Origin of the sequence: Marisediminitalea aggregata, from assembly GCF_900129565.1 — a bacterium.
GTDB lineage: Bacteria > Pseudomonadota > Gammaproteobacteria > Enterobacterales > Alteromonadaceae > Alteromonas > Alteromonas aggregata.
The window spans coordinates 230,687-346,029 of sequence record NZ_FQWD01000002.1; the positions used below are offsets into that span (position 1 = coordinate 230,687).

Here is a 115,343-nt window from a genome sequence, read left to right on the forward strand (position 1 = left end):
GACCAGCCCTGTTTACACTTAACGTAACATGCTCACCAGGGTTGTCTTTCACAAAAGCCACCAGACTTTGCCAGTCCGCCACCGTTTCACCGTTAAGTGCAACGATAGTGTCACCAACCTGAACCCCCGCTGACTTTGCTGCTGAGCCTTCGCCCACAAACGCTACGTTTAGCGTTGCCGCAGGTGTAAACGGGGTAATGCCGACACTGCGTAAAGGAGACTCTGAATCTGAATCAAAGTTCCATCCATCTATCAATAACTCACGTTGTTGTGTAACACCATTGGCATTTTTTACGGTAACAGCCATGCTGCTGTCACCCACATGGGAGATCAACTCAAAGTTCACAGCTTCCCAGTCGGGGGTATGTCTGCTTCCCACCTGAATAATTTCATCACCCGCAGCCAAACCGGCATTTGCAGCGATACTTTGCGGGGCAATGTCACCTATAACGGGTTTTACCGTACTGATACCGATCAAAAACATCGCATACAGAGCTATGGCAGCAAATATAAAGTTCACGCCTGGACCGGCCGCAATGATAGCCATTCGCTTGGCAACACTCTGGCGATTAAACGCCTGGGAAGACAGCTCTGCGGGTACGTCATCAACCCGTTCATCCAGCATACGGACATAACCGCCCAGTGGAATTGCAGCCACTACAAATTCAGTACCATTGCTGCCTTGTTTCCGCCACAACGGCTTGCCAAATCCAATAGAAAATCGTTTTACGTAAACACCACACAACCGTGCCACATAATAATGACCCCATTCGTGTACGGCGACTAAAATGCCCAGTGCAACAATAAACGCACCAGCGTTACGTAAAAACTCAAATACCACTTAACCTTCCTCGACTAGTGCCAGCGCAGCCAAACGGGCTTGCTTGTCCAGCTCTCGAATTTGTTGGATTGATGAAACCTCGGTTGGTTCAAACCGATTTAGAATTTCTTCGTTAATTTGCGCAATTTGGGTAAAGCCAATTCGGTTTTCGAGGAAAGCCTGAACTGCGATTTCATTGGCAGCGTTTAAACGCGTTGTGGCCGACTGCCCTACCCGACAGGCTTCAATGGCTAGGTAAAGATTAGGGTATCGGGTTGCGCATGGCGTGGTAAAACTCAGGTCCGCCAGCGTAGAAAAATCCAATGGTGCCACACCAGCATCAATGCGATTGGGGTACCCCAGACCGTAAGCGATCGGCGTACGCATATCAGGATTGCCCAACTGGGCTAATACTGAACCGTCGATGTATTGCACCATAGAATGAATGGTGCTTTGCGGATGCAGAACCACCTGAATATCATCTTGTCCCAAGCCAAATAACCAGCAAGCCTCAATAAACTCCAGGCCTTTGTTCATCATGGTAGCGGAATCAACAGATATCTTGCGTCCCATGCTCCAGTTTGGGTGAGCACAGGCTTCATCAGGCGTGATATCCATAAACGATTGTAAATCCCGTTCGCGGAAAGGGCCTCCCGACCCGGTAAGCAGTATCTTACTGATGCCTGAAGCGTCCAAATCGCCGTAGCGAAAGTCCGCTGGCAAACATTGAAAAATCGCGTTGTGCTCACTGTCGATGGGCAATATTTCCGCTTTGGACTGTTTTGCGGCGTCGATAAACAACGCACCGGACATCACCAGTGATTCTTTATTGGCCAACAACACCCGCTTACCGGCTTTCACTGCCGCCAGTGTGGGTTCCAATCCCGCAGCGCCGACAATAGACGCCATCACTGTATCGACTTCAGCGGCAGAGGCGACTTCTTCCAAAGCGCGTTGTCCAGCCAACACCTCCGAGCTTAATTCATAACGCAGAGCAAGTTCGTGGGCTTTGGCATAGTCTTGCTCGTCAGCCACAACTAAGTAGCGTGCGTGACAGGCTTTGGCTTGCTGAACCAGTCTCTCCAACTGCTTGTGACCGGTTATGGCAAACACCCGAAACAAGTCAGGATGACGCTGAATGACATCCAGCGTACTTTCGCCAATTGAGCCTGTTGCGCCTAATATTGTAACGGTTTGCATTACGCCATCCAGGTCACATAACAATACGCAAATACCGGGAAGGCAGCGGTAAGGCTGTCAATACGGTCGAGCAAACCACCGTGGCCAGGTAAAATTCGACCGCTGTCTTTAATGCCTGCGCAACGCTTAAACATACTTTCGTTAAGATCGCCCAGCGCAGACACGCCTACGGTAAGTCCTCCGATTAACAAGTGTAACCAAATTCGGGAGGATTCAACCTGATAGTGCAGTGCTGCGAATGCAATAATGGCAAATGACGCCATTACGCCACCGAACAAACCTTCGAAGGTTTTACCCGGCGATACGTTAGGACGAAGCTTATGCCGGCCAAACTTTACACCCACAAAGAACGCGCCGATATCGGCTGCCCAGACTATACCTAATACGTAAAATATCAACGATGCGCCGTAGAACGCATCCACATCGTATAAACTGGCACGTAACGATACCACAGCAACCCAGGTCGGAATGAGCGTTAACACACCAAATAGACAGCGTATCATCCAGCTTTTCTGCCAGAATTTTGAATAACGGGGATAAGCGATGATCATCGCCAGAGACACCAGCCACCATAAACAGGCAACAGATAAAATCCAGTGATACAGACTATTGAGTTTACCCTGATACCAAATCATGTTGGTATCGACTAATCCGATTAACCCCAAACAGAGGGCCAATAGCACAAATAAAAATGCAATTTTGTGTGGACGTTTTGGCAGGCCTGACATATTTGCCCATTCATAACCACCCAACGCAATGACACCAGCAATCACATATTGAAATGCGTTGAGAGGCAAAAACAGAATAGCCAGAATAGCAAGAGGCGCTAAGATTAGCGCCGTAATGATTCGTTGCTTTAGCATAACAGAAGTCTTTCGTAAGAGGTTGTCATAATGCGAATAAAGGTGTTCACCCTTCAACCTCTTCCGCTTCGACCTGTTCACCGATTAAACCAAACCGACGCTGACGTTCACTGAAGTCTTTGACTGCCAGATAAAACGCCTCTTCATCAAAGTCAGGCCAGAGTACATCCGTGAAGTACAATTCTGCATAAGCGCATTGCCATAGCAGGAAATTACTGATTCGATGTTCACCACCGGTGCGGATCAATAAATCCAGCTCTGGCAGGCCCTGGGTAGACATATACTGATCGAATCCAGTCTCATCGATATTGTCAACCGCAACATTCCCAGCTGCGATGTCCTGCGCCATTTGCTTCGCCGCGTGCAGAATATCCCAACGCCCACCATAGTTGGCGGCGATATTCAGAACGAGATCCGTATTTTCCGACGTCATTTCTTCGGCTTTACGGATCTTACTAACCAGTTTATCGTCAAAGCGACTGAGATCACCCAGTACCTGCAAGCGTACGCCGTTTTTGTTCAGGCGCTTCGCTTCTTTGTTTAACACCAGGTTAAACAAATCCATTAACACGCTGACTTCTTCTTCCGGGCGCTTCCAGTTTTCACTACTGAAGGCAAATAAGGTGAGTACCTGAATATTGCTTTGACGGGCAAAACGCACCGCTGCACGCACTGACTCAACGCCAGCACGATGACCAAAGGTTCGAATCTTTCCCTTTTTCTTTGCCCAGCGACCGTTGCCATCCATGATGATAGCAACGTGCTGTGGCACCTTTAACGACGCGAGGCGCTCAGCCACCGTCGTTGCGATGTCATTTTCCGAAGGTTGCATAACGACAACTACACTTCCATTAATTCTTTTTCTTTATCTGCCAGCATGTTGTCGACAGTTTTAATGAATTCATTGGTCAGTGTTTGAATGTTCTCTTCCGCTGCACGGCTTTCGTCTTCACTGATCTCCTTTTCCTTCAGCAACTCTTTTACGTCACTGTTGGCGTCACGGCGAATGTTACGAATAGCCACACGGCCTTGTTCAGCTTCGTTACGTACCACGCGGATCAGGTCCTTACGACGCTCTTCTGTCAGTGGCGGTAATGGAATACGAATAGTAGTGCCCGCACTCATTGGGTTCAAACCCAGGCCAGACTGCATAATGGCTTTTTCAACGGCCTGAATGGCGCTCTTATCGAAAACAGTCAACGCCAGGGTACGGCTGTCTTCTGCCACGACGTTAGCAACCTGACGCAATGGCGTATCAACGCCATAATAGGGTACCTGGATACCGTCCAGTAGCGCCGGGTGTGCACGGCCGGTGCGGATTTTACTCAGTTGGCTTTTCAGCGCACTAATACTTTTTTCCATGCGCTCACGCGCATCTAATTCAATTTCATCAATCACGGTTAAATTCCTGTATTTTTATTTTTCGACACTGTCGCTGTGCGTAATCAGTGTGCCTTCAGGTTCGCCCATTACTACCCGCTTCAGGCAGCCAGGCTTATTCATATTAAATACACGTATGGGTAGACTGTGGTCCCGGGCCAGCGTAAACGCCGACAAATCCATCACTTTCAGTTCTTTTTCCAGGACTTCCTGGTAAGAAAGTTGCGAGTACATTTGCGCTTCTGGATTTTTTACCGGGTCGTCGTTATAAACGCCGTCCACTTTTGTGGCCTTTAATACGGCATCCGCTTCAATTTCGATACCGCGCAAACAGGCTGCAGAATCGGTTGTGAAGAACGGGTTTCCGGTACCGGCCGAGAAAATGACTACACGACCAGACTTCAGCAGACTGATTGCCTCTGCCCAGTTTTAAGCGTCACACACGCCATTCAGAGGAATAGCAGACATTAGACGGGCGTTTACAAACGCGCGGTGCAGCGCGTCACGCATGGCCAGGCCGTTCATCACCGTTGCCAGCATACCCATATGATCACCAACAACGCGGTTCATGCCAGCCTTTGCCAGTCCTTCACCGCGAAACAGGTTGCCACCGCCGATAACCAGCCCCACCTGTACACCCAACTCGACCAGCTCTTTGATTTCCTGCGCCATACGGTCGAGTACTTTGGGATCAATACCAAAGCCTTCTTTACCCATAAGCGCCTCACCACTCAGTTTAAGTAGTATGCGTCGGTAGGCGGATTTTGGTGTGATGCTCATTGTTATAGTTTCCTCTTGATTCGGCTTGGGTCATAGTTCGCTGTACAAATTATGAACCAAACCGACTTAATCGGTCGTTATGTCTCTGTGCGGCACTGTAGCCATGGCGGCTTACTCATAAAAAAGCACCCCCGAAGAGGTGCTCGTAAGTGTATCCGACATTGGCCGAATGCAAAAGTCAAACCGCCAATTATTTCTTAGCAGCTTCCATTTGCGCAGCAACTTCAGCCGCGAAGTCTTCAGTTTTCTTCTCGATACCTTCACCCACTTCGAAACGTACGAAGTTAACAACATCGGCGCCCTTGCTCTTCAGCAGGTCACCAACAGTTACAGAAGGATCTTTAACGAAAGGCTGACCAGTCAGGCTGATTTCGCCAGTGAATTTCTTCATACGACCAGCAACCATCTTCTCAGCGATGTCAGCAGGTTTGCCTGACTGCATGGCGATTTCGATTTGGATGGCTTTTTCTTTCTCTACTACTTCAGCTGGAACCTGTTCAGGCTTAACGAACTGAGGTACAGAAGCAGCAACGTGCATTGCAACGTCTTTCGCCAGTTCTTCTTCGCCGCCTTCAAGGATAGCCAGAACACCAATACGCGCACCGTGAGTGTATGCACCCAGGTTGTTACCTTCAACAGTCAGTACACGACGTGGAGAGATGTTTTCACCGATTTTAGCTACCAGTGTGTCACGAACGTCGCTTACTACGCCGCCTTCGATTTCAGAAGCGTTCAGTGCTTCGATATCGCTCAGGCTGTTCGCAAACGCAACGTCCAGCAATTTGTTACCGAAAGCCAGGAAGCCTTCGTCACGGGCTACGAAGTCAGTTTCACAGTTCAGTTCAAGGATAGTCGCTTTGCCACCTTCAACTTTAGTCAGGATTACACCTTCAGCAGCGATACGGCCTGCTTTCTTAGCGGCTTTAGCCTGACCTGACTTACGCATGTTCTCGATGGCCAGTTCGATGTCACCATCGGTTTCTACTAACGCTTTTTTGCAATCCAGCATGCCGGCGCCAGTACGTTCACGCAATTCTTTTACAAGTGCTGCAGTCACTGCCATTTTCAATTCCTCAGCAATAATTTTAAATTTAAGTTTAAAAGGGGCGACAGCCCCTCTTAGATAATTCGATAGTTAAGCAATGACCCCGAAGCAACTGCCTCAGGGTCATAAAGCAAATTACTCTGCTGCTTCGACGAAGTCGTCTTGTTCAGCTTGTACTTCCAGGTTGTTTTCACGACCTGAGTTTACTGCGTCAGCCGCAGCGTTTAAGTACAGTTGAATTGCACGGATTGCATCGTCGTTACCAGGGATGATGTAGTCAACACCGTCTGGGTTTGAGTTGGTATCAACCACTGCAACTACCGGAATACCCAGGTTGCGAGCTTCAGTTACCGCGATGTGCTCGTGATCAGCGTCGATTACGAACAATACATCTGGCAGACCGCCCATGTCTTTGATACCGCCCAGGCTGCTTTCCAGCTTGTCCATTTCACGCTGAAGCATCAGCGCTTCTTTTTTGGTCAGCTTTTCGAAAGTACCGTCCTGGCTTTGTTGCTCAAGATCTTTAAGACGCTTGATTGACTGACGAACTGTTTTCCAGTTGGTCAACATACCGCCCAACCAACGCTTGTTCACGTAGAATTGGTCACATTTTTGTGCCGCTTCTTTCACTGCATCGCCAGCAGCACGCTTAGTGCCTACGAACAGAACTTTACCTTTCTTAGCAGATACGCCAGACAGGAAGTTAAGTGCGTTGTTGAACAGTGGAACTGTTTTTTCAAGGTTGATGATGTGAACTTTGTTACGTGCGCCAAAGATGAAAGGCTTCATTTTTGGGTTCCAGTAACGAGTTTGGTGACCAAAGTGCACGCCGGCTTTCAGCATGTCACGCATAGATACGTTTGCCATTGATATTTCCTCAATTGGGGTTAGGCCTCCATACACCCTTTGTATCGATCCGCAAGCGGACACCCCGACACGCAGTCATAGTGTATGTGTGTGTTTAAATTAAGTTTATACTCTTGAGTGTTGCAGCACTGTGACAGTATTGAAACGGCATCTGACTGGCAGATATTCCCAAAAGCGCGCGCTTTATACCACGAAGTGCCCGAAGACTCAAGAAAACAGGCCATATTGTCTGCATAAAAGCGTGTGCAACTATACAGGGGCGGCGGTATTCGATACCATAGCCGCTCGCTAACCTGCCCAATTGTATTTGAACCGGGCAGATTACACCGTATTACGATTTGCCAAATGAAAGAGGATTCGGGTGGCTGCAATTATCAAAACCGCTGAAGAAATCGAGAAAATGCGTGTCGCAGGACGTCTTGCGGCAGAAGTACTGACCATGATTGGCGACTACGTCAAAAAAGGGGTAACTACTGACGAGCTGAATACGATTTGTCACGATTACATTGTTAACCAACAGCAGGCCATTCCCGCGCCCCTGAATTACGGCCATCCGCCGTTTCCCAAATCGATCTGTACGTCGGTCAACCACGTTATTTGTCACGGCATCCCTGCCGACAAAAAACTGAAAGACGGCGATATTGTGAATATCGATGTCACGGTAATCAAAGACGGCTACCACGGTGACACCTCAAAAATGTTTGTCGTAGGCAAGCCAAGCATCATGGCAGAGCGCCTGATGCGCGTGACACAGGAATGTCTGTATAAGTCGATTCAGCAAGTTCGTCCTGGTATGCGTTTAGGTGACATTGGCCATATTTGCCAAACTCACGCCGAAGCACACAACTATTCAATTGTGCGTGAATATTGCGGCCATGGTATCGGCGCAGGCTTCCACGAAGAGCCGCAAATTGTACATTACGGTCGTCCAGGCACTGGTGAAGAATTGGTGCCTGGCATGTGCTTTACGATTGAACCCATGGTCAATGCGGGCAAACGGTATTCCAAAATTCTGCCCGACCAATGGACGGTAGTAACCAAAGACCGTAGTTTGAGTGCCCAGTGGGAGCATACACTACTGGTAACCGATGACGGCGTAGAGGTATTAACTCTGCGAGATGAAGAATCATTAGAGCGTTTTTATCATCATTCATAGTTTATGATCAGCCCGCAGGCTCTTGGGCCTGCGGGCTTTTTCTTGTCAGGTAAAACCCGCCGGTTTTGACGTTCGGCCTGACACTAAACCCTGAAGTCAACAAGTGGGTAGCTTTGTGAATTTACAACAGTTATGTGACAACGCATCATCGCTGGAATCTGTAGACGACATTAAGGCGATAAAAGAACTGGTGCAAAGCAGTTACGATTGGCTGACGGCATCATTTAACAAACAGCCCATTGATACGCTGGTCACGGGCCGCGCCACGTTCATCGACTGCTTGCTACAACGCATCTGGCACCTGTATGGCCTGGAAGACGCCAAGCACCTCGCACTCTGCGCTGTAGGTGGGTATGGCCGGGGACATTTACAGCCCTACTCAGATATCGACTTATTGATCGTAAGTAAAAAAGCACTCAAGCCCGATGTAAAAGAAAAAATCGGCATGTTTATCACCTTGTTATGGGATATCAAGCTCGATGTTGGGCAGTCGGTCAGAACCATAAAAGAAACCGTCAAGCTGGCCAAAGAAGACATCTCTATTGCAACCAACCTGGTTGAAAGCCGGTACCTGTGCGGATGTGAAGATACCTTCGAAGATTTGTGGCACGCCGTTAACGTTAAAAGCAGCTGGACCAGCCAAGCGTTTTTTGTAGCAAAATACGAAGAGCAACAGGCACGTCATGCCAAATTCAATGGGACCTCCTATAACCTGGAACCCAATATAAAGGAAAACCCCGGATGCCTGCGTGACATTCAGTCTATTGGCTGGGTGGCCAAGAAACACTTCCGTGAATACGATGGCTGGAATTTAGTCGGCCATGGTTACTTTACCGAAAATGAACACGCTGAATTAATCGAATGCCGCATGGCGCTGTGGCGGATCCGTTTTGCATTGCACATGGTTGCAGGCCGCAGCGAAAACCGCTTGTTATTCGATTATCAAACCGATGTTGCACGCATGCTCGAATACGGTGACGACAACAAAACCGCTGTGGAAAAGATGATGAAGGCGTTTTTCCGCACGGTACGTCGTGTAACCGAGCTTAACCAGTTACTACTACAACGCTTCCGTTATGACATGCTGAATCAGTCAATTCAGTGTCAGCAAACGATCAACGACGATTTTTGCTTGTCTGACGGGCGTATTTCACCACGTCACGAAAACGTCTTCCCAACACCGGAAGCCATTCTTGACTTCTTACGGGTGATTGCAGATACACCCGATACAGTAGGTCTGGATACTGATTGTATTCGCCAGTTGCGCAACGCACGCAGACGTTTCCAGGACACCTATTATGTGGAGCGGGAAGCTTGTCGCGTTAAGCTCATTGAGTTATTTAAACACCCGCACTTTTTTGACTTCGCCTGGGACATCATGCACCAGTACGGCATATTGCAGTCGTATTTACCCCAGTGGGATCACATTGTAGGTATGATGCAGTTTGATCTGTTCCACGCGTACACGGTAGACGAGCATACGCACCGCCTGGTCAAACACGTTAATCATTACTTTTCTGACCGCAACGTCGAATTTCCGCGCTGTGGCCGGATTGTGAAAAACCTGGATAAACCAGAATTACTGTATATCGCGGCTATATTTCACGATATTGCCAAAGGCCGAAATGGTGATCACTCTACACTCGGCGCAAAGGATGTAGCTTCATTTTGTGAAGCGCACAACATCGTCAGCAGCGACGCGGAACTCATCGCCTGGCTGGTAGAAAATCACCTGTTGATGTCGGTGGTGGCGCAGCGCCGTGATATTTATGATCCGGATGTTGTAAATGATTTCGCCACGGCTGTGCGCAGTCAGGGACACCTGAACTTGCTTTATGCACTCACCCTGGCTGACATACGCGCCACCAATGACAACCTGTGGAACGACTGGAAATCGTCGTTACTCAGAGAACTGTATTTGATGACTCAAAAAGCGCTGGATAACGGGTTACAGTGTGGTGTTACCATGCAGGAACGGGTTGAGTTACACAAGAGTAAAGCCTTGGCCTCACTGCAACAGCAAGGCATAGATGACGCTGCGCTGATGACCCTGTGGTCACGTTTTGAAGACGACTACTTCGCGCGCTTCCGCCCAGAGCAGATTGCCTGGCATTCACGGGAAATACTCGCCTTCGAACCCATTGAAGACGACGCAGTGATGTTGATAAAAACCAATAACGACATCGCAAAAGGCGGCACTGAGCTGCTCATGTACGGTAAAGACCGTCCTGCACTGTTTGCGCAAATTGCTTCTGTGCTGGATAGCCGAAACTGTACTATCCGCGATGCACACATTGCAGTGACCCGTGATGGTCATGTTTTCGATAGCATGTTGATTCTGGAAAACGACGGTTCCCGTATCGACAGTGAATCCAGAATGCGGTCAATCGAAGCAGCAATTGCTGATCAGCTATTAAAGCCTGGCAGAAACCACACAAACACGCGTAAACTGTCGCGTCAGCACAAACAATTAAACGTGCCGGTTAAGGTTCGTTTTTACTCGGCACAGGACGATGCCACACTTATAGAGTTGGAAGCACTGGACGCACCTGGAATTTTGGCAAAAGTAGGCCATGCTTTTGTCGATTGTAAACTCACATTAAAATTAGCCAAAATTGCCACCATCGGTGAACGCGCCGAAGACGTGTTTATCGTCAGTAATGAGCAAGGTAAAGCCCTAACGCCGGAAGAACAGACTGCGTTGAAAAAACGCATATTGTTTAAACTTGATCAACTTGAAGATATCAACATACCATGACTGAATTAAAAGCCATTATTGAAGCGGCCTTCGAAGACCGCGAGAACATTACTCCTTCTGCCGCCCCGGCTGACGTAAAACAAGCGGTTAGCGATGCCATTGCCCTGCTCAACAGCGGTGAAGCACGCGTTGCAGAAAAAATTGCCGGCGAGTGGGTTGTACACCAATGGCTGAAGAAAGCCGTACTGCTTTACTTCCGCCTGCACAACAATGGTGTAATGGAAGGTGCAGAGAGCCGTTTCTACGACAAGGTTCCGCTGAAATACGCAGACTACACTGCAGAACAATTTGCTGCTGAAGGTGTGCGCATTGTGCCACCGGCTGCAGTTCGTACCGGTTCTTACGTCGGCAAAAACGTAGTCGTTATGCCGTCTTATGTAAACATTGGTGCATACGTAGGCGAAGGCTCTATGGTTGACACCTGGGCAACCGTTGGCTCTTGTGCACAAATCGGTAAAAACGTGCACTTGTCTGGTGGTGTTGGCATTGGCGGCGTATTAGAGCCACTGCAGGCTAACCCGACCATCATTGAAGACAACTGCTTCATTGGTGCGCGTTCTGAAATTGTTGAAGGCGTAATCGTTGAAGAAGGCGCGGTTATCTCAATGGGTGTTTACATCGGTCAAAGCACTCGCATCTATGATCGTGAAACCGGTGAGATCCACTACGGCCGCGTTCCAGCAGGTGCAGTTGTAGTACCAGGTAACCTGCCAAGCAAAGACGGCAAGTACAGCCTGTATGCCGCTATTATCGTGAAAAAAGTCGATGCGAAAACCCGTGCAAAAGTAGGTATTAATGCCCTGCTTCGCGGTGCGGAATAATAACGCGTTAAACGCTTAGGGGCTGTTGACCTTTGCTACGCCCAATAAAAAATCCACCGTCACGGTGGATTTTTTGTATCTGGGGTCTGGCGGTTGGTTAAGCCAGTTTGCTGGCGAAGCCCTTAAGCCATTCAATAACATCGTTTTCAGGCTCAAGTGTTTCCATGGCATCGACTTCCAGCATAGCCGCAACCGGGTTGCCTTGAAGCTCGGTGAGCAATTCCTGCCACTGTTTACCTGCACCACAGAACGACTCGCCATAACTGCTATCGCCCAACGCGGCTACCGCAAACGGCTTCTGACCTAGCAGTGGAAATTGCGTGCGCAATTCATCAAACGTCATTTCAAGGTTTGGCGGAATGTCGCCCTGCCCTGTCGTTGAAGTGATCACCAATACGCCGCTGGCATCGGTTATATCGCTGACGTCAGCATCGGTAAATACCTCGGCTTCAATCCCTTCGGAAGACAGAAAAGTTTGTACTGATTCCGCTACGCTTTCGGCATTACCGTATACCGACCCTACAATAATATTCACTGTCGCCATTTACTTACCTTTTTGAAGACTCCAGGTTAAAAACGGTTGCCAGCTTACCAATAACTCTTCAATTTCGCTATCGGGTTGGCACTCTATGGATAGCCATTGGCGGCTAACCGGATGATAGAACCCCATTTGCGTACACACCAGCATCAGCCGCTGACAATCAAACGTATCCCGCAAGAACTGGTTGTGCTTGCCGTCGCCGTGGGTCGTATCCCCAACAATGGGGTGACGCAAGTGAATCAGATGCCGGCGCAACTGATGTTTGCGGCCAGAGTAAGGGCGCAATCCCAACCAGCTGTATCGCGCCGTGTCATAACGACCAACAGCGTAAGGCAATTCATAATGAGCCAGTGGCCAGTAATCCGTGTGCGCAGGCTGGGGAGGGACCGCTTTGACGCGATTAGCATCAGCCATTTTGTCCCAGCGGTATTTTAACGCATAATCCAACATGCCGTGGGCCTTTACATACCCTCGTACCAGTGCCCGGTATTCCTTTTTGACCCCAAAGCCCATCATTTGCGCATTCATTGTTGAGGCAGTTTCACTTTGTAAGGCAAATAGCAAAATCCCTGCCGTGGGTCTATCAAGACGGTGTAACGGAAACACATGCTGACCAATCTGATCCCGCAAAATCTGAACGGCAAACCGGGTTTCATGTTTATCAATAGGACTTCTGTGAACCAACAGCCCGGCAGGCTTATACACCGCCACCAGCCATTCATCCTGATACAAAATCTGCAATGTTTCTTTACTTTCAGGTGAAGGGGAACAAGCTGGCGTGTCCATCATGGGTTTTCACTCCAGGCATCCAATTGTCCCAGGATGGTTTGCACATTAAGGTGCTGAGCACCCCAGGTGATTTCTGCCACCGGCTTAATCGCCATAACAGGAACGCTAACCGGTGATTGGCTGAGCAGTGTTTGCATACGAGGGATAAAAATAAACTGTAGCCATTGTTCCAGCGCAAGGGTATCACAAGCGAAGGGCTGCTGGCTGGCCAGCGCCTGGCGCGACGGACGTTCATTGCCCCATAAACCGTTGTGACGAAGCGCAGCTTCCAACGCATCCAGTAATTGATTCCCCTGCTTTTCAGCATCTGACATTACGCCAACCTCCAATGCCTGTTAAACTAGCGGTAATTGAAATAAATTGAATTTGAAGCATGAATTCACAAGACATCCACTCATTGAGTGAGTTTCTGCTACACGCAGGCACAGATTATCGCATTTTTGACTTAGGACGGGGAGTCTATCCTGTCGATTCGCAAACCTTTCTGGAAATCGAAAATGGCAAAATCTGCCCGCCTCGTCCGCGCCAACAGCACGCCTGGTACGCGGTCGTCTTTTGGAATACCAGCGCATTGGCTCAGCGCTATATCTGGTTTGTGAAATTTCCACTGGATGAACAGGGGCTGCTGATCCAGGCTTCCCGCAATCACTTCCTGCAAATTATTGTTGATGCACTGGGCAATCAAATCACCGGTGATGGCGATCAGGAAAAGCTGCCTGATAACCCCTATACCTTTACTCCCAGTCAGCAGCAAATGGCCCAATTTTCAGCCATCACCCGGCACACGCTGAACGACGCTAAACACGACGGCGTGGAGCGGGTTATGCACTATCTGAAAACGCCCAGCGTTATCGACTGGCAACAACTTCCTGTTCAGGCGATTGCCGATGCCGTCATTGAACTGGATGAAACAACCGCTGACGTCATTGCCAACCAGCTAGATCAATACAGCACACCGTTTATCGATACCTTGCTGAGCAGCCTGGAAAGCCAGCCGCTTCCAGAACGCCTTACTCAGAAATTCTGCGAAAAAGCGGTGGAATACAGCACAGCCGAAGACACTGCTCCCATGCTCGGCTACCTGCGCGCACTGAGCCAGACCAGCTTCTCACCCGAAGTTAATCGGTGCATTAATCAGGTGTTGGACAATATCGACACGCCAGATATTGATTTGCTCAGCGTCATTGCCGCCAGGCACGATGCCCAACTGGATTTACTGACTGCACAACGCTTTTTAGAAGTAGCAGCGAAGGCCGATGCCGCTGGCAACTATCAGCATCAGTTATTTATTGGGTTATTTTCAGATCTCGTGCAAATTCCTGCGCTGCGTAGAACCCTACTGACACTGGCTAAAGCGCATCAACACAACCCCGCAATGAAAGACGCCCTTGCGGCTCTCTTCAAACAGGCAGGATAACCGTTGTGAACCTATTAGATGTTTTACTGCTGGTATTGATTGCCGCCGGTGGCGCGTTATTTTGGCGAATTCGAATGATTTCAGAGGCCGCCAACCGGTATTTAGGTCAATACTGCAACGCCCAGCACCTTCAGCTTATCAGTGTTGCCCGTCGCCTAACGCGGCCTATGTTGTATCGCGGTAAGCTGGACTGGCGCAGCGAATTTGACTTTGAGTTTTCGTCAACGGGGCAAGACTGCTATACCGGTACGTTGGTAATGAACGGGCTTACCGTGATTTCCACCGACACACCACCGCACCGCATTCATTAATTTACCGACCACAAGGATGTAACACGCTATGCAATGTACACAATGTAAGCAAGGCCAATTAATACCTAGCTTCCTTGATGATTTATTTCGCGCTCACACCTGCAACCACTGTGGCGGGAACTGGATCATGATAGAAGACTTTGTTAGCTGGAAAGAACGCAATCAGGCCTATGAATTTGAGCAGGTTACCGACGTTTCGGAGGATACCAGCGACACTAAAAAAGCCCTGTTATGTCCGGTAACCGGCGGGATTATGCGTAAATTTAAAATCGCTGCGTCCACCGACCATCGGGTCGATTACAGCGCTCAGGTAGGCGGTATCTGGCTGGATAAAGGTGAGTGGGAGCTGTTGAAAGCGGAAGGCGTGGCTGGCGCACTCAATAATGTTGTTACCCAACAGTGGCAAAAGAAGATTCGGGAGGAGAACACCGCCTCTCATTTTGCAGAGATTTACGCTGCCAAATTCGGTGAAGCAACCTATAAAGAGGTAAAAGCATTAAGGGAGTGGCTGAACGCACAGCCCAATAAAGCCGACCTCCGTGCTTATTTGCTGGCGGAAGATCCGTATTCTACTGAACGATAGCAGCCCATCAGGGCTGCCCTAGGCAAGATCTCGCGCAAGCAGCCACTAATAGTTGGCTGACTTTGTGCACTGGCGGCTCAATCGGTATAAGGTTTCCGGCGTCTGATACTGCGCAAATTCGTCAGGAATAAAAGACGTGGAGTGCGCTACCAGTTCTGAACAAAACCAACTGTCGGGGCAGTGTTTAAAAGAACGGAAGAACACGCCCTTAATGCCTTCGTTATCAAACGGCTTACCAATCAATTGAATTGCTCGTTCAATATCGCCGTCAATCTCGCGGTATTCGATTTCGCGATACCTGGCCTCAAACTCGCGAAGATCACTTCGCAGCACCCCAAAGCCACCTTTGGCTTCAATCACATGGACATCATCGGTGTCTAAAATTGCCACATGTGACCATTTCGATCCGGTTCTCCAGCGAATCATTCTGGAAATCCAGGAGCGATTACATCCAAATACAATAATCATTTGTCGTTCCCTACATCAACTTCCACAAAGTCAGCTCATGGCTGAAACTTAACCCCTGTGGCACACAACTACTCAGGCGCAGCAAGCAAGCGCGGCGACTGACCAGTACCATCAACATTATTTATATCGAATGTTTTTTGAGCTGTAAATATAAGAATAGCTTTTGCACAAATGAAAAAGGCGATAGCTCTCGCTACCGCCTCTTTATCGAATTTTGAAGATCCCTCTCAGCGTAGAGTGCTAAACAACCTCCAAGGTTATTCCCCTGCACGCAAATCCCTTTTATCCCACTCGTCCCGAGTGAGTAGCCAATCCTTAGCTAGTCCCTTTCCGTTATCCTTGTGTACTTCACATCCTGTTAAAGTATTCTTCAATCCTGAAGTTGTCCTTCAACCTTCCCGGTTGCATCCGCTTCCTTGTTACCAGCCTCCTGGCCGGTTTGCCCCATCCTGGGTTGTCCAGTGTCATCCTTGCGTCATCCTGACTCAACGTTTCTCCCTGTGACATGTTCATAATACCGAACGCATTTTTTGCTGGTAGCGTCTTTTTTGAAAATTCATCACCACTGTGAACTCCATGCACTTAGACTAAAGTACAAAACACAATAAAAACAGAAGGATACGTTTTTTCGTAGGTATTATCCTTTTGTCTAATTAGACGATGCTTACAGCTCTGTAGGAAATGTCTTACAAATGGAGGTAAGAAATAAGACTAAAGGTGAATAACGTGAGCAACCAATTTGGCTTTTACCTATCGGCAACATCTGTTATGGGTTCAGTTTATACAGTAAACACGCACCAGGTAGACTGAACTCAATCAAAAAGGTTACCCCACAAAGGGGTTGGTTTTCTGATATCCTCAAACTAGGGCGTGCCTTGCGTTGATTCACGCTTTTACAACCTTTCGATTCAGCCAATGTTGTACTGATTCAACAGGCCAACTTGCGAATTCAGACTCAAAGTAAATCAATTATGACAAACATCGCCATTTTCGTTGACGTACAAAACGTGTACTACACCACCCGTCAGCATTTTCACAGAAATTTTGATTACAACGCGTTTTGGCGTCGTGTCACAGAAAATAACAATGTAGTGGCGGCTTTTGCTTACGCTACGCACAGAGGTGACAACAAACAAGCCGAGTTTCAGAATATTCTGCGGGCAATTGGCTTCGAAGTGAAATTAAAGCCGTTTATTCAGCGCGCGGATGGTTCTGCTAAAGCCGATTGGGATGTGGGTATTACCATAGATGTGCTGGAACACGTTGATAAGGTCGATAAAGTCATTTTGGTGTCTGGCGACGGTGACTTTGACTTACTGGCACAAACGATCATTGAAAAGAAAGGGAAGCAAATTGACGTGTATGGCGTTAAAGCGTTGACCGCGGGCACTTTAATGAAAGCGGCGAGTAAATTTGAGCCTATCGAGGCTGAATTGTTACTGTAAATAATACGCAAAAAAAAACGATGGCCTGAGCCATCGTTTTCTGTGAATTTTGAGCTTCCCTCTCAGCGTTCCTTTGCGACTAAAATCGTCCCGATTAAAATCCGTATCCGCCCCTTTCCATCTTTTCTCACTCCATCCTGAGTGAGCTGCTCTTCCTAAGCAGGTCCCTTTCCATTTTTCCGTTCTACGCTACACATCCTGCGTGTAGCATTCCCCATCCTGGGGTTGTCCGTGTTGGCCTCCTGGCCGGTCCTTGCTTTCCTTGGATGAAACTGCCTGTTTCATCTTGCTCATCCCTGAACAGTCCTATGGTCTTCCCTGCGTCATCCTGACTCGTCGTGTTTCCATGTGACAAGTACATAGTACGCCGATAGGAATAGATTACTATTACCGTTCTGTCACATTAAAATAATTTATCGGCTACGACAAAAGTCTAACAATATTTTTTTTATTTAATTTCAGATAGTTAAGAAATAAAGTCAGTAAAATTTACTTAAACAAAGCCACAATGTCTCACAACCTTGTAAGATATTTCGTACAAAGCAGTAAGACACAGTCTTAAACTTTTGAATAAGGCAGGTTAAAACTCAGACCTAAGGGCGTGGCCGGAACATCACGTTACCGACTTTTGTAGTGATTTCTACCTGCGCGACGTTTTGGTAGAAACCGTCAGCAAAGAAAGACTCGTATTTCGGCACAGTAACAAACACGCCTACACCTTCAGAGTCACGATGCTCTAGTAATACACTGTCTATTGCGCGCATAAGTAAGTGACCCAGACCGTGCGACTGATGATCAGGATGAACCGCAATAAAGCTCAGTAAATGGTATTTCTGTGCAGGCATCGCGTTACGGATTTTTTCTTCTTTTTCCAGCATTTGGCGGGTTCCATAATACCCCGTCGTCAGTAACATTTTTAAACGCCAATGCCAGTAACGGCCTGCGCCAATTGAGTTGTCGGGGCTGGTCAGGCACGCAACGGCAAGTAATCTTCCTTCGTCAAACAACCCGATAATTGGCTGATCGGCTTCCCAAAATGCGGTTAGTTCCTCGCGAATAGCGGAACGTAACCGGGACTCATACCCTTCCCGTTCAGACTGAAATATCTCAAGAAAAATAGGATCATCGTGATAGGCGTTATAAATAATTGACGCCGCGACTTTGAGATCTTCTGCTGATAGATAAGCAGCACGGACGCTGTCGAGTTGCGGTGATGTATCTGCTTGGACCATGATTCAATCTCCCGGATAGACCTATTAAACAATAGTTATACGCATAAACACTGAATACGACTCACGGTCGAAAATGCACAGTAATCCTCACTTTATCTGAAAAACCAAACAAAAGTAAATTTTTTGTTAATTTTAAAAATTAAATATTAACAAAAAAGGGAGCCTGCGCTCCCTTCTTGTTTAAGTCACTCGTTTGCCAGCTAACTAAATACGTTTAGCTAGCGTAACCGTTAGAGTTTGCGAAGCGCTTCATCGCCCCAGCCAATTAAGCGGTTGTCTTCGAACACCAATGGCGTGCATTCGTCTTTTGTGGTGATGCCGTCATCAGCCGCCCGCTGAGTGCGGTAATACAGTACCCGGTAGGTATGGCCGTCCTGCCTTAACAGCTCATTGAAGTCAGCCACGCCCATACTGCGGGTTACATCTTCATAATGCGCATCCAATTCCAGTTTAGATATGTGTTTACGGTTGTTATATTCGCGCTGTTCCCAGGACGCGTTGTAGTGTCTGCCGTCGTCATCACCAACGGAAATCACACAACCTGAAAGTAACAGCGGGGCCGCCATAGCAGTAGCTAATAATATTTTTTTCATTTTCAGTCCTTGTTTTGCATAGTTGAATGCGTTGTTTTATTGCTACAATGCAATCAAGATCGGGGCCAAAAATAAACAATTGATTTTATTGATTTTTTTAAAATCACACTTGGCCCAAATTCAACTTTTAGGCAAAATAAGCAATTATTTAGCTTTTCTGACCACAATTGTAATTTTTATGAACGACAAAGAAAAATTTGAAACCTTGTTTGCTGTGTGTAAAAGCCTGGCTGAGGCCGGCCAAACACCCAGCGTTGGTATTTTAAGGGGAAAAGCGCCTTTTAAAGTCAGCGTACTGGAAGCCATCGAAGTCATTAAACGGTTTAATCAGCATCAACAACGTGAGGCAGAAAAACCGGCTCCCAAGGCGTTATCAGACAAAGAACGTATAGTTGAACTGGAAGCCCGGGTATCCCAACTTGAGCAAGCCATAGGCGTAATGGAAGCCCGACTGGCCAAGCTGGACGTGTAATAAGCTAGCGCAAGCCGTCTAAAAATGTCGCTAAATCCGGTGCCAGACAGCGTACCGGATGCTTGCCCACCTGCTCCAAAACAACCTCACCGGATGCATTGTCTACTGACAGAATGAAATCTTCTTCGTCAGTCAGGCCAAAAAATAACGTCGGAGGCTGCTTTAGCCGCTGTTTCATCATCAGATGACCAATCAGATTTTGTTGCAATCGTTCAAAATCTTCCTGATTACACACTTGCAGTAACTCACACGGGCCTTCACTGGCCTGGGTTAACAAATTAAAACTCCAGTTTGTGGTAAAAAAATGGCAATACTGTTCGTTTAATGTGATGTGCAGGGCGTTTTCTATGTTGGCAAAGCTGAGCGGGGTATCCATAGCCACTGGCTGCCATTTTACCTGGTCCCCTGTGGCCGCTTCGCTAAGATAACAAACCGATGGCCAGTCTGAATCGTATTCAACGGTAAACCGGTCTTCTGAATTGTGCTGTTCAGCCCGGAGCCTTTGTACTAAGTTATGCAATGATTGTTGAACGATTTGCTCCATTGCGTTTCCATTTTCGTTATACTTGGCACAATAGTAATAAAATTATTCGGTAGTTGATATAGCCGTAACGTGCCGCCTGATGTCAGGGGGTGACGATCTCACTACCCTGTTTTCATCGATATGGAGCCAGATTGGTTGCATGACTGAACTATCAAAGCAAAAAAAAGAACTTTCTCTCCCTACTCACCTGACACTGGGACAAAGTGTCGATTACATTGAACAATACACGCCAGACTTGCTCCAAAGCGTGCCGCGCTCGCTGAGCCGCGACCAAATTGGGGTCACAGCGCCACTGCCATTTGAGGGCGTGGATATTTGGAATGGTTACGAGCTGTCCTGGTTAAATGCAAAAGGTAAGCCTCTGGTTGCTATTTTGCAATGTCGGGTACCCGTCACCTCTGCCAATCTGATCGAATCCAAGTCATTCAAGCTGTACCTTAACAGCTTCAATCAAACGAAATTCAACTCGCGTGAAGACGTATCAGCGTGTCTTGAGAAAGACTTGAGCGCCTGCGCTGACGCTCCCGTCGCCGTCACACTGTTTGGACCGGAACAATTCGATGATTTACCCGTAAAGAACCTGACTGGCACATGTATCGACGAGTTGGACATTGACGTTACACAATATTCTCCAGCCCCCTCGCTGCTTAACAGTGATACCTCTCAACACGCAGAAGAAACACTGGTGAGCCATCTGTTAAAATCCAACTGCTTGATCACCAGTCAACCCGACTGGGCAAGTATTCAAATCCGTTATCAGGGACCTAAAATCGACCATGAAGGGTTGCTGGCTTACCTAATCTCGTTTCGCCAGCACAATGAGTTTCATGAACAATGTATTGAGCGTATTTATTGTGATTTAATGGCTCGGTGTAAACCATTGAAATTAGCTGTCTATGCGCGCTACACGCGGCGTGGTGGATTAGATATCAATCCTCTGCGCAGCAACTATACTGTTGATATAGAAAACGATCGTCAGGCCCGGCAGTAACTTGCCCTGCCCTTGCTAATAACAGGACATAACATAAATGGACGCAAAGCAGTTGCAATCGCTCAAGAATAATAACGAGCAGCTAGCAGGTTTTATCGTCAGACTGACTAATTTTTATGAAGGCTTGTCGCCCGATATCGATGCCGAGTTAAGCAAACTTCGCAGTCATCTGAGCGGAAAAGTCGATTACACGCTGGCAACGGTCAGCATCAATAAAATTAACCAGTTGTTTATGCTGGAGCCGACTAATCTAAAAAACCTAACGCAACAATGGATCCGTCAGTTAGAGGCTGATACCAAAGATTTCCAGCGCTATATAATCGACACAACACTGACCCAGAAAGCATTAGGGGTGGCGAATGCGCTCTCCAAGCCCATTGCGTCTGTGGGTCAGGTGTTGCCTTTGTACGAAAAGCTTATTACCTGTTACAAAGGCGGACTGTCTGCCGACGCTGTGCCGTTAGAAAACACAGAACCAGAAGCAAATAATACAACGCTAAAACTCAAGCAGGATCTGATTGACGAGTTATCGCACCTGCTTCAGACCTATGCCCGGGTTAACCCGGACGACACCTATATTGCGTCTTTACGTGAGCGTATCAATCAGGAGCTGACTGAAGAAGACTTGCTGAGCAGTTGCCTGTTGTTAATACGCATCATGGTGCAGGAAACCGTGACTGAAGCGAGTACCGCCGGTAAAATCATCCACCGGCTCAACAATGCGTTGGGTAACATCAACAACGAAGTTACCGACAGCATAAGCAAGAGCGTGGAAAGCTTTGAAGCGCGCCAAACGCGTCAACAGTCACTAAGAAATGTACTGGAAGACATGGGCGACGCCCTGGAAGGCGAACAAAATGTCGATCAGCTAAAAGAGCAGGCACAACATTATCTCGGCCAGTTGAGTAATTCGTTGTCTCAAGGGGAAGAATCAGACAGAGAAGAACAGGAAGGCTTGATGACACTGCTGGTGTCGATGCAGCAACAGCTGTCTTCGCTACAAAAACAAACCGACTCCTATCGCAAAAAACTCGTTGAGCAGCGTGTGAACATGTACACCGACCCACTCACTAAAGTGCCAAACCGCATGGCCTATAACGAACGTGCTCATAAAGACTGGCAGAAATGTCAGCAGCAACAAAAACCGATGAGTATTGCCGTAATAGACGTTGATCACTTTAAACGGATCAACGACCAATACGGCCACGCGGCGGGCGATAAAACGCTGCAGGCGATAGCCAGATACCTAAAAAGTCGTCTTCACACTAATGAATTTCTAGCCCGTTGGGGAGGTGAAGAATTCATTTTGCTGATACCGGAGCTGAGCATCAACAACCTGACGAATAGACTGGATGAGTTGCGAATTGGGCTGGCCCAGCTACCCTTTAAGTTCAAGCAGGAAAGATTAACCGTTACGGTATCTATTGGTGGAACGGAGTGCCGCACAGGTGAAGAGCTCGATACTGCATTCGAGCGCGCAGACAAATGTTTGTACCAAGCAAAAGCCGGAGGCCGTAACCAGGTAGTTGTACAGGAATCCGCATGAAAAAAATTCAGTTGAACCCTGTTGGCTGGATGAGTCAGCTGTCTCAGGTTGAGGTCAGTAAACTCGAAGACACCACCAACAGTGAGTTGTACCGCATGTTTCGCAACTGCTGTCTGGCTGTACTTAACAGTGGCGTTGACGAAGATAACTACGAAGTTTTATTTTCCCCATATGACTCATTCGACATCCGACTTATCAAGCGCGAACGCGGCGTTAAACTCGAATTGATCAACCCTCCGGAAGTGGGTTTCGTGGATGACAGATTAGTTCGGGGTGTCCACGAGCATCTGTTTTCCGTTTTACGCGACATGCTCTACATGGGCAATAAGTACGCTTTCGTACATCAACAAGCCCCACTGGATAGCAGCGGCATCACCGATATGGTGTTCGATATGTTGCGCCACGCTAAGGTTATTGAGCCTAACAATGAACTCAACACCATCGTGTGTTGGGGCGGTCACTCGATTGGATTAACCGAATACAAATACACCAAGGAAGTAGGCTATCAGTTAGGGTTGCGGGAAATGAATATCTGCACCGGATGCGGGCCCGGCGCCATGAAAGGCCCCATGAAGGGCGCAGCCATTGGCCATGCCAAGCAACGCTATAAAGCCGGTAGATATATCGGAATCTCAGAGCCCAGTATTATTGCGGCTGAGCCGCCTAACGCCATTGTTAATGAACTGGTGATCATGCCAGACATTGAAAAGCGTCTGGAAGCATTTGTGCGTATCGCACACGGCATTGTGATTTTTCCGGGTGGTGTGGGAACCGCAGAAGAGTTGTTGTATTTATTGGGCATCTTGTCACACGAGCGAAATGCCCAGCAGCCTTATCCTCTGGTACTCACCGGTCCGGCCGGCAGTGAAAGCTACTTCGAAGCCATTCACGACTTTGTGGGAGCCACGCTGGGTAAAACAGCGCAGAGCAAGTACCAAATCATTATTGACGACCCGGCAGAAGTCGCGCGGGTATTGTGTCAGGGCAGTAAAAAAGTGGAACAATACCGCCTGGCCATGGGCGATGCATTTAGCTTCAACTGGTCTTTGAAGATCGAAGATGACTTTCAGCAGCCTTTTACGCCTACCCACAAAACCATGGCTGCACTTAATCTGCATCGCGAGCAGCCGCTGTCAGATCTCGCCAGCAACTTACGCAAAGCCTTCTCCGGCATAGTTGCAGGAAATGTGAAAGCCGAAGGGGTCAAACAAATTCGCGAACTTGGGCCGTTCAACCTGTCGGGCGAAGCCGATATCATGTCGCGTATTGATGCTCTGTTGAAGCAATTTGTTGCACAACAGCGCATGAAATTACCCGGTACCGAGTATCAGCCGTGCTATACCATAAACCGCGAGACATAATCGGTAACATTCAAGGTGCTGACAGCTACACAAAAAGTAGGGTAGACTAGCTGCTGAAATAGCGACTACCCATTCCCTAACAACGTATAAATAAATGAATAGTAAAGTTATTAAGCTTATTTTGTTTGGCGTGGCATCCTACGCGGTGCTGGCCTTTCTGCTAATTGCATTCTATCCGGACAAGCCGGAGAACATGGACTGGCAGGATCGCGAAGAGTACAACAAAGTACAGATTTCCAAACTCGAACTTGGCATTACTCGCGCAGAAGTACTCGCGCTGCTCGGCGCGCCGGATATCACCGAAGCCAAGATGCAGGGTAGCCGCGAAATTCAGGTCATGTTTTATCGCACCCAGCATGTACGCGCCGATGGCCTCACTACGCAGGATGAATGCACGCCACTGTTGTTCGAAAACGAAGCCTTGGTTGCCTGGGGTGAAGGGGCATATCAAACCTATCTGAGCAGCTAACTGGTTTGGATGCCTTTGCCAGCCAACTGGCTGAGATCACCGAACAAAGCCTGTCGCTTCCTGTTCTTCCGGCAAAACAATCCAGTCAAATTAACGCTTACCTGACTATAAGTGCCAACTGGTTATCATTAGCGGAAAACGCATTGCCGTTATTGACTGCTATCGCCTGCCTGCCCGCCTCCCTGCAACAGCCACAAAGCAAACTCTGGCGCAGGCATATTGCCCTCTATCTGTTATTGGGTATGCGCTCTCATGCGAACCATCACACTTTGCAGCAAGGTGTTGCGGCGCTACTGAGTTTTTATCAGTTAAAACAAGCGCAACAACCGCCTGCCGTAAGACAAAAGGTCGCCGCACAGTTGCGCAAGCTAGACCAGCACTACTGGGCTTTCAGACTGCTATCGACTGGCGCAGCCAGTCACGACTCCGACGATGTTTTCGCGCTTTCCTGGCAGTGGATAGCGTTACTGCATCGCTCCCCGGCTATGTGCGTAGCTGATACGCTGCATCACCTTTCATTGCGAACGGGTTGTTCACTGAATAGTTTATTAACCCCGTTTGTGACTTTCCCTGGTGTTTTACACGAAGGGTGTCGGGTGAAGTATCAGCAGTCGACTGCGTTACTGGTTGGCCAATTACCAGAACAAGTTCTCCTGTATCTGCCCCACAATGAGCAATTTGCCTGGGACGGACGCAACAGTATCACACCGGAAAACGGCAAAACTGTGTCATTAACCCAGTGGGTTCAAATCGTTGAGCGCTTAAACCATTACCAGACGGAAAATGACAATAACGAACAGGCACTTACCCTACCAGACTACCAGTGGGCTGTACCGACGAGTTATCCGGTAAGCCGCCCGCCGACGTCGTTGGAACAGCTGCTTCGCGCGTTATACGACCCTGATGTGGCAATTAAAAAGATTGTCGACCTGATTAGTACTGAACCGACGTTCAGTGCCTTCCTGACTCAGGCAGCCTCCCAGGACAATCGGATGCAGCTTCCTGTACAGGATCTCAAACAAAGTATCTTAACGTATGGTCTGGATAGGGTTGGCCATATGCTGGTTCAGCACGCGCTTTACCAGCGCTTGTCGCAACACCCGTTTCCATTGCAGCCCTGGTTTAGTCGCTTAACCCAGCTTGCCGCGCAAATTGCCAGTGAACTGGCTGCTGCGACTCCTTCACTGACACCACAAAGTGCCGGCCTGGTCGTCACCATTGCATTTTCTCCTTTGTTTACATTGCCCTACACCAAAGTGCAGATCACAATACCTCGCCAACCACGGCAATTATTTAATGTAGCTACCTTGCTGCACCCTCAACCCGAGAAATGGCTGGCCTCAGTGCGTCAGCATCAGCAATCACTGGTAACCGCGTGGCAGCAGCAAACCTTGCAAACGAAACTGATCGCGTGTTGTGGGAGGCTACCACTTGATGTACCTGCATCCCTGCGGCAGGCTCATTGCGTTGCAGGTCTTAGCATAATCTGGGCGAGGCAATGGTTGCTCGATCAACCTGTCTGCGAATCAACAAAACAATTTATACAACAGACCCGCCAGCTTTATCCGGACCTGTTTGGACTGGAATCCCTTATCCGAAGTCAGGTTTCTGCCCTGTTAGCTTGCCCTTTAAACGAATTTGCCAGCAATCGCCATTCAGCAAATAAATAGCGGCTACACAACCCCTACTAAAGGCATAATTCACTACTCATTTGAGGGCTGATCGTTTAGACTAGCGCCTGGCTGTGGAGGGTGTCGCCGCGTGCGAGACACAAAACAACATCACACGATAATGGCCCCTCTGGTGTAGCAAAACCGGTAGTATGAATGAGCGTCATCGGTTCAAATCTGTAATTACAGAAATTTACGCTACACTTACCCCAAAGCAAAATTACCTAACGAATCAGTACAAGTTATTAAGGATCTCTGATGACTCAACAACGTATTACTGTCATCCGCGGAGATGGTATTGGCCCGGATATCATTGATGCTGCTACGCAAATTCTGGACAAAGTGGGTTGTGACTTTGCCTACGATTATGCAGATGCCGGCCTGGTAGCACTGGAAAATCACGGTGAATTACTGCCTCAGGAAACACTGGACCTGATCGCGAAAAACAAAGTCACCCTGAAAGGCCCGCTAACAACCCCAGTAGGTGAAGGCTTTACATCAATTAACGTAAGCCTGCGCAAGCAATTCAAACTGTATGCAAACGTTCGTCCTGTGCTGTCCTTTAAAGGCACCAAGGCGCGCTACGAAGATATCGACATTATCACTGTGCGTGAAAACACGCAGGGTATGTACTCAGGCCTGGGTCAGGTTGTCTCTGAAGATGGCACTGAAGCAGAAGCACTGAGTAAAATTACCCGTGAAGGCGCTGAAAAAATCGTTACTTTTGCCTACGAATTGGCACGCCGTGAAGGTCGCAAACAAGTAACAGCGGTTCACAAAGCAAACATCCTGAAATCGACTTCTGGTCTGTTCCTGAAAGTCGCTCGTGAAATCGGTGAAAAGTACCCGGATATCGAGTCAAAGGAAATGATTGTAGACAACGCCTGTATGCAATTAGTGATGAACCCTCACCAGTTCGACGTCATTGTAACGACCAACTTGTTTGGTGACATCCTGTCTGATCTGTGTGCCGGTTTGGTTGGCGGCCTGGGTATGGCACCTGGCGCGAACATCGGCGGTGACTGTGCAATCTTTGAAGCCGTTCACGGCTCTGCACCTGATATCGCAGGCAAAAACCTGGCTAACCCAACCAGCGTTATCCTGGCTTCTGTACAGATGCTGGAGTACCTGGGCATGGCCGATAAAGCCGAGCGTATCCGCACTGCACTGAAAGACGTCATTGAGACTGGTGACCGTACTACCCGTGACTTGGGTGGCCAGCACGGCACCACAGAGTTTACCCAAGCGGTACTTGACCGCCTGTAAACGGCATCTACACCCTGTTCTAAAGCAAGCCAACTGGCTTGCTTTTTTTATGCCTGTCATTCCTCACGTAGCTAAGTTCAGTGTAAAAACTGGCCTTTTTCAGTACTGCCCCACTTCCAACTCAAGCGTTAAGGTGTATGTACCCAGCCAATGATGAGTTTGTTGTTATCTGACTTACTCGCGCTATGGCCAGGTACACCTATCCCATGATTGAAAAGGAACACAAACAATGAATACTCGTATACTGACTTTCCTGGCGCTTTTACTGACATCGGTTTGCGGCGCCAGCTCCGCATGTGCTGAGGCACTCACTACTATGGACAGCGTTGAACATGTTGCCAGCAAACACACGCTGGTTAACCTGAACGCCGCGAATGTTGAACAACTGATGGCGTTACCGGGTATCGGTAAAAGTAAAGCCCAGGCTATTGTAGCTTACCGTGAGGAACAGGGTCCGTTTAGCTCAGTGGATGACCTGGTAAACGTTAAAGGTATCGGTAAAAAGCTACTGGCAAAACTTGCTGCGTCGGTTGAAGTTCGATAACCAATAAAAAAGCCGCCCCGAGGGCGGCTTTACGCTATAACTTTAGCTGCTATGGCATAGCATCCAAATCTTCACCTTCCTTCTCAACCTGTGGTGGCATCAGATCTTCTTTACTGATACCCAGGGCAAGGGCAACTGAACTCGCGATATAGATAGACGAGTAAGTACCTACTACCACACCAAACAGCAATGCAGTTGCAAAACCGTGGATTAACGCCCCACCCACGAAGAACAGTGCCAACAGCACCAGTACCGTGGTTAATGAGGTTATGATGGTACGGTTTAAGGTTTGCGTTAAAGAGATATTGATGATCTCAACCGGCTCACCCTTACGGATTTTGCGGAAGTTTTCGCGGATACGGTCAGACACAACGATGGTATCGTTAAGCGAGTAACCGATAACCGCCAGTACTGCCGCCAGTACCGTTAAGTCGAATTCCAGTTGCAGCACGGAGAACAAACCCAACGTTAAGATCACGTCGTGAACCAACGCAGACACTGAGCCCAGCGCGAAGCGCCATTCAAAGCGCGCCGCAACGTAAATCAGGATACAGATTAACGCAACCAACATGGCAAGGCCGCCCTGCTCGGTAAGTTCTTCACCTACGTTGGGGCCAACAAACTCAATACGGCGTTTTTCAACACCGGCATTAGCTGCACGCAAAATTTCGATAACCTGATCGCCAATGGTCGCCGCTTTAACGCCTTCCCGCGGTGCAATACGAATAAGCACGTCGGTACTGCTACCGAAGTTCTGCACTATCGCATCCGGGAAGTTGTTTTCAGCTAGCTGCAGACGAATCGCTTCCAAATCGGCGGCGTCTTCGTAACCCACTTCAATCAGGGTACCGCCCGTAAAGTCCAGGCCCCAGTTCAGGCTGTTTACGCCCAGAGACACTAACGAGCCCAGAATTAGCACGGTTGACAGCACCATCGCTGGCAAACGCAGCTTCATGAAGTTGATGGTTTCTTTTAACTTTAATAATTGCATGATCGTGCTCCTATATCGCCAGCTTACTTACACGGCGGCCGCCCCACACAGCATTAACGATAACGCGTGTTACCAGAATCGCTGTAAACATGGAGGTTGCAATACCGATCATCAGAGTAATTGAGAACCCTTTAATTGGGCCGGTTCCCACTGCGAACAGAATAAGACCCGCAATAAAGGTGGTGATATTGGCATCTAAAATAGTCGAGAACGCACTGTCGTAGCCATGGTGAATGGCTTGCTGAGGGCTTCTGCCGTCGCGAAGCTCTTCACGAATACGTTCGAATATCAGCACGTTGGCGTCAACGGCCATACCGACGGTAAGTACGATACCGGCCATACCTGGCAAGGTTAGGGTTGCACCCGGGATCATCGACATAATGCCCACAATCATCACCAAGTTCACCGCCAACGCGATATTGGCGACAATACCAAACGCTTTGTAGTAAATCAGCATGAACACCATCACCAGCGCCAGGCCCCATATAATGGCTTGCATACCTAAATCAATGTTTTCCTGACCCAGGCTCGGGCCTACGGTGCGTTCTTCCACAATCTGGATAGGTGCAATCAGCGCACCTGCGCGAAGCAGCAAGCTCAGGTCGCGGGCTTCTTTAGGTGAATCCAGACCTGTGATCCGGAAACTGCTGCCAAACTGAGAGCGAATGGTCGCCACGTTGATCACTTCTTCGTGACGCTCAAAAATCAGTTTACCATTGGCGTCGCGATCACCTGTGGCTTTGTATTCAATGAACACAGTTGCCATCGGTTCGCCGATGTTTTCGCGGCTGCCGCGAGACATCTTGTTGCCGCCTTCCGAGTCCAGAGAGATGCTAACCTGAGGTAAACCATATTCATCGACACCGCTATTCGCGTCGATAATGTGGTTACCTTTCACGATCACGCGCTTCTTCAGCAACACCGGACGACCATCTTTGTCGTTCAGTAACTGAGAACCCGGCGGTACTCTGCCCTGCTGAGCATCGCGTACGTCGTTATCCTGATCAACCATACGGAATTCAAGCGTAGCAGTCGCGTTAAGGATTTCTTTCGCACGCGCGGTGTCCTGAATACCCGGTAACTGAACAACAATACGTTCTGCACCTTGTTTCTGCACTACCGGTTCAGCAACACCTAACTGATTAACCCGGTTGCGAATAATGGTGATGTTTTGCTTCACCGCGTAGTCACGAATTTCAGCCAGTTTGGTTTCGGCAAACTGAGCACGTAATACCAGACCGTCTAACTCCTGGTAAGTCAGATCGCGGTTGCGGTTTTCGAGGAAAAATTCCGCTTTATCTAATGTTTCTTCGTCGCGGAACTGAATATCGATATGACCATCACGCACATTGACTGCACGGTAACGGAGTTTTTCTTCGCGCAACGCAGTACGAAAATCGCTTTCTGCGTCTTCCAGCGCTTTCGCAATGGCTTCGTTCATATCCACTTCCATCAGGAAGTGAACACCGCCACGCAAATCCAGGCCCAGCTTCATCGGCTCACCACCGAGGTTTTCCAGCCACTCTGGTGTATCTGCCGCCAGGTTCATAGCAACCACATAGTCATCGCCTAGTTCACGGTCCAGTAAGTCGCGCGCGCGCAACTGGCTGTCAGAATCATTCAAACGAATCAGAATTTGCTCGTTTTCAAACTCGATGGACTTTTTGGCAATATCATTGGCTGCCAGAATATCTGACACTCTGGATTCGAGGGCTTCGGTCACCGTAGAGTTGCGTGATGCTGAAATTTGTACAGCGTTATCTTCGCCGTAAATATTGGGCAGTGCATACAAACTACACATCGCCACCAGCACCAGGACCACCAGGACCTTAAAAATAGAATTTTGATTTAACACGGACATTCCCTTAACCGGGCACCTATGTCCAAGGTACCCGGTGAGCGGTTATTAAATAGACTTCATTGTGCCTTTAGGCAACACAGCGCTAACCGCTGTTTTTTGCACAACAATATTCGTTGCGTCGTTTAATGCAATCTCAATAAAGTCTTTTTCGTCAGACACTTTGGTTACACGTCCAACTAACCCGCCCTGGGTAAGCACTTCGTCACCTTTACCCAGTGAAGACACCAGTGCTTTGTGCTCTTTTACGCGTTTTGCCTGCGGACGGTACAGCAGGAAGTAGAAAATCAGGCCGAATACACCCAGCATGATCAACATTTCAAGACCACCGCCCTGAGCGCTTCCACCGGCTGATTGTGCGTAGGCGTTTGAAATAAATAAACTCATAATGTTCCCCGTTTAAATTGTTATAAAGCCGGTACCGGCATGTTTTTTTGTGCGTAGAATTCTTCTACAAATGCATCCAGCGCATCATTGGCGATGGCGTCGCGTAACCCTTGCATTACACGCTGATAATACCGCAGATTGTGAATGGTATTCAGGCGTGCACCGAGGATCTCATTACACTTATCGAGATGATGTAAATATGACCGCGAATAGTTTTTGCAAGTGTAACAATCACAATTTTCATCCAATGGACCGGTATCGTGCTTGTGTTTCGCGTTGCGGATTTTTATCACACCTTCCGTGACAAACAAATGACCATTTCGCGCATTGCGGGTTGGCATCACGCAATCGAACATATCAATTCCACGACGAACCGCTTCTACAATGTCTTCCGGCTTACCCACGCCCATCAGGTAACGCGGTTTATTTTCCGGAATTTTTGGTGCAGTGTGATTGATAATGCGGATCATGTCGTCTTTGGGCTCGCCCACAGACAAACCGCCAATGGCGTAGCCGTCAAAGCCAATGTCTTCCAGACCAGCCAGAGATACGTCACGTAAATCTTCGTACATTCCGCCCTGGATAATACCGAAAAGCGCTGAAGGATTGTCGCCGTGGGCGTCTTTACTGCGTTTTGCCCAACGAAGCGATAGCTCCATTGAAATACGCGCTTCCTGTTCGGTGGCCGGATATGGCGTACATTCGTCAAAGATCATAACGATGTCGGAACCCAGATCGCGCTGTACTTCCATGGACTTTTCCGGCGTCAGTAAAATCTTCTCGCCGTTGATGGGTGAGCGGAAGGTTACGCCTTCTTCAGTGATCTTACGCAGATCACCCAGACTAAACACCTGGAAACCACCGGAATCGGTAAGAATAGGCTTGTCCCAGTGCATAAAGTCATGCAGGTCGCCATGCTGTTTGATGATACCGGTGCCCGGGCGCAGCATTAGGTGAAAGGTATTACCCAAACAAATGTGTGCACCGCTGTCTTCCAGCTCTTCCGGGGTCATCCCCTTTACCGTACCGTAAGTCCCCACGGGCATAAACGCCGGAGTTTCCACAACGCCGCGCTCGAAAACGAGACGGCCGCGTCGGGCCTTACCATCGGTATGTAGTAATTCAAATTGCATTGTGTTGATTATCCTGTCTGAACCAGCCGCCCGCCACGAATTTGGCTATAAGGCACCTGTCGATGTTCAATTGAGGGCGGATTATACCAGCTATTAAGCAGAGATCATGCGTTTGTCGCTTTTTCGATAAACATACTGTCGCCGTAGCTATAAAAACGGTATTCCTGCTCAATAGCCTGCTCGTATGCAGCAAGTACATTGTCTTTACCCGCAAAGGCACTAATAAGCATGATCAGTGTGGATTCCGGCAAGTGGAAGTTAGTAAACATGGCGTCCACAACCTTAAACTCAAATCCCGGATAGATGAATATGTCAGTATCAGATTGATACGGTACCAGCACCTCGCCTTTGCTTGCTTCAAGCGCAGAGGATTCCAGTGAACGGACCGACGTTGTTCCCACCGCAATGACGCGTTTTCCGGCCGCCTTGGTTGCCCGAACGGCATTCACCACGTGCTCTGGAACAATGGCAAATTCGCTGTGCATTTTGTGCTCGAGGATATTATCTACCCGAACAGGCTGAAACGTACCCGCACCGACATGCAGGGTGACGTAAGCAAGATTTACCCCTTTCTGCTGTAAACGCTCCAGCAGCGCATCGTCAAAATGCAGCCCCGCTGTGGGCGCTGCTACTGCGCCAGGCGCCTGGTTGTACACGGTTTGATACCGTTCTTTGTCGGCTTGCTCGTCAGGTCGGTCAATGTAAGGTGGCAATGGCATGTGGCCGTATTGCTCCAGTTGCTCAAGAACGGTCGCATCACCGTTGAACCGGAGTTCAAACAGGGCATCCTGGCGTCCGGTTACCGTGACACTTACCGCGCCTTCCAGCAATAAATCCGTGCCGGGCTTTGGCGCTTTGCTGGCCCGCACATGTGCCAGCGCATTGTTATCGTCAACAATACGCTCGATGAGCACTTCAACTTTTCCGCCGCTAGCCTTCTGCCCCAGTAACCGGGCAGGAATAACACGGGTATTGTTGAAGACCAACAGGTCGCCAGGCTCAACCAGGTCAAGCATTTGCTGAAATTGCTTATGATGTACGTCTCCGGTCGTGCCGTTCAGGTGAAGTAAACGACTGGCGGTTCGATCTGGTGTGGGGTATTTGGCAATTAAATGCTCAGGCAATGTGAAGCTAAAATCTGATAATTTCATGGAAAATCGATACTAATATTGTTTTTTTCTATGTTTGTCCGTGGTTTAACCATTAGACAAAAGGTTAAAAAGGATACAATTAAATTTTTCCGCACTTAATCGTTAAAGTTTACCATATTCTCTGCAAACACACGTAATTACTAGCATGCAGAGAATTGCGCCATTTCTCCCATTAAGTTTAGGTATTTTTTTCTATACTTACGAATGCGCATTTATACATCAAAGCACTTCCCTCAGAACATATTAGGATTACTATATATCCAGAAGCGATGATGTTCTCCCATCTTCCTTTCCTTCTTACCCAGCCGTTTGGCTGGGTTTTTATTTTCAGGAACAGAAAATAGCGTAGTACTTTAGTGTCCGCGTGTTGCCATGATATCGCAGACAGACCCCAACGCCTATTTTCAAACACACCACAGAGTACTTTCGCTCAGTCGTGTTCACCTAACACGGCTTCGATAGTCTCTTTCGATAACGCCCTTGCATTAAGCACAAACAGTATTTGCAACAACAGGTCAGCACCGAGTATGCCTTTATTGACCTTATTTCTCAGGTTATCCGCCGATTGGACAATCCCAATTTCAGCCAGTCTGTCGCTTAAGCCCTGGTACTTCACACCCCGAATCGACATTTCTGAACGTACTATTCGCTGTACCGCTTGTCGCCACTGATTCCGATCCTTCACGAAAGCCCCTTTTGTGAATTATATTTTACATTAACACATCTTTTTACACATAAAGACATAATAATTATTGACGACAAGTGTGCTCTTTGTCTACACTTTGTTGCGTTGTTATCGAGATGGCAACACAACATCATCAGATTCATCAAGCTTTGCCTGCTAATTGTAGCAAAATTGTTGCATCGAACCGATGAATCTGACTAGAGTGGTCGCGTTGACTTTAATCGCTTAGGAGAGACGTTATGGATTGGGATCTGGAAAAACTCGAGTCCCTGTTTACCGACATGGATGACCTGGTTGTCACCCGCGAAAAGGAATGTTTGCTTATAGCTAATCAGGATGGACTGGACGCCTGGCTAGCCATTAGCGGAGAACAAATTATTGTAGAGAGTCTGTTGTTTGAGTCGTCGCAGGTAAAAGACAAAGCGGCACTGGACCACGACATTTTATCTACACACATGCTATTCCCACTGACCACCGTGGCCATCTCAAATATCAACGGTGAAGAATATTACACTGCTTTCGGAGCGCTGAGCGCACAGTCAAAAGCAGAGAGTATTCAAATTGAAGTCACAACGTTATTTCAAAACGTTGCGGCCTTTCTTGATGCGTATGAAACGCACCTGAAATAACCTTTAAGGAGATCATTATGTCTGTGTGGAAAAAACTCATTACTGCGGTAAAAGGTGGCGCTACGGAAGCTGCTCAGGCTGTGGCAGACAGCCAGGCAATCAGAATCCTTGAACAGGAAATTCGGGAAGCGAAAGAAGAGCTACGCAAGTCGGATCATGCGCGCACTCAAATTCTGGCCAAGTGTAAATTGTCGCAACAGAAAGTCGACGGCTTCAATCAATCGATTGCTGAATACGAAGCCCATGCTCGCAAGGCGATCGACACCGATCGTCAATTAGCGCTTGATTGTGCCCAGAAAGTTAGCGAGTTAAAAGAAGAACGCGATCAGGAACAACAATACCTTGATCAGTTTAATGCGTCTGAAGCTAATTTGGCGAAGAACATTCAGCAGGCAAAAGCCAATCTGCGTCGCCTGGAGCAACAGGTTGATATGGTGAAAGCAACGGAAAGCGTTCAAAAAGCTCAGGTTGCCGTGTCATCCCGCCACATGGGAGCCAACAGTAAAATGAAAACGGCAACGGAATCACTGAGTCGTATTCAGGAAAAGCAGAAAATGCGCAGTGCAGAGCTTGAGGCAGCGGAAGAGCTTGCCTCCAACGAGTCTTCCAGCGATTTAGAAAAGCGCCTTGCCGAAGCCGGTATCAAAGGCGGCAGCACGTCTGCTGACGACGAATTGGCAAGAATACTGGGTAAATAAGCGGCTTCATGCTTTATTTCCCCGGCCACAGGCCAACCATTGGGGCAGGCAATCAGTAGCAATACAGGTTGTCATGCCCCTTCTTTTTTTGCGAAGATGTTGATACAGAATTCAACAACACGGACGAATTTCTAACGCATTATGTGGACAAAAATACGACGCGTTATGCTGCACTATTTTGCCGAGTCGAAGTGGTACACCATTGTACTTGCCTCGCTTTTCTATGCGGTAACCTCCTGGTTATTGCTGTGGGCAGCAGAAGAACAATCATTAACAGGCAGTATTGATTTCTTATACTGGCTCGCGGTTACTGGCTCGACAGTTGGCTATGGTGATTTATCACCTCAAACCGATGCGGGTAAATTAATCGTCGCGTTTTATGTCATTCCTCTGGGGTTAAGTATTTTTGCAATGGTCATTGGCCGTATTGCAGCATTTGTTGGAAATCAATGGAGAAAAGGGCTAATGGGATTATCAACACTGTCTGTGACTAATCACATTCTGGTGATCGGCTGGAACGAACAACGTACTTTGCTGTTGTTAAAACTGTTACTGCAGGAACGTGAATCACTGCCGGAAAGACCAGATATCGTGCTTTGTGTGCGAGCGGATATTACCAACCCCATGCCCGGGCAAGTTGAATTTGTAAAAGTAGAATCGTTTAACCGCGATGAAGATATGGACAAAGCTTGCATTGCTGAAGCATCGACCATTCTTATTGATAACCCTCAGGACGATTTAACCCTGACCACCGCACTGTATTGCTCACAGAAAAACCCGTCAGCGCATCAGGTAGCCTATTTTGCTGATGAGAGCCTGGTTGGGTTACTCCAGCAACATTGCCCACAGGTGGAATGCACCCCCAGTGTTGCCGTTGAGATGCTGGCAAAAGCGGCATTTGATCCCGGTTCCAGTACCCTTCATCACGATTTACTGAGTGTGGATGACGACGGACAGGCACAGTTCTCGCTGTCACTGCCAGCCAGCAATGACGCGATGCCCTATCAGCAATTATTCTTCGCTTTTAAGCGCCACTACGATGCCACTTTAATTGGTTATGCGCCATCAGGACGCACGCAGGATGTTACCCTGAATCCGTCTCTTGATACTCTGATCGCGCCTCAAGACAAACTGTATTACATTGCAAAACAACGGATAACCGACATCGATTGGCAAGCCATTACGGAGTCAGACAATGTTTAAGAAATGGTTTAAATCTGAACAACCCAAAAAACCTCAGGCACCTGAAGTCATGGGGCTTTACCTGGGCGGCTCCTTTGAATTAGACGCCCTGAAACTCAAATTAATCACGCCCGAATTGTGTATCGAAAACCCGGCGTCCAAGCACCTTATCCAGGCGGTTGGCCAGGCAGAGCTCGACACCGGTGGAACGCTCCTGCGTTTTTACACCGACGATGACGCCTTTTTGCAAGTTGTGCTCGATGGTGGCATGACTGAAAACCACATTACTGACGTCAAATTGTGGTACTTCTATTCAACCACAACCATTGGCACTGAATCCCAGTGGAAACAATGCCTCGCTGATGGCATTTCAAAGCCGACTTATGAGTTAGAAGGATTCGAGTTTACGCGTATCTGGGATGCCGTAGGCGACGTATCGCCGCCAGTGGCCGTGACCGAAAAAACTTATGAAGAAGATGAAGACGTCAGCGAAACTGACCAGTTTATGATGCTGTACGAAAGACACCTGAGCGACGGCAACACCGAATCTCTGCTAGTTGCTGGCGAAGAAAAAATAGTAGGCCAAAACGCTGACCGCTGTCTGGTGGTGAGTACCGGCTTCGATATTCAACCTGCAGATATCCGTATCAACGGCTAAAAAAAGAGGAAGACAACATGGAAATCGTAATGGATTCACTGGCCGGGTTAGCCAATTTTGCGATGTATTTTGCGATCTCAATCGTGTACCTGTTTATCTTTAAAATAGTGTATGCGTTTGTGACCCCCCACGACGAATGGAAGCTGGTTAAAGAGCAACAAAACGTCTCTGCTGCCATTGGGTTTGGCGGCGCCATGATCGGCTTCAGTCTGGCGTTGGCCAGTGCAGCATCAAACTCACTAGGATTAATCGACTTTACTCTGTGGGGCGTCGTTGCCGTGATTGCGCAAAGTTTTGCCTTTGCATTGCTGCGCTTTACCTTTATGCCGAAAATTGCTGAGCGTATTAACAACAATGAAATCTCTGCGGGTGTTATGTTAGCAGCCGTTTCGGTAGCTGTAGGATTACTCAACGCTGCATGTATGACCTACTAGGAGCGAACGATGAGCCACACACAGAAACGTTCCAAACATATCGCTTTGCACAGTATGCGCAAGGCATTTTCGTTAAAGCCCCTCGCCGTTGGCATTGCAACCGTCTTTTTGTCGGCCTGTGGTGAAGATCGGGATGCATCTAAAATATATGTGTCAGTCGACGACTGTAAACAGGACAATCCGGATGCGGTAGGCCAATGTCAGGCGGCCTTTGAGTCTGCTATTGAAGAACACAACCGCACAGCACCGCGCTTTAATAGTCAGAATGACTGTGAGTATGAGTTCGGCAACGAACGCTGCCAATATGTGCAATCCCAGTCGGGCAGCTTTTTCATGCCCTTTATGGCAGGCTTTATTGTGAGTCGGCTAATGCAGCCTTCCCCCTACTATTCACAGCCTTTGTACACGTCGTTTTCCCCCTACTCCCCGTTTCGGTCACGCTGGGTGACGTCCAATGGCTATGTATTTGATGGCGATATTCGTCGCCGCTCATATTATGCGCCTTCGTCTGTATACAAACCAAAGCCGACAGTAAACCGCACCATTAACCGCGGTGGTTTTGGCAGTACAGTACGCGCCAAGTCAAGTTGGGGCAGCAGCAGTAAATCCAGTGGTTGGGGTGGTTAATTCGTGTTTCGAATGGCATGCCAACCCAGGAGTAACTGGCAGCAGCTGGCCACCGAGTACGGTTTTCATTTTCACACTATGTATGGCCAGCCCTACTGGGACGAATCAGCGTATTACCAGTTTACGTTGAAACAGGTAGAACAGGACATTGAAGACCCTACCGCCGAGCTGCACCAGATGTGTTTGCACGTGGTCGACAAAGTAATTAACAGCGAAGCGCTCATGCAGCGCTTTCAAATACCACAACAACACTGGGATTTTGTTGCCGAAAGCTGGCGTCAGCAGTCCCCGTCGTTATATTCCCGGTTAGATCTGGTCTACGATGGCAAGCATCCCGCCAAATTACTGGAAAATAACGCCGACACCCCAACTTCACTGTACGAAACTGGCTTCTGGCAATGGTTATGGCTGGAACAACAGGTTAATGCTGGCAAACTGTCGCGTGGTGCAGATCAGTTTAATTCTCTGCAAGAGAAACTGGTGAACCGGTTTGCGGCACTGAAACATCAGTACGGCTTCCATCACATTCACTTTAGTTGCTGTCAGGACTCGGTAGAAGATCGCGGTACCGTTCAGTATCTACAAGACTGTGCATCCACCGCAGGGGTCAGTGCTCCCTTTCTTTATATCGAAGAAATCGGCCTGGGTGATACCGGGTATTTTACTGACCTGGCCGATGACGCCATTACACACTGTTTCAAATTATATCCTTGGGAGTTTATGCTCAGGGAGTCGTTTGGCGATGCCTTGTCTGGCGCTGAGGTTGAGTGGTTAGAGCCCGCATGGAAAGCGGTCTTGTCAAACAAAGCGCTGCTGCCCATGTTATGGCAGGAATTTGAAAACCACCCTAACCTGCTTCCCGCCTTTTTTGAAGACGATCCACTGCGTCCACGCCATGGAAAATGGATTAAAAAGCCCTTGTTTTCGCGCGAAGGCGCCAATATCTCATTGATTGATGACTCACAAAAAGCGGTGCCACTGTCGGACGGTCCTTATGGTGAGGAAGGGTTTATATACCAGCAGTTTCATTCCCTGCCTCAATACGAAGGAAATTATGTGTTGATTGGCAGTTGGCTGGTAAATGATGAACCTGCGGGCATGTCGATTAGAGAAGACAGCTCCGTTATTACCCAGGACTTATCCCGCTATTTACCGCATATCATACTTTGAGGTTTTGCATGACGCCCTGGACGATGACAACACAAATTCGCTGGCTCTCAGCAATCGCTTTGAGTTTACTCGGCGTAGAATTTCTAAACCTGATCCTTGCGAATAGTCTGAATCAATTTGGTTTGCGCCCTCGGGATATATCTCACCTGAGCGGAATCGTTACAGCCCCATGGCTACATGGCAGTCTGACTCACTTTGCCAGTAATTTCCTGCCGCTGTTGCTGTTTGCCGGATTAGCCATGCAATGGGGACGAGCCGTATTCATAAAAAGTATGCTGTTAATTTGGCTGGGTGCCGGCTTATGTGTGTGGGTATTGGGTCGCAATGCTACGCATATTGGGGCAAGTGGCATTGTGTACGGCTTATTTGGCTTTTTAGTGGTCGCCGGCTTTTATAGCAAAAAGTTACATTTATTGTTAATTTCACTGGTGATAGCATTTTTATATGGCGGTATGATATTTGGTGTATTGCCGACACAGCGATTTGTATCCTTTGAATACCATTTCTTTGGTTTTGTTATGGGCGTGCTGAGCGCCAGGTTATGGGCCAAAACCGGTTAACCCCAAGAGATTTTAGATTTCCTATGAGTGAAACTTCGCCACAAGCCAATAAGCCAGCTAATCAGGGCTTTCTGCCAAATCTGGCATTTAATATTGTGATTCCGGTACTCGTCATGAGTTACACCAGCTCGGAGGACTATTTAGGGCCTGCATGGAGTATCGTTGCTGCACTCAGTTTCCCTTTGGGTTATGGCTTATGGGATTTGAAGCAAAGCGGGAAAGTAAATGGTTTCTCTATTCTAGGGATTGTCAGCGTACTGCTCACCGGCGGTATTAGCCTGCTTAAGCTACCCGCGGAATATATCGCGATCAAAGAAGCCACAATTCCAGCGATAATCGGCATCGCCGTACTCGTTACCCAAATGACAGACAAACCACTGGTTAAATTACTTATCCTCAACGACCAAATCATTAACTGGCCTCACCTGAACGACGTACTCGACAAACAAGGTAAGCAAGCGGTGTTTGGCGAAAAGGTTAAACACTGCTCGTATATCGTGGCAAGCTCGTTCTTCCTCTCTTCAGCGCTGAATTATATTCTGGCTAAGGTTATTTTGGTCAGTGAGCCAGGTACCACGGCTTACACCGAAGAACTCGGCAGAATGACGGCACTGAGTTATCCAGTAATCGTAGTGCCGTCTATGATCATGTTGGTGGGAGCATTGTGGTATTTATTCAGCCAGATTGGCAAGATAACCGGCGAAGACATAGAAAGTTTTATTAATCAGTAAATCAGGTTCATGCCGTGTGAGATTCGTAAGATTAACGTCACTGCCTATGACCTTACCCCCAAATAAGAACGCCGGCTTTTAGCCGGCGTTTTTCGTATTACATATCCGTTACTGGCAACGCCAGTCTTTTTCAAAATCACAGCCTTCAGCAGAGGTAGGCTTAACCGTTGCTTTTTCCTCAGTCATTGTCTGCTGCGACGCATCAGGCAACAAAGAGAATATCTTTTTAGCAATATCGGTATTGTCGTACTGACCGTAGAAAGACTCATGTCCCTGGCCAAATGCAAATACTTCCACGTCTACGCCTGTATGGCCACCGGTTGTCCAGCCGGTATTTGTGCGAATGTCTAACAGCGATTTGATGCCCGTTTCGATGGCTCGCGTGCTTTTTAATTTTGCCAGTGCAATAATTTGCTTTGCTTCTTCTTCATTCAGAGTGAAGCCTAGCTTTTCCGTTGCAAAAGCGACCGGCTCCGCAGCCTGAGGCAACGCAGCAGCAATAGATGAAGGCGACGCAGTCAGGTGCTTCAGCCATTCTGGTTCCCAAGCGTATTGGCCACGAGCCCCAATTGTCAGACCACCGGTGCTGTGATCAGCGGTGAGCACCACCAGCGTGTCAGGGTTTTCCTGAACGTACTGATACAAATACTCCAGGGTTAAATTGAGATCATGCATTTCAGCCATTGCCGAAGCAATATCATTGGCATGCCCTGCCCAATCCACCTGGCTGGCCTCAACTAACAGGAAAAAGCCATTGTCGTTTTCAAGGTGTTTAATTGCATGTTCAGTTAAGTAAGCAAGACGGTTTTTACGCTTATCATCCAACACCCAAGGTAAGCCGACGGGTGCGAACAGCCCCAGCACGTTTTCGCCGGCGGGAATCGTGGCTAACTTATTGTACGTATCAACATAGGCATAGCCGGCGTCAATGAACTGAGCCGTTACATCACGGTCTTCACGCTCGAAATACTGTGTTCCGCCGCCCAGCATAACGTTCGCAGTAAACTCACCATTGATTTTGTGATCAAAGAAACTGTCTGCCAGGGCATTGTAATTCTTGCGGCTTTCATTATGTGCCATGTAGGCAGCTGGGGTAGCGTGCACAATTTGCGATGTCACCGCTATACCCGTCTTCATACCAAGCGCTTTTGCTTTTTGTAGAACGGATTCAACAGGCTGTTTGTTAACATCAACGCCAATTGCGCCGTTATAGCTTTTTACGCCAGCGGCCAAAGCCGTAGCTGCTGCAGCTGAATCGGTAACAAACCCAGACTCCTGAGCCGGATACGTGCTGGCATTTCCAACGAAAATACGATCAAAAATGACTGATTCCACTTGTGGCGTGGCAGGGTCGTCACGGAAATTTCGATAAGCGGTCGTGTAAGCCGGCCCCATTCCGTCTGATACGATCATGATCACATTCTTCGGTTTCTCGGGCTGATGAGACGTCTTGGGCAATAATGCATCAGACGTGGCATTACAGGCAGTCAAAAAAAGTGTTGCGGCCGCTACCGCAAGCAAGTTCTGTCGCACATTATTTTCCTTTTAGAATTCGGATTACTGAAGTGTATAGCGCCCACTGATAGCATCGAAGTACCAATCCGACGAGCTGATTAAACAACAGGTTAAACGCTGTACCAGTATACCGGGCAAGTTACCGAATTCACATGGAAAATTGTAAAAATCAGACCATTTAGTCTGATTCCTGCAACAACTCTCTCATTCGTTGTTGCACTACGTCTACCAGCATATCGGGCTGAAACTTAGAGATAAAGCGGTTACAACCCACTTTCTCTACCATGGCTTCGTTAAAACTGCCGCTGAGTGACGTATTCAGCGCAATAAATAAATCCGCCATGCGTTCATCGGAACGCACTTCAGATGTTAACCGATAGCCATCCATTTCTGGCATTTCCGCATCGGTAAACATCATCAGTAGCCTCTCGGTGACTTTAATACCTTCATTTGCCCATTCTTTCAGCAGTGCCAGTGCTTCAGCGCCATTGTGACACTCGATGATATCAATACCCAATTGCTCAAGCGTGTCGCGGATCTGCTTCCTGGCAGTTGAAGAATCATCCACAATTAAAATTCGCTTACCTTTTAGGTGCTCAACCACGACAGAATCGAGTACGTCTTCTGAAATAGATACATCGTATTCAACAATTTCTGCCAGCACTTTTTCGACATCGATGATTTCGACTAGCTCTTGTTTACCCCCAATATCAATCTGAGTGATAGCGGTTAGAAAATTGGATTTACCTACACTCTTGGGTGGCGGTTGAATATTTCCCCAGGACGTATTCACTATTCTGACAACATCGCCAATCATAAAGCCCTGTACTGAACGGTTATACTCGGTAATGATGACATTGCGATGCGTGTCGGGCTGATTATTCGTTGCGCGGAAATGAATGGCCTGCCGCAGGTCAATTATGGGGATAGTGAGCCCCCTGTATACTGTGACTCCGCATAGATTGCCGTGAGCGCCAGGCATGGTGTTTAACTTGGGAATGGTAATCACTTCCTTTACTTTAAACACGTTGATCGCGTAAGTGTGCCGGGTCCCCAACCGGAAGAGCAATAACTCTAGCCGGTTCTCTCCCACCAACTTCGTACGCTGGTCTACTGAGGAAAGGATATTACTCATTACATATTCCTGTCGTTGCTATCTCTTAATAATAGTTTTTTTTACTTCATTTGCCCATTAACCCATTGGCTAGTCTGAGATTCATACCTGGTGATAGGAAATCACTCACGCAAACATTCACAAAAATTATGACGATAATGAGCATTATATATTTCTTTTATTTCAAATGTGGGCCTAGGATGGAAAAGAAGTCGATGACAACGCCTCAGGTGTTATCACCAACGCATTTATTATTTTCGTGAAGGAGAGACAGTCATGTCAGATTATCAAAATGCAATCGAACAGGTTGCCACGCTAAAGAGTCAATACAATGGTACTTGGAATGCCATCAGCCCGGAGTTCGCGGCGCGTATGGTTGTTCAGAATCGTTTCAAAACCGGTTTGGACGTTGCTAAGTATACCGCAAAGATTATGCGTCAGGACATGGCCGAGTACGATGCAGACTGTACTCAGTACACTCAATCATTAGGTTGCTGGCACGGATTCGTAGGTCAGCAAAAAATGCTGGCTGTTAAAAAGCACCAGGGTACTACCAAAAAGAGTTACCTGTACCTGTCTGGTTGGATGGTTGCTGCATTGCGTTCTGAGTTTGGTCCTCTTCCAGACCAATCAATGCACGAGAAAACCTCGGTTGCCTCATTGATCGAAGAGCTTTACACCTTCTTGCGTCAGGCTGATGCTCGTGAACTGGGTGACTTGTTCAAGCAATTAGACGCAGCTAAAGCAAACGGCGGCGATGTTGCTGCAATCCAGGCACAAATCGACAACTACGAAACACACGTAGTACCAATCATCGCTGACATTGACGCAGGTTTCGGTAACGAAGAAGCCACTTACCTGCTAGCGAAGAAAATGATTGAAGCGGGAGCTTGCTGTATCCAAATCGAAAACCAGGTATCTGATGCCAAGCAATGTGGTCACCAGGACGGTAAAGTAACCGTTCCTCACGAAGATTTCCTGGCGAAGATCAATGCTGTTCGTTACGCTTTCCTTGAGCTGGGCGTTGACGACGGTGTTATCGTTGCCCGTACTGACTCATTAGGCGCAGGTCTGACTCAGAAGATCCCAGTATCTACCAGCGAAGGTGACCTGGCTTCTCAGTACAATGCATTCCTGCAAACTACGCCAGTTAACTCAGTAGCAGACCTGAACGAAGGTGACCTGGTACTGAAGCAAAATGGCGAACTGGTTAAGCCTGAGCGTCTGCCTAACGGCCTGTTCCGCTTCAAGCCTGACACGGGTGTTGCGCGTTGTGTACTTGACTGTATCACCAGCCTGCAGAACGGTGCTGACCTGCTGTGGATTGAAACTGAGAAACCACACGTTCGTCAAATCGGCGACATGGTTGACCAAATTCGTGAAGTTATCCCGAATGCGAAACTGGTTTACAACAACTCTCCATCATTCAACTGGACACTGAACTTCCGTCAGCAAGTATTTGACGCATGGTCAGAAGAAGGCAAAGACGTATCTGCATACGACCGCGCTAACCTGATGTCTGTAGAGTATGATGACTCAGAGCTGGCTGCAGAAGCTGATGCGAAAATCCAAAGCTTCCAGGCCGATGCGGCTCGCGAAGCAGGTATCTTCCACCACCTGATCACGCTGCCTACTTACCACACTGCTGCGCTGTCTACTGACAACCTGGCGAAAGGTTACTTCGGTGATGAAGGCATGCTGGCCTACGTTAAAGGCGTACAGCGTCAGGAAATCCGTCAGGGTCTGGCGTGCGTTAAGCACCAGGCAATGGCTGGCTCTGACTTAGGTGACACTCACAAAGAATACTTCTCTGGTGACCAGGCACTGAAAGCCAGTGGTGAAGACAACACCATGAACCAGTTCGACTAGTTCCAACCACCAGCCTGCTTTTTCAGAGACGTTCGAGCAGGCTCTTGAGTTTTTTGGCTTCCTTAGGGAAGCCTTTTTTATGTTAAGGGGTAACCCACTTCTCACTGCAAATGAACCCGAGACATGCAATATTCACCTTAATTATTGTATTGAATTCATTCACAAAAAATATCGCCTTAATTAGACACTCCTAAAAATCCTTATTTATCATGACACTATATAAAAACCCTTCATAAGCACTAAGACTAATGGCCTATCTGACAAGCGGTGAAATACGCAGTATAATAGAAAAATAAAATAAACTTGATACGGGCTATTAGATAAATGAATATTGCGAAGGTTGATCTGAACTTATTGGTCTATTTAGACGTTTTATTGAGAGAAGGCAGCGTTACCCGGGCAGCGAATCAACTGAGTATCACTCAACCTGCAATGAGTAATGGCCTGAAGCGTCTGCGGGATTTATTTAAAGACCCTTTATTGGTGAGAACCAGTGATGGGATGACACCTACCAAGCGAGCACTGGAATTACAGCCCATTATTCGCGATGTGCTCAGCAAGCTGGAAAGCTCCATTCAGCCCGAAACGGATTTTAACCCCGCCACCAGCGCCAGAACATTCCGTATCATGACCAGTGACTATGCAGAATCAACGCTGCTGCTCGAACTCGTGGGTCGTCTGGCTGATTGCGCACCGAATATTACGCTGGACCTGATTACACCCAGTGATGTTACCTTCCACGATGTAGAGCAAGGCAAAGTGGATATGGCAATCAACCGTTTTGACGAGTTGCCCTTGTCGTTCCACCAAAAAGTCATCTGGTACGATACGTTTTCCTGTGTCATGAGTAAAACTCACCCACTGGCGAGTCATTACGATTTGGATACCTACCTTAAAGCACAGCATATCTGGGTAAGTAAAACCGGCTTTGGTGTGGGTGTCGGTATCGACCCGAATGAAGTGCAGAAGTTAGGCTGGGTAGATGCGGAATTAACCAAAATTGGTAAACAGCGTGACATACGTGTTTTCACCCGGCACTACCACGCCGCCTTACAAATAGCCAAGCGTCAGAATCTAATTGCAACACTACCCAGTAAGGCCGCAAAGATCTTTAAAGATGATCCGAATATCGTGCTTCGCGAGCCGCCATTTGACATTCCCCCCATTGCACTGAAAATGGCCTGGAGTGCCCTGCTTCATCATGACGCTGGCCACATCTGGTTGCGCAGACTGATTGGCGAAGTCGCAGCAGACATGCAATAAACGATAAACCCGTTGGAATACAACTGGATTAACGACCACCGGGTACACAATGTACCCGGTCCACACATCAACTCTCTTGTTGTAATCCATACTCCAAACATTCACTAAATTTATGGCAAAAATAAGAACCATAAACTTAGAAATTATTTGCATAGCCTCTACACTGATACAAATACATTTCTCCAGGGGACTACTATGCAGGATTATATTCAACGCGGCCGCATGCAGGTTGCGTCCGTTCTCGACAATTTCATCAACGAGCAGGCGTTGCCTGGCTCAGGCGTAGAACCCGCTAAGTTCTGGCAAGGTTTCGAAGCTGTACTTGCTGAGTTTGTTGCCCCAAATAAGGCGTTGCTGGCCAAGCGAGACAGCTTACAAGCTCAGATTGACGATTATCACAAAGCAGGCAAGCCAGCCAAAGGCCCAGAATATAAGCAATTTTTACAAGACATCGGTTACCTGATACCTGAACCCGCAGACTTTAGCATTGAAACCAGCGGTGTAGATGCCGAAATGGCAACCATGGCCGGTCCGCAACTGGTAGTGCCTATTAATAATGCACGGTATGCGCTGAATGCGGCCAATGCGCGTTGGGGTAGTTTGTACGACGCACTCTACGGCACTGACGTCATCAGTGAAGAAGACGGCGCAGGTAAGACAGCCGGCTACAATCCGGTTCGCGGTGCAAAAGTGGTAGCGACAGCCCGTGAGTGGTTGAACACCTTGTTGCCGCTGGCCAATGGCCAACACGAAGACGCGGTTAACTACAGTATTGCTGGTAACAGCCTGTCAGTAAGCCTGAAAGGCGGTGCCTCTGCTTCGCTGCAGGACGCCTCGCAATTTAAAGGCTTTCAGGGCAGTGTTGAAAGCCCAACAGCGTTGCTGTTCGAGCACAACGGTCTGCATTTCGAGATTCAAATCGACAATCAACACCCTATTGGCAAAACCGATCCTGCCGGCGTTAAAGACATTTTGGTCGAAGCGGCACTCACCACTATCATGGACTGCGAGGATTCTGTAGCTGCGGTAGACGCCGAAGATAAGACCCTGGTATACGCCAACTGGTTAGGGTTAATGAAAGGCACGTTGAGTATTACCATGAACAAAGGCGGTAAGTCATTTACTCGCAGCATGAATGCTGATCGTACTTACCAAACAACAGACGGTGAAAGCCTGGTACTGTCAGGCCGCAGTCTGATGTTCGTTCGCAACGTGGGTCACCTGATGACAAACGATGCCATTTTATTCGACGGTGAAGAAGTCCCTGAAGGCATTATGGATGGCGTGATAACCTCGCTTATTGCCAAACATGATTTATTGGGCAATAGCCCCTATAAAAACACCCGCACTGGCAGCATTTATATTGTGAAACCCAAGATGCACGGCCCTGAGGAAGTGGCTTTCAGTAATGCGTTATTTGGCAAGATTGAAGAAGTCGTTGGTCTTGAGCCTTTCACCCTTAAAATGGGGATCATGGACGAAGAGCGCCGCACCAGTGTTAACTTAAAAGCCTGTATTGCCGCCGCTAAACAGCGCACGGTGTTCATTAATACCGGCTTCCTCGACCGCACCGGGGATGAGATTCATACTTCAATGCTGGCCGGCACCTTTGCTGACAAAGCCAGCTTGAAGGCCATGACCTGGATTCAGGCCTATGAGAAAGCCAATGTTGCAACCGGCCTGGCCTGTGGATTGTCGGGTAAAGCGCAAATTGGTAAAGGTATGTGGCCGATCCCGGATCAAATGGCGCAAATGATGACGGCCAAGATTGGACACCCGAAATCGGGCGCAAATACCGCTTGGGTTCCATCGCCGACGGCAGCTACACTGCACGCCCTGCACTACCATCAGGTAGATGTGTTTGGCTTACAGCAAAGCCTGGCGACAGAGCAGTTCGACGGTATCGACGATATTCTTACTATCCCGTTGCTGGACGATGCCGCCAGCCTGACAGATGAGCAAATTCAACGCGAAATAGACAACAACGTTCAGGGGATCCTGGGTTACGTTGTGCGCTGGGTACACCAAGGCGTTGGCTGCTCGAAGGTGCCGGACATAAACAATGTTGGTTTGATGGAAGATCGCGCGACCTTGCGTATTTCCAGCCAGCACCTGGCAAATTGGCTGGCACATGGCGTTATCACAGAGGAACGCGTTCAGGCTTCACTGGAACGTATGGCCAAACTGGTCGATGAACAGAACGCGGCGGATCCTGAATACATTCCGATGACACCGGATACGGCGGCATCCATTGGCTTCCAGGCAGCAAGCGATCTTATCTTCAAAGGGAAAGAGCAGCCCAATGGCTACACCGAACCTTTGCTGCACCAGAAACGCAAAGAAATGAAAGCGGCGCTGCGCAACCAATAAGCATTGTTCGCAAGCAACTAATAAGCGGGCCTTATACCTAAAGTATAAGGCCCGCTTTGTATTTTCTAGGCGTTTCAACTCGATAAACCCATTTTTTGGTATATGCTTTTTAATAGAGCAACAGCGTTTACCCTGACCTGCCCTGATTTTTAAATGGCAAACTGATGAGGTTAATCAGGCGTATTAAGGCTTCCAACGTGGGTGAGTGAATGACAGCAGTAAATAAGATTGTGCCTATTTTTTCCGGCGGCGGTACACGGTTACTGGCGCATATTGGCATTTTGAAAGCGCTAAGTGATCTCGACGTCGAGTTTTCCTCGCTAGTGGGTATATCCGGAGGATCCATTGTCGCGGCCCTTCACAGCTATGGTATGTCGAATCAGGATCTGTACCGGTTAGCCGTCAGCACTGACTTCAGACAGTTTCGTGACTTTTCTATTCTGCGATTACTGAGATACGGCGGCCTTTCCTCCGGGGTCAAGTTTGAAAGATGGATGGACAAGCAGTTAGACGGTATGACGTTCGCTGATGCCCCTATCCCACTCAATATTCTGGCGACCGATGTGAACGGTGGCGGACCGGTCATTTTTAATAAAGAACATACCCCCGATATGCGCGTATCACATGCCGTGCGTTGTTCGATGTCAATTCCGTTGTTATTCAGCTTTAAAGTTTATGAAAAGCACCTGCTGGTTGACGGTGCTATTCTGGCAGAAGACGCCTTGTTCCAGGACTGGCAACGGGACGGAACGCCCAATGTGTGTTTTCGCTTGCGCAGTGAAGCCCGCGAACAACCATTCAATCCCAAGCGCTTTATCTTGCCCCAGTACATTGGCATGCTGATCCGCACGTTTATGACCGCGTTGTCACGGGAGTATGTGCACGCCGAACACTGGCACAACACACTGGTAATCAATACGGGTTCTGCGTCCTCTGTGGACTTTGATATGGACGAAACAGACAAGGAAGCCCTGTTTCAGCAGGGCTATCAAACAGCAATCAACTTTTTACCAGCCAAGTTACAGCGTCTTGAACGCCCTGTAATGACAACCGTTTAACGCAGGTTACACCTGATAAAAGTCACGATACCAATCGACGAACGATTGAACTCCTTGTTCAACCGAGACTGATGGCTGGTAACCCGTGTCAGCGACCAAACGGGACACGTCGGCATAGGTATCAGGCACATCGCCCGGCTGCAGGGGCAGCAATCGTTTGTCGGCATTCACACCCAATGCCTTTTCCAGTGTCTCGATGAAATGCAATAAGTTGACCGGGTTTTGAGCGCCAATATTATACACCCTGAATGGCGCTTTACTGGTAGCCGGGTTAGGATCACTACCTCGCCAGTTGGGATCACCTGTCGCGGTGTTGTCTAATGTTCTGATGATGCCTTCAACAATATCGTCGATGTATGTAAAGTCTCGCCGGTGATTACCGTAGTTGTATACGTCAATTGATTCGCCGGCCAGCATGGCTTTCGTGAATTTAAACAGCGCCATATCAGGGCGTCCCCAAGGGCCGTACACGGTGAAAAAGCGTAACCCTGTGGTAGGGAGCTGATACAAATGGCTGTAAGTATGCGCCATTAATTCATTGGCTTTTTTACTGGCCGCATAAAGACTTACCGGATGGTCGACATTGTGTGACTCCGAGAATGGCATGGTTTCATTGGCCCCATACACAGAACTCGATGACGCATACACCAGGTGTTTAATTTTGTTATGTCGACACCCTTCGAGAATGTTCATAAAGCCGACCAGATTAGCATCGACGTAAGCGTGAGGGTTTTCCAGTGAATAACGGACGCCGGCTTGTGCTGCCAGATGAACAACACAATCGAATTGTTGTGTCTCGAACAAGGCTTCCATTCCGTCGCGCTCTTCAACGCCAAGTTTCACAAACTCAAAACTGCCGGAAAACTCAATATCTTCCAGGCGTTTTAAACGTGCTAGTTTTAAATTGACGTCGTAATAATCATTCAGATTATCGATCCCAATTACCGTGTCACCACGGGCAGCAAGGGTCTGACTTACTGCAGCGCCAATGAAACCTGCGGCTCCGGTTACGAGCACTTTCATTCTAAACTCCTGATATCATAAGTGGTAAGTCAGTGTTACCGCTTTGTCATTCACGCGTCAGATTCACACTGTTATTAGGATCAGCTGAACGTTGCTATATTGTTTGCAGACGATAAACCAACTCGGAGACCATTACCAGCCAGGCTATATGAATGCTTTGTGACGATTTACCAATAGTGCAGCAAAGGGCGAGGCTCAGAGCACAATTCAGGCGCACATGAGCCAGGCTGAAATCATTCTTTAGCCCAGCCCTCTCTAAATATTAATATTATATTTGGCAGCTAATTCACGCAGGTGAACTACAGGGATCGCGTAAGATATGCCAGAGGGTTTGCTCAGCGCATTCTCTTTTCCTTCAGCAACAAATACCTTGTTCATCACGCCGATAACAACACCATCGCTGGCGCGATACATCGCGCTGCCGCTGTTGCCCGGATAGGCCGTCGCATCCAGTTGATAGATCATAAATGTTTGTTTTAACCGGTCCAGCATATTAATAGACAGCTGAGTTGAGTTGTAGGCTGGCATAGCATCGGGCGTTACGGCTGCCACCATGCCACGGTGCGTCGCTGGGTACAGACCCAATACAGCACCAATTGGATAGCCGGTGAACCCAATGATGGTTCCTTCTGGTACATATTCGTCTGTCCCGACTTTCAGCGGTGTCAGCACATCCTCTACTTTCAGGATGGCCAGATCGTGGACCGGATCAATACCGACAACTTCAGCCCGCAGTGTACGGGTGTTTTTTGCATTGCCCACAAAAACAGCTCTGTACTGAACAATTTCCGGATCCAGCGGTTCAGCTATCACGTGATAGTTGGTGGCAACATACTTGCCATTACCAATGACAAAGCCTGTGCCTTGTAGTTGGTTTGAAGGCGCATTCATTGGCGTGTGCAGGCCAATACCAACCACGGAGGGTTTTACCTTCTGAATGACACTTACCCAGTTAATAGCATCCTGCCCATTGGCAACAAAACTGAGAAATAATAGAAAAAAACACAATCTCTTCATTGCAAGTCCTGTCAGTTTTAGTAAGGATGATAGCACGGATTATTCAGGTATTACCGCATGGAATCGCTTGCGATAAGCTTCATAAAATATACTGTCAAGCTAGTGCTCTCACCTCTGGTGATGTCCTTCATAGTATGCATAATCGGCGCCTTATGCCATTTAAAACAGCCGAAGAAGCGTTTCGGTGCTGGTTTAGTGGGATTAGGTGTCGTCTGGCTGTTGCTGTGTAGCCAATTCGTTTTCAGTAACGCAATATTACGGCCACTGGAATATGCTTACCCCCCCATTACGCTCAAAGATGAGGCCTGGCAAAATGCCCGGTACCTCTACACACCGGGTTGCTATTTTTACGACGTCGATACCGTCGAAGTCAGCCAGTGGCCCAGGTGTTCACTAACCAGACTGACACAGACAGCGATGATGGCCCGTATAAGTGGCAAACCCATTATCGTGTCCGCAGGGCATTTTTTGGAAGACGTCAACACGGACTACGCAGAACAAGCAAAACGCTTTACGCAAACGTTAACGGACAGTCCTGTTATTGCGCTTTCTATTGGCACGAATACAGAAGAGGAGTTATCGGCACTCTATGCATTTACGGGTGATCAACCTATTGCCGTCATTACTTCAGCCACCCACATGAAAAGACTCATGCTGCTTGCACAGCGAATTGGTTTCTCAAAGCTTACTCCTGTTCCTGTAGAGCACCTAAGTCCGCCGGCGTTTGATATCACGCTCAACATCCCTTCTTTAAACAGCATACAAAATACAGAAAGGGCGCTGTATGAATATTTTGGCTTGCTATTTGAGCATTTGCGAGCCGAGTAGACGCACATGCAATTGTTCGTTCAAGTAAATGTAATTACACGCGATAAACATAGTAGGACAAGGTAAACGCGCCCTAAGTATAAGAATGATTTTTATCTACTTGTTCAAAAAGAGTGCTACTATTATTTAACTATGGATGGTTACATGCTAACCGAGTCCAAATTTTAGATGCCACACATGCGGTGGGACGACGTCAGAGGTAGTTTGTGTTTAAGAGTACAAGCCAAAAAATCGGTAAATTATGGCAGGCTTATAAGCGTTTGCGGGAAGCTGACGCAATTTCTAAGCACTTTTCGACATTCCTCACGCCTGTTATTGCTTCTAATGAAGAACTGTGCGAAGAAGTGTATAAAATTCGTCACAACGTATATTGTGAAGAGCTTGCCTTTGAACCCGTCAGAGAGGATGGTAAGGAGACCGACGATTTCGATGCGTGGTCCCAATACTGCATGATTCAACACCTTAATACACAGGCCTATGCGGGTACAGTTCGATTAGTCACGCCCAAAAACGAAGGCGAGCTGCTTCCTCTCGAAAAATTTTGTTTACACTCAATTTCACACCCTGAATTTACCCCATCGCATTTTAAGCGTGAGGAAATCTGCGAAATTTCCCGACTGGCAGTACCTGCACAATTCAGACGACGTGCAATGGATAAATTTGCTGGTGCAGCAACCGGTGCCATCAATGAAACAACTTACTCAGAAAAGGAATTGCGTTGCTTCCCGTTTATTGCCATTGGTCTATATCTAACCGCTGCCTCTTTAGCATTGAGTCAAGGCATTCGTCATGCATTTGTAATGATGGAACCACGACTAGCAAGAAGCATGCGTTTTATAGGCATTAAGTTCGTTCAGATCGGTCCTACGATTGACTACCATGGACAACGAGCGCCGTATTATATTAACGCTGAGCTACTGTTAAAAAACCTGACACCAGGTTTTAAGTATATGCTTAAGGACATTCAGAGTCAGGTCAACAAGCAAATCCAGCACGACGCATGAATGTATCGTTCAATAAATGTACAACCTCAATTTAAAATAAAATGTAAATAGCGGTTTGTTGCTTTTTAAACCGCTTTTTCCCGCCACAAGCAGGTAAATTCAAAACGCTGACACCCATGTCGAAAAACTTTACACCAATACTATCCTGAAAACACCAAATCACCTTAAGCCAATGTAAAATAAGCACTTTTCAATTATGGCACACAAAGTGCTTTACTGTTCGTGCGGTAACTTTCAATTTTTAGAGGACAGTACAAATGAAAGCATTATCAATTTTATCAAAAGCGTTGCCATTGACGGTTGCTTTAGCTTTTGCTTCTAGCACTCAGGCTGCGAACATTACTTTCGGTGGCGTGACTGCGAATGATGGTTCTGGTTTAACCAGCTCATTCATTGACCCACTGACTGGTGGCCAACAAGATTACTTCATCGAATCTTTTGACCAAGCAACAAACACCACAGGATTTGCAGGTTCAACTGCATATAACGACCCAGGCTTCGATCAACAGTGTGCTGTAAACAGTGCGAACGGCGGCCCTGCTGGCGTTGTTGTTACTGCGAACACTTCAGAAGTTGGTATTCGTCAAGGTTCTGTTCCTAATGTAGCGGCAGCACCTGCTAACGATACTACCTGTTATGGTTACCTGACTAACAACGGTTCAGGCGTTGCTACTACCGTTTTCGATTACAACCAGCTGTTAAGCTTCTACACTACTCTGTACAGCTCAAACACTCTGCTGGGTATTACTTATCTTGGTTTCTACTGGGGTTCAGTAGACACTTACAATGATTTTGAGTTCTATTCAGACGGTAACCTGGTAACCTCTATCACTGGTTCACAACTTGTGAACAGTGTAACGTCTGGTAACCAGTCTTCACCTAGCTCAAACGTTTATGTAAACATCGATTTCTCTATCGCGGAGCAATTCGATACTCTGGTTATCAAAACCAGCGGCATTGCAGGTGAGTTCGACAACATCGTTGTTGGTCTGAGTACTCGCGAAATCCCAGTTCCTGCTCCAACAGGTCTGGCACTGTTCGCTTTCGGTCTGATCGCATTGGGCCTACGCTCTCGTTTGAAAAAATAACGAAGCAGAAAGTTTACCGCACAAAAAAACCGGCCTAGTGCCGGTTTTTTTTACAACTTAAGTTGTACGCTTCCTCCCTCCAATTACAACTCATTGATAAATCGGTTGTTTATTTTTTGGCATATTTGATGCTTTATTGTTCATTGAAACTTTCTTTTTTACAGGGGACAGTAAAATGAACAAATTTTCGAGCTTTACAAAAGCCCTTTCACTAACCGCTGCGGTAGTACTGGGTTCAACAAATGTTGCAAATGCAGCGTCTATTACTTTCGGCGGTGTCGCTGCGAGTGATAATTCCGGCCTTACCAGTTCGTTTATCGACCCGATTACAGGTGGTCTTTCCGGCTACTTTATCGAAACCTTCGATGTTGCAACCGGCGATCCTTCATTCCCGGGGTCAACTGCCTATACAACACCAGGCTTTGAAAGCGAATGTGCTGTAAACAGCTTAAATGCAGGTCCAATTGGTGTTGACGTTACAGCAAACCCAACTGAAGTCGGTATCCGCAAAGGCACGCAGAATAACGTTGCTGCAGCTCCTGCAAATGACACAACTTGTTATGGTTACGTAACAAACAATGGTTCAGGTACGTCGAGTATTACGTTCGACTACAACGATCTGTTGGCTTATTTTACAACCACACTGAACTCAAATACGTTACTGGGCATTACTTACCTTGGTTTCTATTGGGGCTCAGTAGACACTTACAATGACTTTAAATTTTATTCAGACGGCAATCTGGTAACACAAATTACCGGTACTCAGTTGCTATCTGCTCTGGGCGGACAATCAGGTAACCAGTCCAGCCCTGCATCAAATGCATACGTGAACATTGCTTTCTCAATTGCCGAGCAGTTCGACACCCTGGTTATTGACACCAGCGGTATCGCAGGTGAATTCGATAACATTGTTATTGGCTTGAGCACACGTGAAATTCCGGTGCCAGCGCCAACAGGTTTAGCTCTCTTTGCCTTCGGCTTAGTTGCGCTAGGCCTTCGTTCTCGATTGAAGCGTTAATTCGCAGAGAAAGTTTCAAATCTTTAAGCCGGCATATTGCCGGCTTTTTTTGTTTTTAGTAAAAAATAGCTATAGTAAGTGTATTAGGAACAACTAACCGTTTTTTATGGATATACACCAAACACTCAAAGCGCACTTTGATTCACATGACGACATCACGCTGTTGCCTGCTAGTCATGCTATCGATGCCTATGGCGGCACAACATTCAGCGACAAACAGCTTTTAACGGGTGCAATTAAAGTACACCATAAGCGCGTTATTCCACTGGTGTTATCGCTGGCCAATTCTCTTAATTTTGCAGTTCACCCGGTAAGTTCCAATAAGAACTGGGGCTATGGCTCTATAACCCGCGATAGCGCAGACCGTCCGGTCGTGTTACTGGATTTATCCGGTCTTTGTAAAATATCCCCCACCAGCAAAGAACTAGGCCTTATTACGGTTGAACCTGGGGTCACTCAACAAATGCTGTACGACTATTTACAAGAAAACGAATGGCCTCACATGGTACCGGTGACTGGTGCAGGCCCGACTTGTAGCGCACTCAGCAACGCCTTAGAACGCGGATATGGAATAACACCACATACAGACCATTTCTATGCCTGTACCGCGCTCAAAGGGTTCTTACCTCACCCTAATCTCTGTGAGCAAGAATACGCTTCCGCCGTATCTGCTCTTGATAAGACGTCTGAAGACTTTATCGACAAAACGTTCAAGTGGGGCCTGGGGCCCTACATTGATGGCCTGTTCACCCAGAGTAATTTGGGTATCGTTACAGAAATGACAGTTCGTCTGGCCAGGAAGCCCAACGCATTTAGTGCGTTTTACATTCAGATTTTTGATGGTGACAACTTCGAAGACAGCGTTAATTTCATTCGAACTTTGTTGGAGTCTCAATCAGGCTTAGTCGGATCAATTAACCTGATGGATAAGCGACGGTTGGTGTCGATGACATGTCAGAACCCCAATATGCATGATACCCCAATAATGCCGTTAACCGATGAGCAGGTAAATTCGCTTGCGGCCTCCAAACGACTGCCAGAATGGATGATAGTGGGCTCGATTTACGGTGACCAGCCTGTCGTCAACTACGTAAAGAAGTACATCAAGCACCATGCCCGCCCTTTGGGTAAAGTGTTATTTTCAGACTCTTTACTACTCAAGTTTGCGCGCCGGTTCGCGACATTGCCGCTCGATTTCTTACCCGCCTTTAAAGATATAAAAACCCAGTTGTCTTCGCTACAGGAAGGGGTCGAAATTATGTTGGGCAAACCCAATCAGGTAGCATTACCCCTACCTTATTGGCGAAATCCAACCAAGCAACCAGACAAGTCTAACCTGCTTCACCCTGCCGATGATGAATGTGGCTTACTTTGGTACGCTCCGCTAATTGCTATGAACCCTAAGACGTTATCGGGTTTTGTCGAATTTGTGCGCCGTACCATGTTAGCTTATGACTTGGACCCGTTTATTACCTTTACAAACCTAAAACACGACTGTATCGACTCCACCGTTCCTCTCGTTTTTGACAAGCGTGACCCGGTACAAGTCGAGAAAGCGCACGCTTGTCTGCGGGCACTTATCGATGAAGGCTGTGAACAAGGATTTGTACCTTACAGGCTACCAGTAACAGAACAAGCCCGGCTGGATAAACAAACGCCGTTTTGGCAGTCTGTCGATGTAATAAAAAAAGCAGTGGACCCCAATAACATTCTGTCGCCCGGAAAATATGATGCCAGTGAGGCTTAAGCTTTCGTGCAGGTTGAATTTTACGGCTTGGCAGTGACCATTCACAGCGTGCCTATAGCCAGCCCACATCCAAACTGATATCTTGAGAGATGTTGTAAAGATAGTTGTAGTGAGAGGAAAGGATGCAAATGAAACGCCTTAGTGCACTTTGGTTAACCGTCGCTTTGACAGCCTGTACACCAAAGTCAGCAGAAGAACAAATAGCCAATGCCATGCAACTTGTGGCAGAAGGTGAAAAAGTGGCAGCCATCGTTGAGTTAAAAAACGCTGTCATTACGGAGCCAAATAACGCTGAAGCTCGCTTTCAATTAGGACGCCTGGAATTCGAACAAGGTCTTTGGGAAGAGTCGGAAAAAGAAATCCGGCGCGCATTAGACTTGAGTTATCCCGTCGTCGACGCTTACCCTATTCTGATCCGTTCGATTTTTTACCAAAACGATTTCGACCGTGTTCTCATGGAACTGGAGTCCAAACCTGAAATACAGGATGCTCAGGTAACAAGCACGCTGGCGTTGTTTGAATACCTTTCCAAACTCAAAAGCGGTGAGCAGGACCCGGTTATTCCCGCAGAGTCACTCAAGCAAGAAGAGCTACTTATTGCGCAGTCGTATCAAACGCTGGAGCAAGGCAATCCAGCGGTCGCACTGAACATCACGCAAAAATTTACTACGCCTTCGATTGAACCGTTTGAAAAGCTAATACTTAAGGGCATGATTCACTCTTTGCAATACGATCATGTCAACGCGATCATTGCTTTTAATGAAGCCCTCGACATTTATCCGTCTTATCACGTTGCGCGATTTTTACTCGCGGAGCAACTTATAGAAGACAAGCAGTTAACGCGTGCCGATGAGCAAATTGAGCGTTTGCTGCAACTCAATCCTAATAGTGGCCATGCGAATTATTTAAAATCTTTGGTCTACTTTTATCAGGATAATTACGAACAAGCGCTTCAACTGGCTAACGTTGCTCTGCAGAATGACGCAAAACCGGCATTAGCCAGTTTTGTTGCAGGTACCAGTGCTTACCGCACGGGTCGCCTGGAGAGTGCGCTCCGTTACCTTAACACCGCGGCAAGTACTTTGCCTCCAAGTCATCCAACGCACCGCCTACTTGCACAAGTGAAATTGGAACTGGGTTATGTAGAGGACGTCGCAAGCAGCCTTGATGGACTCAGCATTGAGCCCGGTCAAGGTGCAGAAATTTACAGTCTCGCCGCATTGCAAAAACTACAGAAAGGACAACGCGCTGAATCTGAGCGTTACTTGTCGAAAGCCAGATCGCTTGATCCTAATAATCCGGTTAGTCTGCTTCGCGAAGGTTTCATTCTACTCGATGATAACCAGGCCTCTGCCGTGGATTCTCTGGCAAAAGCCCTCGATATCGACCCAAATCTAAGCGAAGCCTGGGTATTACTGGCTCAGGCAAAGTATGAAGAAAGCGGTTTGGCGTCAGCATTAGCCATTGCTGACCAATGGGGCGAGTTAAGTCCAATCAACGGCGAGTTTCTGAAAGGCATTCTTTATCTACGTGATGAGCAGGAAACAGAAGCGAGCAGGCATTTTAGCCAGGTATTGAAATACGACCCTGAAAATACCGCAGCACTGCGATACATGATGATTGGCAATGCCCGCCAGGATAAGTTTAAAGAGGCCATGGAGTATGCCGAGAGGCTGCTAGCGCTGACCCCGAATGACCTGCAAAACCTGATTGATGTTGTGAACATTAAAATCGGTCAGGGTCAGGAGTCTGAATTAGAAGAATATCTGACGAAGCGAATAAAGGCATACCCGGATGCAACCGCCCCTGTATCAGCACTGGCGTTTATTTACTTGCGGGCAGACAAACCCGACAAAGCCATTAGTTTAATGAAGAAGGTTGAAGACCCACAAAACTTTGGCATCTATCAGGCACTCGGTGATGCCTATGTAGAAAAGGGCGATTTTGGCCAGGCCATTGAAACCTATAAGGATTGGACTGATAAGTTCCCTACTGACAGACGCGGTTGGTATCGTCTTATCTCAACCTACCAGTTTATGAATAATTTCGACGGGGCAATGGAAACGACCCAGCAAGCGCGTACCTACTTCCCTAATGATAAACGTCTTGTATTATTAGAAGCGCATTTAGCGGCTTCCACCGGACGTTTTGCTCAGTCAAAACGGGCTATCTCAATTCTGGAAGAAGACGGCAGTGAACTAGCTGCTCTGGCACATACCCGGGGTTTATTAGCACTTAACGAAAAACGCTACCCTGACGCCGTAAAATTGCTCACTGCTTCTTATGAAAATAATCCGGGATTTGCTGTTTCAAGACTACTGGCTTTCGCGCTGGCCGGTGCCAAAGACCCTAAAACGGGTTTAGGCTACCTGCAAACGGAAGTGGATAAAGCCCCGGACAATACACTCTACAAATTTGTAACAGCCGAGTATGCCTCAGCCAATGGATTCCTCAATGAAGCCATTTCGATGTACGAGCGCATTCTGACTGAAAAGCCCAATGATTTTGCAGCCCTGAATAATATAGCAGGCGTTCATACTCAACTTGGCAATTACGACAAAGCGCTTGCCGCTGCCAAAGCGGCTTTTAGTCAGGCGCCGGAATCCGAGTTTGCCCTGGATACATTGGGATATGTTTTGATCAAGACAGGTGATGTAAAACAAGGTCGTAGTTACATCGAGAAGGCGCTGGGCAAAGCAGCAAATAACAAAGAAATTCAGTTACACGCAGCAGAAGCCCTTATTCTTGATGGCGACAAAGTCAGGGCGAAAAATATGTTAGGACGTATTTATCCAACGACCCCGGCACAAAAATCTATGCATAAGGCATTGCTGAAACAGCTCGAAGAGCAAGAATAACGGTCACTGTAAGGAATGCAATTACGCCTGGTCGTTCAACATACTTTTGAACTGCAAGAGGTTGCCTTTGCCACTAAGGCATTGGCAGCCCGTCTACCTGCGCCGCCCCCTTTTATCCAACCATTCTGGCTACTGCCCTGGCTGAAGCAAAACCAGGATAAACAGCCAGTCTGGTTACAATGTTTTGATGGTGACAATCTGGTGGCATCGGTTTTTGCCGTAATCACCCCCTCTCAGGGGATCCATTCCCCTTTCACTTGTGGTTGGTTTAATAAAACCGGTGATCCTACTCGCGACCAAATCTGGATAGAGTTTAACGACCTGCTGGCGGAGCCTCAGTGGCATCAGGAAGCAGTAACACTGGTATTGGACTGGTGCAAAAAGAACGCCCGTGACTGGCGACTGGAAATAACCTCATCACCTGCCCCCTGGTTAGCGCACCCGGGCTTTTATTGCGATTCGACCAGTATCCCCGGGTACGCTGTATTGCTTAGTCCAACGTTTGCAGATAAAGATAGTTTTCTTGCCAGTTGTTCAGGGAACACACGCAGTCGTATACGACGGGCTATTAAGTACTTGCAGGCACACTACGGCGACATTACTGTTCGCGATTTTGGCCCCAACCCGCCGGCTGAGATACTCCGTGAAATGAGCGCATTTCACTTACAGCGCTGGAAGGAAGATCCTCAGGGAAGTGGTTTTAGCAATCCGGATTTTGTCGCATTTCATCAGGCTTTGATGCAGTCAGACTCTGACGATCCGCGCTGTAATATTTTAGGTTTTTACGCTGGCAAACAGTGTATTGGATACACCTACAACCTGCTTTGCAATGATAAGGTCTATTTTTACTTGTCAGGGATAAATTACATAGAATCCTCGAACCGCTTTCAACCAGGCTTAGTGATTCATACCTATGCTATCAGCCACTATGCTAAACAGGCCTTCAAACGGTATGATTTTATGGGCGGAGACAGCCAGTATAAACGCTCTCTGTCGAACCACAGCTACTCACTGTACATGCTGAGATTACTCAGAAAAGACTGGCTCACCTCACTGTATCAGTGCGTAAAAACGTTGAAAACTCAGTTTTTTAAACGAAAAAGCCATTAGATTCACATTTTCAGTATTTTTACATGGCGATAAACGGTAGAGTTTACTTAATCACTAATAAAGCACGCTAACTTTGTCTGACTCGTGGTCACAGGACCTGAACTTATTCAGCGAAGATAAGTGTAAATGTTTGACAAAAATCTTTGACACATGCAATCACAACATTATTTTTCATTACGTGTGCCAGCATCCGATAAAGCGGACACAGCGTCCTTTTCAATCGGTATTCCTATGTCTCAGGGGGCCTGTTTCGTTCACAAGCCATTGCAATGTAAACGCAGCGATGACATGGCCGTTGATTGCGCATTCACCCCACTAGCCTGGTGGCCGGATCATTCAATAAAATGGCTCCTCGTGCAGGGGCATACGGCAGTGTCCGGTATCAGTGACGCACAATTTTATATTGAGCACATGCAAACCCCTGCGGTTACTGTGAATCAGGAGCATGTTGATTCAAGCGAAAGCCCCACTTTAATTAATCTCAGCACCCGGAACTGGCAATGTAAAATACACACCGATTCCCTGCTGAACTGCGACATCAGCCTTGCTGGAAAGCATTATTCGCTGTCATGTCAAAATACATTCCGTGGCGTTTTCAGTCACACTGCGTGCAAGTTAACACACTGGCATGTAGAGCCTAAATACTACGATCAGCAAGACGGCGCTCCGGCGTTTATCAACCTGTCACTTGATTACACACTTATCCCAGAGCAGACCGATTTTGCACCTGTAGAGCTCAGGGCCCGGCTGGTATTTCAACCTTCTACTGGCATAGTTACGGTGACGACATCACTGACGAATACAAATCCGGCCGATCACAATGGCGGCACATGGGACCTGGGTGAACAGCGCAGCCTGTTAATTGACAGTCTGGCTATTTCAGTGTCACAACAAAATGCAGAAGCCAGCTTACAAGTCTCTCCCGAGCAGCCTTTCATGGCAATCAGTGAACAGGCGCTGCTGTGGCAACGTTCCAGTGGCGGCGAAAACTGGAACAGTCCTAATCACGTAAACCATAACCGCACATCATCTATTGTAAATGGGTCCACATTGCTGAAAGTGGACGATAGCGAACACGCATCGCCACATCGCCCTGTACCAACAGCCAGATTGTCGGCGGATGATACCCATGTAATCATGAGGCCTGACCGTTTCTGGCAGAATTTTCCTACTGCACTGACCGCAGAGCCCGGCACAATTTCCTGGTCGCTATTTCAATCAGAATCCGAAGCGCCTGTAGAGCTTCAGCCTGGCGAGCAGAAAACACATAGCCTGACCATTCAGGTTGAATCTGCGTCGGCAGTGGTTATTGCCCAGGCAATGCTTAACCCTGCATGGATCAGCCAATGCGATGTCATTCCCCGCTTGTCTGCACGTTTGTTGGACGATCCCCTGCAATCCGTGATAAACGCTGGCGTAGAAGGCCCTGACTCATTTTTTGCCAAGCGTGAAGCCATTGACGAGTTCGGCTGGCGACATTTTGGTGACCTGTACGCCGATCATGAAACAGCGGGTTATAGCGGTGACACGCTGTTTACGTCGCACTATAACAACCAGTATGACCCACTATTTGGCTTTTTGAAGCAATGGCTGCTCACTGGTGATCAACGCTGGCGTGAGCTGGCTGACGATTTGGCCCGACACGTTATCGATATTGATATTTACCACACCGACCTCGACAAGCCGGAATACAACCGCGGTTTATTCTGGCACACGGATCACTATTTGCCCGCCGAGACGGCTACGCACAGAACCTACTCAAAACACCATACAGGCAACGCGTATCAGGACCACGCGGGCGGCGGTGGTCCAGGTGGTCAACACTGCTACACCACCGGCTTACAGCTGTATTACTTTCTAACCGGTTGTCAGGCTGCGCAGCAGGCGGTGTTAGGTTTAACCGAGTGGATATCTACGGTCTACGAGGGCGACGATACTTTATTTGGTTTGTTACTCAGTTATAAAAACCGTTATCGGATCGATTTAAAAGACATCGCCAGCGGTGCGTACCCTCTCGACAGAGGCACTGCAAACTACATGATGGCGCTGCTGGACAGTTACGAAATTACCAATGACAGTCAGTATATTCAGCGCGTTGCTTATATCATTAAACAGACGATTGCACCTGACGACGACATTGCAGGCACCCGGGATTTGGCAAACGTTGAAAACTGCTGGTTTTATACGGTGTTTTTACAAGCCGTATGCCGCTATCTCGACATTCAGCAGCACATTGGCAAAAATCACGACTACCAGTATGCAATTGCCTGCCTGTTGCATTACGCAGACTGGATGGCGGAAAACGAATACCCCTACCTGGAAAAGCCGGACATTCTGGAATACCCCAATCAGACCTGGTCGGCCCAGGACCTGCGCAAAGTCGCAGTGTTGTGTATTGCTGCGACCTATGCAGACGCAACACGGGCAGTTAGCTATCGCGCTAAAGCCGCAGAAATTAAACAGTATGTTGTGCAAGCGATCACCCAAAGTGACGAAAAACACTACACGCGTATCCTGGCGCTGTTAATGCAAAATTACGGTATCGATACCGTTGAAAGTAACACGCAGCCTAATCCGGTAGATGTATCTGCGGTCTTATCAACGAACATTCAACGAGATCAAGGCTGGCCAGATTACGTTTCACATGTGGTGAAGAAACTGTCAGTGAAACGCGAATGGCAACAGCTGCAAAAGCGCATTCCGGCACTGCGGAGGAAACTACAATGACAGCCAATACGGTGACATTTGTTATTCCTCATAAGGGCCGGGAAGAAATGCTCAAGGACACGTTGATGTCGATTGCGCAGCAGGAATACCCGGTCGCATCCATGGAAATTATTCTGGTTTCACAAAACACCGAGGTGTCCGAAGCACTGCGGGAGGCCTGCGGCAGCGTGCCGTTTAAAGTGTTGTTTGCCGAACCAGAGCACACCATTTCCGCGTCGAGGAATAGGGGAGCACAGGTTGCTGGCGGCGACTATTTAGCGTTTCTGGATGCCGATATCCACTTGTCTCGCAATTGGCTGACAGCTTGTATGAAGATACTTACCGAACGCCCTGGCACTAAATTAGTCAGCGCGATGCAGATACCCTCAGACGCCCCCACGCCGCTTGAACACATTCGGGTCGCACTGAGTAACGCTGAGGTAGACTGTGCAGTCGACTTCCTGCCTGGACGCAACCTGTTGTTAGCCAAAGACACCTTCTACCAGGCCGGGCAATTCCCAGAGCACCTGATCACTTGCGAAGATTACTACTTTACCGATAAGGTAAATCAACTGGGAGAGCTGTTTTATACCAGCGCGGCGCAATATATACACATTGGTGAAGACAAACAGTTAGGCGCCATGTTTGAGAAAGAAATCTGGCGAGGTCAGTCTAATCTGGCCTCGGTAAAAGACCGCCGTATTCCTTTGCGTGAATGGCCAAGTTTTATCGTACCACTGGCAATCCCGGCATGTGTATTAGCCGGACTGGTCAGTCTTATTGCAGGGTTTCCGCTATTTGCGGTATTGTGCCTGGTAGCGGCTGGCTTACCGGTTTTGGCCTATAGTACCCGGTTGTATAAACTGGTTCGGCCAAACACGTCATTAATTGAAGTGATTAAGTTTTATTGTGTGTACTTTCCCGCCCGCGCAGTTGGCACGTTAGGGGGAATCATAAAAACCTTTGGAACATCGTCGTATGAAAAATAAAAAAATAAAAATATTGCAGTTCATTTGTTCCACAGGCTTTTACGGTGCGGAGCGGTGGGTGCTGGCACTCGCAAGCCATTTACCCACCGATACTACTGAATCGCTGCTGGCTACCACTCTGGAAGACGACTCCCGGGATCTGGAACTGGTAAGACAGTTCAAACAAAAATGTGGTAACACCTTCGAAATACCGATGAAACACAAATTCGATATTTCCGTTGTCGATAAGTTGGTTGCACTCATAAAACGTGAAAACATCGATATTATTCACACCCACGGATACAAATCAGACATCCTCGGCGTTTGGGCTGCCAGAAAAGCAGGTATCCCTTGCGTTGTTACACCGCATGGCTTTGAAAATGCAAAAGACATTAAACTAAGAACGTTTATTTGGCTGGGATGTCAGGCCATGAAATACGGTGACGCCATCGTGCCGCTGTCGACGCAACTCATGAAAGACATGCACCGAATAGGCGTGCGAAAAGACAAACTGCATTATATTCAGAATGGCGTCGATTTGTCTGAAGTTGAAGCGGTGCGCACTGACGACAGTATTCCTGCTGAAACCGAGAAGCTGCGGGTCGGGTTTATTGGCCAAATGATTAGCCGTAAAAACATCGATGATATCCTGACCATATTTGACGATTTACACCAGGAAGGCATGCCCATTGAGTTGCTGTTCCTGGGGGACGGTGACGACCGAGCGCGTCTGGAAGAAAAGGCCACTACCCTGGCAAGCAAACAAGATATTCACTTCCTTGGTTTCAGAGACGATCGTTTAGCGCTGCTCAAAACCTTTGATTTATTTGTAATGACATCAACATTGGAAGGCGTTCCCCGTTGCCTGATGGAAGCCTGCGCGATGGGTACACCGGTCGCGGCCTACCAGATACCCGGCATCGACCAGCTCATCACACATAACGACACCGGACTGCTGGCGCCGCTTGGTGAGCGCGAGACACTGAAAGGCTATTGGCGTGAGATGTTATCTGATACCATCAAAGCCAGACAATACGGCCTGAATGCCAAGGCATACGTGGAAGAGCATTTCTCCGCGCAGCGCATGGCCAACGAATACATGGTGCTTTTTAAGGATTTGCTACGCTAAGGAATGGCTATGCTTCATCAACAACCGGCTTCTACAATATTTATTCTCACTATTGATACTGAAGAAGAATGGCAGTGGGATGGGCCTTTCCCTCAAGACAATTGCAAGGTTGAAAACGTTCAGCGCATCCCCGAGTTTCAGTCATTTTGTGAGGAACTGGGTATTCGCCCCACCTACTTTGTTGATTACGCAGTAGCGGCCAATCCCTTTGCGGTAAAGGCGATAAATCAGGCTCGTCAGAACAACCATTGTGAAATTGGCGCTCACCTGCATCCGTGGTGTAATCCGCCGTATTTTGGCCAAACCACCGAAGCCGAATCTCATGTGGTGAATCTGCCCCTGCCGCAAATAGAAGCCAAACTGGACGAACTCATGCGGGTGCTGACTGAACAGTTCAACACCCAGCCCCGCTCTTTTCGCACCGGCCGCTGGGGTATCGACAGCAAAGTCCTTACCTTGCTGGCCGATCGCGGTTTCAGAGTAGATTCCAGTGTGTACCCGTTTTATCGCAATGAATACTTTTCTTGTGAGGGCTCCCCGTTGGCGCCCTATTGGCCGGATTTTAACGATCCGTTATCACCCGGCCACCAACGTCAGATTATGGAAATCCCGGTAACCGCAGGCTTTAACCGCCAGGACTACGGATTCAGCGAAAAGCTGCACCGACTGGGGGAAACCGCTCCCATGAAGTTACTTCATACCATCGGTTTATTATGGCATTCGCGTTTACTCAGAAAGATCTACCTGAGCCCGGAACTCAACGACGAGCAAAACCTGTGTTTATTGGTCGACACTGCTATCAAGCGCCAACAGCGCGTGATCCACATGTATTTGCACAGCTCCAGTCTGATAGACGGTGCGACCGGTTTCTTTGAGGAAACAAACTCTCTGAGTATTATTTGCCAGCGCATTCGCGCCACCGTTGAACACTTACAGCGCCTTACGCCCGTGGAGTTTTGTACGATCACCGAAGCCTGTGAGCTCCTGAATGCCCGCAGTGCACAACAAGCAGTATTAACATGAAGATCAGACTCGCAACGCAACAAGACAAGAAGCGCTGGGATGCCTATGTAGAAACTCATCCCCTCGCCACGCCTTATCACCGTTTTGCCTGGGGACTGGCGTGTGAGCATGCGTATAAGCAACCCATGCGGTACCTGATTGCCGAAGATGATCAGCACCAGGTGTGTGGCGTTTTGCCCTGTATCGCATTCAAACGCCCTTTCTCTGCAGCAAAATCGGTTGCTTTACCTTATTGTGATACTGGTTTTGCTCTGGGTGACGACGACCAAATCACCGCTTCACTACTGGGCAAATTGCGCAGCCAAAGCGACTACCGGGATGTCAGTCATGAACCGGCAGACCCTGAAGCTTTGCAAGCTGGGCAGAAGGTTGTGTTGCGCTTGCCGTTACCAGAAAACAGCGAACTGCTGATGAGTAGTTTTAAATCGAAATTGCGTAGTCAGATCCGTAAAGCCGAGAAAAATGGCCTGACCATGGCGCTCAGTGAGACCCCGAACGAGCATGTCACTTTACTACCTCATTTTTACGATGTGTATAAGCAGAACATGCGATTGCTCGCGTCGCCCGCCCATGCTTACAGCTGGTTTGAATCGGTAATCGCGCACTATGGTGATAACGCTCGTGTCTGTGTAGTCTATCAGGCATCCACGCCCATTGGAGCCGGCATAGTCATTATGAACGGCACGGTGGCAGCAATCCCCTGGGCGTCGACATTGCCGCAATACAATCGCCTGGCCCCGAATATGATGCTGTATTGGTCGCTGCTGGCGAATGTGACTGACGCTGGCATGCAAACCTTCGACTTCGGGCGCTCGTCTTTTGGCGAAGGGACCTACAAGTTTAAAACACAGTGGGGAGCGTTGCCCTACCCGCTTAACTGGCACGATGGGTCTTCAACTGCCCACCAGCCACAGGCTGTTGAAACCGGCCCACCAGGCGCCGTCAGGCAGCTTGCAGAAAACGTGTGGCCGAAACTACCGTTGGGATTCACGGTCGCCATTGGCTCAGCTATTCGGCGTTACATTAGTTTATAAATCGGGAGAGCCTTATGTGCGGCATTGCAGGATTTAGTCGTTATCAATTCGAACCCGGAGATGAGTCGTTACTGACTACCATGGGACAAGCCATTTTGCATCGTGGTCCGGATGCCGGTGGCACCTACCTCGATGACCATGTGGGCTTGTGCCACCGCCGCCTTAGCATTCTGGATCTATCGGCAGCGGGCAACCAGCCCATGTTCAGTAAAGACGGCCGCTATGTCATCGTCTTCAACGGTGAAATTTATAACTTTCTTGAAAGCCGTGCGGCGTTAGAAGCAGAAGGGCATGTTTTCTCTACACATACCGATACTGAAGTGATTCTGGCGCTTTACGCCAAACATGGCAAAGACTGCCTGTCTGAGTTAAACGGGATGTTTGCGTTTGCCATATGGGACAAACAGGAAAAGTCACTGTTTCTGGCCAGAGACCGCATGGGCAAAAAGCCGCTTTATTACACCTATGAAGAAGGCAAACTGGCCTTTGCGTCAGAAATTAAGGCGTTGTTGCCCGTCCCGTTTGTTGAACGGGAAATTCGCGACGATGCAGTTTACGACTTTTTTGCCTACCAGTATGTTCCTGATCCGAAAACCATTTTCAAAGGTGTGCACAAATGTCCGCCTGCCCATTACATGCTGTATAAAGACGGTGAGCTCGTTTGTCAGCCATATTGGGATGTAGATTTCAGCAAAGTCAGTGAACGCACTGAAGCAGACCTCACTAACGAACTGCGGGATTTAACAGCCCATTGCACGCGCCAACGAATGATTGCAGACGTACCACTGGGCGCGTTCCTGAGTGGCGGCGTAGATTCCAGTGGTGTCGTAGCAATGATGGCTCAGCAGTCTGACAAGCCTGTGAAAACCTGTTCTATTGGCTTCGACGAAAAGCGCTTTAATGAAACCGAATTTGCGAAAACCGTGGCTGATCAGTACCACACTGAACACCATGAGTTTATTGTGCACGACAATGTCAGCGATAACCTCGAACACATTGTCAGCTTTTTCGATGAACCGTTTGCCGATCCCTCGCTGGTGCCTACATACTTCGTCTCTAAGCTTGCGCGTCAGGAAGTGACCGTAGCGATTGCCGGTGACGGCGGCGATGAAGTGTTTGCGGGCTATGAGAAATACAGTATTGATGCCATCGAAAACAACCTGCGTAACAAAGTACCGGCATGGGTAAGAAAGCGCATTTTGCCGAAAGTCGCCAACCTGGTCGCGGGTTCCGGCATCTCGGTATTGAAAAAAGTAAAATCACTGTGTGACAGTCTATCCTGTGACCCCGCCATGGGCTTTTATCTGACCAACTCTCAAATTGACGACCGCCAGTGGCAACAGCTTGTGGCGCCGGATTTTGCTGCCAGGCTGGGCGAGTACCACCCCAGCAAAATCACCTTGGAAGCGTATGAGCAAGCCAATGGCCCCGACCACTTATCGCGTATTTTGTATACCGATATGAAAACCTATTTGCCCGGCGGCATCCTGGTCAAAGTAGATCGCATGAGTATGGCCCACTCACTGGAAGTGCGCGCCCCTATTTTAGACCGCGATGTCATTGAATTCGCGGCCACCGTGCCGTCGGCATTTAAATTTAAAGACGGCGAGAAAAAACATATCCTCAAAGAAGCATTTAAGCCACTGCTACCCGACGACATCCTGTATCGCAAGAAAATGGGCTTTTCTGTGCCGCTGGATCAATGGTTGCGTGAGGAAATTAAAGCCATTGCTGAACGCTACCTGTTTTCCTCAGACGCCGGATTACTTCGCTATTTTAACGCCAGTGCGATTCAGCAATTGTGGAATGAACACCAATCAGGCAGCCATCAGCACGGTACCGTGCTGTGGAGCTTGCTGATGTTTGAAATGTGGTATCAGCGTTATATGGTCAGCACAGAGAAAGCAGCGTGAGTAAGGCAATCAATGTCATGCATATCACCTATGATATGCGAATTGGCGGCACCGAAATGGTAGTTAAAAACCTGATAGAAGGGTTTGATGATCCGGCGTTTAAGATGTCTATATTCTGTATCGAAGCACCACTGGGACCATGGGGTGAAGACTTAGCCAATGCGGGCATTCCCATTACCACTGTGGCAAGGCAACCTGGATTTGATCGCGGGCTTATTAAGGCTATTCGACAACACCTCCGCGAGCACAATATCGATATCATTCATTGCCACCAGTACACCCCCTGGGTATACGGTGTGTTAGCAGCGGCAGGCCTGAAAACCAAAGTCATTTTTACCGAGCACGGTCGTTTTTACCCGGATTTTGGCACCTGGAAGCGAAAGCTTATCAACCCGGTGCTTGCGTGGTTAACCGACGCGACCACCGCCATCTCATCTGCCACTAAACAAGCGCTGGTGACCCACGAAAATCTGTCGGCCAGAAATATCGAGGTGATTTACAACGGAATAAAAGCAGTTGAGCCGGTGCCTGAAGAAACCCAACAGGCTTTGAAAGCGGAGTTGGGTATTGCCGCCTCACAAACTGTGTTTGGTACCATCGCCCGATTCGACCCAATCAAAAACCACCTGATGATGCTGCGCGCGTTTAAAGACGTACTCGACGCAGGCAAAGATGCAAAGCTTGTTATCGTTGGCGACGGTGAAATGCGCGCCGACATCGAGACGTTCATCAAAGAACTGGCTATCAGTGACCATGTGGTGCTGACCGGATACCAGCCACAACCCGCCCAATATCTTTCGATCATGGATATTTTCCTGCTGTCGTCATTCAGCGAAGGGACATCCATGACCTTGCTTGAGGCGATGTCTTTGGGCAAGCCTTGTGTCGTGACAGATGCCGGTGGAAACGCAGAGGTTATTGCAGACCAGCAAAATGGCCTGGTGACCGGCAACGACGAACAACGCGAATTTGCTGACGCCATGCATACCCTGGTAAACGATACGGACACCTATCACCAATATCAGCAGGCCAGCCTTGCTCGCTTCAACGCCCTATTTACGGTGGCAGCAATGTGTCAGTCATTTCGCAAGATTTATACTACAGTTATGCAGTAAGGTAAAAATCGCCCCGATGAGCAGTAAGTGAGACAGAACAATGACAACAGAGGCCACTCCTCACCCTCAGAAAAAGCGTTTTTGGCACAAGCGCCGTGTTGTTAAATACACGATTATCTCTGCGCTGCTGATCCTCATTTTTTCAATCTCACCGCTGGTACTGCCAACAAGTGATTTAACCCCTTCACAGGCTGCACAAGCGCGGGCTGGCGCAGCCAGAATCATCAAGCCACTTATGTCGGCCAAAGAACAGGCCACGATTGCAGTGACTAACGAGCAGCTCACGGCAATCTCCGACACAGTGAGCTATACCGTACCCGCCGTGCAGCTGAGACTCAACAGCAGTGCCATGGGTATATTGATGGCCACCAGCATTACCACTATCCCTGGCGCAGTGTATTTAAATGCACAATGTATGCTGGTCCCAAATCTTGAAGGCAAACTGGAATTCAATCAATGCCGACTGGGCAGCCTGCCGTTGCCGGGTATCATGGTTGAATACCTGTTTAAAGGTATCGCCCGCGTATTTTTCGGCGAAGAAGCCCTGTTAACCTTTAACAACATCCTCGCAAATGCCCAATTAGGTAACGATAAACTGGTTATCAATTTCCACAAGCCGGGCAACCTGAAGGCCTCTGTTGAAGACAGAATCACCGATACCTTTAAAGTAATACAAGAGCTGCGACAACTCGATAGCGCCGACACAGAAACTATCACGCTCTATCTCGACTATATCCAATCGCATGCCACCCGGTCAGATAATACCGCTGAATTAGTCGGCAAAACGTTCTTGTTCGCGCAGTCGCGTTCTATAACCGAAGACCCGGTAGACGAGAATATTGCTGCATTGTGGGCACTGACGATGACACTCGGTGCACCAGAATTTGCACGTATAGTGGCCATGCCGGTTGACTATAGCCTGATGCTGCCAGAGAAGTTTGTACTCAGAAATCGCATGGACTTGCGATTACACTTCTTCTTTTCCGTGGCATTGCGACTGGCAAGTGAAAAGCAGCTTAGCGTGAATATTGGTAAGTTAAAGGAAGTCATGGATACGGCACAAGGGGGCTCTGGGTACAGCTTTCGTGACTTAACTGCCGATAAATCCGGTGTAGAGCTGGCCGACTTTGCCATTTCATCTGAAGACAATGCGCGCCGGGTACAGGCTATACTGGCTGGCAGCAAGGATGAAAACCTGTTTATTCCACTGTTACACGACCTGCCTGAAGGGTTCAGTGAAACTGCGTTTCAGCGCACATTTGGCAGTGAGAGCGATGAGCGCTACCTGGCGATGGAAAATACTATTGACGGACGCATAGCAGCATTGCCGCTGTACAGTGATGAAACAAGTACCGCCTACCGCCGCGCGCCGGCAGTCAATGCCGATGTAGCACTCAATCAAAGTGACATTACCGTTAGTCAGCAGTGGTATCAGGTCGACACGCATATTCATACCCGTTATTCCGACGGCGTGTACAGTGTCGTTCAAATTGCTGAACAGGCCAGTGCCTTCGGCTGTGATGCGATTGCCATTACCGACCACGGCGATCAAAATCTCAAACAAGTGTTGTCGGACACCTTCTGGCAAGATGTTGGGAAAGCAGCCAATGCCAATCCAAATTTATCGATCATGGCGGGCCTCGAATGGAATATCCCGCCATTTGCAGGCCGTGAGCACGTCACTGTACTGCTGCCTCAGAATGACCAAACGCCCGCAATGCTGTCGGCATTCAGGGATCAATTCGACCATTATGGCAAATCAACGCCCGTTGATATTGATGCTTCTGCGGCCATGCAATGGTTGAATCAACAGTACGCCGGGCAGTCAGATTCACCGGTAATTATTTACAACCATCCCAGCCGAAAGGACGCCTCAGAAGGCGAAAATCAGCACGATATGGAAAACTGGTTGCAACAGAGCCCCTATGTTATTGGCTTTTCTGGTTCACCAGGGCATCAGAAAAAGCGCGGTGATGACAACGGCTCCTACAGCTTTAAATTCAAAACCCGACATGGCTGGGACCCTGCCATTGCGGTTGTGGGTAAAGACTGGGATGCCCTGCTGATGAGCGGACGTCAGATTTATGCCGCCAGGGCTCCGTCTGACTTCCATAACGACAATATGGATTATTGGCCTTGTGAATTCTCAACGACGCATGTACGGGCGACGAGCAAATCACCTCGTCATATAATGGCAGGGTTCAAGCGAGGCCACTTCTGGGCACAACATGGCAAATTTGTTGACGCTTTATCTGCTACGCTGGAAGATAGCAACGGTAAAGTGCTGGCCAATGCCGGCGACACCCTGTCGACCAGCCAAACAGGCCTGCAGGCTCGCCTGACCGTAAATTTAGCTGCAAAAGACTGGCAAGGCTTCGCCACGTCATTGGATGAAGTCACTGCGGTCATCATCACCGACCAGGGTGTTGATACACGGACCTTCTACCCGGAAACAGGTAAGAACCCTTATGTTTTCACCGTCCCTTTACCGCCACGCGGCTCACATGTGGCGGTAAGATGGTTTGGCAGAAGTATTCAACCTGAACAGCATCACTACCAGTTCTTCACTAATGCAGTGATGGTGCAGCGCTAACAACATTATTTTGGTTGGGTGCGGCGTCGCATCCACAAGAGTGGAATTAGCACCATGAGTACAGGAAATAACCACTTCGCCACATAGGCGAACTTTTCGAAATAGTATTTTTTCGTTATGAAATGGGATGTCCCATTCCACACCTGATAGCCGACATTTTTAAGTTCATTGGCAATCATCAACTCACCATCATTAACACGCCCTAATTGAGCCTGATAAGCCAGCGCCAGTGCTTCAGGCTGTTGCTGATAATAAGCTACGCCATGCTCTAGCACGACACCGAAATCAGCGTCGAGTAGCAGGGTTTTGTCAGGTAATTGTGCTTCAACCATAACGTGTCCGGGCACAGTAATAATGGTATTCGGTATCCCTTGTTCATCAAGCAGCCCTGATAAAGTCATGGAGGCGTCTCCACAAATACCTATCCCTCGCGCCAGGCTGCGATAAGGATCGCTAAAATGGTAGCGCTCGTACTCGGGAATGGAGGTCACAACGCCCATCAGATACAAGATGAAATTTTCCCACACGGGCACGCGCTGATGGAACGTATCCGGGTCGTACATCAGCCACTCGACATGGGCAATACCGTTGGCCAATGCCAGTGTCAAACGGCGTGCATAGGCTTCGTCTGACTCTTCCGTACGGCGCACAATAGCCTGATTTAATTCGATGGGGCTCAATGTCAGGTCTTGCTCACCAAAACGCAGTACCTCTGGCGTTAATCCTTCAGGCCGTATATCGCGATTCAGACCATACAAATTTATTGCCATCAACACACAGCCGACTATCACAGAAGCGACCAGAAAGCTGTTTACAACCAGGGCTACCCGTTTCATTGGTTTTGCTTTATTCCTCTGCTAATAACGCGTCCACTGACTATTATTCACAAAACGCTGCCGAATAACAGCATCCGGATTCAGGCGCAGGTCTATCATGATGAAAACCGAGCCGTGCATTTTCTCACAACTGGCTGGATGAGCTTCAACGTGTAGCGGTAACAATGTACCTGCTTTAACACCAAAATAACCGCAAGCTGCAACAAGCCAAATAAACCAACCGTAATGGAACAATGCAACACTAACTGCCAGAAGGAGGTCACTTCCGGCACTACCTGAAACGCCACCCAACCACTACAGTAAATAAACAGTATAGCCGGAAGTACAGGCGCCAATAGCGGAACAAAGGCTTGCTTACCCACAAAAGCCCCTATCACCACAATAAAGAATAAACAGACTGAAATGAGATCTAATCCAATTTTATACTCGGCTAACTCGTACACACTGGCAAAGTCAATTGAGACAAACATGATGCACTGCACCAGTGTGGAGTATATAGAATAACCCAGCAGCAGTTTCGTGCGGTCACGCAACATCACTATCTGACTGAGTATGTTGTTCAGGGTCGCAACAATGATAAAAAAAGCAAAGATCCCCAACAGCTCGGCATACTGTACCCATTTGTCGCCCAAAATCAGGTCGACGACAAAGAAAGCGTGCACGTACATCAGATATATAACCGGCGCAGTAATAACAGACATATAAAACAGCACTACCTGCAGTTGCTGCTGGAAATAAGACTGATTGTTTTTAAACTGCGAAAATTGCGTTAGTAGTGGGCCGCCCAGGGGGGTGATGAACGTAGACGTTGGCAAATCGGCATAATAGCGCATTGAGGTATATGCCCCTATCGTCGCTTTCTCGAACGAAACACTCACAAACATTGCATCGATTTGACTGCGAAAAAAATTGATAATCGACTGTGGTAACACCCATTTAGAAAACTCCCACTGGGGTCGAAAGTTTTTCAGGGTAAACCGGGGGCGCATTGGTGCGATCACATAACTGGCAAAAAACTCACTGATGGTTGCTAACAGCTGCCCAATTACCAGTGCCCAGTAAGTTTCAAAAATGACGGCAATGCCAATGGTAATCCCCGTGGTGATGATCCGCGAAGTAATTTGCCATTTGGTAATTGCCCCTAACTCCTGGTTTTTCATTTTAAAGGCCATGCCCGGGCTGTTAAATAAGCCAATGGCCAGGTGCAGACTCAGCACCAGAATAATGGGCATTAGCCGGGAATCATCGTAAAACAACGAGATCGGGTAGCTGGACAAGGCCAACAGCAGAGCCAGGCCTCCTTTTAACACGAGATTCAACGACCAGTTGGTCATTACGTGATCTTCCGTTAACGTTTCCCTGCTAAGTAAATAACTCACACCACCGGTGTTGGAAATCACCACTATAAAATTCAGAAAGATCAATGCAATGGCAACCAGACCATAGTCTTCTGGCTTTAGTATACGCGCCAGAATCACCAGACTGACGATACCAATCAGCCGACGGGAAAGTTGCGTCAACACAGACAACATTATAGCAATGATGCCCGAGCGTGCTGTAAGCATGAAGGGTCCTTTTATACTCGTTAACCGGCAATCCCGGCAAATGGGTTATCTCTAAATAGCAATAAGCGGAGTGATTAAGACGCCTTCGACAGAATCTTAGTCAACCGTTTGCGAACAAGGGATTTTTTAATGAACCCCAAGTGCGAGGTCAGGCTGTCAAAATCAGCGTCAATTTTACGATTAATATCCATCATATCAGCCGGCCACTGCTCACAGGGTAAGGCGTCCAAAAACACTTCCTGAATTTTACCCAGCTCATATCGCGCAATACGGTTTATATACAGCTTGATATCACTGCGCTTAAATACCGACAACTTTTCAAAGTCATATCCCACACCCTCGATCCAAGTGGTGCGGTCAGGCAAATTGAAATCGGTAAACTTCAGGTCCGTATTCGCGGCCTTGGTCAGAAAAGAGTCAATCCAGTTAAGACCTACGGGAAGACGAAATGGGGTTTCCCTTATCCGCTCTACAAAAGCGTGCTTCATGCCGTATAAGTTACCAAAGAAGCAAGCGCGCTCAATGACCAGGCTTCGGTAGAAATCGATATTCCTGCCAGTCAGGGGCATCCCTGCGATGACAACCGTACTGTCGCCAGTATTTACCAGCTTCTCAGCCATTTGTTCAAAACAATGTGAAGAGAATTGTACATCGGCGTCGGTAAAAAAGTGCACATCAACGTCATCAGCCAGTTCATGTAAATAAGTATTCCATGCGTTGCACTTATCACCCAGCTCAATCTCAACCACATTAAGTCGGCTAAAGCCGAGTTTTTCCTTAACCCTGTTGGCAATGGCTACCGTATCATCCGAGCAGCCATTTGCGATCAGATAAAAGCAGTTAAGTTGCGCATTAACGTTGTTAAAAATACTGGTGATTGATGCTTCGATATTGTCTTGCTCGTTATATGCAAACATAACAATATTGTAGTTTATGCTTGTCACGCGACTGCTTTCCCCGCTCTGTGAACCTGACCGGGCATGCGTTTCGGCGGCACCGGTTGCTCTTTTATAATATCTTCACCTGTTGAACGTTTTGCCAGGTAATAGTTTGCCGTGATCAACAATAATAAGAAGTAAAACGGCTCGAATATAATCAGGTCCAAAAACAATGCACCGGTGAAATAGCCAACTAATCCAGCCATACAGGACATATTGATGTAATCAAACGTCGAGTTTGTCACCACCCTTTTGCGGACAAATTTAAACTGTTTCCATGACACCCAGAAAAACGATAAATAAATTAACCCTGCGAAGATGCCGGTGTTGGCAGCAAAGTTCAAAAACGTATTGTGGGCAACGTGCGGCGACTTGCCTGGAAACAACAAACGCGATGCATACTGGAACCGTTGTGGGCCAGCGCCAAGCAATGGATATTCCTGAACAATATCAATACCTACTGACCAGGATACCAAACGCGGGTTCAACGGCTTGTCACCTGATTCGGTTTGCGCTTGTTCAACCGTATTCGAGGTTCGCTGAGTCAGCATTCCCCCCTGATATACCAGCATTGCTACAAACCCAACCCCCATCAGAATATTCAGGCTTTTTGATTTCACCTGCATCGCAAAAAACAGGGTAACCGCAGCTGCGCTGAGCAAGGCCCCTCGTGATGCAAACAAAATCAGGGCGTGCCATATAAACGGGATGGTCAGGAGCAAGCCGTACTTTAACCACTTATTTGGGAAATAACGCGCGCCAAACATGACAAAGCCAAGGCCACTGGTCAACACTATGGATGTGACATTTCCGTCGGTATAAGGACTGAGTGCAGGCCCCATCAGACGCCCCTGATTAAACTGCGCCCAGTTGGCACTGAGATAGTGATCATTCGCCCAATAGGCGTAATACACGGTAACGAAAATGTACATAAAACCAAAAAACTTAATGGTTGTTTCCTGGTTTATCAGTGGCAACACAAAAAAATACATAATGGCAATAGTCGTAAAGTTACTGACTACCAGGTCGCCGCTCACGAGTGAAAAGTAACTCTCAAACGGGGTTAATGCATTTGACAGATGAAAAATGATGGCAAGGCCCAACACGCCTTTGAATTGCCCGGATTTATAGACTTCCCAACGAATATTGCCCTGGAATGCATGCCATATCCAGGCGAGGATCGTGATAACGGCAGAAAATTTAAACACCGAGAAATCTTCGAAAGCCCAGAACCAGATATACTGCGGTTGCATAACGGACACAATGGAATAGACCAACGCGGCAATCCAGGGAGCCTTAAACAGCATGACGAAGCTGGCAATCAGCGATAAATAGAGGGCTAACTTAACCATTCAGTGTCACCACATTGATTCCTGTTTTATTCTGCACGCTTGCCATCCCTTTCTCTGTTTCACTACCTGTGTGCTATGCGTTATATTTTGCACAATCTCACGCGCTCTGACCAGTAGTGTGCTACATACAGCGCCAGTTTGTTTACTGCGACTGTCCACCTGAATCAAATTTCGCCTTCATCCTGGCATTGCCGGCCCTGAAACGCGCAGCTATTTGCTCGTCGTAGTACTCGGGGTAGCGCCCTTTTACCGGTAACCGTTTAATTAGCCACCGCCAGCCGCGCACCCAAAAACTGTTGTAACTCAGGTTAATAAATTTATTGCTGCAACACTGGTTTAACCGCCTGATTAAGCGGATATTGTTATAGTCCGAGGAGCGATTTGACGCTTTGCCCCTAATCGAGAACTCATCCGGCGAGAACGATAAAGCCAGGCTACTGACGAAATGGTGAATAAGCCCCTCGCCCTTTAATGCACCGGGTTTACGTCCAATCTCAGCGATATGAATGTTGTCGTCACCAAAATACGCAGCCCAGGTATCCAACTGGTGTGCATAATCAAATTCAGATTCGGTCTGCACTGTGTTAACAAAATCCGGATAGGATTGTTTACCCATCGCCGGACCATGAATTAACTGAGCATATACACTTTTGGCCATAGCAACCTGGTCACGAAAATAAAACAGCACGGACACGGATGAAAAATGCGGAGTTAATGTTGCTGCTAATCGCGCTATTGCACGTTCGTTTAAACACTGGGAGTACAGGGATTCCGACGAAATAACCATACTGTGGAATCGACCGTCTTTCTTGGCGTCTTCCAGTTTTTGCAGCAACGTGACTTCAAACTGGTCAATAAACTGTTTCAGCGCATTGTCATGAAACGCCTGAAGCGTATTAATAAAGTAATCGGCATTGTCCGGATAACCGGCCCAGGCAGCCAGCTGCCAGTGGTCCCTGAAGGTCAAATCGTCGTCGACATAATAACCACGTTCGGTCAATGCAGCCTGATTGTCCTCTAAGAATGCCTGAATGGAGGTAGAGCCGGCTTTATGACTACCTATGTGCAAATACAACTTCACTGTTACTGCCCCAGCACAAGTCGCGACATAACGCGATCTGCCCCAAAATGTGCCACCACATTATCAATACAAACGTCATTCTGACCGCTTTGTACGTTGTCCTGCGCTAGTCCGGAATCATGTGTGGAGCGCCAGTTAACAATATTGAAAGGCTGGCTTGCCAGTCTGGCATCAAACCCGTTTAATTTGGCGCAAAAGAAGAACCATACATCATCGGCGGTGGGTGCCAACGCCATGAAAAGTGATGCTTCTGTCACTTCAGGAAGAAAGCACTCAGGCGGGTAGAGTACGCCGCCTATACCGGTCGGAAAAATAACACCTTGTCGTTGCTGAGTATTCATTTCCCATGACGAATAGGGACCAATACGCCCGTCAATAATAGCGGGCTGGTGCGCCCGGTAAGCAATTATACCCGGCTTCTTTTGATAGTCCGCTACCAGCCCGGCCAACCACTCCCGGGTGTAATTCACATCGTCATCCGCGGTTACCATCACATGTTGCGGATAAGCATTTAGCGCTGGTATCAACTTTTTATATGAACGCGTATCAGAGCAGGTGCGGATATGAAAAAATGTGACGCGTTCTTGAAGTGATATAATCTCTTCAGGCAGCAGCGCCATGTCGTTTTCGGCTAGCCATAACACCAAAGCATCAGGCCGCACAGACTGATTAATCAATGTTTTCAGGGTGAGCAGCAGGGTGTCAAATCTGGGCGGATACGAGGTGAGATTCACCGTTAAGGGTTGCGACAGACTGTGTTTCTCAGATGCAGGGCGCAAGGGCTGAAATCGAACTTTTTTTTCTGCAAGCCAAGACTCTAACTGCCAGTATTTTTGTTTGATTGCCTGCATACAAACTGTTCTGCTGTGTGGAAATGTCGATACACCTGAATAAGATAAATCATAGGTTACAGTAAAAAGGTCACACTGCAACAGTAAATTAACGCGTGGAGCGCACCGCAACGGAGAGAAACACGAGCTACCCTTCCAAAACCAGATTAATTTGCCTAGTATGCTGCATAAACAAATCCGTTATCCGTCGGTTACACCACACGCCAGCCTAAAAGAGTAGTGAGACATGCAGTCTATGGGATTCAGAAGCGACATTAACTTCTTACGCGCCATTGCGGTTGTGCTGGTCGTCGTATTTCACTTTTCGAATGTCGCGTTACCTGGCGGATTTGTCGGTGTTGACATCTTTTTCGCGATTTCCGGCTACCTGATGACCGGTATTATAGTCAGTCAGATTCAAAAACAGCGCTTCTCACTGCTGAGTTTTTATCTGGCTCGTGCTAAGCGCATAATTCCTGCGCTTTCTGTTATGGTACTCAGCGTCTTAGTTTACGCGTGGTTCTATTTATTTGACGTTGAATTCATCAAACTGTTGAAACACGCCTTTTCGTCGCTGTTGTTCTATTCCAATGTGGTGTACTGGCAGGAAGCGGGCTACTTCTCAGCCAGCGCCCATCAAAACTGGCTTCTGCATACCTGGTCACTGTCTGTGGAATGGCAGTTCTATATGGTCTATCCCATCATTTTGTTACTGCTAACCAAGGTCATAGGCCTTCGCTGGACAAAACTACTCATTATCCTTGGTGCAATTGCCAGTTTTGCTGCCTCAGTCTATGCCAGCAATATCTGGCCTGACCCGGCGTATTTTTCACTGCCTACCCGAGCCTGGCAAATGATGGTAGGTGGCATTGCCTTTTTGTATCCCGTCACGTTTAACACTTCATCGCAGAGAGCCGTGTCTTTGTTGGGGCTGGCCATTATGCTGATATCTGCCGCGTGGGTATCGCCAGAGATGAACTGGCCAGCCTGGCCGAGTGCCCTGCCAATCCTTGGCGCCTATTTGTTTTTAATTGCCGATGCCAGTAAATCACTACCTGTTTACAATACTGCGGTATTCAAATACACCGGGCGCTGGTCCTATTCTATTTATCTGTGGCACTGGCCGGTCGTGGTCTGGATGAATAACCAAAGTTTCGCTGTCGATGTGCCAATTATTCTCGGCGGTATTGCACTGTCGGTTGTGTTAGGCGCGTTGTCGTTTTGGGCTATCGAGTCACGCCGCGTACCGGTTTTACACGTTGTTATATTTGCAGCTGCATCAACCTTTGCGGCGACAGCAAACAGTTTCGGGCTGGGTGAAACCTCACTGCGCACCCTCTCCCACTCTCCAAGCAATACTGCGCTTTACCACTACGAAGCCATCCGGCAAAAAATGGCAGATGAAAACAATACCCTCACTTGCCGGTTAAGCAGCAATAAAGATCGTCACGGTAACTTTGCCTACCCGGCTCCTTGTATCGACTGGGAGCAACAGCATGGTCTGCTGTTTTGGGGCGACTCTCATGCAGAGTCATTTTCGCGGGGCGTATTACCGGGTTTACCACAACAACAGTCAGTCAGCCGTATCTTTTCTTCCGGCTGTCGTCCCTCTTTTGACATGAAAGTCGGTGATTCTTCAGTATTTCGACGCGCCTGTGATCAGGCTAATGAAACGGCCAGAACATTTGTCAGTAAGCAGCGCCCTGACACCGTAATCATCGGTATGAAAGATCAACACGAAATGATGGACTGGGATAACATTATTGCCTTCCTCAAAGCCAACGGCACCGAGCAAATTATTGTGATAGGCCCGACACCACAATATTACCCCACCGTGCCGCTGAATTACGTAAAACAAGGTGAAGGCGAGACCTTAACATCGTACAAACTGGACTACGCGATTCCCGCAACGGATGCAAAACTGGCCTCCATTCTGGCTGATTATGATGTGAGATATATTTCTTTGTTCAGTCATTTATGCGACAAGAGCGAAGATGCATATCGTTGCAGGGTGAAACTGAACGGTGAGTTGTACAGCTTCGACTATGGCCATTTAACACCGGAATCGGCGCGCATCTTGGCAAATGAGTTACTCTTCGACCCAGGCTATTTATAGGCGCGCTCGAGGCCAGTCATCAAGGTTGCTTTTTAATGACGTAGTGGTCGACAGCCCAGTAGACCTGTTTTGCGTCGGACAGCTCTCCCCATTTCAGTCCCTGCATCAGCACTTTCCAGGCGAAGCCCCATTGTTTATGGGCCAGGCACTGGCCAAATGCGGTAGGCCACAGCAGTCTGATTCTGGAGGTGAGCGCACGCTTTACAGCTTCATCTTTGCGCAAACTCAGCTTGACCGCTTCACTGGCCACCAACACCGCAAACGAAACCTGGCGATAACCAAAGCGTTTACCAATACCGTCGTCCCGTCGGTCAATGCAAATAGTAATACGGTCCACATAGACGTAAGGACCCTGCAGCGCAACGCGAAGGCAAAAATCAAAGTCGTTGGACGCAAGTACGTGTTGTCGTCCCTGCATTGCTTTTTTAGCGGCGGCTTTCGTTGCCATCAGGTTCATTGAGATAGTGAAACACCCATTTTGCAGTAAGGCTGTTAGCGGGTCAGCCAGCACTCCGTCGGGATCGGTATCCGGCAAAGCCTGTTCCTGATGCCAACTGCCATCCATCTCACCGACTTTTGCATAGGCCATTACGCATTCGGGATGGGCCACCAGCGCTTCATATAAGCACTGCAAATAATGGGGTTCAGCGACATCATCGGAGTCTAAAAACGCAATATAGTCTCCGCGAGAAACCGTCACCCCATGGATGCGAGCTGCGCTGGCTCCCTGGTTTTCCTGGTTTACCAGACGCAATTTCGGGTCCGTGATATCACGCACAACCTCAGCAGTGTGGTCTGTCGAGCCGTCATTCACAACTACCACCTCGAAGGGCACGTCGCATTGCTGGGCCAACAAACTTTGAATGGCACGTTCAATGACATCTTCCCGGTTATATGCCGGAATGACGACGCTGATTACTGGCTGGATACTGGTGCTCACTTGCGTTCCTTTGATGCTGGCACAGGCTTCTTGGGCCCTACAATACGTGAAGGCTTTTTGTGAAACAAGCGCCGCGACAAATCCACTTTTTGTCACCAAAGGCGCTTTTAGCCGCGTCAAACACTTGTTATCCGTCAATTACTTCATGTAATGTTGGCGTTATAAAACACATGAACACACTACTACCCGCCCGACGTAACTAAGGCATTATTGAGCGATGAAGTACAGAAAGGATATTGACGGTTTACGAGCGGTAGCGGTGCTTCCGGTACTCATTTTTCACGCCAAGTTGGGCTTTTTCCATGGCGGTTTTCTTGGCGTTGACGTGTTTTTCGTGATCAGTGGCTTTCTGATCACGTCCATTCTGGTAGAAGAAATATCGCAAAAGACGTTCTCGTTCGCGAATTTTTACGAGCGTCGGGTTCGCCGCTTGTTACCTGCACTGATTTTTATGACCGCCGCCACATCCGTGCTTGCCTATCAGTTAATGATCACCGTTGACCTCAAAGGTTATGGCAACAGTCTGGTTGCCATGTCATTATTTTCGAGCAATATTTTCTTCTGGCTGGACAGCGGCTACTTTGACCGGGTTGCCGACTTAAAGCCTATGTTACACACCTGGAGCCTGGCTGTTGAAGAGCAGTATTACTTTTTCTTTCCGTTAGTGTTACTGATAGTGCTGCGCTGGGTTCCCAAACTGCTGACCCTCACTGTACTCACCATTCTGGTTATTAGTCTGGGCTTAGCGAGTTGGGCTGCAGTGAATGCACCTGATGCCAATTTTTACCTGCTGCCCACCCGGGCCTGGGAGCTCATGTTCGGCAGCCTGGCTAGCATACTCATATTCAATAATGTGCAAATTCTCGAACGGTTATCGACGGCTAACGCATTCAAAAACGGCGCCTTGATTGTGTTGTTTATTTGTTTGATCTGGTTTGATGAAAGCATTCCACATCCGTCCATGCTGACGCTGATACCCGTACTGGCGACTCTCGTGCTGATAGTGATCCCGGCTCCGGACAGTCTGGCACATAAACTTCTGACCCTACGCCCGATGGTCTTTACCGGGCTCATTAGCTACAGCCTGTACCTGTGGCACCAACCATTATTGGTCTTTAATCGTTATATGTCAGCCAAATCCGATGCCAGCGTGCGCATTGCGATTTTACTCGCCGCTTTTGCATTGGCCTTTGTATCCTGGCGCTATATCGAAAAGCCGTTTCGACATCGAAATGTCACCACGCGAAAACAGGTTTACAGTTTTTGCGCAGTAAGCTTTGCAGCCATTATTGGCTTTGGATTGTATGCCGGACAAGATGGCCTTCCCTCGCGGTATACCCAGGAACAGCAAGCGCTGCTGTCATATCTTCAATACAACGCACCTGCGGGCCAGCCACAGGACAATGCGCATTGTTTCCTGGGCGAGAATGAAACCCATAAAGCGCTGTCAGAGTCCTGTTTTGACTCGGGTTCAGTGTTGTTATGGGGAGATTCACATGCCAACGCGCTGGCAAAAGGGCTGCGCTATAAGCTCGGAGAAAAGTTAAATGAAACCACCAGCAGTGCCTGCCTGCCACTTATTGATACGCATTTTCCCCATCGAAAACACTGCCAGACAACAAACGACTTTGTGATTGAGCATATCCAGCAAGCAAATTACAACACTATCGTGCTACATGGAAACTGGATTAGTCACCCGGACAAAATTGACGCGCTCAGTGAAACACTTGCTGCGCTACAGACTGTGAACGCCAGAATTATTGTTGTTGGAGGCGTACCTCACTACCTCCCAGATTTGCCGAGTTTTTTGCTGACTAAACGACTCTTGCTGGACGCTGACTCTGCACCGGTAAAGGTTGAACCAACCCTTTTTGCCGAAATCGAAGCGATCGACACCAAACTGATGGCCGCGTCCAAACAGTTCGATAACGTAACCTTTGTTTCAGCGCTGGCATCATTTTGTGCGTCTCAAGAGCAATGCCAAGTCATCCTGCCTTCGGCAACAGAAGAGCGGCAATGGGTACCGGCAGCCTGGGACTACGGACATGTTACACTGGAAGGTGCGCTGCTGTTATCGGATCAAATCCCTGTAAACACAAATCAAAATTAAGCATTATAAAACAAACGGTTATATTAAATCATGGCAATAGTTTTGGGGTGTGATTTTGACTGGCAATCGGTTCAGTTACCACGTATTATTTAGGTATTCTACTCGCAATAAGCTGATTCCATTGTGAAAAATACTATTGCCTTTGTGCACAGCGTCGCCGAAATAGGCGGGGCAGAAAGGATGTCAGAAGCACTTATAGACGGACTGGCTGAACATGCAGAATTGGCGCCATTGTTGGTGGTGCCTGAGGCCGGACCCTTTTCGGTTCATGTTGCTAAAAAGGGGTGTCCTGTTTTAGTAACGGACCTGCCTCAACCCGAATTTAGCTCACCGCTTGGTACTATCCGGCACGCCTTTAAGTTAGCAAAGCAGTTTAAACAGGCAAACATATCCCTGTTACAGTGCGCAGACCTGGTATGTACTCGTGCCGTATTGCCGGCAGCTAAAATTGCAGGCATTCCCGTGTTGTGCCATATGCACTTCCCGGTAGAAGCGGGCTACGTTAACTGGGTATTCAAGCGTATGCCTAAACCCGCAGGCTTTGTGTACTGTAGTGAAGAGTTAATGCATGCTACTCAAACGCCCCTTGCCAACGCCTGCCCCCAGGCCAGTCATGATGTCATTCACAATGGTGTGGATATTGAACGCTTTTCTCCCAACCTGAGTAGCAATGCCGTGCCCCATGTAGGCATAGTGGCAAACCTGCAGGAACGCAAAGGTCATATCGACTTCCTGGACATGGCGAAATTGCTGTCTGACCAGCAATTCAACGTACATTACGACATCATTGGCGGAGATATTCTGCAAGCTCCCCGGCAGTCTTTACTTGAAGACTATGCGTCATCGTTGGGTATTCGCGACAAAGTGACTTTTCATGGTCAGGTAGACAATGTTCTTGCGTTGTTGGGAAAACTCGATGTTTTAGTGTGTGCCTCTCACCAGGAAGCATTCCCGGTATCGATTTTAGAAGCAATGGCCATGCAAAAGGCGATTGTATCGACTAATGTTAATGGTATACCCGAAGCGATTGTAGATGAACAGTGTGGCATCCTCGTTCCTCCACACAATCCCCAAGCACTCAGCGACGGCGTTAAACGATTGCTGGACAACGAGTCGTTAAGGCAGGCTCTGGCCGATGCTGCAAGGCAACGGGTTGTATCCGAGTTTAGTTTACAAGCTTATCTGGACAAGTTTACCCGCGTATATTGTCGTACGCTGACAGGACAAAAGTGAGAAAAGAACACGTTGTAATGGTACCGGATTTTCGGGAAGGCAATCCGTACCAATCACTGCTAGCTAACCATTTGTCGGATCAGGACGTGCAAGTCTCATTCGATAAACTACCGCTAGGCTACTTTCCCTTCTCTGAGTTGAGTAAGCAGCATCCGGACGCAACAATTATACACCTGCATTGGCTCTCGCCCATTTTGTTTGTATTGAGTTGGACTTCATCGCCATACAAAGCAAAACTACGCGGCTTGTTGTTGGCGTTGGATTGTTTGTGGTTACGACTACGCGGGAAAAAAATCGTCTGGACCGTACACAATAAATTTTCCCACGAAAACTTCGACCCAACCGTTGAGCTGTTTGTTCGCCGCTTGCTGGTAAAGTCTGTATCCAATATCATTGTACACAGTCAATCGGCGGCTGACAGGCTGGCCGAAGCGTATGGAATGCCAGCTCTAAAAGACAAGGCCAAGGTCATTTTTCACGGAAACTACGAAGGTATTTACCCTCGTCCCGCCTCAGATCGGCACACTTTGCTTAAAACTAAAAACATTCCGCCAGAGCATACGGTCATACTGAGCTTTGGCATGCTGCGCCCCTACAAAGGCATCGACAAGCTTGCTGCACTGTTTGCATCTGGCAAGGTGCCTGACCATATTCATTTGTTAATTATGGGCAAAGCGGACAATGAAGACTATGCCGCGTCATTACAAACGGTGTGTGACAAGGCTGATAACGTTCATCTGACCCTGGGGTTTCTGACTGACGAGGCACTGGCAGACTGGCTGGGTGCAGCAGATATGGTTGCAGTGCCCTTTTCGGATACCCTGACGTCAGGGTCAGTCCTACTGGCCATGACAGAAGGTAAAGCGCTGTTATTACCAGAGCTATCAAAAGTGTTTGATTGCGTGCCGGATGAAGGCGCACTGTTTTATAGAGACGAAGATGACATGGTGAAACAACTGGCAGGCTTATCGGCCAGTGATGTTGCTAAAATGGGCGAAGCCAATAAAGCTGTTGCTCACAAGATGAATTGGCCGGATGTGGCCCGTTTAACGGCTGAACTCTACCAACGGTAACAAAGATGAAATGTATTATTGCCAGCCCGGTCGCTTGTTATCCCTCTGCTGCGGGGAATGCCGAGCGAGTCAGACAGTTGCATGCCTGTCTGGAAAACTTGGGTTACGAGGTACATTTTGTGTTGTGCCCCATTCAGGCGATGTCAACTCAACTGAATGAGCCAGCCATGAAACAGATATTTGGCGATCGATTCCATCACTTGGACAATCATCCCCGTCCGCTGCAAAACGCGCTCATTAATTTTAAACGCCGTTACTACCATCGCATTCACAAGACGGGTTGGCTGTTTGATTTTATGTTGTCTGATGGCTATGTCTCCCGGCAAAGCTGCCAAACATTTAACCAACTGGTTAACGATATTGAACCGGACTTAATTCTGCTTGTTTACGGGTTTATGTCACCACTGCTCAAGCACCTGAACAACCGCTGTAAAGTGCTGGTCGACGCGCAGGACAAGTTCAGTTACCGCAATCGCGGTATCCGGCAAGCGGGAAGCGAAGGGTATTGGCTGAGCTTATTACCTTGGCAGGAGCGTTATTTACTGTCTCAGTCAGATATCGTGCTCGCCATTCAGGAACAGGAAGGCCAATATTTCAAAAGGCTGTTAGCAACAACACCGGCCGAGGTAGTTACACTGGATATTCTGGTTGCGCCCGATCAGCCTGAAGCCACCCCGAGTAAAAACCCGGTCATAGGTTTCCTGGCATCGGGCAACCAGCACAATACTGAAGGTTTACAGCGTTTTATTGCACAGGTTTGGCCATCGCTCCTGGCACAATGCCCTCACGCCGTCCTTAAGGTGGCCGGTTCCGTAACGAAGAACATCACCACAGATGCTGACAACGTTGAATTAGTGGGCTGGGTTGACGATCTGAAAACGTTCTACCAACAATGCCGCCTGATTATCAATCCCTGCGAGACAGGTAGCGGATTAAAAATTAAAACTATTGAAGCCGTCGGCTTCGGTATCCCGGTCGTATCAACGCCTTGTGGAGCAGCAGGTGTAGAGTTTCTGTTACCTGAGGAAAACGTGCAGGATTTAATCAGTCCCGCATTCACCCACCGGTGTCTAACGCTGTTACGCGATGAAGATGAAGCGCATCAACAAGCCAATTTGTGTTTTCAACGGTTACATCAACGGGTCAAACACAACCGAGCATTGTTAGCCTCATTGCTGCAAGACAGCTAGCGCCTGTTTATTCTTAAACCAAATTGTGTATTATGGCATTTGCAGTTAGCGCAAGGGACCCTAAACGTAATGCCGTTTGTTTCAGTCATTGTACCCAATTACAACCACGCCCGTTTTTTAACTGAACGCATCGACAGTATCCTTCAGCAGGATTATCAGGATTACGAACTGATTCTTCTGGACGATAAGAGTACCGACAACAGCGCAGAGGTACTGGCCTCTTACGCACCCCATCCCAAAGTCAGCCATTTAATTGTAAATGACGTCAACTCCGGTAGCCCTTTTGTTCAATGGCAAAAAGGACTTGAGCTAGCCCAGGGCGAATATATCTGGCTGGCTGAAAGTGATGATGTGGCAGCCCCCGACTTTTTATCCAAATTGACTCACTTTGCCGACAATGAAGCCGACGTGGCAATCGCATTTGCCCGCTCTTATCGCATTGACGAGCACGGAAATAATCAGGGCTTCAATGCCTGGGGCGAAGTCATTCAACCCGCTCGCTGGACTGCCCCATTTGTTAATGCTGGCAACAGCGAGATTGCCCGGTTCCTGATCCATAGAAACACTATTCCTAATGCGTCTGCCGTATTGTTTAAACGGTCGTTGGGTTTAAAGTATATAAGCGACATTATGAACTACCGCTATTGTGGAGACTGGCTGTTTTGGATATTGCTGGCCTCTCATGGCAATGTGGCTTACAGCCCGGAGACATTTAACTACTTCAGACGGTATGACACCGCAACCAGTTTAAAACGCGACAGTGCGCGCCTGGCAGCGAGATTTGCCGAATACAATGCCGTCGTTGAAGCTGCTCTTGCCCGGCAAATGCCCGGGGCGAACGCGCCACTTCAGCACGACTGGATGATTGAGGAATGGATGGCCAATAAACAACACCTCACCTGGCTGGAATACCTCACACCGAATTTACGCCCGGCTCAGCGCCTACGCTTTTACAAAGCACTCATCAAACAAATAATAAAGCGTTAAGGAACCGCGATGAATCAAACGTTTTGTACTATTAGTTCGTACAGCTTTATGCCTTATGTACTGTCACTGCACGACTCGCTGAAACAGTTTAACCCCGACATTCATTTACATGTCATGATCTCCGATCCGGTTAGCGACGAAGACTTAAAGCGATACCATAAAGACAATTTATTCGTGACGAGTTACCAGGTGCTGTGTGAGGATGGCATGGGAAAAGCGATTTGCGATAAATACGCGCAACAAGACCAGAACTTATTTCGCTGGGCAATGAAATCGGTGTTAACACGCTACTTATTAAATACGTACGACAAGGTAATTTGCGCCGACTGCGATCTGAACTTCTTCAGTGATTACCAGTTCCTGTTTGATAAACTCGATACCGCCAGTGTGTTACTCACTCCACACATGCGGTGTTCCGATCCGACCATAGATCCTCATGACTTTCAGCTAAACTTTGTAGATGGCATGTACAATGCGGGATTCGTCGCAGCGTCTAAAGCCGGTATCCCAGCGATGGAATACTGGGCAAAGTGCTGTTTATTCAAGTGTGAAGTCAATGGCGCAGAAGGATATTTCGCAGACCAGCGGTATCTGGATATCCTGCCAACCCGCTTTGAAGGCGTCGAATCACTTCGTCATCGGGGCTGTAATGTGGGTAACTGGAATCAAGTGGACTGCAAGCGTGAGCTGGTAGACGGTGAAGTCAAAATTAACGGTGAATTCGACGTCGTATTTATCCATTTTACGAAGAGTATGTTTCGTGGCATCTACACTGGCTCAGATGCGCTTCTGAAACCCTTTGCCGATAAATATGCGGACCGGGTAAAAAAATTTGGTGGACCTGACCTATGGGCAGATCTCACCACGCAGTTTGAAGAAGAGCAACGTCAGGCCGAGAAGAAAGCAGGCGCTGAATACCGCAAGAACAAGCTTAAACGCATGCTTGGCCTGAGCAGAGGCTAAGCGCTCATTAAGGTTGCTGACGTTTTCTGCAGCCTTTAAACGAACCTATCACACTACGCATGCTGTTGGCGAAGAGAAGCAAAATACGCTTCCTCGCCAATCATTTGTTTTAATGCCTCAATCGACTGCTTAGCGGCGACAGACAGGGTTAGCCTAAGCGCCTCGTCGTTCAATAAGGTTACGATTTTAGCTGCCATTGCTGAAGTATCGTGCTCATCTACTACAAAACCGGTCTCACCATCCTGAATGAGATCGGCTATCCCCTGATGTCGCGTGCTAACGACAGGTAGCCCGCCCAGCATTGCTTCTGATACAGACACGGGTGTCCCCTCCCGGTCTCCATCGCTACTGACAACCGAATGCTGAACATATATCGTGGCTTCTTGCATTAAGGTAGCTACGTCATCGTGAGATTTCGCACCGAGAAAACGAACATTTGGTATAGCTAAATCGTCACACAAGCTCTTACAAACGGGTAACAGCGGACCATCACCTACCATGGTCAAAGACGCGTCAGGGCATTGCTGAAGTACTTTCTGAAACGCAAGCAATGTCAGCCACGGGGCCTTCTTCTCTACAAATCGTCCTACGGTAAGTAGATGCTGCCCGCTATTCTGATACTGATGATTGCTAAAACCGTTGTAAGGCAGGCACGGCAGGTACTTAATTTTGTCCGGGTTACACCCTAGCGAGACTAACTGCTCTGTCATTGAAGTACTGACTGAAATAACTGACTTGGCGAACGTAAACAAGCGGGCATATTTGTCTTTGTAGTGGTCAATGACATCGTATTTAAATGCATCATAACCATGGAAGTGAACAATCAGGTCGATGCCCAGCTTTTCACAGGCATTCATGGCGCCCACGCCAATCGGCCCAAACTCGGCAAAGCAGCAAGTGACGTTCTGCGATTTCAATAAATGAGCCAGCGTATAGTCGTAGTAGTCATTCGCTATACCCAGGACTTTTTTAGCCCGGTAAGCCAGCTTATGAGTAATAGAGGGCTCAAACCCATCCATCCTGAACGGCGTACTGCCACCGTGGATAACAATACAATTTTCACCCAACATATCGATATGGCGGCGCACAAAGGTTTCGCTAACCTGATTATTGGAAGCTACCAGTACGGCAACTGTCATGACTTACCCCGTTATTAATTCAAATCTGACCGGATACAAGCCAGCCTGAGTTTACCGATTTATACCATATCATAACTGTACATTATTCAAACGGTTATAGCTGTTTTTTCCAACAGTTGTTGCCAGTACCACTGTGTAGGGGCAATGTCTGTAATTAGTCGGCAATGGTGTTAAAGATTTGCTCAGCGCGTCTGGCCGCATTCTCCCAGTCGAATTGACTGACTGCGTGCTCGCGTCCCGCCCGACCATATTCATTCGCTAGCGCAGGGGATTGTAGGAAGCTCGCTACGGCACTGGCCAACGCTTCAGGTTTAGTTGCATCTACGATTTTACCCGTTTGCTCGGCTATCAATGTTTCTTTGGTGCCGCCGGAGTCGCCGGCAATCACCGGTTTCGCGCAAGCTTGCGCTTCTACCAGTACCATGCCAAACCCTTCGATATCCTGTCCTTCTGTGCGGTTTGGCAAAATAAACACATCGCAGTGCTGATAGCACTTAATCATGGTGTCATCGTCACAGGCAGTGAGGATGTCTACATGCGCTTGCACCCCAAGTCGCTCGACCGTATCCCTCAATAACTGCTCACATTCGCCATGACCTATAACCACATAGTGCGCTTGCGGACATACTGATAACACCTGAGGCATCGCCTCGATCATCTTGTCCTGCCCTTTGCGCGCCTGCAGACGCCCAACGGTGACAATTAGCTGCTTATTTTGCCAGCCCATTTTAGCCAGAAATCCGGTATCAGGCTGTGCTAATGGAACAAACTTGTTGGTATCTGCGCCTGGGTGCATCACCACCACTTTTGACATCACACTGTTATCTACTCGCTCAACGATGCCAGCGCTATTGTGACTGTTACAAATTATTTTTGCCGCGCTTCGCATAACCATTTTCGTGAGACTATTTAACTCACGTGACAATGCACTGGCTTCCAGGTCCTCGCCATGTACGTAACAAGCATAGGGAACACCCAGCGTTTTGTTGATAAAAAACGCCATGAGCCCCTCTGGTAATACACGGCCACAATGTATCATTTCAATCTTGTTTGCTTTTACCAGCTTGCGAAGCCGGCGATAGCTACGATAGTAGTATTTGAGCCCTTCCAGACTGGCCAGTCCCCATTGCGGGCTATATAAAGGCATGCGGGTTATGGGCAGATCAGACTGCGCATCGAACGCTTCAACATCCGGTTGCTCGTCTGCAACGACCAGATAATTATCACCTAAACGGGAATAGAGCTCCCAAAACCATCGGCCACTTCCACCCGACGCAGGTGGAAAATTCTGACTGAGCACCAGGGTTTTCAATGTGAACTCCAGTTATGTCTTTAATTTGTACAGAAATATAACAGCAGAATACCCGCGCCCCCTCCGGCTGTAAACAGGAATTGCCGAAGAAACCCATATTCACAGCAGGTCTTTACCTATTGGCAAGTTGGCCTGATAAACACATTACAACCTGATGATTAAATAGCATTTATTAGGAAAACACTGGTTTCTGTACGCAGTGAGCCAATTCCATCGCTTCAAACAGCCCTAATAGCAAGTGGAGTAACAGCAAATTCGCCGTGAAAATCGCGATTCAACCAGGGAGATTTATTCGACAGCAGGCAGGTAAAGGTATCGGTTATTTAACCACGCGAGTTTTTCGTAAGATGAAGAATTATCGGAAAATATTGCGCCTTTTTATTCACAATAAAGCGTAATACACTAACGTTACTGTTCGAGTGCGACACAACAAGGATTTCTTTTGCATTGCCTTTATTTAGCTCAGCGTGTGCCCTTTCCCCCTAACAAAGGTGAGAAACTACGCTCGTTCCATCAGATAAACTTTTTACGGCAACAAGGCATTGCTATTTCTGTTGCAGCCCCTGTTGAAAACGATGATGAACTCCCTTACTTTGACCAGTTGCGTGACCAGTATGGTTGTCAGGTTTATCACGCCGCACTGGGCAATAAACTCGCCCGTTACGGCTTGGGTTTTCTTGGCAACGCATCAATGAGTGAAGCCCACTTTTACAGCAGGGCGCTGCAAACGCAAATCGATGACGTGCTGGCAGGTGGCGATATAGACGCCATTGTGTGCACGGCATCCAGCATGGCAAACTACGTCTTTCGCTCGCATGTCCTTAAGACGAGCGCCGTCAAGCCAACACTGATCATGGACTTTATGGACATGGACTCGAACAAGTGGGATCAATACACAAACGCCGCACGTTTTCCCATGAGCTGGGTTTACCGGCGTGAGGCTGCCTGTGTAAGACGATTAGAAAAGCGTGTGGGTAATACCTTCGATGCCTGCTTCTTCGTCGCTGAACCAGAAACAGCCCTGTTTAAAACAGAAAACCCGGCAATAAAAGCCAATGTAGTAACCATTGGCAACGGCATTGATCCAACTGAGTTTCACCCTGCCGACACGCCGGCAGCCGTCGACGTCCCCAGGCTACTATTCGCTGGCGTAATGGACTATGCGCCCAATGTCGATGCCATGATGTGGTTCTATCGGCATGTATGGCCAGCGGTAGTCTCCGCATGGCCTCAGGCTACCTTAACCATTGCGGGTATGAACCCAGCACCGGAAATTCGTCAGCTTGCCGAGCAGCCCGGTATAACGGTAACCGGATTTGTTGATGATATTTTGCCGTATTTCCATGAGAGTAACCTGTTTGTTGCGCCTTTCCGCATCGCTCGCGGTATTCAGAATAAGATTTTACAAGCCTTTGCTTGTGGGTTACCGGTCGTCGCGACATCAATGGGGGCTGAAGGCATTGTTTACCAGGACGGTGAAAGCATACATATCGGCGATACACCCGAGGCGATGCTGAACGCCATTGAAACATTAATGTCGTCACCGGCACATTATCAGGCAGTCAGGCAATCCGCATTGGACACCATTGCCGCACATTACTCCTGGCAGGGCAAGTTACAGTCACTGTTATCGCTACTGCCTGACAACCAAAAAGAAAAAGAGGTGCAGGCCGAATGAAGTCGTTAATTAAGTCGGTCATACGGCTGGTCTTTCTATTACTGGCCTTCCCTTTTTGGGTTGGTTTTACGCTGCAATCAATACTCATGGGCAAAGATCAGGCCACCACTAGTTGGTCGCAAATGGTTAGCCTGTTTCCCGGCTTGATAGGCGTGTATTTACGCGCCGCTTTCTATCGCCTGGTACTTAATAACACCAGCCAAAATACCGTCATCGGATTTGGTACGTTGTTCTCTCAGCACGACACACATATCAGTGACGGCGTTTATATTGGCCCGCAATGCAATATTGGCAAATGCCGTATCCAGGCAAATTGTTTACTCGGCAGTGGTGTGCATATTATGAGTGGCAAAGGGCAACACAATTTCTCTGATCCTGACACACCACTCCGGGAACAAGGCGGTACATTTACTCAGGTAGAGATTGGTGAAGACTCCTGGTTGGGCAACGGCGCTTTAGTCATGGCAAATGTCGGAAAAAAATGTGTTGTCGCTGCTGGTAGCGTGGTTATTTCTGATGTCCCGGATTACGCCATTGTAGGGGGCAACCCAGCTAAAGTTCTGGGAAGCCGCAAGCCAAAAGACACATGATAATGTTAAAGCGATGGTTCCTAGTTGTCGTCTGTATGCTGATGTTAAACAGCATGCATACTGTTGCGGCAGAAGCTAAGCGCCATATTACGGTTGAAAGTAGTGAACAACTCTATGCGGCTATTCACGAAGCCAATCGAGTAGGCGGCAACACCACCATACAGCTGCGTCGCGGTCTATACGCGATTCACCGCCCGATTGTGGTCACCGCACCGGGGATCACTTTGCAATCGGAATCGCTTAATGCGAAGGACGTAGTCTTGCGCGGTCCGGGAATGAAACAAACAGGCCAGGTGTTCAGCCTGCTACGCGTGAATGCACCTCATTTTAGTTTTATTGGTTTAACTGCAGAACAAGCGCCGAATCACATTATTCAGGTAGCGGGTGAAAACAATGCAGATTATTTCCACTTGTCGCGTTCTGTGCTACGCGACAGCTATGAGCAATTATTAAAGGTCAGCCATCGGCCTGGACAGCCGGAGGCTGCTGACTTCGGAGTCGTTGAGTATAGCACCTTCGCTTATTCAGCAGGTATTGGCCCACAATATTATATTGGCGGCATTGACCTGCACTTGGGACAACACTGGCACATCCGACACAATCAGTTTTACGGGATTGCCAGCCCCGCCAAGCGCGTAGCTGAACACGCTATCCATCTTTGGTATAGCAGCGGACATATTACTGTGGAAGACAACATCATTGTAAACAGTGATCGTGGCATTGGCTTTGGCATGGCCAATAAGGGGAACCAAGGTGGGGTGATAAAAGATAACTGGATAATACACGCTGACAATGGCCACCCTTATGCAGATGCGGGTATCACGCTGGAAAGTTCGCCCGATACCATTGTAAGCGGTAACTGGGTTCTGCAATATCACAGCTATCCCAACAGTATTGAATACCGATTTCCAGCAACTCAGCGTGTAGAAATCACTAACAATACCACGAACAAACGTATACGGCGCCGTAACGGTGGTGGCGCCACCGTCACAAACAACCACAATGCTGATAAGTTAACGCCCTTACAAGTGTCGACGCTTATTGAACGCTTTCCGCCTGAATACCGGCCAGCCGTCAGAGCGGCAATAGCGCAATAGCTTTGCTTATTGCCCTAATCTCACATCATCACTTAACGACGCGTACTGTTTTTCAATAAACGCACTTAGCTGGGCCTGTTGACGGGCTAATTCACGTCGCTCCACTTCCATTGAAAGTGCAACAACACCGCCATGAGCTGGCTCACCCGACAACGTCTTCGCAATCTGTGCAATTTTGGTTTCACGCTGGTTAGCATAGACAGACTGGTTAAGCACAAACCAATAAGCCATCAAGCGCAACTGCCCGCTCGGAGAAGAAATAAGCTCCATACTATAGGGCTTGTCTAACGCGTCTATTTTTATATCTTCGACCTTGGTCCAGTTGTCCTGGTCGTAAAACCGATTGATTGAACTGATCAACTCCCCTTGCCCTGCGGCGTAGAAAGCCTGATAAATCGTGATCTCAGCACTGGCATCTGCGTCCATCAACAAATAACGCTCTGCGGTCGCACGGCGATATTTCACCTGCCACGGCAAACGCATTGACGCATCATCAACGACGTCCTCAGTCGCGCGGTTGAAGGTATATGCCTTGTTTAACGCCTCAGGCAGTGCCGATTGGATAAACTGAAACCACACTGTAGACAGCACCATGACTGCGGAAAAACCCGCTAATCCGGCTTTACCGTATGCCGAAATTGCCTGGCCACTGTGTTGCTCAACTCTCTCATTCGAGTCTGCAATGTCGTCAGCCGTCGATTTAGGCGCGCGCTCACGAATAAACTCACCTAATGCCAATAAGCAAATGATTACAAAAGCAAAGAAAAACCAACCGTATATCAGATGATCGGCACCTACCGCGTATTTCATATCGGACATATGTGCGATCATGATAATGCCGTAAACCCGCACAATATTCGCCGCAACGGGAAAGACGATAGACAACAATACAAACGACGCCCTGCGCCAGGGTGCCTGCATATTCAAATAAGCGTACAAACTACCGATAACCAGAGAAGCTATAAAAAAGCTGATACCAGAACAGGCTTCTGCAACCAGGAAACGGCCTTTAGGAATCTCAATATACAATCCACTGCGAAAGACCGGCACGCCACTGAGCTCCAGCAACTGTACGGAGAACGTTGCCGCTATTTGCTGTAAGAGGGGGACAAGTTCCTCGCCAATTGGAATACAAAATAAAATAAATACAAGGGGAAACAAAATGGTTCTGGCAGCTTTCGTTCCCAGTACAAACCAGTACAACACCGGAAGGAGTGTGAACATAGCCGCATGCATGAAGATTTGGACATCCCCGGCTAAGCCGACAGCGTACAAGGCGACAAGGGGAGCGATAAAAATCAACGTCCACATACTGGGCTTAATCGGGGTGTTCAGTAATGCGTCGCGCTTCAGATAGATAAGGTAAAAGGCCCCAGGCAACACGAACATACAATGGTTAAAGATGTCCGAGCCATACCAAATGGCAACCGCTGAGACCAATCCCTTGTGAAAGACCAGTGCCCAGGCGGCCAGAACAACCAGCATAAGCACAGTAACAGCGGAAAATGTAAGACGGACCGGATAGGCGCCACTGCCTGTGACTGATTGCTCCTGCATACTACTGCTACCCTTATTTGAGCTCGTAAGCGTCGGCCATGGTACCCCAGCGGTAATCACTGAGCAGGCGTTTGAGTTTACCTTCCATGCGCCCAAGATTGATGTAATGTCGAATCTTAGACTTCAGCGGCGCATTGGCTATTTTAGGCTGACCCGGGTCAATTTCCCATGGGTGGAAATAAAAACTGTACGGCGCTGTTTCACTTTGCATAAAAGCTTGAATGCGCTTGCGTGACAGCCAATACGGATACAACCGGAAATAACCGCCGCCACCAATACCAACGTTTTTATCGTTTTTGACTATTGTTGGAATTGGAATTTCCGTTATTCCTTCCGGACGCTGATATTTAAAGCGAGGCCACTCTGGTACGCCGTATAAGTCATGCGAGATCGGATAGGTACTGGAGGAATATTCAAAACCCAGTTCAACCAGGACTTCGTAAATCCATTGATTATCATCGTTGACGGAAAAGCTGGGAGCACGGTAGCCCTTTACCGCAACACCGCCCGCATCCTCCAGGATGGCTTTGCTGGTCTTCACATCGTCGATAAATTCATCGCGTGTCATTGTGGTCGCCCGGCGGTGATTTAATCCGTGGCTCGCCAGTTCATGGCCTTCTTCCACAATGCGTTTAATGAGCGTTGGGCAGCGCTGTGCGACCCATCCCAATGTAAAAAACGTAGACTTGGCATTATGCTCTGCAAAAACATCCAACAACCGGTGCGTATTTTCTTCTACACGCAGCGGAATTGACGACCAGTCAGAGGGTTTAAGCACTGACTCAAACGCAGAGACCTGAAAATAGTCCTCAACGTCAACTGTCATTGCATTCAGGCGGTTATCCAACACAGGCATATTCATTATTACCTGCCTTTTCCAAACAACACGATTTCAACAGTCCTTATCAAAATCAGAATATCCAGTAATAAGCTTTGATGCTTAACGTAATACAGGTCGAACTTCAATTTCTCCATTGAATCTTCAACACTCGCCCCGTAGGGGTAATTTAGCTGTGCCCACCCGGCCAAACCAGGCTTAACGTTGTGCCGCTGATTGTAATAAGGAACTTCTTTGACCAGTTGCTCAACAAACTCCGGACGCTCCGGGCGCGGACCGATAAAAGACATCTCGCCACGGAATACATTAATCAACTGCGGCAGTTCATCAATCCGGTATTTTCGAATAAAGTGGCCAATACGCGTTACCCGATCGTCGTTTTTCGATGCCCACTTCGCGCCGTCTTTTTCCGCATCCGGCCGCATACTTCTGAACTTAATTATTTTAAACAACCGGCCGTTTTGCCCTACCCGCTCCTGCTTGTAAAACACCGATGTGCCGGTTCTACGACCATCATCGAGATAGATGATCAACGCAGTAATTAGCATAAATGGCCAGGCGAAAATCAGCACAAACAAGGCCAGGACCGCATTGACACTGTAGTCCAGTGCATCACGCAGGTAATTCTGAGAATGGAAACCGTTAGAATAAATGACCCAACTCGGGTACATCAGATTAACGGCAATCTGACCCGTTTCCCGCTCCATAAAGTCAAGCAGGTCGGTTACTTCTATGCCGCGTAAACGGCAATCGAACAAGGTTTCTATAGGCAGTGTGCCTCGGCGCTGGTCACACGCTATCACAATCTCTTCTATATCGTTTTCAACCACGAAGTTGCGCAGATTCTCGTCCACTTTTACGTGAATGATTTTTTCGTTTTTAATCCCGTCCTCGCGGTTATCACCAGGCACAGGTACAAAACCGAGTAATTCAAAGCCCAAGCGATCTACGTCACGACGCATGCGCTTTTCGATGATCGAGGCTCTTTCACCCGCTCCCAGTACCATCAGGCGGACCCTACCCAGACCAAGTAGCCCCAATCGATTAGTGAAATAACGGAAAAACACCAACGCAATAATATTCAGACAAATTGCGGTGGGTAAATAATAGGAATGCATGTCCAGACTGGAAAACAGCGTACCGGTCAGCACTTCAACAATAAAATAACTGATACCTAAACTAACAAAGATACGCCGAATTATCCCGCGGAAGGTCTCCCGCAGTTTGGCTTCGTACAGACCAACAGATAGAGAACAAAGTAATACAGCTAATGTAACCAGGAAAATATTGATGGTTAAATTTTCAATCCCCGGCTCAGCAATCAAATCTAACTGGACCAGAATAAAACTCGTGATGTACCCCACATACGAAACAAGTAACGCTTCCGTGATTACTAACGCATTGGAGCGCTTATTTTGTCTGTTTTTTGCAACTGCCATATTGTCTTTTACTAAGTCTGTTGAGTGCCGCACTACCTGCGTTTGGGATTTATCATATGACAATTTTTGCGATTGAGATAGACTAATTGCACACTATCGCTTTATATTAGTAATTAAAATTAAATTAACAGGCGCATTTCCTGCCCTGAAAAATAAAAAATCAGACAGGTAATAGTCGTCACTGGACTTGATTTAGTACGCACAGGATAGAGAAGCATGGATAAGGTAAACACCAGGTTATTAATCGTTGCAGCTGCACTGGGGACTTTACTGACGGGATGTAGTGGCACTAGTAACCTGCCTCAGGCAACTACCCGTCCTTCATTGACAACGGATGTTAACGACTACAAATATCTCATAGGTCCAGGCGATAGTCTGACTATATTCGTTTGGCGTAACCCTGAAATTTCAGGCAGCTTTATTGTTCGCCCTGACGGCAAGGTAACCACTGCGCTGGTAGAAGATTTGGATGTGTCCGGCCGTACGCCGACCATGTTAGCCCGTGAAATCGAAGAAAAACTGGCGACCTACATCAACAACCCTCGCGTGACAGTAAGCGTAAATGGCTTCTCTGGCCCATTGAGCGAGCAGGTACGTGTAATTGGTGAAGCAACAAACCCGCGCGCAATAAACTACACCGAGCACATGACCTTGCTCGACCTCATGATTGCTGTGGGTGGTCTGACTGAATTTGCTGACGGAAACGACGCCAAACTCATCCGTGTCGTAGACGGCCGTCAAACTACATTCAAAATTGCCATTGAAGACTTAATCAGCGACGGTGATATCAGTAAAAATGTCGATATGCTGCCTGGCGACATCGTCATCATTCCTGAAGCCTGGTTCTAGAAACGAAATGTTTCTTTTTAAGTCTTTCGAGCGGTAAACGGACAAAAACATGCAGGAATTGCAACAAACAATAGAAATGATCCTCGATTATATTCGGGGAATCTGGCTAAAAAAACGCTACATCATGCTGTGCTCATGGCTAATTTGCCCGGTTGGATTCGGTTACATTGCTATGATGCCCGATGTATACAAATCGGAAGCCGTAGTCTTCGTAGATACGCGCTCAATGCTTCAGCCGTTGCTGAGTGGTCTCGCGATCCAAACCAACCCTCAGCAAGAAATCGCCATGATGGCGCAAACGTTATTAAGCCGTTCAAATGTTGAAATCATCGCGCGGGAATCCGACCTTGATATCACGGTGAACAACGCGGATGCTTACAGCAGGCTGATTACTAATTTGAGTAACAGTATCAAGCTAAATCGCACCGGCCGTAACAATATCTACACCATTTCCTACTCAAATAAAGATCCTGAATTAGCCAAGCGCGTCGTTCAGGAAACCCTGGACTTGTTTGTAGAAGGCAGTTTGGGTAATAACCGCCGTGATACTGACACCGCCAGTCGTTTCCTTGAAGAGCAAATTGCCGAATACGAAACCCGACTGATTGAAGCTGAACAACGTTTAGCTGACTTCCAGCGCAGATACAATGACATCCTGCCAGTGCAAGGTTCGTTTTATTCTAATCTTCAGGGTGTAACTCGCGAGCTTGAAGCAACTAAGTTACAAATCAGAGAACTCGAGCAACAGGTTACCTCGTTAAAGGGCCAGCTCAGCAGCGGCAAGCTGTCTGACGGATTCGGCGTAAGACAAGGTTCATCCGATGCGCCTGTTATTACAACGCGTTACGATGAGCGTATCAAAACGCTGGAAGAACAAATTGATCAGCTTCGCTTACGTTTTACCGACAAACACCCTGATGTTATTGAAGCGCAAAGCCTGCTCGCCTCACTTGAAAAATCCAGACAAGAAGAAATCCAGGCCTTCTTTAGCGAAGCGGGTGATGAAGAAGACACTGCAAACCTGAGTCCACTGGCAACCGAAATCAAACTGGAAATCAGTCGCGTAGAAGGACAAATCGCATCGCTGAAAGTGCGCGAAACAGACTACAACGCGAAGATTCAGGAACTAAAAAATAAAATCGATTTGGTACCGCAGATTGAAGCTGAATCAACGGCGCTCAATCGTGATTACGGTATTACCAAGCAAAAATACGAAGAGTTGTTGCAGCGCAAAGAAGCCGCAGAACTGTCTCGTCGGGCAGATGTCTCGTCTGAGGAATTACAATTCCGTACTATCGAACCGCCACTGGTACCTGACCAGCCAACGGGTCCGAAACGCCTGATGTTCTACACAGGTATTTTAATTATGGGCTTCGGTGTCGGTATTGGTCTGGCATTTCTGATCAGTCAACTTCGTCCAGTTTTGGTTCGAGGCAGTCAGTTAACCAAGCTAACGTCGTTCCCTGTACTTGGTGCTGTGACTCACCTTAACCTTAAACAAATCCAAAGAAAAAATCGTTTCAGAGTGTTTGTCTTCATCCTGTCATCGGGCGCCATTGTGTCCATGTACGCTGTGTTAGTCGCCGCTGAAATTGCCCACGTTAATTTAGTAGAGAGGTTCTTATAATGGGTAACAGCATTGAAAAAGCCTTGCAAAAGCAACAAGAAGCGGCAGCGAAACGCAAAGCGGAGCAAGCTCAGGCAGCAGCAGAGCAGCCTGAAGCCCCCAAAGCATCGACAATAGAACGAACACTTGAAAAGCAAGCTCAACAGACGCCGGCTCCAGCGAGTCAGGTAGAAACCGCGCCAGCTGTGCCGCCGGTTACAGAGACACCTAGCGCGCCTGTGACTCCGCCCACCAGCAGCGCTTCTGAATCAGCACCTCCATCGCCGGAAGTAAAAACACTGACTCTGGACCTTGAAAGTCTGGACGAACGCGGCTTTGTATCAGTAAGCAATGCACGGAAGCTGATTAACGAGGAATACCGTGAAATTAAGCGCAAGTTGCTTAAAAACGCGTTTGGCGCATTGTCCAAAACACTGAACAACAGCAACATCATCATGGTGAGCAGTGCCAGACCGTCTGAGGGTAAGACGTTTACCGCAATAAACCTTGCCTTGAGTATTGCATCTGAGCAAGACAAAACCGTGTTATTGGTTGATGCAGACGTATTGAAACCCAATGTGACGCGCACACTCCGCGTTGACCATCAGGATGGTCTGATGGAGTATCTGCTCGACGAAGACAAAGACATTGCTGATGTACTGTATCGTACTAATGTCGACAAATTACGTATTATCCCAGCGGGCCAGACTCACCACCTTTCAACCGAACTGCTTGCCAGTGAAAGGATGGCGTATACCATTGACGAGTTCTCAAATCGGTATCCCGACCGTATTGTAATTATTGATACTCCACCTTTGATCGGTATTAATGAGTCAGCAATTCTGGCGAGTTTTGCAGGACAAGCCGTAATAGTTACGGAAGAAGGCAGAACAAAGCTCAACGATATCAACTCGATTGTCGATCGATTAAACCCGGACATGGCCGTCGGATTTGTCGTGAATAAAGCCGTTAATGAAAGCGCCGAAAATGGTAACTACTATGGTTACTATTATGGCAGCGAACCTCGTGATTAATCAGCGATAAGGATAGCTTGTGAAAAGGATTGAGCAGTTTCGCCCGGCACTTATCGCAACCTTGTGTGCAGCTGTATTCAGTACGGCTGCCGTTGCTGATGTGCAAATTACCGGATCCGTTAATTCGTCACTTGTGCATCAATCTCTGGATTCTTCAGACGATACACCTGGTCGCTACGAAGACAGAGACACCCTGCAAATATCACCCACTGTGGTGGCCAGTTATCTCAGTAAAAAACTCAATGCTAATGTGTCTGCTACCCATCTGTATCAACGGTTTGAACTGGATGCAGGCAGTCGCTCCGACAGTTTCACCGAGTTTAATTACAACGGCACATTGAGCGTTATTGACAGTGTCTTTCAGATTTTTGCTCAGGGCTCACAGGGTTATCAATCCGTCCGCCCGGGTACTTATACCTCGTCGGATTTTTTGCTGAATAATCAGGACCTGACGAAAACCACTACGCACAGTATTGGCGCTGCGCTAGCCGTAGCTCGCAACGATTTTGTAGATGCGAATATCACAGGGCGATATTATCAGGCCCGCAGTGACGCATCACTTACCGAGGATGAGCAGGATCCGCAAAATGCGGGTATCGACTCGAATGGGACATCAGCCACGCTGACCCTGAATAATGGCGACTGGTTTCGCAATGCCTATTGGAATGCCAGCGCCAATTACCGCGAAATTGACCGACAGGACTTTGGCATGTTCGAATCCCTGTCTGCTAACGGTCAGGTTGGCTATAACCTGTATGGTGATTTTGGCCTGGTGTTAACCGCAACCCATGAAGAGTTTGAAACTGACGGACAGTTGTCTGGCGGGTTTGGCCTGTTCAGCGGCCAGTTTCAGCGCTTTAATACCTATGGCGCTGGGTTAAATTACCGCCCGGCAGCGGGACGATTCTTTACGGTAACCGCTAATAAAATATCCACCGACGGCAACGATGACGGCGAAACCTTTGTTGGTGTATCAACCCAATGGCAGTTTTCACCACGTACCAGTATTGCGGGTGACTACGGACGCCGTTATTACGGCGACGCTGGTAGCTTCACGTTTAACTACGGCACCCGGGCGGCCAGAGCATCGGTGTCATACCAGGAAAGCACAACAACCTACTCCAGCCTGTTGTTTGATTTTGCCGATGCCGGCACATTTGTTTGCCCTGCCGGCGCCGTAGATATTATCGACTGTTTCCAGCCCGATACGCTTGACTATGAATTACAGCCGGGAGAACAGACAGTCCAGTTCTCCGAGGTCATTACGGAAGTCACTGAGCAAGTAGTATTACGTCGTCAATTGAGCTCTACCTTCGGGTTCCAAAAGCGTAAGTTACGCGTGTCGTTTGACGCTCGCTACATTGACACAACCTACAGCGAAAATGACCGCCAGCAAATCCAGAAAGTACTGGGCGTGAATGCCAGCCTGCAAGCTGGCGCCAGAAGTAACCTGTATGCCAGAGCCCAGTATTCGATTTTCGATACTGAGTTAAATGGTGTTGACGGCGAGTCGGATAATTCAGTTTATACCCTTGGCTTGCGCAATCAGTTGTCCAGAGGGTTATCGGTAAACGCGGAAATTCGCTACCTGGACAGTGAAGACAACCGTGATATTTCGACACCGTCATTTACGATCAACGAAACGCGCATCACTCTGGGCCTGACATACCGAATGCAGTCTAACCGGCGTTAGACCTGGCAACTCACTAAAAAAGCAAAAAGGCCCTATCGGGCCTTTTTCAATTTACGTTAGATTGCTGTATTTACCACACAACATTAATCATCAGACTTCAACCTGACATAAGTACGGTACTTCTTCTTCAGTAACTTATCGATGTACTGGGTGAGTTTTATCTTGTGGCTAATAGCGTCATCAAGCGCATCCACTAGTTCACCTAGCATGGCCTTGTAGTATTCAGCGTCCTTCACTTCATTGCCATTCGGCGTGATTAAGCGCTGTGGCTTGCCTGACTGAGCGTTCTCGTTGTTTGTAGGCTCTGCTTGCTCTTCAGCAACTTCCGGCTCCTCTGGTGCTGCTGGTGTGTCAGGCACAAACATTTCTTCGCGAACTTCATCGATAACCGCGTCTACCGCCGTTTCATCGAGAACCTCAAGTTCCTCTAAAAATCCGTAAAGCAGAATACGGTCCATCAGCGTATTTATTTTTCTGGGTACACCACGGGTAAATTTATAAATGTGCTCGTAGGCCTCAGCAGAGAAAAGCTGTGTCCCGTTCCAACCCGCGTGTTGCAGGCGGTATTCAATGTAGGACTGTACTTCTTCCAGGGTCAATGGCGCAAGGTGACAGGAGGCGACAATACGCTGGCGAAACTGCTCCATGTTGGGTGCGCGCAGAATAGGCTGTAACTCTTCCTGCCCCAACAGGAAACTTTGTAACAAGGGTTTGCCTGCCTGTTGGAAGTTAGACAGCATGCGCAGTTCTTCAATGGTTTCCAGCGGCAGGTTCTGCGCTTCATCCACCAACAACAGTGCCCGACGACCTTGTGTGCTGAGAGCAAATAAGAAATTTTCCAGGTCCTTTAAAATATCCGCTTTGGTTTTACCGGCCACATCAATTTCAAACTTCGCAGCAACCATTTTAACCAATTCATCGGGAGACAATTTCGGCGTTACAATTTGGGCCGCCACGATGTCGTCTTCAATATCGGCCAACAAACTGTTTGCTATGGTTGTTTTCCCGGTACCAATGTCACCGGTTATCACGATAAATCCTTCAGCCTGCGACAATCCGTATTGCAGGTAAGACATGGCCCGTTTGTGCCACTTACTGGCGAAAAAGAAAGCCGGGTCCGGAGTCAGCTGAAACGGCTTTGAGTTAAGTCCATAATAACTTTCGTACATTGATTGCTACTACCGCTAGTGTTTCATGAGGCGCGTTTGCGCGATTTTGTTAAGCTTATCCTAAAGCTGCCACTTGTGCATTATCTCAACGATGAATTTCACCGTTTACAATGAAACAGGGGCGATTACTCTCGCCCCTGATGTTTATTGCTGTTGAAAGCTTTGCCGCTTCACAATGGTATCAATAATGCCGGTTGTAGAGACGCCCTCTTCAAAGTGCAGTACTTCCACTGAACCGCCATTGTCCATCACCGCCTTACCACCGGCAATCTCTTCAACTTTATAGTCACCGCCTTTTACCAGAACATCAGGCAATAATCGGCTAATCAAGCGTTCCGGTGTGTCCTCGCTAAACGGCACTACCCAATCAACCGCACTGAGTCCTGCAAGGACAGCCATACGGCGCTGAACGTTGTTTACCGGTCGACCAGGGCCCTTCAGCGCCTGTACAGACGCATCGGTATTGACAGCAACAATTAATCTGTCGCCCAACCGCCCTGCAGCATCGAGGTACGAAACATGTCCGGCGTGCAAAATATCAAAGCACCCGTTGGTCATAACAATCCGCTCACCACGACGCTTCGCCGCTTCAATAGCCAGCACCAGTTGCTCTTCGCTCATCACCCCGCCGTCTGGATGGGACTGCTGACCCGCAGCAACCGCTAGTTCGGTGGTCGATACCGTTGAAGTACCCAACTTGCCTACCACAATGCTTGCTGCCAAATTAGCCAGTACACACGACTGTTGCAGCGTCTCGCCCGCGGCCATACAAGCTGCGAGAGTCGAAATGACGGTATCACCAGCACCCGTGACGTCATACACTTCTTTGGCTTTTGCTGGTAAATGGAATTCAGGCTGTTGCGGCTGGAACAACGTCATGCCTTGTTCTGAGCGTGTCACCAACAACGCGTCCAGAGACAGGCTTTCACACAGAGCACCTGACTTCTCTACCAGTTGGGTTTCGCTGTCTACTTCCCCAACCACGGCACTAAGCTCAGCCAAGTTTGGCGTGATCAATGTCGCCTGTCGGTATTTGCTAAAATCACTGCCTTTCGGATCCACTACAACAGGTTTACCCTTGGCGATGGCTAACTGAATCAACGCCTGAGGATCACTGAGGGTGCCTTTGGCATAATCAGACAGAATCACCAGGTCACAGCTGTCGAGCTGCGCCGCAAAGGCTTCAACCAGCGCCGATTTATCGACACTGGCAAAGGACTTTTCAAAATCCATTCGCAATAATTGCTGGTTGCGACTCATTACCCTTAACTTGGTGATGGTATCGAACTGTTCACAAGGCGTGAAAAAACATTCAATGCCATAGCCGGTTAAACGGGTTTGCAGAATATTGGCGTTGTCATCCTGCCCTACCAGACCCAACAAGGAGACCGATGCGCCTAACGAAGCCAGGTTTATAGCTACGTTTGCAGCGCCACCCGGGCGGTCTTCAATATCATTAATATTAACAACCGGTACCGGTGCTTCAGGGGATACACGCGCAGTCGCGCCTGTCCAGTAACGGTCCAGCATTACGTCGCCCGCGACCAGAATACGAATTTGGCTAAAATCAGGAAGTGTCATTTTTGTCTATTTAGTTACACTAGTGCCGGCAGTATAACAGCGAAAGGTAGTGTAGAGCCAATTCATGACAGTTTGGTATGTGTATATAATTAGCACCGCGCAGGGCGTATTGTACACGGGTATTACGAACAACCCGGCCAGGCGCATTCGTCAGCACAGTGGCCTTATCAAAGGCGGCGCCAAAGCGCTGAGAGGAAAAGGCCCGTTGCAATTTGAATGCGTTTTTGAAGTCGCAAACAAATCCGTCGCGCTGCAGTTGGAGGCCTGGATAAAACGCCACTCCAGAGCCGCTAAACAGCAGCTCATTCAACGCACTTTGCAACCACCGGTAGAGAACAGCCTACTTACTGCAGAAGCTATCCGGCAGATGAATTCAGCACTCCGCTCACAATAAGCGCCATGCCTACGCTCAGTGTTAACTCTACGGCAGCGACGCCCACGTTGTGCTGCTGGTCAACTTCCTGTTGATAATTCACGCCTCCAAGCAGCATTTTCTTACTAAAGGCCACCAGCAACCACAACAGCAGTGCCAGTGCGATACTGGTAACCAGCCAGCCAGTCACATTGCTAACATAGCCCTCCGGGCTGTAGCGCAGGAACTGCCCGGCAGATGACACAACCAACGCCACGCCAAGTAGGTTGCCAGCATGTTGAACGGCTAACGCAAGCTGGCCTGTTTCAAGTGCACTTTGAAATGAGTGGTTTTGGTTTTGTAGCGCGTAGCGCAGTTCATAGATACGGGTCATGATCAATAAAATGGTAAGGACCACCAAAAAACCGGTAACAATCGCGATGATGGCATTTAAGTCGCTACCGTCCACCCATTCCATCATGCTTCTGAGAATAATCGCACTGGCGACCACACTTGAGGCATCAACCAGTGCAACACTGACACTGCGGTCACTGATTTTGTATTGTGTATCAACCGCATCCAGCACAATTTTGTCGTGCGCAAAACGGCCGAATTTCACCAGTACAATACCCACAAAGCCAAACATCAACATACCCAGTGCAGCACTTTCATAGCCTTGCCCAACATGGCGTCCAACCACAGAGCTAAGCACGATACACAGTGACAACATGCCGCCGGCAATACTGATACCAAAAGCAAAATTATCTTTAACGCCCAATTCATCACTAACGGAAACGCTGGTACGGGTGCGATTGGTCCACTTCATAATCAGCAAAAGCAACAAAGCCAGAGCCACGTCAATCAGTACGTACACCCACAAATCATGGGGTAACGGCACTAACTTAACCAGAGTTTCCATGTTCTACCTCAATGTCATACAGGAATTTGGTATTAGGATGCTGGAGCCTGAAAGGGGATTGTGCCAGACTGCAGCCATCAATTGGCGATTATCCTAAGTGATTATGAGTACAGAGAAAACCCAAATTCCGATTATTCAGGAAAATGTCGAGCGCCGCTGGCAAAGTATCCTCGCCGCCAGCGAACAATTTCCACAGTTTTCAGACTACCAGGACGATATCAAACAGATTCTGGCATTGAGCCCTTTCGTCGGTGAACTGATTGCTACTCAGCCTAAGGTGCTGGCAGAGATTCTTGAACATCAGTGGCATATCCATGCTGACGCCGCCTCGCTGTGTACTTTGCTGGCTGAGCAATTGGAAAACGTAGAGAGTGAACCCAATTTGCTGGCTGCTCTTCGCCAGTTCAGACAAACACATATGGCCGCCCTCGCCTGGCGCGATCTCACTCATCGCCAAACGATAGAAACGTCACTTTCGCAGGTAAGTCAGCTCGCCGATGCCTTAATAATGGGCGCCTATCATTGGTTATACGCAAATCTTTGTGAACGTCATGGCACACCGCAAGGTCCGTTTGGACCACAGCCGATGCTGGTGTTGGGGATGGGCAAACTGGGTGGACACGAGCTGAATTTCTCGAGTGATATCGACCTGATTTTCGCTTACCCACTCAAAGGCGAGACCGATCACCCTCGCAAACCACTTGAGAATCAACCTTTCTTTACCAAGCTGGCCCAGAAGCTAATTGCCGCCCTGAACAAGATCACCGTGCATGGTCAGGTTTTTCGGGTTGATATGCGCTTGCGCCCATTTGGTGAAAGTGGCCCATTGGTGGCGCATTTCGGTGCCCTGGAAGATTACTATCAGGACCAGGGACGTCAGTGGGAACGCTACGCCATGATCAAGGCGCGTATTCTGAACCCTTCCTGCCGCTACACCGAGCAACTGGAAAGCATACTGCAGCCATTTATTTACCGCAGGTATCTCGATTTCACCACCCTTGACGCCATTCGGGATATGAAACAACTGATCAACAAGGAGCTGCGCCGGCGTCAGTTGCACAACAATATCAAGCTCGGCCCCGGTGGTATTCGCGAGGTAGAGTTCTTTGCTCAGAGTTTCCAGTTAATTCACGGTGGCCGTGAGGCTCGCTTACAGTCGCGTCAGCTGATCCACGTTTTGCATCAGTTGGTTGAACTTCAGCTTATTGAACAAGACGATATCGACACGCTGATTACAGACTATTACTTTTTACGCAAAGCCGAGCACACCCTGCAACAGTTTAACGATCAGCAAACCCAGTTATTGCCGGATGAGCCCTGGCCTCAACATGTGCTAACACAGGTTATGGGGTTTGAGGACTACGCATCCTTCCTGGCGGAGCTGGAGCAAGTCATGGGGCGTATCCATGCTCAGTTTAACCAGTTAGTCGCCGAACCCGGCGACGAGGCCCAACAGCACGACTCATTGTTTACCCGTTGTAAAGACGCCTGGGTAGTCACGATGACCGACGTCGAGTTCAGCCAGCTTTTTGAGACAGAACTGGCGCCTGATAATGCACGCATACTGTTCGACCAGCTATCAGACTTTCGCCAGAGTTTGTCGCGCCACCGGATTGGCCAGAAAGGCGAAGATACACTGGCGAAACTGATCCCCGAACTGTTGTATTTTATGCTGCAACAATGCCCGGGAGACACTGTGATACTGTTTCCGCGGTTATGCAGTGTGATCAGCGCTATTACGGGCCGAACAACCTACCTGGACTTGCTGCACGAAAACCCCAATGTACTGAAACAACTTATAAAACTGTGCGCCCGCAGCGAGTGGATCACCGAGCAAATACGTAGCTTCCCGCTTTTGCTGGACGAATTACTCACGCCCCTTTACTTGCAGCAACAGCAAACCGATATCACGCTGTGTTTTGCCGAATACAATGATGAACTTCGCCAGGCGTTACTGCGCGTTGAACCCGATGATATTGAACAACTCATGGAACAGTGGCGACAATTCAAGCTCAGTCAGCAGTTGCGTATTGCGGCGAGCGATATCTCCGGTTCGTTACCTGTTGCCAAAGTCAGCGACAAACTCACTGCGTTAGCAGAGGTCATGCTGCACGCCGTGCTCAATTCAGCCTGGGGGCAGGTAACCGAAAAATTCGGTGCGCCGGGCCATCTGCAGGAAGGGGAATTTGGCTTCCTGATCATCGGTTACGGTAAACTCGGCGGTTATGAACTCGGTTATGGCTCAGATCTGGATTTAGTGTTTTTACACAATGCGCCACAAGACAGCATAACGAACGGTAAAAAAGCAATCTCAGCGCAACAATTTTATATTAAGTTATCGCAACGCATCATGCATTTGCTCAACACCAAAACCATGGCCGGTCAGCTCTATGAAACAGACCTGCGACTGCGTCCATCAGGCAATTCCGGGCTACTGTGTTGTCATGAGAATGGCTTTGCTCACTACCAGGAAAATGAAGCCTGGACCTGGGAACACCAGGCGCTGGTGAGAGCCAGGAGCATCGTTGGCGATACCGCCCTACACGACAGTTTTATGCGGATTCGCCAGACCATTCTCCAGCGCCAGCGAACTTTACCTGCGCTTGTAGAAGACGTTGTTTCGATGCGGGAAAAAATGCGTCAGCACTTGTTGGATACTAAGGCCGACGGCCTGGATTTGAAACAATGTGAGGGCGGCATTACTGACATTGAGTTTATGACGCAGTTTTGGGTATTGGGTTACGCCCACCAATTCCCGGCATTGGTAAAATGGACTGACAATTTGAGGATCATTGATACCGTAGCCGACGTTGGACTATTGTCACCTGAACAGGCGGAAACACTACAGAGTGCCTACCTTACCTTGCGTGATCATTACCATCAGCTGACGCTATCAGGTGTTAAACTGGCTAGCCAAACCGATGTGCTCAATGAAATACGTCAGCAGGTCTCCGCGTTATGGCAGTCTTGCCTCGGCGATAAACGCACTGCGGATAACAAGGAATAAACAGACCAGCGCAATAGAGAACATTGCGCTGAATTTAACCGTTTACCCGGCTGCAATTTTCCGTCAGGTACTCAGTAACGGTTTCAGTGACCACCAGGGAACGTTGTTTGGGACAAACAAAAGTCGCCACTTTACCCTCAAAGTTACTGTCTATGGCACTGGCTATTTTAGCCAGTGAACCGGCAATGGTATTGTCCATCTGAAATTGGTGTTTGATCACGAAATCCTGATTGAGATCCCAGATAACCTGCATCCCTTCCTGCTCCGCGTAAGACGAGATTGCTTCGCGCAGGGTATTGCCGGCTTTGAACGTACGGAATTTGTACTCGCCAACCCAGCGACCCTCAGCAGGTTTCAGGTCACTTGACATGGATTGCAGTTGGTCGTCCAGACTTTGCTCAGAAGGTGTAATATCCAGCACCATGTCAGCGCCTTCACTTTTAACCGGGTCGTTGGCCGACATTCTGAAGTCGCGATAAAAATCTGACAGCCCTTTCGCGACTGAGCGTTCAGCCGGCGCATCGACCGGCGTCGGCGCACTGGTATTCCCCAGCTGCAAATATATAACCACAGCCGCAATAATCACCACAGCCAGCGCCAGGCTTAAATGTTTGGCCCAAAAGACCGCAGAAGATGGTTGTCTTTTCATGCGTTACTACCTCTGTGCATGCCTTTTAATGAAAACGACATAGCTTTACTGTATGACACTTTTGTGGCTTTCGCATTCAGTCTTTGTACAAAGATGGCGCCTCCGGGTCAGGGCGCGTCTTGAAACGCTTATGCATCCACAGGTAACTGTCTGGTTGCTCATCGATAATGGTTTCAATTTTAGCATTTAACAGCGTCAAACCGGCCTCATCATCCAGCTCTTTTAATGCCATCAACGGTGGATAAAACTTCACCTTATACCCTGTATCGGTATATTGCGAGGTAACCATTAGCGGAATACTGTCGGTCCGACGAATGAACATTAGCGTCGCCGTGGTAGTCGCCGTCTCTTTTACCCCGTAAAACGGCACAAAAATACTCTGGTTGCGGCCGTAATCCTGATCCGGCAAATACAGACACAGCTCGCCTTCATCAAGCGCAGCCAGCAATGCGCGGGCATTTCGTTTGTGGATCATATATTTGTTAGAGCGTGCCCGGCCCCGGTACTGCAGGTAATCCATCAATGGGTTATTGTGTTTTCGATAAAACGCTACGCTCGGGTAGCTAAGTCCCAATACCCGGCAGGCGAATTCCAGGTTCATGTTGTGCAGCGCCATACCAAACACGCCTTTGTGTTGCGCCAATACCGCTTTGGCGTGCTCAAGACCTTCTACTTCGCCGTGCTTACGCACGCGCCAATCTGGCCACCACCAGCCCATTGCCGTTTCAAACAGTCCCATGCCAGCCCGATACAGATTATCCTTAACCAGTTTGTCCTGTTCAGCCTGTGATAAATTCGGGAAACACAATGAGATATTTTTGCGCGCTACTTTCACCCGGCTTTTTGCTAGTGCACCTAACAGCACACCGGCCCCCCGGCCTAGCACTCGTATCACCGGGAATGGCAACCATGTTACAATGTACAGAAGACTCATACTGATCCAAACCGGCCAGAATTTTGGTCCTAAAAACGCTAACTTAAACTTGGGAGGCGTAATTGCTACAGACAAAAGCGTAGAATCCTATTTGATGGTATCCGTGCTGCCCTCACGTAAATTGGTTACACAACAGAGTGGGCAGTAAAATTGTGGCTCGAATTGTAGCGGATAACAGAGGGCTTTCCTACTCCGGAAGAAAAAGGCTAACAGGCCGGTGTACATAGTTTTTATTAGCGAGGTTTTTACAGTGCGTTTTTTGTAGCGCACTTATTTGTAGCGCGAAACGGGGCGAGGCAGAATCAGTAATGGGTATCGATGTATTTGAGCTTTTTCTCAAACGCCTCGAAGTCCTCGCTTTTTTGATAATCAAAGCGATACTGATTATGAAAACCAAATTGCATGGATACCAGCGCGTCCTGCATATAAAGGGTATAGCCGTCAAAGTCAGTAAACGCTAACACACCTTCCAGGCGGTACTTTTCATCAACGTGTTC

Annotated in this window: 101 protein-coding genes and 1 pseudogene (2 of these 102 running past the window's edge); 59 read left to right on the top strand and 43 right to left on the bottom strand. The window is 48.2% G+C overall.

Going from position 1 to position 115,343, the window contains the following annotated elements:
• The 8 genes and pseudogenes from rseP to rpsB form a co-directional block, all read right to left on the bottom strand.
• A protein-coding gene (rseP, locus tag BUB81_RS05115) for a sigma E protease regulator RseP (RefSeq protein ID WP_073319298.1) crosses the window boundary here: on the bottom strand, window positions 1-841 show its 5' portion. 515 nt of this gene lie to the left of the window's left edge; the window shows 841 of its 1,356 coding nt (coding positions 1-841); the start codon lies at window positions 839-841; its stop codon lies beyond the left edge, outside the window.
• Entirely contained in the window at window positions 842-2,020 is a 1,179-nt protein-coding gene (gene ispC / locus BUB81_RS05120; protein ID WP_073319313.1) for a 1-deoxy-D-xylulose-5-phosphate reductoisomerase, read from the bottom strand.
• On the bottom strand, window positions 2,020-2,883 hold the full coding sequence (locus BUB81_RS05125; RefSeq protein WP_073319316.1) for a phosphatidate cytidylyltransferase: 864 nt from the start codon (window positions 2,881-2,883) through the stop codon (window positions 2,020-2,022). Before BUB81_RS05125 ends, ispC begins: the two co-directional genes overlap by 1 nt.
• Before the next feature lie 46 nt (window positions 2,884-2,929).
• Window positions 2,930-3,631 carry a polyprenyl diphosphate synthase gene (gene uppS / locus BUB81_RS05130; protein WP_245819136.1) on the bottom strand — a complete coding sequence of 234 codons (702 nt, stop codon included), beginning with the start codon at window positions 3,629-3,631 and terminating at the stop codon, window positions 2,930-2,932.
• 92 nt (window positions 3,632-3,723) lie between these two features.
• On the bottom strand, window positions 3,724-4,281 hold the full coding sequence (gene frr, locus BUB81_RS05135; RefSeq protein WP_073319322.1) for a ribosome recycling factor: 558 nt from the start codon (window positions 4,279-4,281) through the stop codon (window positions 3,724-3,726).
• Between the two features lie 18 nt (window positions 4,282-4,299).
• Window positions 4,300-5,043, bottom strand: a pseudogene (pyrH, locus tag BUB81_RS05140) (UMP kinase).
• A gap of 190 nt (window positions 5,044-5,233) precedes the next feature.
• Complete coding sequence (gene tsf, locus BUB81_RS05145) at window positions 5,234-6,106, bottom strand: translation elongation factor Ts (RefSeq protein ID WP_073319325.1); 873 nt, start codon at window positions 6,104-6,106, stop codon at window positions 5,234-5,236.
• A 117-nt stretch (window positions 6,107-6,223) separates the two neighbouring features.
• On the bottom strand, window positions 6,224-6,955 hold the full coding sequence (gene rpsB, locus BUB81_RS05150) for a 30S ribosomal protein S2 (RefSeq protein ID WP_073319328.1): 732 nt from the start codon (window positions 6,953-6,955) through the stop codon (window positions 6,224-6,226).
• 361 nt (window positions 6,956-7,316) lie between these two features.
• Between rpsB and map the strand changes: the two genes are divergently transcribed.
• The 3 genes from map (at window position 7,317) to dapD (ending at window position 11,690) form a co-directional block, all read left to right on the top strand.
• Window positions 7,317-8,111, top strand: coding sequence for a type I methionyl aminopeptidase (gene map, locus BUB81_RS05155; RefSeq protein ID WP_073319330.1), 795 nt, complete (start codon window positions 7,317-7,319; stop codon window positions 8,109-8,111).
• A gap of 115 nt (window positions 8,112-8,226) precedes the next feature.
• Window positions 8,227-10,869 carry a [protein-PII] uridylyltransferase gene (glnD, locus tag BUB81_RS05160; protein WP_073319332.1) on the top strand — a complete coding sequence of 881 codons (2,643 nt, stop codon included), beginning with the start codon at window positions 8,227-8,229 and terminating at the stop codon, window positions 10,867-10,869.
• A complete protein-coding gene (gene dapD, locus BUB81_RS05165) occupies window positions 10,866-11,690 on the top strand; it encodes a 2,3,4,5-tetrahydropyridine-2,6-dicarboxylate N-succinyltransferase (protein ID WP_073319334.1) in 825 nt (274 codons plus the stop codon). The genes glnD and dapD overlap by 4 nt, the downstream gene beginning before the upstream one ends.
• Window positions 11,691-11,787: 97 nt before the next feature.
• Here the strand turns inward: dapD and BUB81_RS05170 are convergent, their stop codons facing one another.
• Genes BUB81_RS05170 through BUB81_RS05180 form a run of 3 tightly spaced genes read right to left on the bottom strand, consistent with a single transcriptional unit; the run spans window position 11,788 to window position 13,334 of the window.
• Window positions 11,788-12,234, bottom strand: a complete 447-nt coding sequence (locus BUB81_RS05170) for a flavodoxin (RefSeq protein WP_073319336.1) — start codon at window positions 12,232-12,234, stop codon at window positions 11,788-11,790.
• Window positions 12,235-13,020 carry a pseudouridine synthase gene (locus BUB81_RS05175; RefSeq protein ID WP_245819124.1) on the bottom strand — a complete coding sequence of 262 codons (786 nt, stop codon included), beginning with the start codon at window positions 13,018-13,020 and terminating at the stop codon, window positions 12,235-12,237. It abuts the gene before it with no gap.
• Window positions 13,017-13,334, bottom strand: a complete 318-nt coding sequence (locus BUB81_RS05180) for a YqcC family protein (protein ID WP_073319338.1) — start codon at window positions 13,332-13,334, stop codon at window positions 13,017-13,019. The genes BUB81_RS05175 and BUB81_RS05180 overlap by 4 nt, the downstream gene beginning before the upstream one ends.
• A 59-nt stretch (window positions 13,335-13,393) precedes the next feature.
• Between BUB81_RS05180 and BUB81_RS05185 the strand changes: the two genes are divergently transcribed.
• From BUB81_RS05185 to BUB81_RS05195, 3 genes are read left to right on the top strand one after another with little or no spacing between them, the layout of a single operon-like run.
• Window positions 13,394-14,437, top strand: a complete 1,044-nt coding sequence (locus BUB81_RS05185) for a DUF3549 family protein (protein ID WP_073319340.1) — start codon at window positions 13,394-13,396, stop codon at window positions 14,435-14,437.
• 5 nt (window positions 14,438-14,442) lie between these two features.
• Window positions 14,443-14,748 (top strand): DUF3301 domain-containing protein, encoded by a 306-nt coding sequence (locus BUB81_RS05190; RefSeq protein WP_073319343.1) that lies wholly within the window; start codon window positions 14,443-14,445, stop codon window positions 14,746-14,748.
• A gap of 28 nt (window positions 14,749-14,776) precedes the next feature.
• Entirely contained in the window at window positions 14,777-15,331 is a 555-nt protein-coding gene (locus tag BUB81_RS05195) for a zf-TFIIB domain-containing protein (RefSeq protein WP_073319346.1), read from the top strand.
• A 45-nt stretch (window positions 15,332-15,376) separates the two neighbouring features.
• Here the strand turns inward: BUB81_RS05195 and BUB81_RS05200 are convergent, their stop codons facing one another.
• Window positions 15,377-15,799 (bottom strand): C40 family peptidase, encoded by a 423-nt coding sequence (locus tag BUB81_RS05200; RefSeq protein WP_073319349.1) that lies wholly within the window; start codon window positions 15,797-15,799, stop codon window positions 15,377-15,379.
• Window positions 15,800-16,770: 971 nt separating this feature from the next.
• Between BUB81_RS05200 and BUB81_RS05205 the strand changes: the two genes are divergently transcribed.
• Window positions 16,771-17,244 carry a LabA-like NYN domain-containing protein gene (locus tag BUB81_RS05205; protein ID WP_073319352.1) on the top strand — a complete coding sequence of 158 codons (474 nt, stop codon included), beginning with the start codon at window positions 16,771-16,773 and terminating at the stop codon, window positions 17,242-17,244.
• A 593-nt stretch (window positions 17,245-17,837) separates the two neighbouring features.
• Here BUB81_RS05205 and BUB81_RS05210 read toward each other — a convergent pair.
• Both BUB81_RS05210 and BUB81_RS05215 read right to left on the bottom strand, forming a co-directional pair.
• A complete protein-coding gene (locus BUB81_RS05210) occupies window positions 17,838-18,476 on the bottom strand; it encodes a GNAT family N-acetyltransferase (protein ID WP_073319354.1) in 639 nt (212 codons plus the stop codon).
• 230 nt (window positions 18,477-18,706) lie between these two features.
• Window positions 18,707-19,069, bottom strand: coding sequence for a DUF3192 domain-containing protein (locus BUB81_RS05215; protein WP_073319357.1), 363 nt, complete (start codon window positions 19,067-19,069; stop codon window positions 18,707-18,709).
• A 178-nt stretch (window positions 19,070-19,247) separates the two neighbouring features.
• Here BUB81_RS05215 and BUB81_RS05220 point away from each other — a divergent pair, with 178 nt between their 5' ends.
• Window positions 19,248-19,541: a hypothetical protein gene (locus BUB81_RS05220; RefSeq protein ID WP_073320964.1), complete on the top strand. Its 294-nt coding sequence runs from the start codon at window positions 19,248-19,250 to the stop codon at window positions 19,539-19,541.
• A 4-nt stretch (window positions 19,542-19,545) separates the two neighbouring features.
• Here BUB81_RS05220 and syd read toward each other — a convergent pair whose 3' ends face one another.
• The gene (gene syd / locus BUB81_RS05225) at window positions 19,546-20,085 is read right to left on the bottom strand and encodes a SecY-interacting protein (RefSeq protein ID WP_073319360.1); all 540 of its coding nucleotides are present in this window, start codon (window positions 20,083-20,085) and stop codon (window positions 19,546-19,548) included.
• 139 nt (window positions 20,086-20,224) lie between these two features.
• Between syd and queF the strand changes: the two genes are divergently transcribed.
• From queF to BUB81_RS05260, 7 genes are all read left to right on the top strand, one after another.
• Window positions 20,225-21,076 carry an NADPH-dependent 7-cyano-7-deazaguanine reductase QueF gene (gene queF, locus BUB81_RS05230; protein ID WP_073319363.1) on the top strand — a complete coding sequence of 284 codons (852 nt, stop codon included), beginning with the start codon at window positions 20,225-20,227 and terminating at the stop codon, window positions 21,074-21,076.
• A gap of 37 nt (window positions 21,077-21,113) precedes the next feature.
• Window positions 21,114-22,622 (top strand): sensor domain-containing diguanylate cyclase, encoded by a 1,509-nt coding sequence (locus tag BUB81_RS05235; RefSeq protein WP_073319366.1) that lies wholly within the window; start codon window positions 21,114-21,116, stop codon window positions 22,620-22,622.
• Complete coding sequence (ppnN, locus tag BUB81_RS05240; RefSeq protein ID WP_073319369.1) at window positions 22,619-23,983, top strand: nucleotide 5'-monophosphate nucleosidase PpnN; 1,365 nt, start codon at window positions 22,619-22,621, stop codon at window positions 23,981-23,983. Before BUB81_RS05235 ends, ppnN begins: the two co-directional genes overlap by 4 nt.
• Window positions 23,984-24,077: 94 nt before the next feature.
• Entirely contained in the window at window positions 24,078-24,452 is a 375-nt protein-coding gene (locus BUB81_RS05245; RefSeq protein WP_073319372.1) for a DUF3192 domain-containing protein, read from the top strand.
• 5 nt (window positions 24,453-24,457) lie between these two features.
• Complete coding sequence (locus tag BUB81_RS05250) at window positions 24,458-26,122, top strand: HDOD domain-containing protein (protein ID WP_073319375.1); 1,665 nt, start codon at window positions 24,458-24,460, stop codon at window positions 26,120-26,122.
• A 258-nt stretch (window positions 26,123-26,380) separates the two neighbouring features.
• Window positions 26,381-27,388 carry an isocitrate dehydrogenase gene (locus tag BUB81_RS05255; RefSeq protein ID WP_073319378.1) on the top strand — a complete coding sequence of 336 codons (1,008 nt, stop codon included), beginning with the start codon at window positions 26,381-26,383 and terminating at the stop codon, window positions 27,386-27,388.
• Window positions 27,389-27,617: 229 nt separating this feature from the next.
• Window positions 27,618-27,932, top strand: a complete 315-nt coding sequence (locus BUB81_RS05260; protein ID WP_073319381.1) for a ComEA family DNA-binding protein — start codon at window positions 27,618-27,620, stop codon at window positions 27,930-27,932.
• 49 nt (window positions 27,933-27,981) lie between these two features.
• Here the strand turns inward: BUB81_RS05260 and secF are convergent, their stop codons facing one another.
• From secF to BUB81_RS05290, 6 genes are all read right to left on the bottom strand, one after another.
• On the bottom strand, window positions 27,982-28,923 hold the full coding sequence (secF, locus tag BUB81_RS05265; protein ID WP_073319384.1) for a protein translocase subunit SecF: 942 nt from the start codon (window positions 28,921-28,923) through the stop codon (window positions 27,982-27,984).
• A gap of 10 nt (window positions 28,924-28,933) precedes the next feature.
• Entirely contained in the window at window positions 28,934-30,778 is a 1,845-nt protein-coding gene (gene secD, locus BUB81_RS05270) for a protein translocase subunit SecD (protein WP_073319387.1), read from the bottom strand.
• Between the two features lie 51 nt (window positions 30,779-30,829).
• Window positions 30,830-31,168: a preprotein translocase subunit YajC gene (gene yajC, locus BUB81_RS05275; RefSeq protein WP_073319390.1), complete on the bottom strand. Its 339-nt coding sequence runs from the start codon at window positions 31,166-31,168 to the stop codon at window positions 30,830-30,832.
• 20 nt (window positions 31,169-31,188) lie between these two features.
• Window positions 31,189-32,301 carry a tRNA guanosine(34) transglycosylase Tgt gene (gene tgt, locus BUB81_RS05280; protein ID WP_073319392.1) on the bottom strand — a complete coding sequence of 371 codons (1,113 nt, stop codon included), beginning with the start codon at window positions 32,299-32,301 and terminating at the stop codon, window positions 31,189-31,191.
• Between the two features lie 104 nt (window positions 32,302-32,405).
• Window positions 32,406-33,452 carry a tRNA preQ1(34) S-adenosylmethionine ribosyltransferase-isomerase QueA gene (gene queA / locus BUB81_RS05285; protein ID WP_073319395.1) on the bottom strand — a complete coding sequence of 349 codons (1,047 nt, stop codon included), beginning with the start codon at window positions 33,450-33,452 and terminating at the stop codon, window positions 32,406-32,408.
• A gap of 430 nt (window positions 33,453-33,882) precedes the next feature.
• Window positions 33,883-34,083, bottom strand: coding sequence for a DUF6471 domain-containing protein (locus BUB81_RS05290; protein WP_245819137.1), 201 nt, complete (start codon window positions 34,081-34,083; stop codon window positions 33,883-33,885).
• A 293-nt stretch (window positions 34,084-34,376) separates the two neighbouring features.
• On the opposite strand from BUB81_RS05290, the gene BUB81_RS05295 reads away from it, so the two are divergent.
• From BUB81_RS05295 to BUB81_RS05335, 9 genes are all read left to right on the top strand, one after another.
• Window positions 34,377-34,766, top strand: coding sequence for a DUF2170 family protein (locus tag BUB81_RS05295; RefSeq protein WP_073319401.1), 390 nt, complete (start codon window positions 34,377-34,379; stop codon window positions 34,764-34,766).
• Window positions 34,767-34,783: 17 nt separating this feature from the next.
• Entirely contained in the window at window positions 34,784-35,464 is a 681-nt protein-coding gene (locus tag BUB81_RS05300; protein ID WP_073319405.1) for a PspA/IM30 family protein, read from the top strand.
• A gap of 165 nt (window positions 35,465-35,629) precedes the next feature.
• Window positions 35,630-36,667, top strand: coding sequence for a potassium channel family protein (locus BUB81_RS05305; protein WP_175555768.1), 1,038 nt, complete (start codon window positions 35,630-35,632; stop codon window positions 36,665-36,667).
• On the top strand, window positions 36,660-37,304 hold the full coding sequence (locus BUB81_RS05310; protein ID WP_073319411.1) for a YjfK family protein: 645 nt from the start codon (window positions 36,660-36,662) through the stop codon (window positions 37,302-37,304). Before BUB81_RS05305 ends, BUB81_RS05310 begins: the two co-directional genes overlap by 8 nt.
• Window positions 37,305-37,321: 17 nt before the next feature.
• Complete coding sequence (locus BUB81_RS05315) at window positions 37,322-37,738, top strand: DUF350 domain-containing protein (RefSeq protein ID WP_073319414.1); 417 nt, start codon at window positions 37,322-37,324, stop codon at window positions 37,736-37,738.
• Window positions 37,739-37,747: 9 nt separating this feature from the next.
• A complete protein-coding gene (locus tag BUB81_RS05320) occupies window positions 37,748-38,365 on the top strand; it encodes a DUF1190 domain-containing protein (protein WP_073319418.1) in 618 nt (205 codons plus the stop codon).
• Window positions 38,366-38,368: 3 nt separating this feature from the next.
• On the top strand, window positions 38,369-39,535 hold the full coding sequence (locus BUB81_RS05325) for a glutathionylspermidine synthase family protein (RefSeq protein WP_073319420.1): 1,167 nt from the start codon (window positions 38,369-38,371) through the stop codon (window positions 39,533-39,535).
• Window positions 39,536-39,543: 8 nt separating this feature from the next.
• The gene (locus BUB81_RS05330; protein ID WP_073319423.1) at window positions 39,544-40,095 is read left to right on the top strand and encodes a rhomboid family intramembrane serine protease; all 552 of its coding nucleotides are present in this window, start codon (window positions 39,544-39,546) and stop codon (window positions 40,093-40,095) included.
• A gap of 23 nt (window positions 40,096-40,118) precedes the next feature.
• Window positions 40,119-40,826 carry a VC0807 family protein gene (locus BUB81_RS05335; protein WP_073319425.1) on the top strand — a complete coding sequence of 236 codons (708 nt, stop codon included), beginning with the start codon at window positions 40,119-40,121 and terminating at the stop codon, window positions 40,824-40,826.
• A 108-nt stretch (window positions 40,827-40,934) separates the two neighbouring features.
• On the opposite strand, the gene BUB81_RS05340 is transcribed toward BUB81_RS05335, so the two are convergent.
• Window positions 40,935-42,317, bottom strand: coding sequence for an alkaline phosphatase (locus BUB81_RS05340; protein ID WP_370241344.1), 1,383 nt, complete (start codon window positions 42,315-42,317; stop codon window positions 40,935-40,937).
• Window positions 42,318-42,519: 202 nt separating this feature from the next.
• Window positions 42,520-43,476 carry a chemotaxis protein CheV gene (locus BUB81_RS05345; RefSeq protein ID WP_073319431.1) on the bottom strand — a complete coding sequence of 319 codons (957 nt, stop codon included), beginning with the start codon at window positions 43,474-43,476 and terminating at the stop codon, window positions 42,520-42,522.
• Window positions 43,477-43,731: 255 nt separating this feature from the next.
• Here BUB81_RS05345 and BUB81_RS05350 point away from each other — a divergent pair, with 255 nt between their 5' ends.
• The 4 genes from BUB81_RS05350 (at window position 43,732) to BUB81_RS05365 (ending at window position 50,015) form a co-directional block, all read left to right on the top strand.
• Window positions 43,732-45,324, top strand: a complete 1,593-nt coding sequence (locus tag BUB81_RS05350; protein ID WP_073319434.1) for an isocitrate lyase — start codon at window positions 43,732-43,734, stop codon at window positions 45,322-45,324.
• A gap of 324 nt (window positions 45,325-45,648) precedes the next feature.
• On the top strand, window positions 45,649-46,587 hold the full coding sequence (locus BUB81_RS05355) for a LysR family transcriptional regulator (protein ID WP_073319436.1): 939 nt from the start codon (window positions 45,649-45,651) through the stop codon (window positions 46,585-46,587).
• 195 nt (window positions 46,588-46,782) lie between these two features.
• Window positions 46,783-48,957: a malate synthase G gene (locus tag BUB81_RS05360; protein WP_073319439.1), complete on the top strand. Its 2,175-nt coding sequence runs from the start codon at window positions 46,783-46,785 to the stop codon at window positions 48,955-48,957.
• A gap of 209 nt (window positions 48,958-49,166) precedes the next feature.
• Window positions 49,167-50,015, top strand: coding sequence for a patatin-like phospholipase family protein (locus BUB81_RS05365; protein WP_073319442.1), 849 nt, complete (start codon window positions 49,167-49,169; stop codon window positions 50,013-50,015).
• A gap of 6 nt (window positions 50,016-50,021) precedes the next feature.
• On the opposite strand, the gene BUB81_RS05370 is transcribed toward BUB81_RS05365, so the two are convergent.
• Together BUB81_RS05370 and BUB81_RS05375 are read right to left on the bottom strand one after the other, a co-directional pair.
• On the bottom strand, window positions 50,022-51,038 hold the full coding sequence (locus BUB81_RS05370; protein ID WP_073319445.1) for an NAD-dependent epimerase: 1,017 nt from the start codon (window positions 51,036-51,038) through the stop codon (window positions 50,022-50,024).
• A gap of 255 nt (window positions 51,039-51,293) precedes the next feature.
• Window positions 51,294-52,055: a S1 family peptidase gene (locus BUB81_RS05375; protein ID WP_073319448.1), complete on the bottom strand. Its 762-nt coding sequence runs from the start codon at window positions 52,053-52,055 to the stop codon at window positions 51,294-51,296.
• Window positions 52,056-52,112: 57 nt separating this feature from the next.
• Between BUB81_RS05375 and BUB81_RS05380 the strand changes: the two genes are divergently transcribed.
• The 15 genes from BUB81_RS05380 (at window position 52,113) to BUB81_RS05450 (ending at window position 74,189) form a co-directional block, all read left to right on the top strand.
• Window positions 52,113-52,883: a YdcF family protein gene (locus BUB81_RS05380; protein WP_073319451.1), complete on the top strand. Its 771-nt coding sequence runs from the start codon at window positions 52,113-52,115 to the stop codon at window positions 52,881-52,883.
• 206 nt (window positions 52,884-53,089) lie between these two features.
• Window positions 53,090-53,887, top strand: a complete 798-nt coding sequence (locus BUB81_RS05385) for a PEP-CTERM/exosortase system-associated acyltransferase (RefSeq protein WP_073319454.1) — start codon at window positions 53,090-53,092, stop codon at window positions 53,885-53,887.
• 257 nt (window positions 53,888-54,144) lie between these two features.
• On the top strand, window positions 54,145-54,975 hold the full coding sequence (locus BUB81_RS05390; RefSeq protein WP_073319457.1) for an Npun_F0296 family exosortase-dependent surface protein: 831 nt from the start codon (window positions 54,145-54,147) through the stop codon (window positions 54,973-54,975).
• Between the two features lie 175 nt (window positions 54,976-55,150).
• A complete protein-coding gene (locus BUB81_RS05395) occupies window positions 55,151-55,993 on the top strand; it encodes an Npun_F0296 family exosortase-dependent surface protein (RefSeq protein ID WP_073319460.1) in 843 nt (280 codons plus the stop codon).
• A 106-nt stretch (window positions 55,994-56,099) separates the two neighbouring features.
• Window positions 56,100-57,740: an FAD-binding protein gene (locus BUB81_RS05400; RefSeq protein WP_073319463.1), complete on the top strand. Its 1,641-nt coding sequence runs from the start codon at window positions 56,100-56,102 to the stop codon at window positions 57,738-57,740.
• A 128-nt stretch (window positions 57,741-57,868) separates the two neighbouring features.
• On the top strand, window positions 57,869-60,598 hold the full coding sequence (gene prsT, locus BUB81_RS05405) for an XrtA/PEP-CTERM system TPR-repeat protein PrsT (protein WP_073319466.1): 2,730 nt from the start codon (window positions 57,869-57,871) through the stop codon (window positions 60,596-60,598).
• Between the two features lie 15 nt (window positions 60,599-60,613).
• Window positions 60,614-61,708 carry a GNAT family N-acetyltransferase gene (locus tag BUB81_RS05410; protein ID WP_073319469.1) on the top strand — a complete coding sequence of 365 codons (1,095 nt, stop codon included), beginning with the start codon at window positions 60,614-60,616 and terminating at the stop codon, window positions 61,706-61,708.
• Between the two features lie 150 nt (window positions 61,709-61,858).
• Window positions 61,859-64,435, top strand: a complete 2,577-nt coding sequence (locus BUB81_RS05415; RefSeq protein ID WP_073319472.1) for an RIFT barrel domain-containing protein — start codon at window positions 61,859-61,861, stop codon at window positions 64,433-64,435.
• Window positions 64,432-65,403: a glycosyltransferase family 2 protein gene (locus tag BUB81_RS05420; protein ID WP_073319475.1), complete on the top strand. Its 972-nt coding sequence runs from the start codon at window positions 64,432-64,434 to the stop codon at window positions 65,401-65,403. The genes BUB81_RS05415 and BUB81_RS05420 overlap by 4 nt, the downstream gene beginning before the upstream one ends.
• Window positions 65,393-66,511, top strand: coding sequence for a glycosyltransferase (locus tag BUB81_RS05425; RefSeq protein ID WP_073319478.1), 1,119 nt, complete (start codon window positions 65,393-65,395; stop codon window positions 66,509-66,511). Before BUB81_RS05420 ends, BUB81_RS05425 begins: the two co-directional genes overlap by 11 nt.
• Window positions 66,512-66,520: 9 nt before the next feature.
• Window positions 66,521-67,534, top strand: coding sequence for a polysaccharide deacetylase family protein (locus tag BUB81_RS05430; protein ID WP_073319481.1), 1,014 nt, complete (start codon window positions 66,521-66,523; stop codon window positions 67,532-67,534).
• Complete coding sequence (locus BUB81_RS05435) at window positions 67,531-68,568, top strand: GNAT family N-acetyltransferase (RefSeq protein ID WP_084526249.1); 1,038 nt, start codon at window positions 67,531-67,533, stop codon at window positions 68,566-68,568. Before BUB81_RS05430 ends, BUB81_RS05435 begins: the two co-directional genes overlap by 4 nt.
• 14 nt (window positions 68,569-68,582) lie before the next feature.
• Window positions 68,583-70,481, top strand: coding sequence for an asparagine synthase (glutamine-hydrolyzing) (gene asnB, locus BUB81_RS05440; protein WP_073319487.1), 1,899 nt, complete (start codon window positions 68,583-68,585; stop codon window positions 70,479-70,481).
• Window positions 70,478-71,596, top strand: coding sequence for a glycosyltransferase (locus BUB81_RS05445; protein WP_342742596.1), 1,119 nt, complete (start codon window positions 70,478-70,480; stop codon window positions 71,594-71,596). Before asnB ends, BUB81_RS05445 begins: the two co-directional genes overlap by 4 nt.
• Window positions 71,597-71,636: 40 nt before the next feature.
• Window positions 71,637-74,189 carry a PHP domain-containing protein gene (locus tag BUB81_RS05450; RefSeq protein WP_073319492.1) on the top strand — a complete coding sequence of 851 codons (2,553 nt, stop codon included), beginning with the start codon at window positions 71,637-71,639 and terminating at the stop codon, window positions 74,187-74,189.
• Between the two features lie 5 nt (window positions 74,190-74,194).
• Here the strand turns inward: BUB81_RS05450 and BUB81_RS05455 are convergent, their stop codons facing one another.
• The 6 genes from BUB81_RS05455 to BUB81_RS05480 all read right to left on the bottom strand — a co-directional run bounded on the left by BUB81_RS05455 (window position 74,195) and on the right by BUB81_RS05480 (window position 80,812).
• Window positions 74,195-75,025: a protein transport protein sec23 gene (locus tag BUB81_RS05455; RefSeq protein ID WP_073319495.1), complete on the bottom strand. Its 831-nt coding sequence runs from the start codon at window positions 75,023-75,025 to the stop codon at window positions 74,195-74,197.
• A gap of 95 nt (window positions 75,026-75,120) precedes the next feature.
• On the bottom strand, window positions 75,121-76,590 hold the full coding sequence (locus tag BUB81_RS05460; RefSeq protein ID WP_073319498.1) for an oligosaccharide flippase family protein: 1,470 nt from the start codon (window positions 76,588-76,590) through the stop codon (window positions 75,121-75,123).
• Between the two features lie 74 nt (window positions 76,591-76,664).
• Entirely contained in the window at window positions 76,665-77,534 is an 870-nt protein-coding gene (locus BUB81_RS05465; protein ID WP_084526251.1) for a glycosyltransferase family A protein, read from the bottom strand.
• Window positions 77,531-78,880, bottom strand: a complete 1,350-nt coding sequence (locus BUB81_RS05470; RefSeq protein WP_073319500.1) for an O-antigen ligase family protein — start codon at window positions 78,878-78,880, stop codon at window positions 77,531-77,533. The genes BUB81_RS05465 and BUB81_RS05470 overlap by 4 nt, the downstream gene beginning before the upstream one ends.
• Window positions 78,881-79,022: 142 nt before the next feature.
• A complete protein-coding gene (locus BUB81_RS05475) occupies window positions 79,023-79,961 on the bottom strand; it encodes a hypothetical protein (protein ID WP_073319503.1) in 939 nt (312 codons plus the stop codon).
• Between the two features lie 2 nt (window positions 79,962-79,963).
• Complete coding sequence (locus BUB81_RS05480; protein WP_073319506.1) at window positions 79,964-80,812, bottom strand: hypothetical protein; 849 nt, start codon at window positions 80,810-80,812, stop codon at window positions 79,964-79,966.
• A gap of 226 nt (window positions 80,813-81,038) precedes the next feature.
• On the opposite strand from BUB81_RS05480, the gene BUB81_RS05485 reads away from it, so the two are divergent.
• Complete coding sequence (locus tag BUB81_RS05485) at window positions 81,039-82,907, top strand: acyltransferase family protein (protein ID WP_073319509.1); 1,869 nt, start codon at window positions 81,039-81,041, stop codon at window positions 82,905-82,907.
• A gap of 19 nt (window positions 82,908-82,926) precedes the next feature.
• Here BUB81_RS05485 and BUB81_RS05490 read toward each other — a convergent pair whose 3' ends face one another.
• The gene (locus BUB81_RS05490; protein ID WP_073319513.1) at window positions 82,927-83,847 is read right to left on the bottom strand and encodes a glycosyltransferase family 2 protein; all 921 of its coding nucleotides are present in this window, start codon (window positions 83,845-83,847) and stop codon (window positions 82,927-82,929) included.
• Between the two features lie 217 nt (window positions 83,848-84,064).
• Here BUB81_RS05490 and BUB81_RS05495 point away from each other — a divergent pair, with 217 nt between their 5' ends.
• From BUB81_RS05495 to BUB81_RS05520, 6 genes are all read left to right on the top strand, one after another.
• Entirely contained in the window at window positions 84,065-85,957 is a 1,893-nt protein-coding gene (locus BUB81_RS05495) for an acyltransferase family protein (RefSeq protein ID WP_073319516.1), read from the top strand.
• A 123-nt stretch (window positions 85,958-86,080) separates the two neighbouring features.
• Window positions 86,081-87,190: a glycosyltransferase gene (locus BUB81_RS05500; protein ID WP_084526255.1), complete on the top strand. Its 1,110-nt coding sequence runs from the start codon at window positions 86,081-86,083 to the stop codon at window positions 87,188-87,190.
• The gene (locus BUB81_RS05505) at window positions 87,187-88,263 is read left to right on the top strand and encodes a glycosyltransferase (protein ID WP_073319519.1); all 1,077 of its coding nucleotides are present in this window, start codon (window positions 87,187-87,189) and stop codon (window positions 88,261-88,263) included. The genes BUB81_RS05500 and BUB81_RS05505 overlap by 4 nt, the downstream gene beginning before the upstream one ends.
• A gap of 5 nt (window positions 88,264-88,268) precedes the next feature.
• The gene (locus tag BUB81_RS05510; protein ID WP_073319522.1) at window positions 88,269-89,453 is read left to right on the top strand and encodes a glycosyltransferase; all 1,185 of its coding nucleotides are present in this window, start codon (window positions 88,269-88,271) and stop codon (window positions 89,451-89,453) included.
• 69 nt (window positions 89,454-89,522) lie between these two features.
• Window positions 89,523-90,440 carry a glycosyltransferase family 2 protein gene (locus tag BUB81_RS05515; RefSeq protein WP_073319525.1) on the top strand — a complete coding sequence of 306 codons (918 nt, stop codon included), beginning with the start codon at window positions 89,523-89,525 and terminating at the stop codon, window positions 90,438-90,440.
• Between the two features lie 9 nt (window positions 90,441-90,449).
• Window positions 90,450-91,403 carry a hypothetical protein gene (locus BUB81_RS05520; RefSeq protein WP_073319528.1) on the top strand — a complete coding sequence of 318 codons (954 nt, stop codon included), beginning with the start codon at window positions 90,450-90,452 and terminating at the stop codon, window positions 91,401-91,403.
• A gap of 53 nt (window positions 91,404-91,456) precedes the next feature.
• On the opposite strand, the gene BUB81_RS05525 is transcribed toward BUB81_RS05520, so the two are convergent.
• Both BUB81_RS05525 and BUB81_RS05530 read right to left on the bottom strand, forming a co-directional pair.
• Window positions 91,457-92,542, bottom strand: coding sequence for a glycosyltransferase (locus BUB81_RS05525; RefSeq protein WP_073319532.1), 1,086 nt, complete (start codon window positions 92,540-92,542; stop codon window positions 91,457-91,459).
• Between the two features lie 154 nt (window positions 92,543-92,696).
• A complete protein-coding gene (locus BUB81_RS05530) occupies window positions 92,697-93,854 on the bottom strand; it encodes a glycosyltransferase family 4 protein (protein ID WP_073319535.1) in 1,158 nt (385 codons plus the stop codon).
• A 442-nt stretch (window positions 93,855-94,296) separates the two neighbouring features.
• Here BUB81_RS05530 and BUB81_RS05535 point away from each other — a divergent pair, with 442 nt between their 5' ends.
• Genes BUB81_RS05535 through BUB81_RS05545 form a run of 3 tightly spaced genes read left to right on the top strand, consistent with a single transcriptional unit; the run spans window position 94,297 to window position 97,219 of the window.
• A complete protein-coding gene (locus tag BUB81_RS05535; protein WP_073319538.1) occupies window positions 94,297-95,532 on the top strand; it encodes a TIGR03087 family PEP-CTERM/XrtA system glycosyltransferase in 1,236 nt (411 codons plus the stop codon).
• Complete coding sequence (locus BUB81_RS05540; RefSeq protein WP_073319541.1) at window positions 95,529-96,122, top strand: acyltransferase; 594 nt, start codon at window positions 95,529-95,531, stop codon at window positions 96,120-96,122. Before BUB81_RS05535 ends, BUB81_RS05540 begins: the two co-directional genes overlap by 4 nt.
• A gap of 35 nt (window positions 96,123-96,157) precedes the next feature.
• Entirely contained in the window at window positions 96,158-97,219 is a 1,062-nt protein-coding gene (locus BUB81_RS05545; RefSeq protein WP_073319544.1) for a NosD domain-containing protein, read from the top strand.
• 6 nt (window positions 97,220-97,225) lie between these two features.
• On the opposite strand, the gene xrtA is transcribed toward BUB81_RS05545, so the two are convergent.
• The 3 genes from xrtA to BUB81_RS05560 are packed head-to-tail and all read right to left on the bottom strand — an operon-like array spanning window position 97,226 to window position 101,053.
• The gene (xrtA, locus tag BUB81_RS05550; protein ID WP_084526257.1) at window positions 97,226-98,776 is read right to left on the bottom strand and encodes an exosortase A; all 1,551 of its coding nucleotides are present in this window, start codon (window positions 98,774-98,776) and stop codon (window positions 97,226-97,228) included.
• Between the two features lie 13 nt (window positions 98,777-98,789).
• Window positions 98,790-99,638, bottom strand: coding sequence for an XrtA system polysaccharide deacetylase (locus tag BUB81_RS05555; RefSeq protein ID WP_073319547.1), 849 nt, complete (start codon window positions 99,636-99,638; stop codon window positions 98,790-98,792).
• A 2-nt stretch (window positions 99,639-99,640) separates the two neighbouring features.
• The gene (locus BUB81_RS05560; RefSeq protein ID WP_073319550.1) at window positions 99,641-101,053 is read right to left on the bottom strand and encodes a TIGR03013 family XrtA/PEP-CTERM system glycosyltransferase; all 1,413 of its coding nucleotides are present in this window, start codon (window positions 101,051-101,053) and stop codon (window positions 99,641-99,643) included.
• 216 nt (window positions 101,054-101,269) lie between these two features.
• Between BUB81_RS05560 and BUB81_RS05565 the strand changes: the two genes are divergently transcribed.
• The 4 genes from BUB81_RS05565 to BUB81_RS05580 are packed head-to-tail and all read left to right on the top strand — an operon-like array spanning window position 101,270 to window position 106,235.
• Complete coding sequence (locus BUB81_RS05565; protein WP_073319553.1) at window positions 101,270-101,902, top strand: XrtA/PEP-CTERM system exopolysaccharide export protein; 633 nt, start codon at window positions 101,270-101,272, stop codon at window positions 101,900-101,902.
• A gap of 49 nt (window positions 101,903-101,951) precedes the next feature.
• Complete coding sequence (locus BUB81_RS05570; protein WP_073319556.1) at window positions 101,952-103,529, top strand: XrtA system polysaccharide chain length determinant; 1,578 nt, start codon at window positions 101,952-101,954, stop codon at window positions 103,527-103,529.
• Complete coding sequence (locus BUB81_RS05575; protein ID WP_073319559.1) at window positions 103,529-104,542, top strand: XrtA-associated tyrosine autokinase; 1,014 nt, start codon at window positions 103,529-103,531, stop codon at window positions 104,540-104,542. Before BUB81_RS05570 ends, BUB81_RS05575 begins: the two co-directional genes overlap by 1 nt.
• Window positions 104,543-104,561: 19 nt before the next feature.
• Window positions 104,562-106,235, top strand: a complete 1,674-nt coding sequence (locus BUB81_RS05580) for a porin family protein (RefSeq protein ID WP_073319562.1) — start codon at window positions 104,562-104,564, stop codon at window positions 106,233-106,235.
• A gap of 83 nt (window positions 106,236-106,318) precedes the next feature.
• Here the strand turns inward: BUB81_RS05580 and BUB81_RS05585 are convergent, their stop codons facing one another.
• Both BUB81_RS05585 and hldE read right to left on the bottom strand, forming a co-directional pair.
• Window positions 106,319-107,404 (bottom strand): XrtA/PEP-CTERM system-associated ATPase, encoded by a 1,086-nt coding sequence (locus tag BUB81_RS05585; protein WP_073319565.1) that lies wholly within the window; start codon window positions 107,402-107,404, stop codon window positions 106,319-106,321.
• 144 nt (window positions 107,405-107,548) lie between these two features.
• Complete coding sequence (gene hldE, locus BUB81_RS05590; RefSeq protein ID WP_073319568.1) at window positions 107,549-108,985, bottom strand: bifunctional D-glycero-beta-D-manno-heptose-7-phosphate kinase/D-glycero-beta-D-manno-heptose 1-phosphate adenylyltransferase HldE; 1,437 nt, start codon at window positions 108,983-108,985, stop codon at window positions 107,549-107,551.
• Between the two features lie 64 nt (window positions 108,986-109,049).
• On the opposite strand from hldE, the gene BUB81_RS05595 reads away from it, so the two are divergent.
• Complete coding sequence (locus tag BUB81_RS05595; protein ID WP_073319571.1) at window positions 109,050-109,379, top strand: GIY-YIG nuclease family protein; 330 nt, start codon at window positions 109,050-109,052, stop codon at window positions 109,377-109,379.
• Here the strand turns inward: BUB81_RS05595 and BUB81_RS05600 are convergent.
• Complete coding sequence (locus BUB81_RS05600; RefSeq protein WP_073319574.1) at window positions 109,342-110,256, bottom strand: DUF350 domain-containing protein; 915 nt, start codon at window positions 110,254-110,256, stop codon at window positions 109,342-109,344. The genes BUB81_RS05595 and BUB81_RS05600 overlap by 38 nt on opposite strands.
• A gap of 103 nt (window positions 110,257-110,359) precedes the next feature.
• Between BUB81_RS05600 and glnE the strand changes: the two genes are divergently transcribed.
• Entirely contained in the window at window positions 110,360-113,263 is a 2,904-nt protein-coding gene (gene glnE, locus BUB81_RS05605; protein WP_073319577.1) for a bifunctional [glutamate--ammonia ligase]-adenylyl-L-tyrosine phosphorylase/[glutamate--ammonia-ligase] adenylyltransferase, read from the top strand.
• Between the two features lie 34 nt (window positions 113,264-113,297).
• Here glnE and BUB81_RS05610 read toward each other — a convergent pair whose 3' ends face one another.
• The 3 genes from BUB81_RS05610 to BUB81_RS05620 all read right to left on the bottom strand — a co-directional run.
• Window positions 113,298-113,912, bottom strand: coding sequence for a TcpQ domain-containing protein (locus BUB81_RS05610; protein ID WP_073319582.1), 615 nt, complete (start codon window positions 113,910-113,912; stop codon window positions 113,298-113,300).
• Between the two features lie 76 nt (window positions 113,913-113,988).
• Complete coding sequence (gene lpxL / locus BUB81_RS05615; protein ID WP_073319585.1) at window positions 113,989-114,921, bottom strand: LpxL/LpxP family Kdo(2)-lipid IV(A) lauroyl/palmitoleoyl acyltransferase; 933 nt, start codon at window positions 114,919-114,921, stop codon at window positions 113,989-113,991.
• 227 nt (window positions 114,922-115,148) lie between these two features.
• Window positions 115,149-115,343, bottom strand: the 3' portion of a protein-coding gene (locus tag BUB81_RS05620; protein ID WP_073319588.1) for a DUF3081 family protein. It continues 63 nt past the right edge of the window; 195 of the gene's 258 nt are visible here — the last part of the coding sequence; the start codon falls outside the window, past its right edge; the stop codon is at window positions 115,149-115,151.

Coding starts and splice junctions, on each gene's coding strand:
- BUB81_RS05585 (WP_073319565.1), bottom strand. CDS start 107,404: ATGTACGAAAGTTATTATGGACTTAACTCAAAGCCGTTTCAGCTGACT.
- BUB81_RS05125 (WP_073319316.1), bottom strand. CDS start 2,883: ATGCTAAAGCAACGAATCATTACGGCGCTAATCTTAGCGCCTCTTGCT.
- BUB81_RS05400 (WP_073319463.1), top strand. CDS start 56,100: ATGGATATACACCAAACACTCAAAGCGCACTTTGATTCACATGACGAC.
- BUB81_RS05330 (WP_073319423.1), top strand. CDS start 39,544: ATGACGCCCTGGACGATGACAACACAAATTCGCTGGCTCTCAGCAATC.
- queA (WP_073319395.1), bottom strand. CDS start 33,452: ATGAAATTATCAGATTTTAGCTTCACATTGCCTGAGCATTTAATTGCC.
- BUB81_RS05360 (WP_073319439.1), top strand. CDS start 46,783: ATGCAGGATTATATTCAACGCGGCCGCATGCAGGTTGCGTCCGTTCTC.
- ppnN (WP_073319369.1), top strand. CDS start 22,619: ATGAAAAAAATTCAGTTGAACCCTGTTGGCTGGATGAGTCAGCTGTCT.
- rpsB (WP_073319328.1), bottom strand. CDS start 6,955: ATGGCAAACGTATCTATGCGTGACATGCTGAAAGCCGGCGTGCACTTT.
- BUB81_RS05495 (WP_073319516.1), top strand. CDS start 84,065: ATGAAGTACAGAAAGGATATTGACGGTTTACGAGCGGTAGCGGTGCTT.
- BUB81_RS05365 (WP_073319442.1), top strand. CDS start 49,167: ATGACAGCAGTAAATAAGATTGTGCCTATTTTTTCCGGCGGCGGTACA.
- BUB81_RS05430 (WP_073319481.1), top strand. CDS start 66,521: ATGCTTCATCAACAACCGGCTTCTACAATATTTATTCTCACTATTGAT.
- BUB81_RS05390 (WP_073319457.1), top strand. CDS start 54,145: ATGAAAGCATTATCAATTTTATCAAAAGCGTTGCCATTGACGGTTGCT.
- BUB81_RS05470 (WP_073319500.1), bottom strand. CDS start 78,880: ATGGTTAAGTTAGCCCTCTATTTATCGCTGATTGCCAGCTTCGTCATG.
- BUB81_RS05410 (WP_073319469.1), top strand. CDS start 60,614: ATGCAATTACGCCTGGTCGTTCAACATACTTTTGAACTGCAAGAGGTT.
- BUB81_RS05260 (WP_073319381.1), top strand. CDS start 27,618: ATGAATACTCGTATACTGACTTTCCTGGCGCTTTTACTGACATCGGTT.
- BUB81_RS05175 (WP_245819124.1), bottom strand. CDS start 13,020: ATGATGGACACGCCAGCTTGTTCCCCTTCACCTGAAAGTAAAGAAACA.
- BUB81_RS05370 (WP_073319445.1), bottom strand. CDS start 51,038: ATGAAAGTGCTCGTAACCGGAGCCGCAGGTTTCATTGGCGCTGCAGTA.
- BUB81_RS05300 (WP_073319405.1), top strand. CDS start 34,784: ATGTCTGTGTGGAAAAAACTCATTACTGCGGTAAAAGGTGGCGCTACG.
- yajC (WP_073319390.1), bottom strand. CDS start 31,168: ATGAGTTTATTTATTTCAAACGCCTACGCACAATCAGCCGGTGGAAGC.
- BUB81_RS05420 (WP_073319475.1), top strand. CDS start 64,432: ATGACAGCCAATACGGTGACATTTGTTATTCCTCATAAGGGCCGGGAA.
- BUB81_RS05320 (WP_073319418.1), top strand. CDS start 37,748: ATGAGCCACACACAGAAACGTTCCAAACATATCGCTTTGCACAGTATG.
- BUB81_RS05600 (WP_073319574.1), bottom strand. CDS start 110,256: ATGGAAACTCTGGTTAAGTTAGTGCCGTTACCCCATGATTTGTGGGTG.
- BUB81_RS05375 (WP_073319448.1), bottom strand. CDS start 52,055: ATGAAGAGATTGTGTTTTTTTCTATTATTTCTCAGTTTTGTTGCCAAT.
- xrtA (WP_084526257.1), bottom strand. CDS start 98,776: ATGCAGGAGCAATCAGTCACAGGCAGTGGCGCCTATCCGGTCCGTCTT.
- BUB81_RS05485 (WP_073319509.1), top strand. CDS start 81,039: ATGCAGTCTATGGGATTCAGAAGCGACATTAACTTCTTACGCGCCATT.
- BUB81_RS05315 (WP_073319414.1), top strand. CDS start 37,322: ATGGAAATCGTAATGGATTCACTGGCCGGGTTAGCCAATTTTGCGATG.
- secF (WP_073319384.1), bottom strand. CDS start 28,923: ATGCAATTATTAAAGTTAAAAGAAACCATCAACTTCATGAAGCTGCGT.
- BUB81_RS05450 (WP_073319492.1), top strand. CDS start 71,637: ATGACAACAGAGGCCACTCCTCACCCTCAGAAAAAGCGTTTTTGGCAC.
- asnB (WP_073319487.1), top strand. CDS start 68,583: ATGTGCGGCATTGCAGGATTTAGTCGTTATCAATTCGAACCCGGAGAT.
- BUB81_RS05480 (WP_073319506.1), bottom strand. CDS start 80,812: ATGCAGGCAATCAAACAAAAATACTGGCAGTTAGAGTCTTGGCTTGCA.
- BUB81_RS05215 (WP_073319357.1), bottom strand. CDS start 19,069: ATGAAAAAAATATTATTAGCTACTGCTATGGCGGCCCCGCTGTTACTT.
- BUB81_RS05295 (WP_073319401.1), top strand. CDS start 34,377: ATGGATTGGGATCTGGAAAAACTCGAGTCCCTGTTTACCGACATGGAT.
- dapD (WP_073319334.1), top strand. CDS start 10,866: ATGACTGAATTAAAAGCCATTATTGAAGCGGCCTTCGAAGACCGCGAG.
- prsT (WP_073319466.1), top strand. CDS start 57,869: ATGAAACGCCTTAGTGCACTTTGGTTAACCGTCGCTTTGACAGCCTGT.
- BUB81_RS05515 (WP_073319525.1), top strand. CDS start 89,523: ATGCCGTTTGTTTCAGTCATTGTACCCAATTACAACCACGCCCGTTTT.
- BUB81_RS05310 (WP_073319411.1), top strand. CDS start 36,660: ATGTTTAAGAAATGGTTTAAATCTGAACAACCCAAAAAACCTCAGGCA.
- hldE (WP_073319568.1), bottom strand. CDS start 108,985: ATGACACTTCCTGATTTTAGCCAAATTCGTATTCTGGTCGCGGGCGAC.
- BUB81_RS05245 (WP_073319372.1), top strand. CDS start 24,078: ATGAATAGTAAAGTTATTAAGCTTATTTTGTTTGGCGTGGCATCCTAC.
- BUB81_RS05570 (WP_073319556.1), top strand. CDS start 101,952: ATGCAGGAATTGCAACAAACAATAGAAATGATCCTCGATTATATTCGG.
- tsf (WP_073319325.1), bottom strand. CDS start 6,106: ATGGCAGTGACTGCAGCACTTGTAAAAGAATTGCGTGAACGTACTGGC.
- BUB81_RS05415 (WP_073319472.1), top strand. CDS start 61,859: ATGCAATCACAACATTATTTTTCATTACGTGTGCCAGCATCCGATAAA.
- BUB81_RS05565 (WP_073319553.1), top strand. CDS start 101,270: ATGGATAAGGTAAACACCAGGTTATTAATCGTTGCAGCTGCACTGGGG.
- uppS (WP_245819136.1), bottom strand. CDS start 3,631: ATGGATGGCAACGGTCGCTGGGCAAAGAAAAAGGGAAAGATTCGAACC.
- BUB81_RS05290 (WP_245819137.1), bottom strand. CDS start 34,083: ATGTCGATTCGGGGTGTGAAGTACCAGGGCTTAAGCGACAGACTGGCT.
- BUB81_RS05220 (WP_073320964.1), top strand. CDS start 19,248: ATGAACGACAAAGAAAAATTTGAAACCTTGTTTGCTGTGTGTAAAAGC.
- BUB81_RS05185 (WP_073319340.1), top strand. CDS start 13,394: ATGAATTCACAAGACATCCACTCATTGAGTGAGTTTCTGCTACACGCA.
- BUB81_RS05255 (WP_073319378.1), top strand. CDS start 26,381: ATGACTCAACAACGTATTACTGTCATCCGCGGAGATGGTATTGGCCCG.
- BUB81_RS05380 (WP_073319451.1), top strand. CDS start 52,113: ATGGAATCGCTTGCGATAAGCTTCATAAAATATACTGTCAAGCTAGTG.
- BUB81_RS05345 (WP_073319431.1), bottom strand. CDS start 43,476: ATGAGTAATATCCTTTCCTCAGTAGACCAGCGTACGAAGTTGGTGGGA.
- BUB81_RS05560 (WP_073319550.1), bottom strand. CDS start 101,053: ATGGCAGTTGCAAAAAACAGACAAAATAAGCGCTCCAATGCGTTAGTA.
- BUB81_RS05510 (WP_073319522.1), top strand. CDS start 88,269: ATGAAATGTATTATTGCCAGCCCGGTCGCTTGTTATCCCTCTGCTGCG.
- BUB81_RS05455 (WP_073319495.1), bottom strand. CDS start 75,025: ATGAAACGGGTAGCCCTGGTTGTAAACAGCTTTCTGGTCGCTTCTGTG.
- queF (WP_073319363.1), top strand. CDS start 20,225: ATGACTGAACTATCAAAGCAAAAAAAAGAACTTTCTCTCCCTACTCAC.
- glnE (WP_073319577.1), top strand. CDS start 110,360: ATGAGTACAGAGAAAACCCAAATTCCGATTATTCAGGAAAATGTCGAG.
- BUB81_RS05540 (WP_073319541.1), top strand. CDS start 95,529: ATGAAGTCGTTAATTAAGTCGGTCATACGGCTGGTCTTTCTATTACTG.
- BUB81_RS05210 (WP_073319354.1), bottom strand. CDS start 18,476: ATGGTCCAAGCAGATACATCACCGCAACTCGACAGCGTCCGTGCTGCT.
- BUB81_RS05610 (WP_073319582.1), bottom strand. CDS start 113,912: ATGAAAAGACAACCATCTTCTGCGGTCTTTTGGGCCAAACATTTAAGC.
- BUB81_RS05200 (WP_073319349.1), bottom strand. CDS start 15,799: ATGATTATTGTATTTGGATGTAATCGCTCCTGGATTTCCAGAATGATT.
- BUB81_RS05575 (WP_073319559.1), top strand. CDS start 103,529: ATGGGTAACAGCATTGAAAAAGCCTTGCAAAAGCAACAAGAAGCGGCA.
- BUB81_RS05425 (WP_073319478.1), top strand. CDS start 65,393: ATGAAAAATAAAAAAATAAAAATATTGCAGTTCATTTGTTCCACAGGC.
- BUB81_RS05595 (WP_073319571.1), top strand. CDS start 109,050: ATGACAGTTTGGTATGTGTATATAATTAGCACCGCGCAGGGCGTATTG.
- BUB81_RS05235 (WP_073319366.1), top strand. CDS start 21,114: ATGGACGCAAAGCAGTTGCAATCGCTCAAGAATAATAACGAGCAGCTA.
- BUB81_RS05355 (WP_073319436.1), top strand. CDS start 45,649: ATGAATATTGCGAAGGTTGATCTGAACTTATTGGTCTATTTAGACGTT.
- BUB81_RS05435 (WP_084526249.1), top strand. CDS start 67,531: ATGAAGATCAGACTCGCAACGCAACAAGACAAGAAGCGCTGGGATGCC.
- tgt (WP_073319392.1), bottom strand. CDS start 32,301: ATGCAATTTGAATTACTACATACCGATGGTAAGGCCCGACGCGGCCGT.
- BUB81_RS05350 (WP_073319434.1), top strand. CDS start 43,732: ATGTCAGATTATCAAAATGCAATCGAACAGGTTGCCACGCTAAAGAGT.
- ispC (WP_073319313.1), bottom strand. CDS start 2,020: ATGCAAACCGTTACAATATTAGGCGCAACAGGCTCAATTGGCGAAAGT.
- BUB81_RS05335 (WP_073319425.1), top strand. CDS start 40,119: ATGAGTGAAACTTCGCCACAAGCCAATAAGCCAGCTAATCAGGGCTTT.
- BUB81_RS05525 (WP_073319532.1), bottom strand. CDS start 92,542: ATGACAGTTGCCGTACTGGTAGCTTCCAATAATCAGGTTAGCGAAACC.
- BUB81_RS05205 (WP_073319352.1), top strand. CDS start 16,771: ATGACAAACATCGCCATTTTCGTTGACGTACAAAACGTGTACTACACC.
- BUB81_RS05460 (WP_073319498.1), bottom strand. CDS start 76,590: ATGCTTACAGCACGCTCGGGCATCATTGCTATAATGTTGTCTGTGTTG.
- BUB81_RS05520 (WP_073319528.1), top strand. CDS start 90,450: ATGAATCAAACGTTTTGTACTATTAGTTCGTACAGCTTTATGCCTTAT.
- BUB81_RS05395 (WP_073319460.1), top strand. CDS start 55,151: ATGAACAAATTTTCGAGCTTTACAAAAGCCCTTTCACTAACCGCTGCG.
- BUB81_RS05545 (WP_073319544.1), top strand. CDS start 96,158: ATGCTGATGTTAAACAGCATGCATACTGTTGCGGCAGAAGCTAAGCGC.
- BUB81_RS05305 (WP_175555768.1), top strand. CDS start 35,630: ATGCTGCACTATTTTGCCGAGTCGAAGTGGTACACCATTGTACTTGCC.
- BUB81_RS05170 (WP_073319336.1), bottom strand. CDS start 12,234: ATGGCGACAGTGAATATTATTGTAGGGTCGGTATACGGTAATGCCGAA.
- BUB81_RS05555 (WP_073319547.1), bottom strand. CDS start 99,638: ATGAATATGCCTGTGTTGGATAACCGCCTGAATGCAATGACAGTTGAC.
- syd (WP_073319360.1), bottom strand. CDS start 20,085: ATGGAGCAAATCGTTCAACAATCATTGCATAACTTAGTACAAAGGCTC.
- BUB81_RS05195 (WP_073319346.1), top strand. CDS start 14,777: ATGCAATGTACACAATGTAAGCAAGGCCAATTAATACCTAGCTTCCTT.
- BUB81_RS05180 (WP_073319338.1), bottom strand. CDS start 13,334: ATGTCAGATGCTGAAAAGCAGGGGAATCAATTACTGGATGCGTTGGAA.